Origin of the sequence: Burkholderia sp. AU6039 (assembly GCF_002223365.1) — a bacterium.
Lineage (GTDB): Bacteria > Pseudomonadota > Gammaproteobacteria > Burkholderiales > Burkholderiaceae > Burkholderia.
This window is the reverse complement of sequence record NZ_NKFK01000004.1, coordinates 225288-337085: the sequence shown is the minus strand read 5'-3', so window position 1 is coordinate 337085 and position 111798 is coordinate 225288. Positions and strand designations below refer to the sequence as shown.

The following is a 111798-nucleotide window of genomic DNA, read 5'->3' as shown; positions in this document are numbered from 1 at the left end:
ACGAGATCGCGCGGCAGCGCGGCGTGTCGGTGATGCGCGTCGCGCTCGCGTGGGTGCTCGCGCAGCCGGGGGTGTTCGCGATCCCGAAGGCATCGCGACTCGAACACGTGCGCGACAACCGGGCCGCGCTCGATTTCGTGCTCAGCGATGACGAGCGCGCGCAGCTTGACGCTTACTTCCGTCCGCCACGCAGCAAGCGCGCGCTCGAGATGCTCTGACGATATCCGGCGGATCAACGCAGCAGGTCAGTGGTGGCCTCCTGACGATCCGCCGTTGCCGTGACCGCCGCCATTGCCGTTCCCGGCGCCATGGCCGTTGCCGACACCGTTGGCCCCGCCATTGCCGGCGCCGCCACTGCCGTTTCCGTTGCCGTTGCCACGGCCATTGCCGTGGCCGCCGTTGCTGCCGGTACCGCCGCCATTGCCCGAGCCGCTGTTGCCGCCGGCGCCACTGCCATTGCCGCGACCGTTGCCGACACCGTTGGCCCCGCCATTGCCGGCGCCGCCACTGCCGTTTCCATTGCCGTTGCCACCACCGTTACCGTGGCCACCGCCGTCGCCATGGCCACCACCGTTGCCGTGGCCGCCGCCGTCGCCATGGCCACCACCATTGCCGTGACCACCGCCATCGCCGTCGCCATGGCCACCACCGTTGCCGTGGCCGCCGCCACCGCCGTCGCCATGGCCACCACCGTTGCCGTGGCCGCCGCCGTCGCCATGGCCACCACCGTTGCCGTGGCCGCCGCCGTCGCCATGGCCACCACCATTGCCGTGACCACCGCCATCGCCGTCGCCATGGCCACCACCGTTGCCGTGACCACCGCCATCGCCGTCGCCATGGCCACCACCGTTGCCGTGACCACCGCCATCGCCGTCGCCATGGCCACCACCGTTGCCGTGACCGCCGCCATCGCCATGGCCGCCACCGTAGCCGTGACCGCCGCCGCCGTGACCGCCACCATCACCGTCCCCGTGGCCGCCGTCGCCGTGACCGCCGCCATCACCGTCACCACCACCACCGCCACCACCACCGCCATGGCCACCATGTCCGCCATGACCTCCGCCGCCTGAAGTCCCACCACCGGAAGTGCCGCCTCCCGAGGTACCGCCACCCGAAGTGCCGCCACCGGAAGTACCGCCACCGGAAGTGCCGCCACCGGAAGTGCCGCCGCCTGAAGTCCCACCACCGGAAGTGCCGCCTCCCGAGGTACCGCCACCGGAGGTGCCGCCACCGGAGGTGCCGCCGCCCGAAGTACCGCCACCGGAGGTGCCGCCGCCCGAAGTACCGCCACCGGAAGTGCCGCCACCGGAAGTCCCACCACCGGAAGTCCCACCACCGGAAGTCCCACCACCGGAAGTGCCGCCACCGGAAGTGCCGCCACCGGAAGTGCCACCACCGGAAGTGCCACCACCGGAAGTGCCGCCACCCGAAGTGCCGCCACCCGAAGTGCCACCACCGGAAGTGCCACCACCGGAAGTGCCACCATCCGAACCCCCGCTGCCAGACGCATTGCCTCCGCGGCCCGAGCCACCTGAACCACTCGTGCTGCCGGATGTTCCGCTTGTCGTTCCGCCGACACCAGCAGGCCCGACGGTACCGTTCCCGTTGTTGCCGCTACCGCTGCCGTTCCCGTTTCCGCTACCGGGGCTGCCGCCGCTGCCATTGCCGCCCGAGCCTGCGCCATTTCCGCCCACGCGCCCGCCGGCGAAGACGTGCACCGCGCACGCCGCCGGATTGGCTGCGCAAGGCGAAGCATCGTCGACCAGCGTCATGATGGCGTCCGCGCTGGCAACTGCATCGGCCGCGGCGTCCGGTGCCGCATCCTGTGCGACGGCATACGAGCAGCAGCACGCGAACGCGGCTGCGGCGAACAAGGTTGCGCGATAGCGCCGTCCCGGCGTACGGAACGGTTGTTTCTTCTTGAGCATCATGGCCTCCCCATGCGCGCGATGCCTCGTCGCCGCGCGGCTATCTAGGTGTGGTGCAGGGGGCCGGTAAAGATTCGTAGTCCTGTCGGCAGTCGATCGCGTTCAGGCGGGCGCTGGACGCCAGCCGCGAGCGCGGAACGGTATGCGGGCCCGCCGTGCGAATCCCTATTTGCGAGATCCGTGCCACCGGCCGCTTGCGCCCGTCGCGCAAGGCGCACGCGAGTGCGCGACGGCGCCTGCAACGCCTTGGGGGGAGTTTTGTTTCCGGAATGAAACGTCTGAGCTATGTTCAGCGCGCGGGCGCATCGGCCGCACGCTGCCAGCGGTGGAACAGGATCGACGCGATCCAGCAGACGAGGAACAGGGCGACGATGCCGTAGCCGATCGAGCCGAAGCGTTCGCCGAGCGCATCGAGCGCGTCGCGCACGGGGCCCGTCAGCGACAGCTTGTCGGCCAGCAGGCCGGCTGCCTCGATCCCGCCGATCGCCAGTGCGACGGCCGCCGACACGAACGTGATGCTCGCGTTGTAGAGCAGCTTGCGCTGCGGATCGTCCATCGCCCAGCCGTACGCGTGAATCATCAGCACGTTGTCGGTCGAGTCGATCAGCGTCATGCCGGCGGTGAACAGCGCGGGAAACAGCATGACCGTATAGACCGGCAGCCCCTGGCTCGCCTGCGCGGCGGCGATCGCGAGCAGGCCGATTTCGGTTGCAGTATCGAAACCGAGCCCGAACAGCACGCCGACCGGATACATGTGCCAGCTCTTCGACACGAACCGGAACAGCGGTCGCAGCAGCCGGGACACGAGCCCGGCGGGGCGGTGCACATGCGCGGCATCGTGAGCATGCCCGTGCGTGCCGCGATAGCGCCGCCACACGTCGCGCAGGATCACCAGGTTCACGCACGCGAGCACGAGCAGGAAGGTGGCCGACACCGCCGTGCCGATCGTGCCGCCGATCTCGCGGAATGCGTCGAACCGGTCGCGCAGCGCGAACGCGGTCAGCGCGATGCCGAGCGTCGCGGCGATCACGATCGTCGAATGACCGAGCGAGAAGAACAGCCCGACGCTCACCGGACGCTGGCCTTCCTGCATCAGCTTGCGCGTTGCAACGTCGATCGCGGCGATGTGATCGGCGTCGACCGCATGACGCAGCCCGAGTCCGTATGCGATCGCCGCGGTGCCCAGCAGCAGCGGATGATCGCGCAACACGGCGAGCGCCCACAGCCAGACGGCGGCGTTCGCGGCGATCAGGCCGGCATAGAGGATCAGCAGGCGGCGCAGGGCAGGGGTGGGCGGCATCGGGATGGTTCCATCTGATGAATCGCGATGCATTGTGGCACGCGAAAAAAAACCGGGACGTGCCGATCAAAAAAGGCCGCGTGCACGGTGCGCGCAAACGAAAAAAAGCCCGTCCGGAACCGGACGGGCCTTGCCTGCAGGCAGCAGCGCGCCAGCGCGCCGCGCTTACTTCACTTTCGCGTTGATCACGCCTTCCGATACGTTGGCCGGCGTTTCCGCGTACTGCTTGAACTCCATCGTGTAGGTCGCGCGGCCCTGCGTGGCCGAACGCAGCGACGTCGAATAGCCGAACATTTCCGCGAGCGGCACTTCGGCGCGCACGAGCTTGCCGCCGCCACCCGCGATGTCTTCCATCCCCTGCACGATGCCGCGACGGCTCGACAGGTCGCCCATCACGTTGCCCATGAAGTCCTCGGGCGTTTCCACCTCGACGGCCATCATCGGCTCGAGCAGCACGGGCTTCGCGCGGCGCATCGCTTCCTTGAACGCCATCGAGCCGGCCATCCGGAACGCGTTTTCGTTCGAGTCGACGTCGTGGTACGAGCCGAACGTCAGGTGCACCTTCACGTCGACGACCGGGTAGCCCGCGAGCACGCCGCTCTTCAGCGTCTCGGTGATGCCCTTGTCGACGGCCGGGATGAATTCGCGCGGAATCACGCCGCCCTTGATCTCGTCGAGGAACTCATAGCCCTTGCCGGGGTTCGGCTCGAGCGTGATCACCGCGTGGCCGTACTGGCCGCGACCACCCGACTGCTTGACGAACTTGCCCTCGACGTCGGACGCCGTCGTGCGCACCGTCTCGCGATATGCGACCTGCGGCTTGCCGACCGTCGCCTCGACGCCGAATTCGCGCTTCATCCGGTCGACCAGGATTTCGAGGTGAAGCTCGCCCATCCCCGAAATGATCGTCTGGCCGGATTCTTCGTCGGTCTGCACGCGGAACGACGGATCTTCCTGAGCCAGACGGTTCAGCGCCAGCCCCATCTTTTCCTGGTCAGCCTTCGTCTTCGGCTCGACGGCCTGCGAGATCACCGGTTCCGGGAATTCCATCTTCTCGAGGATGATCGGCTTCGCCGGATCGCACAGCGTGTCGCCGGTGGTCGCTTCCTTCAGCCCGACGGCCGCCGCGATGTCGCCCGCGCGCACTTCCTTGATTTCCTTGCGCTCGTTCGCGTGCATCTGCAGGATCCGGCCGAGCCGTTCCTTCTTGTCCTTGGTCGCGTTGAGCACCGTGTCGCCCGATTCGACGACGCCCGAATACACGCGGAAGAAGATCAGCTGGCCGACGAACGGGTCGGTCATGATCTTGAACGCGAGCGACGAGAACGGCTCGTCATCGCTCGGATGGCGTTCCGCCGGCTTTTCCGGATCGGCGAAGTCGTGGCCGAGGATGGCCGGCACGTCGACCGGCGACGGCAGGTAGTCGATCACCGCGTCGAGCATTGCCTGCACGCCCTTGTTCTTGAACGCGCTGCCGCACAGCATCGGCACGATCTCGTTCGCGATCGTGCGCTTGCGCAGCGCGGCCTTGATCTCGTCCTCGGTCAGCGATTCATGGTCGTGCAGGTACTTCTCGAGCAGTTCCTCGCTCGCTTCCGCCGCGGCCTCGACCATCTTCTCGCGCCATTCGTGCGCGAGCTCGACGAGGTTTGCCGGGATGTCCTCGTACGAGAACTTCACGCCCTGGCTTTCGTCGTCCCACACGATCGCCTTCATCTTCACGAGATCGACGACGCCCTGGAAATGATCTTCCGCGCCGATCGGAATCTGGATCGGCACGGCGACGCCTTTCAGGCGCTCGCCGATCTGCTTCTGCACGCGGAAGAAATCGGCGCCGATGCGGTCCATCTTGTTGACGAACGCGATGCGCGGCACCTTGTACTTGTTGGCCTGGCGCCAGACGGTCTCGGACTGCGGCTGCACGCCGCCGACCGAGTCGTAGACCATGCACGCGCCGTCGAGCACGCGCATCGAGCGCTCGACTTCAATGGTGAAGTCGACGTGCCCGGGCGTGTCGATGATGTTGATCCGGTGCTCGGGATAGTTGCCGGCCATGCCCTTCCAGAAGGCCGTGGTCGCGGCCGACGTGATCGTGATGCCGCGTTCCTGCTCCTGCTCCATCCAGTCCATCGTGGCCGCGCCGTCGTGCACTTCACCGATCTTGTGGCTCACGCCGGTGTAAAACAGGATGCGCTCGGTCGTCGTGGTTTTGCCGGCATCGATGTGAGCGCTGATCCCGATATTGCGATAGCGCTCGATGGGGGTTTTGCGGGGCACGTGAACCTCCTTAGGTTCGGATGTAAGCGGGCCGACAGCGGCGGCCCGGGCTGGACAAGCGAGACTTAAAGCATAGCGCTTGCGCGTGGCTTTTGCAGATGCGGCCGACGGCGGCGGAATCAAGCCGGGTGCCACCGCCGGCGGGCGAAAAAAAACCGGCGCGCAACGGGCGGCCGGCTTCGGTCGGTGCGCGGCACGGCGCCGCGACAATCGCCGTTACTGGGCCTTCGGCAGGCCTTCGAGCTTCATGCCGGGCTTGATGCCCTTCGCCGCGAACCAGCCCTTGCTCATTTCGAGCGCATAGACGCCGTTGTTGCGCGGGCAGTGGTTGTCGGTCGTCTCGGCCTTCATCTCGTCGATGTCGGTGATCGTGCCGTCCGCGCGGATGAACGCGATCGACAGCGGGATCAGCGTGTTCTTCATCCAGAAGCAATGCACCGCGTTCTCGTTGAACACGAACAGCATGCCTTCGTTCGGCGCGAGCTGCGAACGGTACATCAGCCCCTGTTCGCGGTCGGGGTCGTTCGCGGCGACGGCTGCGTCGATCACGTACATGCCGGCGCGCAGCTTCACGCGCGGGAATTCGCTCGGCTGCTTGGCGCCGGGCGGCACTTGCGCGCCGGCGGCCTGCATGCCGAACGCCATGACGGCGAGCGCGGCGGGAAACACGGCGGCGCGCGCAAGGCGGCCGAGCGACGAGCGCAGGGAGAATTGCACAGCAAGGCTCCTATCTGGAAAACGAGACCCGCATGGTACGCGATGCGTGTCGTCGGGCACAAAAAGAAAAAGGCAGATCGCCTTGCGGTGATCTGCCTTTCAACGCCGTAAGAACGGCAAGACTGCGTGTTCTTGACTGCGTTATTTATTACAGCAAGCTTACTTAGTTCGAAGCAGCTGCCGGTGCTGCTGCGTCGCTCGCTGCAGCCTTCTTCGATGCCTTGTGGTGCTTCTTGGCTGCGTGGTGCTTCTTGGCAGCGTGCTTAGCCGGTGCCGAAGCAGCTTCAGCAGCAGCCGGAGCAGCTTCCGGAGCCGATGCTTGTGCGAAAGCAGCCGTTGCGAAGAGACCAGCGACCAGAGCAGCGATCAGTTTGTTCATGTTGTGTTCCTCAGCTTTAGTTAATTAACCAAATGACCCGGCAATAGGAGTCATGTCGTCTAACGGTGCCATCCACCTTTCGGTTGACAGACGCTTCGAGAAATTTCTCATTGCGCTGCGGGCGCCGAATCGTATTCGATAAAAACGTCGCTTTCGTGACGCAAACACGGGTTCGGCTGCCAATGCCGGATAGCTAAGGTTGGCATCTGCGTGGTTTAACGCGCGATCTTCGCAGCCGGTTGACGAAAAAGATGACGAAAAATTCGCGCGTCCCGAATTCGTCATCCGGCGGGCGCGAAACCCTCCCACGGTGCGCGTGGCGGCAGGGCGATTGTTTCTCCCGGTGCAATGCCGAGCGCGAATATATCTAGTGCGCCGATGCCGACACGCACCAGGCGCAACGTCGGGAAGCCGACGGCCGCCGTCATCCGGCGCACCTGCCGGTTCTTGCCCTCGGTGATCGCAAGCTCGATCCATGTCGTCGGGATCGCGGCGCGGTAGCGGATCGGCGGATTGCGCGGCCACAGCGTGTCGGGCGGCTCGATGAACTCGGCGCGGCATGGACGCGTCACGTAGTCGCCGAGGTCGACGCCGCGCGCGAGCGCCTTCAGGTCGGCGGGGCCGGGTGCGCCCTCGACCTGCGCCCAGTAGCGCTTGACGAGCTTGTGGCGCGGCTCGGCGATGCGCGCCTGCAGCGCACCGTCGTCGGTGAGCAGCAGCAGCCCCTCGCTGTCCGCGTCCAGCCGGCCGGCCGCGTAGACGCCGGGCGTTTTGACCCAGTCGCCGAGCGACGGGCGCGTCTCGTGCGCGGAAAACTGGCAAATCGTGCCGAACGGCTTGTTGAGGGCGATCAGGTTCATGGCGGGGCGTCCGCCCGGCGCGCCGCGGGAAGCGGGGGCGGGCGGTCTATGGCAAATGGCGGAATCTTAATGCATAATACGGAACGGCAAGTCCTCTGTCTTATATAAGACATAAGTGGGGTCTTGATACGCAGTGCCGCGCTTCATGCCGAAGTGCCCGGTTGGGGCGCTAGAATAGCGGCTCGCTGTTGCCGTCACGGGGTGGCCATGCCGCGCCCCCGCCGCGCGCGCAGCTTCGACCAGCATCACCTGCTCAGCCACGTCACTGGAGTCGATCATGCCGTATCAGCACATCAAGGTTCCGGAAGGCGGTGACAAGATCACCGTCAACAAGGACTTCTCGCTCAACGTTTCCGATCAGCCGATCATTCCCTATATCGAAGGCGACGGTACGGGCTTCGATATCACGCCGGTCATGATCAAGGTCGTCGACGCGGCGGTCGCGCATGCCTACAAGGGCAAGCGCAAGATCCACTGGATGGAGATTTTCGCGGGCGAGAAGGCGACGAAGGTGTACGGCCCGGACGTGTGGCTCCCGGACGAAACGCTGCAGGTGCTGAAGGAATACGTGGTGTCGATCAAGGGGCCGCTCACGACCCCGGTCGGCGGCGGGATCCGTTCGCTGAACGTCGCGCTGCGCCAGGAACTCGACCTGTACGTGTGCCTGCGCCCGGTGCAGTACTTCAAGGGCGTGCCTTCGCCGGTGCGCGAGCCGCAAAAGATCGACATGGTGATCTTCCGCGAGAACTCGGAAGACATCTACGCAGGCATCGAATGGGCCGCGGGCTCCGAGCAGGCGAAGAAGGTGATCAAGTTCCTGCAGGACGAGATGGGCGTGAAGAAGATCCGCTTCCCGGAAACCTCGGGGATCGGCGTCAAGCCCGTGTCGACCGAAGGCACCGAGCGTCTCGTGCGCAAGGCGATCCAGTATGCGATCGACAACGATCGCAAGTCGGTCACGCTGGTGCACAAGGGCAACATCATGAAGTTCACGGAAGGCCTGTTCCGTGACGCCGGCTACGCGCTCGCGCAGAAGGAATTCGGCGGCGAGCTGATCGACGGCGGCCCGTGGATGCGCGTGAAGAACCCGAAGACGGGCAACGAGATCGTGATCAAGGATTCGATCGCCGATGCGTTCCTGCAGCAGATCCTGCTGCGCCCGGCCGAATACGACGTGATCGCCACGCTGAACCTGAACGGTGACTACATCTCCGACGCGCTGGCCGCGCAGGTCGGCGGCATCGGGATCGCGCCGGGCGCGAACCTGTCGGACTCGGTCGCGATGTTCGAAGCGACGCACGGCACCGCGCCGAAGTACGCAGGCAAGGATTACGTGAACCCCGGTTCCGAGATCCTGTCCGCGGAAATGATGCTGCGCCACCTCGGCTGGACGGAAGCAGCCGACACGATCATCGCCGCGATGGAGAAGTCGATCCTGCAGAAGCGCGTCACGTACGACTTCGCGCGCCTGATGGAAGGTGCGACGCAGGTGTCGTGCTCGGGCTTCGGTGAAGTGCTGATCGAGAACATGTAAGACCCCTTCCGGGGTGGGCCGGCAGGTTGCCGGCCGCCCCGGCGCCTACTGCCGGCGCCGGAGCGTTTCGTGGATGGCAGGTTTGTTGGCAGGGCGGTCCGGCATGCGGGCCGCGGCGCCGCGATGCGGCCCGGAGCCCCTGCAAGGTAGAACATGACGGCCCTCGCAACACCACCGCCCGGCTGAGCCGGCGCGCCCCTTTCGCGATCGACCCGGTCGCTCCCCGCCGGTTACCCGCCGGCGTTCTCAGCCCCACAATCACGTAGCAATGCTTTGACCACCATGTCCACTTCGCCCAAGATCATCTACACCCTCACCGACGAAGCGCCCGCGCTCGCGACCTATTCGCTGCTGCCGATCGTCAAGGCCTTCACGCGCTCGTCCGGCGTTGCCGTCGAAACGCGCGACATCTCGCTTGCCGGCCGCATCATCGCCGCATTCGCGGACATCCTGCCGCCCGAGCAGAAGGGTTCCGACGATCTGGCCGAACTGGGCCAGCTCACGCTGAAGCCGGAAGCGAACATCATCAAGCTGCCGAACATCAGCGCATCGGTGCCGCAGCTCAAGGCCGCGATCGCCGAACTGCAGGCGCAGGGCTACAAGCTGCCGGCCTACCCGGAAGATCCGTCGACGGACGAAGAGAAGGCGGTCAAGGCCCGCTACGACAAGATCAAGGGCAGCGCGGTGAACCCGGTGCTGCGCGAAGGCAACTCCGACCGCCGCGCGCCGCTGTCGGTCAAGAACTACGCACGCAAGCATCCGCACAAGATGGGCGCGTGGAAGGCCACGTCGAAGGCCCACGTCGCGCACATGAGCGAAGGCGACTTCTACGGCAGCGAGAAGTCGGCGCTGATCGCCGATGCCGGCAGCGTGAAGATCGAACTCACGACGACCGACGGCGCGAAGAAGGTGCTGAAGGAAAAGACGGCCGTGAAGGCCGGTGAAGTGATCGACGCGTCGGTGATGAGCCGCAACGCGCTGCGCAGCTTCATCGAAGCGCAGATCGCCGACGCCAAGGCGCAGGACGTGCTGTTCTCGGTGCACCTGAAGGCGACCATGATGAAGGTCTCGGACCCGATCCTGTTCGGTCACTTCGTGTCGGTGTTCTACCGCGACGCGCTCGCGAAGCACGCGGACGTGCTGGCGCAGGTCGGCTTCAACCCGAACAACGGCATCGGCGACCTGTACGCGCGCCTGAAGGACCTGCCGGCCGACACGCGCGAAGCGATCGAAGCCGACGTCAAGGCCGAATACGCAGTGCGTCCGCGCCTGGCGATGGTCAACTCGGACAAGGGCATCACGAACCTGCACGTGCCGAGCGACGTGATCGTCGACGCATCGATGCCGGCGATGATCCGCGATTCGGGCGGCATGTGGGGCCCGGACGGCCAGCTGTACGACGCGAAGGCCGTGATTCCGGACCGCTGCTACGCCGGTGTCTACCAGGCCGTGATCGAGGACTGCAAGCAGCATGGCGCGTTCGATCCGGTCACGATGGGCAGCGTGCCGAACGTCGGCCTGATGGCGCAGGCGGCTGAAGAATACGGTTCGCACGACAAGACGTTCCAGATCCCGGCGGACGGCGTCGTGCGCGTCACCGACGAAGCGGGCAACGTGCTGCTCGAGCATGCCGTGGAAGCGGGCGACATCTGGCGCATGTGCCAGACGAAGGACGCACCGGTGCAGGACTGGGTCAAGCTCGCGGTCAACCGCGCACGCGCGACCGGCGCACCGGCCGTGTTCTGGCTCGATCCGGCTCGCGCACACGACGCGCAGATCATCGCGAAGGTCGAGCGTTACCTGAAGGATCACGACACGAACGGCCTCGACATCCGCGTGATGACGCCGGTCGAAGCCACGCGTTTCTCGCTCGAGCGCATCCGTGCGGGCAAGGACACGATCTCCGTCACCGGCAACGTGCTGCGCGACTACCTGACCGACCTGTTCCCGATCATGGAACTCGGCACCAGCGCGAAGATGCTGTCGATCGTGCCGCTGATGGCCGGCGGCGGGATGTTCGAAACGGGTGCGGGCGGCTCCGCGCCGAAGCATGTGCAGCAGTTCGTCGAGGAAGGCTTCCTGCGCTGGGATTCGCTCGGCGAGTTCCTCGCGCTGGCCGCGTCGCTCGAACACCTCGGCAACGCGTACCAGAACCCGAAGGCGGTCGTGCTCGCGAAGACGCTCGACCAGGCGACCGGCAAGTTCCTGGACGAGAACAAGTCGCCGGCGCGCAAGGTCGGCGGCCTCGACAACCGCGGCAGCCATTTCTATCTGTGCCTGTACTGGGCGCAGGCGCTGGCCGAGCAGACCGAGGACGCGGCGCTGAAGGCGCAGTTCGAAGGCGTGGCGAAGGCGCTGTCCGACAGCGAAGCGCGCATCCTGGAAGAACTGGCGGCCGCGCAGGGCAAGGCGCAGGCCATCGGCGGCTACTACCGTCCGAACGTCGACCTGACGAGCCAGGCCATGCGCCCGAGCGCGACGCTGAACGGCATCGTCGACGCGGTCGCCTGACGCAGGCCGCGCGATCGCGCGGGCCGATGCGTGTGCCGGCGCGGCGGGCATTGCTGCCTGCCACCGGCTACAAAAGAAAAACGCCCCGGACGCCCGGGGCGTTTTTCGTTGCAGGTTTGTCATTCAGACGTGAACGATTTCCCATTCGGCGATTTCGTGCGGCACTTCGAGCGTTGCCGTGTCCAGTTCGGACAGTTGCTCGCAGTCGCCACGGGAGATGTGGTCGGCTGCCACTTCAGGGCACGAGAATGCGCCGAGCAGGGCGTTGCCGAACGTCGCTTCCCAGCCGCCGTTACCCGGCAGGATGTAGAACGACCCGAGCGCTGAACCAAAGCGAAATCCCTTCATTTCCGTTCTCCCTTTCTGATCACAAGCGATTCTGGTGTGCCGCCTGCCGGCTTGGCCGGCTGTGGCCCGACTGGCTGCTTGCGCCGGATTCCGTATCGAACGTCGTGGCGAAGCGTCAGTGCATGGAACAAAGTCTACGTCCGCGGCCCGCTCGGATGGTGCATGTAGAATGGCTTCACTAAACAAAAATTCTCTTTTAAAAACAAATAATTATTTCCGTCGTTTTGTATTGCGGAACGTTTTTTGGCATCGCGAAACGGGGATTTTGTGCCCTGCACCACGAATTTTTATAACGCAGGGACTTGTTCCGCATCGTGAAATATTGGCGGGTTTGCGGATCGGCGAAGTGACCGGCGCCGTGGTGGGGCCGAACGGCAGGCGCGAGGCGACTGCCTGGGAACTGCCCGGGTCAGGGTTGAGTGGCGCTTCGGCCGTGAGCGAAGAGCCGTGGATCGCCGATCGATGATGTGGGCCGATGCGTGCCGAATCGGGTGCGGCGTTGTCGAGCCCTGCGGCGTATCGCCGCCCGGCCGGCCGTGGCGCGTCTCGATTTTGGCCTGCGGTTATGATGACGCGGGCATCAGGATTTGCGTCGCGCATCGGCGCTTCGGCCGGCCGGCGCGGGCGTCGCGACGGGCGCGCGACCCAGCATGGATAAACGAGGAACGATTGATGATACGGAGAACCTTCCTGTCGCGCGCCATCGGTGTCGCGGCCGCGTCGCTGTTCGCGCGCGCCGCGTGGGCGCAGCATGCCGGTCACGCCGGCATGGCCGGCATGGACTCGATGGACGACATGCCCGGCATGTCAGGGATGGCGGGTCACGGGCAGCACGGCAAGTCCGCACCGGCCGCGCTCGCGGCCGCCGACGCGTTGCCGGCCGGTGCACCGCTCGCGGCGCTGCGCACGCTCGCGAACGAAAGCCGCGAGCCCGGCATGTTCCGGGCCACGCTGGTGGCGCAGCCCGTGGCGCGCCCGATGCTGCACGGTGCACGGCCCACCACGTTCTGGCAGTTCGGTGCGGGCACGCAGGGCCCCGTCGTCGGTCCGCTGATCGACGTGCGCGAGGGCGACACGGTCGAGATCAAGTTCGTGAACAAGCTGCCGCAGCCGTCGACCATCCACTGGCACGGCCTGCCGGTGCCGCCTGACCAGGACGGCAATCCTTCCGATCCCGTCGCGCCCGGCGCGGCGCGCGTGTACCGCTTCACGTTGCCGAAGGGGAGTGCCGGCACCTACTGGTACCACCCGCATCCGCACATGATGACGGCCGAGCAGGTCTTCCGCGGGCTGGCCGGCCCGTTCGTCGTGCGCGCCGCGGACGATCCGCTGGCGGGCTGGCCCGAGCGCAACCTGTTCGTGTCGGACCTGAAGCTTGCGCGCGACGGCACGATTGCACCGAACGACATGATGGACTGGATGAACGGCCGCGAGGGCCAGTTCGTGCTGGTCAACGGCGCCCGCCGGCCGCGGATCGACGTCGCGGGCGACGAGCGCTGGCGCGTGTGGAACGCGTGCAGCGCGCGCTATTTGCGCGTCGCGTTCGACGACGGCCGCGCGTTCGAGCATGCGGGCACCGACGGCGGCCTGTTTGACGCGCCGCGCCGCGTCACGTCGCTGTTGATCGCGCCGGGAGAACGGGCGGAGCTGCTGGTCCGCGCCGGCGACCGGGCGTCGCGCGCCGTGCTGCAGGCGGCCGAATACGACCGCCGCAAGATGTCGATGTCGCACGATGACGGACACGGCAGCCTGCCGCCCGATCCGGCGCTGGCGCTGGCCGACGTCGCATTCGCGCCGGCCGCCGCACGTGCGCTGCCGGCGACCCTGCGCGCGGTGCCGTCGCTGGGCGAGCCGGTCGCGCACAAGACGGTCGAGTTCGGCGAAGAGATGGACATGGACGCGATGATGAAGGGCGCGGCGCACGGCCGTCCGGCGGGCATGCGCTTCACGATCAACGGCGACACTTACGCGCCGCATCGCGCGACGCTGACGAGCCGCCGTGGCGACGTCGAGCGCTGGACGATCCGCAACGGCACCGACATGGATCACCCGTTCCACCTGCATGGCACGCAGTTCCAGGTGATCGAGCGCGAATCGGGCGGTTCGCGCACGAGCGAACCGTTCCGTGCATGGCGCGATACGGTGAACGTGCGCAGCGGCGAAACCGTGACGATTCTCGTCACGCAAGACATGCCTGGAGAGCGCATGTTTCATTGCCACATTCTCGAACACGAGGATCTCGGCATGATGGGCACGCTGAAGGTCGTGTAACGAGGCGGTGATTATGTTTCACGCGCGGGATGAGTATTCGATCTGCGCGCGTGACGAGACAATGTGTGTTCAATTATCGGGATTGAACGAAAAGGCCGGCCAATCGATTATCGATTGGCCGGCCTCAAATAAAGAAACCCGGCGCAAACCATGCGCCGGGTTTCTTCGTCTGATATCCGGTGCCTTATGCGGCCTGGATGTTCGACGCTTGCTTGCCCTTCGGTCCTTGAACGACGTCAAAGCTCACCTTCTGGCCTTCCTTCAGCGTCTTGAAGCCATTCATGGTGATAGCCGAGAAGTGCGCAAACAGATCCTCACCGCCCTCATCGGGAGTGATGAAACCGAAGCCCTTCGCGTCGTTGAACCACTTAACGATACCAGTTGCCATTTCCTACTTCCCCTGTCACACAGTCGCTGCTACTTACCACGAGCACGCTCGAAAAGCTAAACGACCTGAAAAACGCAGCCGTTCCCCCCTCACAAGCTCACCTCGGCCTCTTTCATTTTGCCAACCGGCAAATTGAAAAAAGTGCCAGCTTGATTGTTGGCGCTCTTTATTGGAGTGTCAAGTGGAATTTTTAGACGTTTAGAGGGACGTTGTAAAGAACCCATTTTCAGGGTTTTTCCGGCTTTGCTTGGCAGCACGCGGCCAAGCGCGAGGTCTTGAAAAGCCGCATAATCGGCTCATATACCAGGCTCGAGTGACACGCGTTCGAGTCGTCCCGGCTTGTGGGATACTGGATGCGGACACGACGTTCCGGTGCGGTTCCCCTGACGGTTCGTGTTCCGCGCCACGCGTGAAAGCCGGCACCGCAGCCGGCTTTCGTATGGCACGAAGAAGATCGCGTGTTCCGGGATTCCGGGGAGGGCGCCGGCCGGTCGGTCGGGTAATGGCAGGATTGCGGGCCTGTCCGAGTTGTTTAGAATGGGTGTATGGCGATTATCCCGGACAAGCAGGACAGCACCGTCCTGGAACGCAAGCAGCAGAAGCTCAAGCCGCCTTCGATGTACAAGGTGGTGCTGCTGAACGACGACTTCACGCCGATGGAATTCGTCGTGATGGTGGTCCAGGAGTATTTCAAGAAGGATCGCGAGACGGCCACGCAGATCATGCTGAAGGTCCATCGCGAAGGGCGAGGGGTTTGTGGGGTCTATACGCGGGACATCGCGTCGACCAAGGTTGAGCAAGTCGTTACCCATGCGCGGCAGGCCGGGCATCCGCTGCAGTGCGTGATGGAGGAAGCATGATTGCCCAGGAATTGGAAGTCAGCCTGCACATGGCGTTCATGGAAGCACGCCAGGCGCGCCATGAGTTCATTACGGTCGAGCATTTGCTGCTGGCTCTGCTGGATAATCCGACGGCAGCCGAGGTGTTGCGCGCGTGCGCGGCAAACATCGAGGACTTGCGTCAGAACCTGCGCAATTTCATCCACGACAACACACCTACCGTCCCGGGTACCGACGATGTCGATACCCAGCCGACGCTCGGTTTCCAGCGCGTGATCCAGCGCGCGATCATGCACGTCCAGTCGACGTCGAACGGCAAGAAGGAAGTGACCGGCGCGAACGTGCTGGTCGCGATCTTCGGCGAGAAGGATTCGCATGCCGTGTACTACCTGCAGCAGCAGGGCGTCACGCGCCTCGACGTCGTGAACTTCATTTCGCACGGCATCGCGAAGACGAACAGCGGCGAAGCCGCGAAGTCGACCGACGCGAACGCGGAAGGCGAAGACGCGAATGCGCAGAAGGAAACCCCGCTCGCGCAATTCACGCAGAACCTGAACCAGATGGCGAAGGACGGCCGCATCGATCCGCTGATCGGTCGCGAGCCCGAGGTCGAGCGCGTGGTCCAGGTGCTGTGCCGCCGCCGCAAGAACAATCCGCTGCTCGTCGGCGAGGCCGGCGTCGGCAAGACCGCGATCGCGGAAGGGCTCGCCTATCGCATCACGCGCGGCGAAGTGCCGGACATCCTCGCGAACGCGCAGGTCTACTCGCTCGACATGGGCGCGTTGCTCGCGGGCACCAAGTACCGCGGCGACTTCGAGCAACGTCTGAAGACGGTGCTGAAGGAGCTGAAGGAGCGTCCGCACGCGATCCTGTTCATCGACGAGATCCACACGCTGATCGGCGCGGGTGCCGCGTCGGGCGGCACGCTCGATGCGTCGAACCTGTTGAAGCCGGCGCTGTCGTCGGGCGTGCTCAAGTGCATCGGCGCGACCACGTTCACCGAGTATCGCGGCATCTTCGAGAAGGACGCGGCCCTGTCGCGGCGCTTCCAGAAGGTCGACGTGACGGAGCCGACCGTCGAGCAGACGGTCGCGATCCTGCGCGGGCTGAAGTCGCGCTTCGAGGAGCATCACGGCGTCAAGTATTCGTCGGGTGCGCTGTCGGCCGCGGCCGAACTGTCGGCGCGCTTCATCACCGACCGTCACCTGCCGGACAAGGCGATCGACGTGATCGACGAAGCGGGCGCGGCCCAGCGCATCCTGCCGAAGTCGAAGCAGAAGAAGACGATCGGCAAGAGCGAGATCGAGGAAATCATCTCGAAGATCGCGCGCGTGCCGCCGCAGAGCGTATCGCAGGACGATCGCAGCAAGCTGCAGACGCTCGACCGCGACCTGAAGAGCGTCGTGTTCGGCCAGGATCCGGCGATCGATGCGCTCGCAGCCTCGATCAAGATGGCGCGCGCGGGCCTCGGCAAGATGGACAAGCCGATCGGCGCGTTCCTGTTCTCCGGCCCGACGGGCGTCGGCAAGACCGAGGTGGCGCGCCAGCTCGCGTTCACGCTCGGCATCGAGCTGATCCGCTTCGACATGTCGGAATACATGGAGCGTCACGCGGTGAGCCGCCTGATCGGCGCGCCGCCGGGCTACGTCGGGTTCGACCAGGGCGGCCTGCTGACCGAAGCCGTCACGAAGAAGCCGCACTGCGTGCTGCTGCTCGACGAAATCGAGAAGGCGCATCCGGACATCTTCAACGTGTTGCTGCAGGTGATGGATCACGGCACGCTGACGGACAACAACGGCCGCAAGGCGGATTTCCGCAACGTCATCATCATCATGACGACGAACGCGGGCGCCGAGTCGATGCAGAAGGCGACCATCGGCTTCACGACGCGCCGTGAAACGGGCGACGAGATGACCGACATCAAGCGCCTGTTCACGCCGGAGTTCCGCAACCGCCTGGATTCGATCATCAGCTTCCGCTCGCTCGATGAGGAAATCATCATGCGCGTGGTCGACAAGTTCCTGATCCAGCTCGAGGAACAGCTGCACGAGAAGAAGGTCGACGCGCTCTTCACCGACGCGTTGCGCAAGCATCTCGCGAAGCACGGCTTCGATCCGCTGATGGGCGCGCGGCCGATGCAGCGGCTGATCCAGGACACGATCCGCCGTGCGCTGGCCGACGAATTGCTGTTCGGCAAGCTGTTGAACGGCGGTCACGTGACGGTCGACGTCGACGAAGGCGACAAGGTGCAGTTGTCGTTCGACAAGCTCGGGAACCCGCCGCACAAGCCTAACGAAGAGGCGGTCGAAGTCGAGTAAGCGATAATCGGGTAGTTCATGCGAACGGCGCGGGAGGTTTTCCGCGCCGTTTCGTTTTATCTGGCGCCGGCGGCGCGATGGTGGTGCAGGGGAGTGGCAACGCAGTGACACAACAACAACGGACGTTCGACGACATCGTCGCGCGCGAACAGGGTTTGCGCCACGCGCTGACGTCTGGGCAGATGGCGATGATCGCGATCGGCGGCGCGATCGGCACGGGGCTGTTCCTCGGCAGCGGGTTCGCGATCGGGCTCGCCGGCCCGAGCGTGCTGGTCTCGTATGCGATCGGCGCGCTGATCGCGCTGCTGCTGATGGGCGCGCTCGCGGAAATGACGGTCGCCCATCCGACGGCCGGCTCGTTCGGCGCGTATGCCGAGCACTATGTCGGCCCGCTGGCGGGTTTCCTGGTGCGCTACGCGTACTGGTTCGCGGTCGTGTTCGCGATCGGCACCGAGATCAGCGCGATCGCCGTGTTCATGAAGTACTGGTTCCCGGCGGTGCCCGGCTGGTACTGGGTGATCGGCTTCTCCGCGCTGCTGATCGCCGTGAACCTCGCGAGCGTCACGCTGTACGGCACGGTCGAATACGCGTTCTCGCTGCTGAAGATCGCGGCGATCGTCGTGTTCATCGTGCTCGGCGCCTATCTCGTGTGGTCGGCGCCGGCCGCATCGGGCGTTGGTTTCGCGAACTACACCGCGCACGGCGGCTTCATGCCGAAGGGGCCGTGGGGCACCTGGGTCGCGGTGATCGTCGCGATCTTCAGCTACATGAGCATCGAAGCCGTCGCGATCGCGGCCGGCGAGGCGCGCGATCCGCAGCACGCGGTCACGCGTGCGTTCCGCTCGACCGTGTTCCGGCTCGTGCTGTTCTACCTGCTGACGCTGTCGCTGATGCTCGCGATCGTGCCGTGGACGCAGGCCGGCACCGACGAAAGCCCGTTCGTGAAGGTGATGGCCGCGACTCATGTGCCGTACGCGGCAGGCGTGATCAACTTCGTGCTGTTGATCGCGGCGCTGTCGGCGATGAACAGCCAGCTGTACGTGACGACGCGGATGATGTTCAGCCTGTCGCGTGCGCGGCTCGCGCCCGCGGTGTTCGGCCGGCTCGGCACGAACGGCGTGCCGCGCGCGGCGCTGTGGATCTCGACGAGCGGCGTCGCGGTTGCGGCCGTGCTGGTCGCGCTGGCGCCCGACACCGCGTTCACCGTGATGATGGCGATCGCGATGTTCGGTGCGCTGTTCACGTGGCTGATGATCTTCGTCACGCACCTGCGCTTCCGTGCGCGCTATCGCGGCCCCGCGCTCGCGTTCCGGATGTGGGGGCATCCGTTCGGCAGCCTGCTCGGCGCGGGCCTCGTCGCGGCGATCCTGTTCACGACTGCGTTCACGCGCGAATTCCGGATGACGATGGTGGTCGGCGTCGTGTTCGTCGTGCTGCTCACGCTCGCGTACGCGCTGCATTACCGGCACCAGCACGCGCGTTGAGGGTCATGGCGCGGCTGCCCGCACCGATTCCCCGTTCGCTAAGGTTGCGTTAAGCCTGCGGCGACTACATTCGATCCTGTCTGCAAGGCAGGCCGGCACGCGCCGGCCTGCCGCTTTCCTGCAAAAGGGGTTCGAATGAACAAACTTCCCGAAATCACGCTCGCGTTCTGGATCATGAAGATCTGCGCGACGACGCTCGGCGAAACCGGCGGCGACCTGCTGTCGATGACGCTGAACGTCGGCTACGCGGTGAGCTCCATCCTGCTGTTCGGCTTCTTTCTCGTGACACTGGGCGCGCAGCTCAGGACGACACGCTATCGCCCGGCGATCTACTGGGCCGTGATCGTCGCGACGAGTACGGCCGGCACGACGATGTCCGACTTCATGGATCGTACCCTCGGCCTCGGCTATGCGGCCGGCTCGTCGATTCTCGTCGCGATCCTGCTGGCGATCTTCGCCGTGTGGCGCCTCAGCGGCGAATCGCTGTCGGTCGACATGATCCGCACGCGCAAGGTCGAACTGCTGTACTGGATCGCGATCCTGTTCTCGAACACGCTCGGCACGGCCCTCGGTGACTTCCTCGCGGACAGTTCGGGGCTCGGCTTCGGTGGCGGCGCGCTGCTGATCGGCGGGCTGCTCGCGGTGATCGTGCTGGCGCACTATTTCACGCGGATCTCCGGCGTGCTGCTGTTCTGGGCCGCGTTCGTGCTCACGCGCCCGTTCGGCGCGACGGTCGGCGACCTGTTGACGAAGCCGGTGGCGAAGGGCGGCCTCGCGCTCGGCACGATCGGCTCGTCGGCCGTGCTGCTCGGCGTGCTGGTCGCGATGGTGATCTATGCGATCGTGGCGCAATCGCGGCAGCGCGACCTGGCGCCCGCGCGGATCGCACAATCCGTCGAGGAATGACGGCGAAGGAATGGAAAAAGGGGCCGCGAGGCCCCTTTTTTTGTTGCGTCGTTCAGTGGCGGCCGGTGCTGCCGAAGCCGCCCTCGCCACGATCGCTTTGCGCGAAGTCGTCGACGATGTTGAACTGCGCCTGCACGACCGGCACGATCACGAGCTGGGCGAGCCGCTCGAACGGATTCAGCACGAACTCGGTCTGGCCGCGGTTCCACGTCGAGACCATCAGCTGGCCCTGGTAGTCGGAATCGATCAGGCCGACGAGGTTGCCGAGCACGATGCCGTGCTTGTGGCCGAGGCCCGAGCGCGGCAGGATCAGCGCCGCGTAGCCGGGATCGGCGAGATGGATCGCGAGGCCGGTCGGCACGAGCGTCGTCTCGCCGGGCTGCAGCGTGACCGGTGCATCGAGGCACGCACGCAGGTCGAGGCCCGCGCTGCCGGTGGTTGCGTAGGCGGGCAGGTAGTCGCGCATGCGCGCGTCGAGAATCTTCAGGTCGAGTTTCATGCGGTCGTCGGATGAGTCGGGAAGGACGCGGCGGCAACGGCCGCCGCGCGGGAGATCAGATCAGGCGGTTGTCGGGCAGGCGCTTCGCGATTTCCGCGACGAGCGTGTGCGCGAGTTCGTCCTTCGGTGCGCGCGGCAGGCGCGTGAGGCCGGCGGCCTCGAACAGCACGACTTCGTTGTCGTCGCGACCGAACGTCAGCGGGCCGAGGTTGCCGACCAGCAGCGGCACGTTCTTGCGCTTGCGCTTCTCGTCGCCGTGCACGTCGAGGTCGCCGCTTTCGGCCGCGAAGCCGACGCAGAACGGCGGATCGGGCAGCGCCGCGACCGATGCGAGGATGTCGGGGTTCTCGACGAACGCGAGCTCGGGCATCTTGCGGTCGGCCGTCTTCTTCATCTTGTGCTCGGCCGGCTGGGCGACGCGCCAGTCGGCGACGGCAGCCACCGCGATGAAGATGTCGGCATCGGCGACCGCATGCATGACCGCGTCGTACATCTGCTGCGCAGTCTGCACGTCCTGGCGGTAGACGCCCCACGGCGTGTCGAGCGCCACCGGCCCCGCGACGAGATGCACGTCGGCGCCGGCCTGCTGCGCGGCGCGCGCGAGCGCGAAGCCCATCTTGCCGCTCGAGCGGTTCGTGAGGCCGCGCACCGGGTCGAGCGGTTCGAACGTCGGGCCGGCCGTGATCAGCACGCGCCGGTGCGCGAGCACCTTCGGCGCGAAGTGCGCGACGATCGCTTCGTAGATCGCCTCGGGCTCGAGCATGCGGCCGTCGCCGACTTCGCCGCACGCCTGCGCGCCCGAATCCGGGCCGAGTACCGACACGCCGTCCGCGCGCAGTTGCGCTGCGTTGCGCTGCGTGGCCGGGTTCTGCCACATCTGGCGGTTCATCGCGGGAACGACGAGCAGCGGGCAATCGCGCGCGACGCACAGCGTCGACAGCAAATCGTCCGCGAACCCGTGCGCGAGCTTCGCGAGGAAATCCGTCGACGCGGGCGCGATCACGATCGCATCGGCTTCGCGCGACAGGTCGATGTGCGCCATGTTGTTGTCGACGCGCGCGTCCCACTGGCTCGTGTAGACGGGGCGGCCCGACAGCGCCTGCATCGTGACGGGCGTGATGAACTGGGTGGCGGCTTCGGTCATCGCGACCTGCACGGTCGCGCCGGCCTTCACGAGCAGCCGCGTGAGTTCGGCGATCTTGTAGCAGGCGATGCCGCCCGTCAGGCCGAGAACGAGGTGTTTTCCTGCGAGTTCTGCGTGTGCCAACTCAGGCCTCCAAGGGTCAAACGGAACGGCCGGCGCGAAGCCGGCCGTCGACGCCGAGTATGCGCGCTTAGCGCGAGCCGCGCACGCGACGCAGTTCGTCGTAGATCAGCAGCACCGCGCCGACCGTGATCGCGGAATCGGCGAGGTTGAACGCCGGGAAGTGCCAGGCGCCGAGATGGAAATCGAGGAAGTCGATCACGTGGCCGTAGACGAGCCGGTCGATCACGTTGCCGAGTGCGCCGCCGAGGATCATCGCGAGCGACAGGCTGAACAGCCGCTGCTGGCCGTGACGCTTCAGCAGGAAGCAGATCACCAGCGTCGCGGCGATGCCGAGCGCGGTGAACGCCCAGCGCTGCCAGCCGCCTGCGGTCGACAGGAAGCCGAACGCGGCGCCGCGGTTGTACACCAGCACGAGGTTGAAGAACGACGTCAGCTCGTGCTGCGCGCCGTACGCGAACGTCTTCAGGATCGCGATCTTCGACAACTGGTCGAACAGGATCACGATCAGCGAAATGCCGAGCCAGGGCGCAAGCGCGCCGCTGGCCGGCTTCGACAGGGTTTTCGCCATGGTTAAGCAGCGCTCCGGATTTCGCCGTTTTCGAACAGGTTGGAGAAGCAGCGGCCGCACAGCGTCGGATGATCGGCATGCGCGCCGACATCTTCGCGGTAGTGCCAGCAGCGCTCGCACTTCTGGTACTTCGACGCAGCCACGTCGACGCTTTCCTGCGCTTCGTCGTCGACCTTGACGACCGTCGCGGCCGACGTGATCAGCACGAACTTCAGATCGTCGCCGAGGCTCGTGAGCGCGTCGTAGCGTGCGCCGCTCGCGTGCACCGCGACTTCGGCCTGCAGCGACGAACCGATGCGGTTCGCGGTGCGTGCTTCCTCGAGCGCTTTCGTCACGTTGCCGCGCACCTCGCGCAGCAGCGCCCACTTCTCGATCAGCGCGGCCGAGCCGTCGACTTCCGGATACGCGTAGTAGGTTTCCGTGAAGATCGTGTCGCTGGCCGGCTGGAACACCTTCCACGCTTCTTCCGCCGTGAACGACAGGAACGGCGCGAGCACGCGCAGCAGGCCGTGCGTCAGGTGGTACAGCGCCGTCTGCGCGGAGCGGCGTGCGCGCGAATCGGCCGCGCTCGTGTACAGGCGGTCCTTCAGCACGTCGAGGTAGAAGCCGCCGAGATCTTCCGAGCAGTACGTCTGCAGCTTCGCGACGACCGGGTGGAATTCGTACTTCTCGTAGTGGCCGAGCAGCTCAGTCTGAAGCTGCTGCGAGAACGCGACCGCATAGCGGTCGATCTCGAGCCATTCGTCGACCGGCACCGCGTGCTGCGCGAAGTCGAAGTCCGACAGGTTCGCGAGCAGGAAACGCAGCGTGTTGCGGATGCGGCGATAGCCTTCGGTCACGCGCTTGAGGATTTCCTCGGAGATTGCGAGCTCGCCCGAGTAGTCGGTCGACGCGATCCACAGGCGGATGATTTCCGCGCCGAGACGGTTCGCGACTTCGTGCGGATCGATGCCGTTGCCGAGCGACTTGCTCATCTTGCGGCCTTCGCCGTCGACCGTGAAGCCGTGCGTGAGCAGGCCCTTGTACGGCGCGCGGCCGTCGATCATCGACGCCGTGAGCAGCGACGAGTGGAACCAGCCGCGGTGCTGGTCCGAGCCTTCGAGGTAGAGGTCGGCCGGGAACTGCAGCTGATCCTTGTGCGAGCCGCGCAGCACGTGCCAGTGCGTCGTGCCCGAATCGAACCACACGTCGAGCGTGTCGCGGTTCTTTTCGTACAGGTTCGCGTCGTCGCCGATCAGCTCGCGCGGGTCGAGCGTCTGCCACGCCTCGATGCCCGACTGCTCGACGCGCTTCGCGACTTCCTCGAGCAGCTCGAGCGTGCGCGGATGCAGTTCGCCGGTTTCCTTGTGCACGAAGAACGCCATCGGCACGCCCCACTGGCGCTGGCGCGACAGCGTCCAGTCAGGACGGTTCGCGATCATGCTGAACAGGCGCTGCTTGCCCCACGACGGGTAGAACGCGGTCGCGTCGATGCCTTCCAGCGCGGTTTCGCGCAGCGTCTTGCCGCCGTCGCGCGGCGTCACGTCCATGCCGGCGAACCACTGCGACGTCGCGCGGTAGATGATCGCCGTCTTGTGGCGCCAGCAGTGCATGTAGCTGTGCTTGTAGTGCTCGCTGCGCAGCAGCGAGCCGGCCGCGTTCAGCGCGTCGACGACCTTCGGGTTCGCGTCCCAGATCGACAGGCCGCCGAACAGCGGCAGCGATTCGATGTAGCGGCCGTCGCCCATCACCGGGTTGATGATGTCCGAGTCGGTCATCCCGTGCGCCTTGCACGACTGGAAGTCCTCGATGCCGTACGCGGGCGACGAGTGCACGACGCCGGTACCCGTGTCGGTCGTCACGTAGTCGCCGAGGTACACGGGTGCGGTGCGCTTGTAGCCGGGGTGAGCCGACGCGAGCGGGTGGTGGAAGCGCAGGCCCGCGAGCTTCACGCCCGGCGCGGTTGCCACGACGCGGCCGGTCAGCTTGAAGTCGGTCATGCATGCTTCGACGCGCTCTTCCGCGATGATCAGCAGCCCGCGCTCGGTGTCGACCAGCGCGTAGACGATTTCCGGATGGAGGTTCAGCGCCTGGTTCGCCGGGATCGTCCACGGCGTGGTGGTCCAGATCACGATGCCGCCTTCGGCGCGCGGCAGCGCCGGCAGGCCGAACGCCTGCGCGGTCTTTTCCGGTTCCGCGAACGCGAACATCACGTCGATCGTCGGATCGGTGCGGTCCTTGTACTCGACTTCCGCTTCCGCGAGCGCCGAGCCGCAGTCGAAGCACCAGTTCACCGGCTTCAGCCCGCGATACACGTAGCCCTTCTCGATGATCTTGCCGAGCGCGCGGAGCTCTTCCGCCTCGTTGACGAAGTTCATCGTCTTGTACGGGTTGGCCCAGTCGCCGAGCACGCCCAGACGCTTGAAGCCGACCTTCTGCTTCTCGATCTGCTCGGTCGCGTACGTGCGCGCCTTGCTCATCACTTCGGCCGCCGGCAGCGACTTGCCGAACTGCTTCTCGATCTGGATCTCGATCGGCATCCCGTGGCAATCCCAGCCCGGCACGTACGGCGCGTCGAAGCCGGCCATGTTGCGCGACTTGACGACGATGTCCTTCAGGATCTTGTTGACGGCGTGGCCGAGGTGGATGTCGCCGTTCGCATACGGCGGGCCGTCGTGCAGGATGAACTTCGGCCGGCCGGCGCTGGCCGCGCGGATCTTCTCGTAGATGCCGCGCTCTTCCCATTCCTTGACCCACTGCGGCTCGCGCTTGGGCAGGTCGCCGCGCATCGGGAACGGCGTGTCGAGCAGGTTGACCGGATACTTGGCCTGCGGTTTCGAATCGGCTTTCTTGTTGCTCATGATGGAATCGCTATCTCAATCTCGGGGGACGCGCGAGCGTCGTGAATCGGGTATGCGCGCGACTGGGCGGCGCGAGGGTGCGGCGCGGGGCGCCGCCGTCCGGATCAGCTAATTCGGTCGGTGGCCGACGTCGCGAAGCCCGTGGCGCGGCTGCCCGGCGCACGGTCGCGCTCGATGAAGTACGCACGCGCATTCGCGACGTCCAGCGCGATCGCGCGCGACAGCGCCTCGAGATCGTCGAATTTCGCCTCGTCGCGCAGCTTCTTCAGGAATTCGACGCGGATGAGCTTGCCATAGGCATCGCCGTGCCAGTCGAGCAGGTGGACTTCGAGCAGCACGCGGCCCGAATCGTCGACGGTCGGGCGCAGGCCGAGGCTCGCGACGCCCGGCAGCGGGGCGGGGCCGAGGCCGTGCACCTGCACGACGAAGATGCCCGAGAGCGCCGGCCGCTTGTGTGCGATCGGCAGGTTCAGCGTCGGGAAGCCGAGGTCGCGGCCGAGCTTCAGCCCGTGCGCGACGTGGCCGCTGATCGCATAGCCATGGCCGAGCGCCTGCGCGGCCGCATCGAGATCGCCGGCCGTGAGCGCGGCGCGCACGCCCGAGCTCGAGATGCGCGTGCCGTCGCTGCCGGCCACCGTACCCATCTGCTCGACCTCGAAGCCGTACTGCGCGCCGGCTGCCTGCAGCGTGTCGAAGGTGCCCGCGCGTTTCGCGCCGTAGCAGAAATCGTCGCCGACCATCATCCAGCGCGTGTGCAGCCCGTTCACCAGCGTGCGTTCGACGAACGCCTGCGGCGACTGGCTCGCGAACGTGTGGTTGAAGTGCTCGACGACCACGCGGTCGACGCCGTGATCGCGCAGCGCCTCGAGCTTGTCGCGCAGCATCGCGATGCGCGGCGGCGCGCCGGCCGGGTTGAAGAATTCGCGCGGGTGCGGTTCGAACGTCATCACGCACACGGGCAGGCCGCGTGCGTCCGCTGCCGCGCGCACGCGCGCGAGCAGGGCCTGGTGGCCGCGATGGACACCGTCGAAGTTGCCGATCGTCAGCGCGCACGGGGCGCGGCTCTCGGCGTTGGGCAGGCCGCGGAAGACTTTCACGATAGCGGATGCAGCGTCGGGGGAATGGGCGGTGGGATGCCGCAAAGCAGAAGATTATAAACGTTCGGGCGGGCCGGCGGCCGAGAAGGGGGGAAACGCGGGGGCGAATGGTAAAATTCGCGGATGAAAAAACTCGTGATCCTGATTTCCGGTCGCGGCAGCAACATGGAGGCCATCGTCCGCGCGTGCGCGCAGGAACGCTGGCCGGCCGAGGTTGCGGCCGTGATCGCCAACCGGCCCGACGCGGCCGGCCTGGCATTTGCCGCGTCGCACGGGGTGACGACGGCGGTGGTCGACCACCGGTCGTTCGACGGCCGCGACAGCTTCGACGCGGCGCTCGCCGCCGAGATCGACCGATTCGCGCCCGATCTCGTGATCCTCGCCGGCTTCATGCGCATTCTCACGCCCGCATTCGTCAGACGATACGAAGGCCGGCTGCTGAACATCCATCCGTCGCTGCTGCCGAGCTTCAAGGGCATCCACACGCACCAGCAGGCGCTCGACGCGGGGGTCGCGCTACATGGCGCGAGCGTGCATTTCGTCATTCCCGAACTCGACAGCGGCGCGATCGTCGCGCAGGGCGCGGTGCCCGTGCGCGCGGGCGACGACGCGGCCGCGCTCGCGCAGCGTGTGCTGACGGTCGAGCATGTGCTGTATCCGCGCGCGGTGCGCTGGTTCATCGAGGGGCGTCTGCGCCTCGAGAACGGCCGTGCAGTGGTGGCGCCGGAAGAGGCGCGCTGGATTTTCGCGGATCAACCGCATACCGAAACGAGTGAGGGCGTATGAAACTGCACGGATTCCTGATCGGCCAGACCGAGACTTTGTTGGCCGAGGTGCTGAAGTTCGCCGGCCCTGCCGATGCGACGACGAGCCGGTTCTTCCGCGCGCATCCGAAGCTCGGGCATGCCGAGCGCGGCGTGATCGCCGAGGCCGTGTTCGCGGTGCTGCGCCGCAAGATGGAGTTTTCGCATCTCGCCGAGAGCGGCACGGGCACGCCTGCGCGACGCCTCACGCTGCTCGGCCTGATGCAGACGGCTGGCCGCAATGCGCTGAAGCCGTTCCTGTCCGACACCGAGTCCGCATGGCTCGAGCACGTGTCGAAGATCGATCCGGCGAGCCTGCCGGTGCGCATCCGCACGAACCTGCCCGACTGGATCCACCAGGCATTGTCGGCCCGTTTCGACGCCGACGAGCTCGCGCAGCTCGCAGCCGCGCTGAACTACCCGGCGCCGCTCGACCTGCGCGCCAACGTGCAGAAGGCCAGCCGTGACCAGGTCATCGACGGGCTGCGCGCGGAAGGCATCGATGCGGGCGCGACGCCGTTTTCACCGTTCGGCGTGCGCGTGGTCGGCAAGCCGGCGCTGACGCGCCTGAGGCTGTTCGAGGAAGGCGCGATCGAGGTGCAGGACGAAGGCAGCCAGCTGCTGTGCTCGCTGGTCGCGCCGCGCCGCGGCGAGATGGTCGTCGATTTCTGCGCGGGCGCGGGCGGCAAGACGCTCGCGCTGGGCGCGATGATGCGCTCGACCGGGCGCCTCTACGCGTTCGACGTGTCGGAGAAGCGCCTGGCGAAGCTGAAGCCGCGCCTCGCGCGCAGCGGGCTGTCGAACGTGAACCCGGTGCTGATCGACAGCGAACACGACGCGAAGATCAAGCGGCTCGCCGGCAAGATCGACCGCGTGCTCGTCGATGCGCCGTGCAGCGGCCTCGGCACGCTGCGCCGCAACCCGGACCTGAAGTGGCGCCAGACGCGCACCGCGATCGACGAGCTGACGCCGAAGCAGGCGTCGATCCTCGCGAGCGCCGCGCGCCTGGTGAAGAAGGGCGGCCGGCTCGTCTACGCGACCTGCAGCGTGCTCGACGCCGAGAACGAACGCATCGTCGAACAGTTCCTGGCCGACCATCCCGAGTTCGTGCTGGTGCCGGCGCAGAAGGTGCTGGACGATCAGCGCATCGAGCTCGAGACGGGCGACTACCTGTCGCTGTGGCCGCATCGCCACGCGACCGACGGCTTCTTCGCCGCGGTGCTCGAACGGCGCGCTGCGCAGTAACGGCGGGCTGGACGGACGATGGAGAATCTGCAGAGCCGCCTGCTGTCGCACCGGCTGGCATTGGTCATCCGCGATTTCCACCAGCCGGTGATGATCTGGCAGGCGGCGATCCTCATCGGCGCGCTGTGCTTCGCATGGGTGGCCGCGCGCTTCGTGCACGGCCGGATCGACGCGCGCCGCCGGGCGGCCGGACGTGCGCCCGGCGCGGGCGCGCAAAGCCTGAAGCGCGCGTTGTTCCCGCTGTTCGGCGGCCTGTTCGTGGGCGGCGCGCAGCTCGCGTTCGACCCGTTCATGTCGACGTCGCTGCTGTCGCTCGCGCTCGTGCCGCTGTTCGGCATCGGGCTGATCTACGTGCTGTTCTTCTTTGCGCGGCGCGTGTTCGCGCGCGATGGCCACACGCATGCATGGCTGTCGATCGTCGAGAAGATCGTGTCGGCCGTCGTATGGGCCGCGATGGTGCTGACCGTGCTCGGCATCCAGCGTGACGTGCTCGGCTGGCTCGACAGCGTGCAGTTCCGTGTCGCCAATGCGCATCTCACGCTGCTGTCGGTGATCTCCGGCGCGCTGTGGGTGTGCGTGACGCTGATGGTCGCGATGTGGCTCGGCTCGGTGCTCGAGGATCGCCTCACACGTGCGAGCACGCTCGACGCGAACCTGAAGGTCGTGCTGTCGCGGGTCGGCCGCGCGCTGCTCGTGTTCGCGGCGATCCTGATCGGGCTGTCGCTGGTCGGCATCGACGTGACGGTGCTCGGCGTGTTCGGCGGCGCGGTGGGTGTCGGCCTCGGTTTCGGGCTGCAGAAGATCGCCAGCAACTACGTGTCGGGCTTCATCATCCTGCTCGACCGCTCGCTGCGGCTCGGCGACGCGATCAGCGTCGGCGGCCTGCAGGGCGTCGTCACGCAGATCCGCACGCGCTACACGGTCGTGCGCGGCCTCGACGGCAACGAGACGCTGATCCCGAACGAAAAGCTGATCACCGACGTCGTGCAGAACCAGTCGTCGTACCTGACGCGCGGCTACGCGAAGGTCGCGGTGCAGGTCGCGTACACGAGCGACGTCGAGCACGCGCTCACGCTGCTCGCCGATGCGGCCAAGGGCGTGCCGCGCGTGCTGGCTGAGCCTGCTCCGACCCCGTATCTGGTGAGTTTCGGAGCGGACGGGATCGACCTGGAGCTCGGTTTCTGGATCGAGGATTCGGCGAAAGGCACGTCCGGCGTGCGTTCGAGCGTGAACCGGAACATCTGGCGCCTGTTCAGCGAGCACGGGATTTCGATTCCGTTCCCGCAGCGCGAAGTGCGCGTCGTCGGGTTGCCCGACACCTTTCCCGCCACGGGTGTGACGGCCGGCAACGGCGCCGTGGACGGGCACGCACCGGCGGCATGACGCGCGCCGTCGTCAATCGTATCGACCCCGCGGCCGGAACCGGATCGCGGGCCTTTCCAAGTCCGCCCATGGACTGGGTTTGTTGCGTCAGGGCAAGAAAATGTTCATTTTTTACAAAGACTTGGAACGGTTGAAGTAAAATTCTGGTCTACACGCGGTATGCTTTCATTTTTCTGACGCTCGGCGCGTGCCGGCGTCGCTCTCATCACAGGTAACTGCCTTGTTGAATTCCCTGCTCGATTTTCTTTCCCACGGGCTCCTGCATTTTTCGTGGTGGCAGGTCGCGCTGTTCGCGCTCGCCGTCACGCACGTCACGATCATCGGCGTGACGGTCTACCTGCACCGCTGCCAGGCGCACCGCGCGCTTGAGCTGCATCCGATCGCGAGCCACTTCTTCCGCCTCTGGCTGTGGATGACGACCGGCATGCTGACCGGCCAGTGGGCCGCGATTCACCGCAAGCACCACGCGAAGTGCGAGACCGAGGAAGATCCGCACAGCCCGCAGACGCGCGGCATCTGGAAGGTGTTCCTCGAAGGCGCCGAGCTGTATCGCGCGGAAGCGAAGAACGAAGAGACGATGCGCAAGTTCGGCCACGGCACGCCGAGCGACTGGGTCGAGCGCAACGTCTATTCGAAGTACCCGATTCTCGGCATCAGCCTGATGATGGTGATCGACGTCGCGCTGTTCGGCGTGATCGGCCTGACCGTGTGGGCCGTGCAGATGGTCTGGATTCCGTTCTGGGCGGCCGGCGTCGTCAACGGCTTCGGTCACTTCTGGGGCTATCGCAACTTCAACTCGGCCGACGCGAGCACGAACCTGTTCCCGTGGGGCATCGTGATCGGCGGCGAAGAACTGCACAACAACCACCACACGTTCGCGACGTCGGCGAAGCTGTCGAACAAGTGGTACGAGTTCGACATCGGCTGGATGTACATCCGCATCATGTCGGCGTTCGGTCTGGCGAAGGTGAAGAAGGTCGCGCCGACGCCGCGCCTGAACAAGCCGAAGACGGTGCTCGACCAGGAAACGCTGCAGGCCGTGCTGTCGAACCGCTACGAAGTGATGGCGCGCTACGGCAAGGCCGTGAAGCGTGCGTACCGCCAGGAGCTCGCGCACCTGAAGGAAATCGGCGGCGAGAAGTACCAGATGATGCGCGGCGCGCGCAAGTGGTTCCACAAGGACGCCGACGGCCTCGACGAGCCGCAGAAGAAGCTGCTGCCGGAAATCTTCGCGAACAGCCAGAAGCTGCAAACCTACTTCCAGCTGCGCCAGGATCTCGCCGCGATCTGGGATCGTTCGACCGCATCGCGCGAACAGCTTCTCGCGCAATTGCAGGATTGGTGCCATCGCGCAGAACAAAGCGGCATCAAGGCGCTGCAGGAATTTGCGACGCGCCTGCGCCGCTACGCCTGATTCGAAATCGATTAGAATCTAAGGACGTCAAAAACCCCGCGTTGGCGGGGTTTTTTATTTGGTCCGCCGGTTTTTGAACGGTGTTCGGCAGGGCCGGATTGGTATGAGGCTTGGGGCAGCGTGGAAGTGTTGCTCCGGGGCGAACGCAGGGGATGGGATCGGAGTGGGCGCTAAAGCGCTAACTCTGATCGACAGGAGATATGGAGATGCAATCGACGATCAAACCCGTCGAGTACGACCGGCCCGTTGCAGCAGGGACCGTGTGCGGCGTGGGGCAGGCATGGGCCAAGGTGCCCGATGCACCGTCCGCCGAAGAGCGGGCCGCGCTGAAAGCGCGCATCAAGGTATTGCTCGTGCGTGAAAAGGCCGTGCTGGTCGCGCACTACTACGTCGACGCCGAGTTGCAGGAACTCGCCGACGAAACCGGCGGCTGTGTCGCCGATTCGCTCGAAATGGCCCGCTTCGGCCGTGACCACGACGCGCAGACGCTGGTCGTCGCCGGCGTGCGCTTCATGGGCGAAACCGCGAAGATCCTGAGCCCGAACAAACGCATCCTGATGCCCGATCTCGACGCGACCTGTTCGCTCGACCTCGGCTGCCCCGTCGACGAATTCTCGGCGTTCTGCGATGCGCATCCCGACCGTACCGTCGTCGTCTACGCGAATACCAGCGCCGCCGTGAAGGCGCGCGCGGACTGGATGGTCACGTCGTCGATCGGCCTCGAGATCGTGGCCGACCTGCACGCGCGCGGCGAGAAGATCATCTGGGCGCCGGATCGCCATCTCGGCAGCTACATCCAGAAGAAAACCGGCGCGGACATGCTGCTGTGGCAAGGCTCGTGCCTCGTTCACGACGAATTCAAGGGTATCGAGCTCGATCTGCTGCGCGCCGAGTATCCGGACGCGAAGGTGCTCGTCCACCCCGAATCGCCGGAAAACGTCGTCGCGCAGGCCGATGTGGTCGGCTCGACCACGCAGCTGATCGATGCGGCGGTCAAGCTCGACGCGACGCACTTCATCGTCGCAACCGATCTCGGCATCCTGCACAAGATGCAGCTTGCGGCACCCGGCAAGACCTTCATCGCCGCGCCGACGGCCGGCAACAGCGCCACCTGCAAGAGCTGCGCGCACTGCCCGTGGATGGCGATGAACGGCCTCGCGAACCTGGCCGACGTGCTCGAACGCGGTCACAACGAGATCTTCGTCGATCCCGCGATCGGCGAGCGCGCACGCCTGCCAATCGACCGGATGCTCGATTTCGCGGCCGCGCACAAGAAGCGCGTGCAGGCGAGCGGCGATCTGCAGCGTGACCAGCAACTGTTCGCGAACGTGGGGGCTGCGTAATGAATAGCCCCCACGCTCACATTCGTTCACTGCCCCCCGAGGGGGCGGCCACCTTCCTTGGGGACGGCCCGGCGGAAGGCGGCGTGAGTTCCGCAGTATCCCCGCTCTTCAACATCGTCCGCGAGCAGTACGGCGCGGCATTCGACGATGCGATCGCGCGCAACGTGGCCGATGCGATCGCGGAAGACGTCGGCACCGGCGACCAGACCGGGCGGCTCGTACCGGCCGGCGGGCGTCGCCGTGCACGCATCATCGTGCGCGAGGAAGCCGTGCTGTGCGGCGTGCCGTGGTTCGAGGCCGTGATTGCCCGGATCGATCCGGCGATCGTGGTGCAGTGGCGTTATCGCGAAGGCGATCGTATGTCGCCCGATTCGACCGTCTGCGAGCTCGAAGGGCCGGCGCGCGCGCTGCTGACGGCCGAGCGCAACGGGCTGAACTTCCTGCAACTGCTGTCGGGCGTCGCGACCGCGACGCGTCGTTACGTCGATCGCGTCGAAGGCACGCGCGCGAAGATCCTCGATACGCGCAAGACGCTGCCGGGCCTGCGGCTCGCGCAGAAGTACGCGGTGCGCGTCGGCGGCGGCGAGAACCAGCGGCTCGCGCTGTACGACGGCATCCTGATCAAGGAAAACCACATCGCGGCGGCAGGCGGTGTCGGCGAGGCGCTCGACGCGGCATTTGCGCTGGAGTCGGGCGTGCCTGTGCAGGTCGAAGTGGAGACGCTTGCACAACTCGATACGGCACTCGCACATCGCGCGCAGTCGGTGTTGCTCGACAACTTCACGCTCGACATGATGCGTGAAGCGGTGCGTGTGGCGAACGGCAAGGCCGTGCTCGAAGTGTCCGGCGGCGTCAATTTCGATACGGTGCGTGCGTTTGCGGAAACGGGGGTCGACCGTATCTCGATCGGCGCGCTGACGAAGGACGTGCGCGCGACGGACTATTCGATGCGGATCGTCGACTGACCGAACGCGTTCGATCAGACAAAAAAGCCGTTGGCGCGCAAACGCCAACGGCTTTTTTCCTGTGCGGCCGCAGCCGGAAAGGGCGTGCCGCTCAGCGACGCGCGCGCGGCGTGAGCACGCTCGGCAGTGCCTTCGGCAGCGAGTTCGGCCAGTCGCGGCTGTAGTGCAGCCCGCGGCTTTCGCGGCGCGAGTGCGCGCTCTTCACGATCAGCGTCGCCACGTCGACGAGGTTGCGCAGTTCGAGCAGGTCGCGCGTCACGCGGAAGTTCGCGTAGTACTCCTGGATCTCGTCGCGCAGCAGCGACAGCCGGTGCTTCGCGCGTTCGAGGCGCTTGTCGGTGCGCACGATGCCGACATAGTTCCACATCAGGCGGCGCAGCTCGTCCCAGTTGTGCGCAACGACGACTTCCTCGTCCGCATCCGATACGCGGCTTTCGTCCCACGCGGGCAGCGTGGCCGGCGTTTCGGCATCGAAGCCGGCTGCCTCGATCGCTTCGGCCGCGGCACGACCGATCACGAGGCATTCGAGCAGCGAGTTGCTCGCGAGCCGGTTCGCGCCGTGAAGCCCCGTGTACGACGTTTCGCCGACCGCATACAGGCCCGCGAGATCGGTGCGCCCGGCGAGATCGGTGACGACGCCGCCGCACGTGTAGTGCGCGGCCGGCACGACGGGAATCGGCTCTTTCGCGATGTCGATGCCGAATTCGAGGCAGCGCGCGTGGATCGTCGGGAAGTGTTCGCGCAGGAACGCTTCCGGCTGGTGGCTGATGTCGAGATACACGCAGTCGATCCCGCGCTTCTTGATCTCGAAGTCGATCGCGCGCGCGACGATGTCGCGCGGCGCGAGTTCGGCGCGCGGATCGTGCGCGGGCATGAAGCGCGTGCCGTCGGGCAGCTTCAGCAGGCCGCCTTCGCCGCGCACGGCTTCCGAAATCAGGAACGACTTCGCATACGGATGGAACAGGCAGGTCGGGTGGAACTGGATGAATTCCATGTTCGACACGCGGCAACCTGCGCGCCACGCCATCGCGATGCCGTCGCCGGTCGCGGTGTCGGGGTTCGTCGTGTACAGGTAGACCTTGCCGGCGCCGCCCGTTGCGAGCACCGTATGCGGCGCCTCGATCGTGATCGTGCGGTCGTTGTTGACGTCGAGCGCGTACAGGCCGTGACAGCGGCGGCCGGGCAGGCCGAGCCGGTCCGACGTGATCAGGTCGATCGCGTGGTGGTTTTCGAAGAACGTGATGTTCGGATGCTGGCGTGCACGCGCCGACAGCGTGGCGAGCACCGCATGGCCGGTCGCGTCGGCCGCGTGGATGATCCGGCGGTGGCTGTGGCCGCCTTCACGGGTGAGGTGAAAGCCGAGCTCGGCCGCGTCGTCCTTCGTGAACGGCACGCCCTGCGAGATCAGCCATTCGATCGCTTCGCGGCCGTGCTCGACGATATAGCGCGTCGCGCCTTCGTCGCACAAGCCGCCACCGGCGACCAGCGTGTCGTCGACGTGGTTCTCGATGCTGTCCGCCGAATCGAGGACTGCCGCGATGCCGCCTTGCGCGTTATCGCTCGCGCCCTCCATCATCGACCGTTTCGCGATCAGCGCGACACGTCGCGTGCTGGCCAGGTTGAGTGCGACCGACAGCCCTGCCAGGCCGCTGCCGACGATCGCCACGTCGAATTTCATGCTGCATCTCCATCGTTACGCTTTTGATCTTGTGCGTTCCGGCGGCCGTGGCCGCGGAAAGGGGAGAGCATACCGCGTCGCGCCGGAGCGTGCGCGCAAAACAAAAAGCCCCGCATGTGCGGGGCTTTTCGGTCGCCGTCAGGCTAGCAGAAACCGGAGATTACTTGATCTTGGTTTCTTTGTATTCCACATGCTTGCGGACGACGGGATCGAACTTCTTGATCGCCATCTTTTCCGGCATGTTGCGCTTGTTCTTCGTGGTCGTGTAGAAGTGACCCGTACCAGCGGTCGACTCGAGCTTGATCTTGTCGCGTGCGCCTTTTGCCATGATTGTGCTCCTTGGGCTTAGGCTTCGCCGCGTGCGCGCAGGTCAGCGAGCACGGAATCGATGCCGTTCTTGTCGATCAGGCGCAGGCCGGCGTTCGAGACGCGCAGGCGCACCCAGCGGTTTTCGCTCTCAACCCAGAACCGGCGGTTTTGCAGGTTCGGCAGGAAGCGACGCTTGGTCTTGTTGTTGGCGTGGGAAACGTTGTTGCCGCTCATCGGCGCTTTCCCAGTTACTTGGCATACGCGTGCCATGAGAGCACTCCTAATACGCTAAATTCGGGGTTCGATCGCCGATGAAGGTTCCATCGTACCGCCACGTGATCCATGGCTGCACTCAGAACGCCGAAGCCCTTACAGACAAGGCCCTTCGATGGCTAGAACTGGTTGGAAAAAAGACAGACGGCGATTCTAGCAGAAAAAGTTCAGAAAAATCAAACCTAATTTCGCATCACCGTTGCGGCGCCGTTGGGCGGGCCGCAACCGCACAGTCTACATCCAACCGGCCCGTGCGAACGAAAAAGTATCACTGGTGCCGATCACGACGTGATCGAGCAGCCTGACATCGACGAGCGCGAGCGCGTCGTGCAGCGCGCGGGTCAGGCGGCGATCTTCCGCGCTCGGCTGCACCGCGCCCGACGGATGGTTGTGGGCAACGATCAGTGCCGCGGCGTTGTATGCGATCGCGCGTCGCACGATCTCGCGCGGGTAGACGGCCATGCGCGTCAGCGAGCCGCGCGTGATTTCCTCCATGTCGATCAGGCCGTGGCGCGCGTCGAGGTAGACCGCGGCGAACACTTCGTACGGACGCGCGCCGATCTTCAGCCGCAGATAGTCCTCGACCGCGCCGGGCGAATCGATCGGCTTCTTCTCGTGCGCTTTCTCCTTCAGCATGCGACGCGCGATCTCGATGACGGCAACCAGCCGCGCGGCGCGCGCGGGGCCGATGCCGGGGTGCGCCTCGAAATCGTCGGTGGTCGCCTCGAGCAACCCGTGCAACGACTTGAACTGCTTGACCAGTGCGCGGGCGGTGGTGAACACGTCGTGCCCGGGCTTGCCTGTGCCGAGCAGCAGGGCGACCAGTTCGTCGTCGGTCAGCGCCGCCGGCCCGCGCTCCAGCAATCGCTCGCGTGGCCGCTCGGGCCGCCAGCCGCGCAGGCGGTGCTTGCGCCGGTGGATCGGGATGACGCGGCCGGGCGGATCGGCCGGCAGATCGGCCGGCAGATCGGTGCTGTCGCGGCATTCGACTGGCGGCAAGGCTGGGCAGGGTGACAGCATGCTTGAAACTCCATTGGCGGCGGGCAGTGTGCGCGACGTCGTCGCACTTTCCGCCTTGCGCGCTCAGGTGACTTACAATATTGGTTTTGCGCCGGGCCTTTCGGCCGTATCGGGCGCCGACTGAACGAGTAATTCATGAGCCTCATCGATCTATCCGAAGTGAAGCCCGGTTCCCACGTCACGTTGCATTACCGGCTGGCACTCGCCGACGGCGCCGATATCGTCAACACCTTCACCGACAAGCCGGCCACGCTGCTGCTCGGCGCGGGGCAACTGGCGCCGTCGCTGGAACAGATTCTGATCGGCCTCAGGGTCGGCGACCATTCGACTTTTCAGCTAGCCCCCGAACAGGGGTTCGGTCCCCGGAATCCCGACATGCTCCAGCGCGTGACGCTGTCGACGCTGCGCGAGAACGGGATGGTCGGCGACGATTTCACGCCGGGCGAGCTGATCGAGTTCAACGCGCCGGACGGCGGCCGATACGCTGGGGTGCTGAAGGAAGTCAGCGAAACCTCGGCACTGTTCGACTTCAATCATCCGCTCGCGGGCCAAGCGCTCACGTTCGAAGTGAAAATCATCGGAATCCTGTAATCATGAGCACCACCGATACACTGTCCGGGCAGACCGTCGCCGCCGATGCCGAAATCCTGCTGGCCCAGCCGCGCGGTTTCTGCGCGGGCGTCGATCGCGCGATCGAGATCGTCGAGCGCGCCATCGCGATGCACGGTGCGCCGATCTACGTCCGTCACGAGATCGTCCACAACAAGTACGTGGTCGAGGATCTGAAGAAGAAAGGCGCGATCTTCGTCGAGGAACTCGAGGAAGTGCCGGCCGGCAATACCGTGATCTTCAGCGCGCACGGCGTGTCGAAGGCCGTGCGCGACGAGGCCGACGTGCGCGGGTTGCGCATTTACGACGCAACCTGCCCGCTCGTCACGAAGGTGCACGTCGAAGTGGCGAAGATGCGCCAGGACGGCGTCGACATCGTCATGATCGGGCACAAGGGCCATCCTGAAGTCGAAGGCACGATGGGGCAGGTCGAGCGCGGCATGCATCTCGTCGAGAGCGTCGAGGACGTGCAGAAGCTCGAGCTCGCCGATCCCGAACGCATCGCGCTCGTCACGCAGACGACGCTGTCCGTCGACGACGCAGCCGAGATCATCGGCGCGTTGAAGGCCAAGTATCCGAAGATCCGCGAACCGAAGAAGCAGGACATCTGCTACGCGACGCAGAACCGCCAGGACGCCGTGAAGTTCATGGCGCCGCAGTGCGATGTCGTGATCGTCGTCGGCAGCCCGAACAGCTCGAATTCGAGCCGCCTGCGTGAAGTGGCCGAGAAGCGCGGCGTGGACGCGTACATGGTCGATGCACCCGACCAGATCGATCCGGCATGGGTCGCAGGCAAGCGTCGCATCGGCGTGACGGCCGGCGCGTCGGCCCCCGAAGTGCTCGCCCAGGCCGTGATCGCGCGGCTGCGCGAACTCGGGGTGCGCAATGTGCGCGCGCTCGACGGCATCGAGGAAAACGTGTCGTTTCCGCTGCCGCGCGGGTTGAACCTGCCGCCCGCCGCCTGATTGCCGCATCGCACCCGCGGAACACCGAAGCGCGCCTGACGGCGCGCTTTTTTTTGCCTGTCGAAATCGCAATCGCAACCATTATTCGGACCAATGGTGCAACCGGGTTGCTCTGCGCGCTTCCAAGCGTCTCTCAAAATTGGTTGCAATGCAGGAAAACCCCATCGAATCAGGATTATTGGCGTCCTATAAATGGAGTTACAATGCGCCCGTTTTCAGGCCTGAATGGCTTTGAAATCGGATTTTGGCAAGGCGCGGGAGACCACTCGATGCATGTGAAGTTGGCTTACGCCATGTCCGTCGCCGCACCGGTTGCAATGCTTGCCGGCTGCAGCAAAAAGAGCGACGACGAGGCGGGGAGGGAGGCTGCGGCGTTCGCGGCACCGCCGGCCAGCGGCGTGCGCGTCGCCGGAACCGGTCGTGCGGCACCGTTCGTGTGCCGCACCGCGCAATTGGGCAAGGACAAGGAAAACGGGGCACGTTTGGCGATCGAGGAAATCAACGCGCTTGGCCTGGCGAACGGTCAGGCAGCGCGCACGCAGGTTGCAGCACAGCAGGCCGCCGGTCGTGGCGTGACAGCGACCGTGCGCGCCGATCGACGCAGGCCGGCCCGGGTGCCCGGCGATGCGGGCAGCGTGCCGATGTCGCCGGTCCCCTTTCATTTCGATTCGACGAAACAGCGCGTTGCCGCGAGCAATGATGTCGCGGCGCGCGGTCTGGTTCGTACGATGGATTCCGACGCAGTCCTGACGAATGTCGGGCGCGGCGTTCGCGGTGCCTCGCGAGGCACCGCGGCACGGAATCCAATCCGCCCGGGTGCGGGGCTTGCCTCGCACCGGACGGGACAAGGCACGGATGCCGGGCAACCGGACGATGGCCGTCTCGGCATGCTGCCCTACGACTTCAAGGAGGCCACGAACACCGTCCTCGATGTCGTGACGATTTAGCGACGGGACTCATGACGGCACCGGAACAGTGCGGTGCCGTTTTTGTATCCGCTCCGGCGGCAGGTCCGGCCGTACAGGCCGGGCGGCGCGCGCCGGGACGATCCACCCTTACCGGTATCGACTAGTACCCGCAGTGTCGCCGAGAAGGCGCGATTCCTCGCTTACCCGCGGGGCGCAACGTCCTCCGGCAGCACGGGCCAAGGAGCTTTAAATGGATATTTTCGTCCAGCAGGTTCTCAACGGGCTGGTGCTCGGCAGTGTCTACGCCATCATCGCGTTGGGTTACACGATGGTGTACGGCATTCTCGGCATCATCAACTTCGCGCATGGCGACGTGCTGATGATTGGCGCGATGGTCGCCCTGTCGGCCATCACCGTGCTGCAGAACCATTTCCCCGGACTCGGCAACGTCGCGACGCTGACGATCGGCCTGGGCATCGCCGCAGTCGTCTGTGCATTCGTCGGCTTCACGATCGAACGGGTCGCCTACCGGCCGCTGCGTCGCGCTCCGCGCCTCGCCCCGCTGATCACCGCGATCGGCGTGTCGATCCTGCTGCAGACCGCCGCGATGATCATCTGGTCGCGCAACCCGCTGCCGTTCCCGCAATTGCTGCCGACCGATCCGATCAACGTGATCAAGGCCACCGACACGACGCCCGGCGCCGTGATCTCGGTGACTGAAATCGTGATCATCGCGGTGGCGTTCATCGTGATGGGCGGCCTGCTGCTGCTCGTGCACAAGACCAAGCTCGGCCGCGCGATGCGCGCGATCGCCGAAAGCCCGAACACCGCGAGCCTGATGGGCGTGAACCCGAACTTCGTGATCTCGGCGACGTTCATGATCGGCTCCGCGCTCGCCGCGCTGGCCGGCGTGATGATCGCATCCGAATACGGCAACGTGCACTTCTACATGGGCTTCATCCCCGGCATGAAGGCATTCACGGCCGCGGTGCTGGGCGGGATCGGCAACCTCGGCGGCGCGATGGTCGGCGGCGTGCTGCTCGGCCTGATCGAGCAGCTCGGGGCCGGCTACATCGGCAACCTCACGGGCGGCGTATTCGGCAGTAACTACCAGGACGTGTTCGCCTTCATCGTGCTGATCATCGTGCTGGTGTTCCGTCCGTCCGGCCTGCTGGGCGAACGTGTCGCGGATCGCGCGTAACGGAAGGGAGCAAACAACATGACATCCATTCAACCGATCGAATCCTCGACGTCGCTCGTCGAAGAGCGCAACACCACCAAGACCATCATCATCGGCCTCCTGACCGCGGTCTTCGTGATCGCGGCGCCGATCATCATCGGCTCGGCCGGCGGCAACTACTGGGTCCGCGTGCTCGACTTCGCGATGCTGTACGTGATGCTCGCGCTGGGCCTGAACGTGGTGGTCGGCTTCGCCGGCCTGCTCGACCTGGGTTACATCGCGTTCTACGCGGTGGGTGCGTACACGGCGGCATTGTTGAGCTCGCCGCACCTGACCTCGCAATTCGAGTGGATCGCGGCGCTCGCGCCGAACGGGCTGCATATCCCGTTCCTGATCATCGTGCCGATCGCGATGGCGCTGGCGGCGACCTTCGGGATCCTGCTCGGCGCGCCGACGCTGCGCCTGCGCGGCGACTACCTGGCGATCGTGACGCTCGGCTTCGGTGAAATCGTCCGGATCTTCATGAACAACCTCGACCGTCCGGTGAACATCACCAACGGCCCGAAGGGGATCACGGGCATCGATCCGGTGCACATCGGCGACTTCAGCCTCGCGCAGACGCACTCGCTGTTCGGGATCCAGCTGCCGTCGGTCTACATGTACTACTACCTGTTCGTGCTGTGCTCGCTGCTGGTGATCTGGGTGTGTACGCGCCTGCAGCACTCGCGTATCGGCCGCGCATGGGCGGCGATCCGCGAAGACGAGATCGCGGCGAAGGCGATGGGCATCAACACCCGCAACGTGAAGCTGCTCGCATTCGCGATGGGTGCGTCGTTCGGCGGCCTGTCGGGTGCGATGTTCGGTTCGTTCCAGGGCTTCGTGTCGCCGGAATCGTTCACGTTCTGGGAATCGATCGTCGTGCTGGCCTGCGTGGTGCTCGGCGGCATGGGCCACATCCCGGGCGTGATCCTGGGCGCGGTGCTGCTCGCGATCTTCCCGGAATTCCTGCGCTCGACGATGAGCCCGCTGCAGCACGCGCTGTTCGGTCATGACATCGTCGATACGGAAGTGATCCGTCAGGCGCTGTACGGCCTCGCGATGGTCGTCATCATGCTGTATCGCTCGGAAGGCCTGTGGCCCGCGCCGAAGCATGAGGACAAGATCGCGAAACTGGCGAAGCGCGCCAGCAAGAAGCCGGTGCGCGCTTAATCGACGGACAAGGGGATACACACATGAGCGACAAACAAATCCGACTGTCCGTGCAGGGCGTGAACAAACGCTTCGGCGGCCTGCAGGCGCTGTCCGATGTCGGTCTGCAGATCAGGGAAGGCGAGATCTACGGCCTGATCGGCCCGAACGGCGCCGGCAAGACGACGTTCTTCAACGTGATCACGGGCCTCTACACGCCGGACTCCGGCGAGTTCAAGCTCGACGGCACGGAATACAAGCCGACCGCGGTGCATCAGGTCGCGAAGACGGGCATCGCGCGCACGTTCCAGAACATCCGCCTGTTCGGCGGGATGACGGCCCTCGAGAACGTGATGGTGGGCCGCCACGTGCGCACCAAGCACGGGCTGCTCGGCGCGGTGTTCCAGACGCCGGCCGAACGCCAGGAAGAGCGCGAGATCAAGGAGCGCGCGATCGAGCTGCTCGAATACGTCGGCGTGCTGCAGTACGCGGACTACACGTCGCGCAACCTGTCGTACGGCCACCAGCGCCGCCTCGAGATCGCGCGCGCGCTGGCCACCGACCCGAAGCTGCTCGCGCTCGACGAGCCGGCGGCCGGGATGAACGCGACCGAGAAGGTCGAACTCACGCGCCTGCTCGACAAGATCCGCTCGGACGGCCGCACGATTCTCCTGATCGAGCACGACGTGAAGCTCGTGATGGGGCTGTGCAACCGGATGACGGTGCTCGATTACGGCAAGGTGATCGCCGAGGGTCTGCCGCAGGACGTGCAGAAGAATCCGAAGGTGATTGAGGCATATCTCGGCGCAGGGGTGCACTGATGGCAGCGGCAATGTTGAAAATCAAGGGCTTGCAGGTCAACTACGGCGGCATCCAGGCCGTCAAGGGCGTTGACATGGAAGTCCGTCAGGGCGAGCTCGTGACGCTGATCGGCGCGAACGGCGCGGGCAAGACCACGACGATGAAGGCGATCACCGGTCTGAAGGCGTATTCGGCCGGCGACATCGAGTACGAGGGCAAGTCGATCAAGGGCATCCCGACGCACGAGCTGCTCAAGCGCGGCCTCGCGATGGTGCCGGAAGGCCGCGGGATCTTCGCGCGGATGTCGATCGTCGAGAACATGCAGATGGGCGCGTACCTGCGCAACGACGGCGAGCAGATCAAGAAGGACGTCGACCGCATGTTCGGCTTCTTCCCGCGCCTGAAGGAGCGTGCGACGCAGCTCGCGGGCACGCTGTCGGGCGGCGAGCAGCAGATGCTGGCGATGTCGCGCGCGATCCTCTCGAAGCCGAAGCTGCTGCTGCTCGACGAGCCGTCGATGGGCCTGTCGCCGATCATGGTCGAGAAGATCTTCGAAGTGGTGCGTGAAATCTCGAAGGAGGGCATCACGGTGCTGCTCGTCGAGCAGAACGCCCGCCTCGCGCTGCAGGCGGCCGACCGTGGCTACGTGATGGATTCGGGCACGGTCACGATGGAAGGCGATGCGAAGCAGATGCTCGACGATCCGAAGGTGCGTGCCGCGTACCTGGGTGAATGAGTGAATGAGCGGGCCCGGTGGCGCGCGGCGGCAGATGCCGGCTGCGTCGCACACGGGCTTTCGAAAGGCTGTCACGGGATGCCGTGACAGCCTTTTTTTTCGTGTGATGCGATTCCGGCCGAACTTGTGCGTGCGGGCGCGACTCCATTCGACTGTCGCGCCGCGTACGCGGCGCGGGAACGATGGGGCGGCCGCTCGTTGCCGGTCGCCCGCAAACCGACACACGGGCCATGTAGCATCGGCGGCCCATCGGCACACGGAGAGCACGCATGAGTCTGGACTACGGTTTCGTGAAGGCGAAGGTGACATCGGTGGCGAAGCTGAAGGGCTCGCCGCATGGCAGCGAGATCCAGTACCACATCCACCTGACGCTGGCGTTGCCCGGCGGCGACTGGGACGTCGCGATCAACGTGGGCACCAACGACGCGGACGACCTGCTGAACTACAAGCTCGTCTACGATTTCCACCACCCGATCACGCAGACGCTCGCGGCCGCGGCCGAGGGCTACACGGACCTGACGGGGCAGGCGGCATTGCCCGCGCTCGACTACCTGCGCAGCGACATCCTGAACGAAACGGGCGCGTGGCGCCCGAGCGCCGTGATGGACGGTACCGAGAATCAGGAGCCGATCCCGTCGCTGCTGCGGCTCGTGAACGCCGCGCAGTCGCAGGGGCTCGACGTCGTCGTGTTCGGCCGCTCGTATGCGGAAGGCAACGGCATCCACGACACGCACATGAACCAGGGTTCGACCGGCTCGAACTACCTGCACCGCGCGGGCGACGACCACAACGACCACAACGACATCTGGCAGGACGGCGCGCTGATCGTGCGCGTGAGCGATACGCAGTGGGCCGCGTATTTCGCCGCGTTCGAGCAGCAGGCCGTGCCGACCGACGCGCTCGGCAATCCGCTGCCGGGCGCGGGGCCGATCACGCGCTGAAGTGGCGGGCTGCCGGCCTTTGCTTCACGCGGCCGGCAGCGTCTTGCCGAACGAGATGCGTTCCTCGACGCGATAGCCGAGCGCCGCGTAGAAGCGGCACGCATCGTCGTTGCCGGGGAGCACCTGCAGGTTGATCTTCAGGCAGCCGCGCGCGGCGAGCGCGCGTTCCGCATGCGCGATCAGCGCGCGGCCGATGCCGAGCCGGCGTGCGTCGTTCGATACGCCGAACGAGTAGAGCCAGCCGCGATGCCCGTCGAAACCCGCCATCAGCGTGCCGACCACGCGCGCGCGGCTGGTCGCGACGAAGAACAGTTCCGGCTGCGTCGCGAGCTTCAGCTCGATCGATCGCAGCGGATCGCGGTGCGGCGGCGCATCCGCGTCTTCGTACTGCGGGAACGCGTCGCGCCATACCGCGAGCACGGCATCGGTGTCGGCGCGTTCGAACGGGCGGATTGCGACAGCATCGGCGGCGGCATCCATCGCGGCGGTCTCCTTAGAGCGTGTCGAGCACCGACCGCAGCATCGCCATCATCTGGTCGATTTCCTCGGTCGTCACGTTCAGTGCGGGCATGAAGCGCAGCAGGTTCGGCCGCGCGGCGTTCAGCAGCAGGCCGTCGGGCTGCATGTCGCGGGCCTTCTCGACGATCTGCGGGCCGATGTCCTTGCCGAGCAGCAGCGCGCGCAGCAGGCCTTCGCCGCGTTCGCCTTCGAAGCCGCGCTCTTCCGACAGCTCGAGCAGCTTGCGCTTCAGGTATTCGCTGCGCGCACGCACACCTTCGAGGAAGCCCGGTGCGACGAGCTGCGAGATCACCGAATAGCCGACCGCCGTCATCAGCGGGTTGCCGTTGTACGTGCCGCCCTGGTCGCCGGCCTCGAACACCGCGAACTCGGCCTTCGACAGCAGCGCGCCGAGCGGGGCGCCGCCGCCGATGCCTTTCGCGAGCGTCATGACGTCCGGCTCGATGCCGGACAACTCGTACGCGAACAGCGTGCCCGCGCGGCCGCAGCCGCTTTGCACTTCGTCGACGATCAGCAGCAGGTCGTGCTGCTTCGTCAGCGCGCGCAGCGCCTGCATGAATTCACGCGTGGCCGGAATCACGCCGCCTTCGCCCTGGATCGGTTCGAGCATCACCGCGACGGTCTTGTCGGTGATCAGCTTCTCGACCGAGTTGATGTCGTTCAGCTCGGCCTTCGGGAAGCCCGGCACCTGCGGTGCGTAGATCGTGTCCCAGCCCGGCTTGCCGCTGGCCGACATCGTCGCGAGCGTGCGGCCGTGGAAGCTGTGGTCGAACGTGATGATCTCGTACGCGCCGTTCTTGAACTTGCGGCCCCACTTGCGCGCGAGCTTGATCGCGCCTTCGTTCGCTTCCGCGCCGCTGTTCGTGAAGAACACCTTGTCGAACACGCTGTGCTGCGTGAGCAGGCCCGCGAGCTTCGCCATCGGTTCGTTGTAGAACGCGGGCGACGGGTTCAGCAGCTTTTCCGCCTGCGTCTTCAGCGCGTCGACGATGCCTTCGTTGCAATGGCCGAGGCTGTTGACGGCCCAGCCCTGGATGAAGTCCAGATAGCGCTTGCCCGTGTGATCGTAGAGCCACGAACCCTTGCCGTGCGTAAACACGATGTCGGGGCGGTTCGTGATGTACATCAGCGAGTCGATCGGATAATCGTTCAGGGGCATGGCAGCAGACTCCAGCGGACGTTGAAAGGGAAACAGGCAATAAAAAAGCCACGGAAGGCCGTGGCTGGTGGGTCGAACAGCTTGTGCGTAACCGGTGAAGCGGTGTGGGTTACGCGCGAGTCCGTGACGAGCCGGCGGCATCCGGGCGGAGCGGCGAGCGGCGACGTCGAAGGGCGGACAGGAAGCAGTTCATGTGCGCAAGCATAAGGCATCCCGCGCGTCACTGTAAACCGCCGCGATGCCACGGATGTGACATCGCAGCGTGCAGTGCCGTACGCGGGTGCGCGGGCCTTAGACCGGATGCGCGAGATCGGCGGCGCTCGTGAACGAGTCCGCGTAGAACTCGTCGGCCGGCAGCGCGTGGTGCTGCGTGAAGTCGCGCTGCGCGGATTCGACCATCACCGGCGCGCCGCACGCGTACACCTGGTGGCCCGACAGGTCGGGCAGATCCTCGATCACCGCGCGGTGGACGAAGCCGGTGCGGCCCGTCCACTGATCGCCGGCGTCCGGCTCGGAGAGCACCGGCACGTACTTGAAGTTCGGGATCTCGCGTGCCCACTGCTCGGCCAGTTCGCCGAGGTAGATGTCCTTCTTGCGGCGCGCGCCCCAGTAGAGCGTCATCGGGCGCGTGATGCCCGTATGCTTCACGTGCTCGATGATCGCCTTGATCGGCGCGAAGCCGGTGCCCGATGCGAGCAGCACGATCGGCTTGTCGGAGTCTTCACGCAGGAAGAACGTGCCGAGCGGGCCTTCGAAGCGCAGGATGTCGCGCTCCTTCATCGCGCCGAACACGTGGTCGGTGAACTTGCCGCCGGGCATGTGGCGGATGTGCAGCTCGACCGGGCCTTCCTCGTGCGGCGCGTTCGCCATCGAGTAGCTGCGGCGCGAGCCGTCCTTCAGGATGAACTCGACGTACTGGCCCGCGAGGTACTGCAGGCGTTCGTTGGCGGGCAACTGGAGCTTCACGACCATCACGTCGTCGGCCTTGCGCTCGAGCGCGGCGATCCGGCACGGCAGCTTCTTGACCTGCACGCCGTCGACGCCGGCGATTTCACGCACGTCGATTTCGAGATCGCACTGCGCCTTCGAGCAGCACAGCAGCGCGAGGCCGCGCGTGCGTTCGTCGTTGGACAGCGCCGACGCGGCGTGCGGGCCCTGTTCGATCTGGCCCGACACGATCTGGCCCTTGCACGAGCCGCACGCGCCGTTCTTGCAGCCGTACGGCAGATGGACGTTCTGGCGCAGCGCGGCCGCCAGCACGGTTTCATCCGACTCGACCTGGAATTGCCGGCCGCTTTGCTTGAGAGTGACGTTGAATGCCATAGAACCAAACTAGAACAAAATGGGGGGACCGTGCATGTCGGGCACGGCAGCTACAATGCAAACCCGTTGCGCGTCGCGCAACGGTGGCTACTGATTTCGCAACCAACATGATCGCGACTCGAATCCTGCGCCGGCCGCGCGCACTGATCGTCGGCTGCGGCGACGTCGGCATGCGCTGCGTCGCGCAATGGCGCGACACGCGCCGCAACCTGCGGATCTTCGCGCTGACGAGCCATCCGGCCCGCCGCGACGAACTGCGTGCCGCGGGTGCAACGCCGATCGTCGGCGACCTCGATCGCCGGGCGACGCTTGGCCGCCTTGCGGGTCTGGCCCGCACGATCCTGCATCTCGCACCGCCGCAGTCCGATGGCCGTGACGACCGGCGCACGCGTGCGCTGATCGCCGCAACGACCGTGCCTGCGCGACGGCCACCGGTGCCGCCGGCCTCGGCGGTCGGCCGGCTCCGAACCCTGCGCACCGCGACCCGACAGGCCGGCGCGCCCGTTCGGGCAGCGCGTATTGTACCCGACGGCCTTCGTGCGCCGAGGCTCGTCTATGCCAGTACGACGGGCGTTTACGGCGATTGCGGCGGCGCGCGCATCGACGAAACGCAGCCGCTGCGTCCCGCGAATCCGCGCGCGTTCCGGCGCGTGTCTGCCGAGCGGCAACTGCGGGCGGCGACGGTGCGCGGCGTGCTGTCCGCGCGCATCGTGCGGATTCCCGGAATCTACGCGGCGAACCGCCTGCCGGTCGCACGGCTCGAGCGCGGCACGCCGGCGCTCGAGCCGGCCGACGACGTCTACACGAACCACATCCACGCGGACGATCTCGCGGCGATCCTGCGCCGCGCGGCCGAACGCGGCAAGCCGACGCGCGCCGTGCACGCGTCGGACGACAGCGAACTGCGGATGGGGGAGTATTTCGACCGGGTCGCGCAGGTGCTCGGCCTGCCGAGGCCGCCACGTGTCAGCCGCGCGGACGCCGAGCGTCAGCTCGAACCGACACTGCTGTCGTTCATGCGCGAGTCGCGGCGCCTGTCCAACGCACGGCTCAAGGCCGAATTGTGCGTGACGTTGCGCTATCCGACCGTAGACGATTTCCTTCAAACGCTCGCGCCGGGCGACGCATCAGGTGAGCGCCGGTAACGCCTCGATCAGCAGGAAGCACAGCAACGCGCCGATCAGCGCGCCAATCAGGTTCGGATGATATTTGTGCTTCATGTGCATCGCGGCCAGCAGCCCGCCGATCACGATGACACCGATGACCGCGAACGCGATCATCACGGACGACAGTTCGAAAGTATGGTTGTTCATGATGCCTCCCCCTACGTCGCTGTTCTCTTACAGCTTGTGATTTCAGTATAGCGGGGGAACATGCGGCCGAGATGCGGTCGAGCGTCGAACGGTCGTGCGGATTTTCCCTTACAGGGTTTTGACCGGATTGCGCAGCGCTGAAAGGTCGGCGTCATCGAGCCAGCGCCACGCGCCGGGCGCGAGGTCGCCCGGCAGCGTGAAGCCGCCGATGCTTTCGCGATGTAGCGCTTCGACGCGATTGCTCGCCGCCGCGACCATCCGCTTGACCTGGTGGTACTTGCCTTCGAGCACGGTCAGCGCGAGTGCGTGCGGGTCGCGCGCGTCGGCGGCGACCGCGGCGATCGGCTTCGGCTCGCCGTGCAACTGCACGCCGGTGCGCAGCGTGTTCAGCTGCGTGTCGTCGAGCGGGTGGCGCACGGTTGCCACATAGGTCTTCGGCACCTTGCGCTTCGGCGACGTGTACGCGTGCACGAACTGGCCGTCGTCGGACAGCAGCAGCAGGCCCGTCGTGTCCTGGTCGAGACGCCCGACGCACTGCACGCCGCGCGCGACGAGCGGTGCAGGCAGCAGGCTGAACACGCTCGCGTGGTGTTGCGGATCGCGCGAACACTCGTAGCCGGCCGGCTTGTTGAGCGCGAGATAGGCGCGTGCGTGGAACGGCCACGCCGTATCGTCGACCGAGAACACGAGGCCGTCGGTATCGAACGCGGCGTCGGGGTCGGTCGCGCGGGCGCCCGCCACGGTGACGCGGCCCGCTTCGATCAGGCCGCGGCACTGGCGGCGCGAGCCGAAGCCCTGGGTGTAGAGAATGCTTTCGAGATCCATAGCGCGCGCATTCTATCAAGCGATGGCGCGCGACCGGCATGAACGCACATGCGCTGGTAAGCTGCCGGTACGCCGCGCGGGGCGCGGCGCCCGTTCATTCTTCACGGAAAGTCCATGCCTTTTGCTTCGTTCCCGTTCGGCCGCCACGCCGCGGCCGTCATCGTCGCCGCGACCGTCTCGTCGGCCGCGTTCGCGCACGCGCACCTCGCGAAGAGCGATCCGGCGGCGGGCGCGGCGGTGGCTGCCGCACCGGCCGCCGTCACGATCGACTTCACCGAGCCGCTGGAACCCGCGTTCAGCTCGATCGTCGTCGTCGATGGCGATGGCAAGACGGTGTCGGATGGCCGTGCGCGCATCGACGCGTCGAACCGCAAGCGGATGTCGGTGCCGCTCACGGCGGTCGGCGCCGGCGCCTATACGGTGAAATGGGTGGCCGTCGCGACCGACGGGCACCGCACGCAGGGCGCGTACGGCTTCAGCGTGAAGTGACGCAACGGCGACGGCAGGCCCGTGCCAGGGCTGCCGCCGCCCCTATCCGACAGGGAGTCCCGCATGAATCCGACGACGCTCGACGCACTCGCCGATTTCCCCCGTCAGCTCGAAGCCCATTTCGCGGCCGTCCCCGACGGCTACGCGCGCTGGACGCCCGACGACTGGGCCGGGATGCCGAGCGAGCATTTTTCGCCGCTCGGGCAGCTCTGCCACGTGCGCGACATCGAGATCGACGGCTATCACGTGCGGCTGCGGCGGATGCTCGACGAGGACCGGCCGCTGCTCGTGTCGATCGACGGCGACGCGCTCGCGATCGAGCGCCGCTACAACGATGCGTATGCGTCCGACGTGCTCGCGGCGATCCGCGAAGCGCGGCGCGAGACGCTGGACCTCGTGTCGCGCCTCACGCCCGAACAGTTCGCGCGCACCGGGGAATTCGACGGCTACGGGGCGCTGACCGTGCGCGGGCTCGTCCACTACCTGTGCAGCCACGACCAGCAGCACCTGGCCGGCATGCAGTGGCTGCTCGGCAAGATCGACGCGACGCTGTACGCGCGCTGAGCCGGCGCCGGCCTCGGCATCGGCGCCCATCAATCGAGGGCGGATCCGGCGCGGTTGTCGGTGCGGCAGGCTGCACTGCCGCGCTTCGATTGGATCGTTTTTCTGGATAATCCATCCAGCGTTGCCCGGCTGACCGGCGCGTCGCGCGTGCCTACACTCCAAGCTTCGTTCAACGAGAAAGGGAGTCAACCGTGGCAACTCATACGCTCGCAGACAAGGTCGTCCTGATCGCAGGCGGCGCAAAGAATCTCGGCGGCCTGATCGCGCGGGATCTGGCGAGCCACGGTGCGAAGGCCGTGGCGATTCACTACAACAGCGCCGCGTCGCAGGCGCAGGCCGAGGAGACGGCCGCCGCGGTGCGTGCGGCCGGCGCGGAAGCGGCTACGTTCCAGGGCGACCTGACGACGGCCGCCGCGGTCGAGAAGCTGTTCGACGACGCGAAGCAGCGCTTCGGCAAGATCGACATCGCGATCAACACGGTCGGCAAGGTGCTGAAGAAGCCGTTCACCGAGATCAGCGAGGCCGAGTACGACGAGATGTTCGCGGTCAACAGCAAGTCGGCGTTCTTCTTCATCAAGGAAGCAGGGCGGCACCTCGAGGATCACGGCAAGCTCGTCACGCTCGTGACGTCGCTGCTCGGCGCGTTCACGCCGTTCTATGCGGCGTACGAAGGGTCGAAGGCGCCGGTCGAGCATTTCACGCGCGCGGCGTCGAAGGAGTACGGCGCGCGCGGGATCTCGGTGACGGCCGTCGGGCCGGGCCCGATGGACACGCCGTTCTTCTACCCGGCCGAGGGCGCCGATGCGGTCGCGTATCACAAGACGGCGGCCGCGCTGTCGCCGTTCAGCAAGACGGGCCTGACCGACATCGAGGACGTCGTGCCGTTCATCCGCCATCTCGTCACCGACGGCTGGTGGATCACGGGCCAGACGATCCTGATCAACGGCGGCTACACGACCAAGTAACCGGCCCGGCAACGGGCCGCGCGGCGCACCGCAATGGCGCGTTTGCGTGGACAATGGACGGGCGCGCGGCCTCGCGGCTGCGTGCCCGTTTTCTCTGTGCCGCCGGACCCGGCCGCGATGCGTGACGGCTGGCGGCGGCGTTCGTCCGAACCTACGTTCCCTGCCGATGGACAAGCTGGATCAGGTCAGAATCTTCCTGCAGGTTGCCGAGATGGGCAGCTTCATCAAGGCCGCGCATGCGCTCGACGTGCCGCGCGCGACCGTGTCGGCGGCCGTCCAGCAACTGGAAGCGGGGCTCGGCACGCGCCTCTTGCACCGCACGACACGCCAGGTGCAACTGACCGCCGACGGCGCGCTGCTGCTCGAACGCGGCCGGCGCCTGCTCGCGGAGGCCGACGAACTCGACCGCCTGTTCCGCCGCCGCGACCGCGACGTGATCGGCCGGCTGAACGTCGACGTGCCGAGCCGGATCGCGCGCCGCATGGTGGCGCCCGCGCTGCCGTCGCTGTTTCACCGTTATCCGAAGCTGCAACTGTCGCTCGGCTCGACCGATCGTTCGATCGACCTGGTGCAGGAGGGCGTCGACTGCGCGATCCGCGTCGGGCGGCTTGCCGACAGCAGCCTCGTCGTGCGGCCGCTCGGACAGTTCACGCTGATCAACTGCGCGAGCCCCGACTACCTGCGCGAATGCGGCGTGCCCGAGCATCCGGATGCGCTCGCGCACGGACACTGGGCGATCGGCTATGCGTCGCCGACGACCGGGCGCGAACTCGACTGGGAATACTGCGCGGACGGCCAGCGGCACACGCTCATGCTGCCGAGCCGGGTGATCGTCAACAATGCCGAAACCTATATCGCCAGCTGCATCGCCGGGATGGGGCTGATCCAGATTCCGCGCTTCGACGTCCAGCATCTGCTCGACAGCGGCGCACTCGTCGACGTGATGCCCGGCCACCGCGCCGCACCGATGGACGTGTCGGCCGTGTACCCGCACCGGCGCCATCGTTCGCGCCGGCTCAATGCCTTCATCGAATGGTTCGGGGAACTGATGGCGAGCGCGCTGACGCATGGCGGGGAGGGGGCGGAGGGCGACTGACCGGCACGGCCGGATCGCGTCACGTGCCGTCGTGCCTGTTTCAGCCGGGCAGCGCCGCGAACTGCCGGCTGCGCCCGGTTTCCCGCACCGCGTCGATCAACGCGGCGCCGGCGCCGTCCGGTTTCGCCGCGAACGCGTAGAAACGCGCGGCCGGCAGCGCCGGCAGGCCGTCCTGCGGGCCGCATTCGCGCAGGCCGTCGCGCAGCTGGCTGCGCGCCAGCGCGGTGACCGCGAAGCCCGCGAGCGCGGCCGACACGCAGCCGGCCATGCTGCTGCTCTCGAACAGCACGCGAAACGGCCGCAACGCAGCGGCGAGCGCCGCGACGGCGGCTTCGCGATAGACGCATGGCTGCGGAAACAGCGCGAGCGGCACGTCGCCGCCGGCGTCGAGCGTGCGATCCGACGCGAACGCCCACACGAGCGGTTCTTCCCACAGCAGTTCGCCCGGCGTGTCGACCTGCCGGCACTGCTTGCCGAACACGACGTCGAGCCGGCCGAGCGTCTGCTCGCGCAGCAGCGACGCGGTGATCCCGACCTTCAGCTCGATCGACGTGCGCGGGTGGCGGTCGCGGAACGTGCGCAGCACGTGCGGCAGCCACGCACCCGCAAAATCCTCCGATGCGCCGACCCGCAGCGGGCCGTGCGCCGGCGCGCCGCGCAGCCTTGCGCGCACTTCGCGCTCCATGTCGACGATGTTGCGTGCGTACGCGTACAGCGTGTCGCCGGCCGGCGTGAGCGCGATGCGACGGGTGGTGCGCGCGAGCAGCACCGTGCCGGCCGCCTGTTCGAGCCGCTTGATGTGGCCGCTGACGGCGGACGGCGTCAGCGCGAGCCGTTCCGCGGCCGGCGCGAACCCGCGGCTGTCGACGACTTCGAGGAAGGTGCGCAGCAGCGTGATGTCGAGCGTGGTCGACGCGGGATCGGTCAGCGGTTCCATGGATCAATTCAACGCGATACTCGAAGAATTAACGATGATACTCCGTGAATCGTGATGAAAGGCCGGCCTACCATCGTGCACTCGGATCCACCCAACGGAGTGCACGATGACGACCTATGCGCATGCGACGACCGCGTCGCTCGACGTTGCCTATCTCGAATGGAACCCGCGCGGCGAGCGCGTGGCCGTGCTGCTGCACGGCTGGCCGGACAGCCCGGTCGGCTGGGACGCGGTGGCGGCAAGGCTCGCCACGCACGGCTACCGCGTGCTCGCGCCCGCGCTGCGCGGATTTGCGCCGACCCGCTTTCGCGACGCATCCGTGGCGCGCAGCGGCCAGCTCGCGGCGCTCGGGCGCGACTTGCTCGACTTCGTCGATGCGCTCGGCATCGAGCGGCCCGTGCTGGTCGGGCACGACTGGGGCGCGCGGGCGGCCGCGAACGCGTGCGGGCTGCGCGATGGCGCCGCATCGCATCTCGTGATGCTGTCGGTCGGGTACGGCACCAACGACCCGGGGCAGCCGCTGTCGCTGCAGCAGGCGCGCAACTACTGGTATCACTGGTTCATGGCGACGCCGCGCGGCGAGCAGGCGTTGCGCGACGATCGCCGCGCGTTTGCCCGCCTGATGTGGGACACGTGGTCGCCGCCGGGCTGGTATCGCGACAGCGATTTCGACGCGGCCGCCGCCGCGTTCGACGGGCCCGACTGGATCGACGTCGTGCTGCATTCGTACCGGCATCGATGGGGATTCGCACCGGGCACGCCGGCCTATGCCGACGACGATGCGCGGCTGAATCCCGCGCCGGTGCTGGCACTGCCGACGCTCGTGCTGCACGGCGGCGCGGATACCTGCAATCATCCGGACAGCTCGGCCGGGCGCGAGCGGTTCTTTGCGGGGCGCTACGCGCGGCAGGTGCTGGACGGTGTCGGCCACTTTCCGCAGCGCGAGGCGCCGGCGGCAATCGCCGACGCGATCCTCGGGTTCTGCGAGCCGGGCTGAGGCGCGCCGGCGTGACCGGCGCACGGTGGATCAGCCGCCGACGCGGGCCGCGAGCAGGTCGGCGAGGCCGATGTTCCTGAACATCTCGCGGCGAATCCGGTCGCCGACGCGGAACACCTCTTCCGCGCCGTCCTGAGACGGATCGACGAACACGCGGTACGGGCGCTTGCCGGTCGGGGCGGCGACGATGTCGGCAATCGCCGTCGCGACGGTGCCCGCATCGGCGTCCGCCGGTTCGAGCGCGGCGAGGCCTTGAAGCGCCTGTTCGGCGACGCCGGCATAGGGGCCGTCGACGTAGGCGGCCTGAATGGCCGCATCGGCCGGCTTGCCTGCGTGGGCGAAGTGATTCGTGCCCTGGGTGAACGCGCCCGGCACGACGATCGACGTCTCGATCCCCCAGCGGGCCAGTTCGGCCGCATAGGACACCGCGAGCGAATCCATCGCGGCTTTCGCGGCGAAGTAGGGCGCGAGGAACGGCGGCGTACCGCCGCGCGCGGACGACGACGACACCCAGACGAGCAGGCCGCGCCCCTGGCGCCGCAGGTGCGGCAGCGCCGCGCGGTTGACGCGCTGGGTCGACACGACGTTGATGTCGTAGAGCTCGCCGATCTGCTCGGGCGTGAACGCTTCGGCCGGGCCGAACACCATGTGGCCGGCGTTGTGGACGATGACGTCGAGGCGGCCGTTGTCCGCGATCACGCGATCGATGGCGGCAGCGACGGACGCGTCGTCGCCGACGTCGAGCTCGACGGTGCGCAGGTCGACGCCGTGTTCCCGCGCGTAGGCGGCGATGGCGGCGACGCGCGGCGCGTTGCGGCTGGTGCTTTCGCGCATCGACGCGTAGACGGTATGGCCGGCGCGGGCGAGCGCCTGGGCCGTCAGCAGGCCGAAGCCGCTGGACGCGCCCGTGACGAGAATGACTTCCTTCATGATCGATCTCCGGTAAGCGGTGGGCGTGGCGGGCGGCCGGTCAGCACATGCCGCCGTTGGCACGCAGCACCTGGCCGTTGACCCACGCGCCGTCGGGGCCGGCGAGGAACGCGACGACGCTGGCAATGTCGGCGGGCTGGCCGAGCCGCTCCAGCGGGTTCATCTTCGCCATCCGGTCGACGAGTTCGGCGCTCTTGCCCTGCAGGAACAGCTCGGTCGCCACCGGCCCGGGCGCGACGGCGTTCACGCTGATGCCGCGGCCGCGCATCTCCTGCGCGAGCACCTGCGTCATGCCCTCGACGGCGGCCTTGGTCGCGATGTACACGCCGTAGGTCGGCAGGCGCATGCCGATCACGCTCGAGGTCAGGTTGACGATGCGCCCGCCGTCGCGCACGCGCTTCGCCGCCTCGCGGCTGACGTTGAACGCGCCCTTCAGGTTGATCGCGACGGTCTGGTCGAACGCAGCGTCGTCGAACTCGGCGAGGGGCGCGAGCTTCATCACGCCCGCGCTGTTGACCACGACGTCGATCCGGCCGAATGCCTGCTCGGCCGTGTCGAACAGCGCGACCACCGCGGCCGGATCGGCGACGTCCGCCTGCACCGCGACGGCCGTGCCGCCGCCGGCGGCGATCGCGTCGACCACGTCCTGCGCGGGGCCGGCGCCGCCCGCATAGTTCACGACGACCCTGAAACCGTCGCGGGCGAGGCGGCGGGCGATCTCCGCACCGATGCCGCGCGACGAGCCCGTGACGAGGGCGACCTGTTCCGATGTGCTCATGTCCTGCTCCTTGATTCGTGAGTGCCGTGCGTTCCGGCGACAGGACTAATGTAGGCTCCCTCGATCAATAAAAATAATGAATAATGATCAGATCAAGAATGACTGAAAGTACGTCTCATGGCATTCGACAGCAGGCTTTTGAGCGGGATCGGCGTGCTCTCGGCGGTGATCGAGGCCGGCACCTTCGCGCGCGCCGGCGAGGCGATGGGGTTGACGCAGCCGGCGGTGAGCCGTGCCGTCGCCCGGCTGGAGGAGCGCGTCGGCATCCGGATCTTCAACCGCACGGCCCGTGCGATCACGCTGACCGACGAAGGGCGGCGTTTCTATGAAGCGGTCGCGCCGCTGCTGGCCGGCATCGAGGACGCGGCGATCGACGCCGGCCAGTCGAAGGCGCGTGTCAGTGGGCGGCTGCGCGTCAACGTCGACGCGACTTTCGGCCACTACGTGCTGGCGCCGAAGATGGCCGAGTTTCTCGACCGCTTTCCCGACCTGTCCGTCGAGATCAGCGTGCGCGACCGGATGGGTGACCTCGTCGCCGACGGGTTCGACGTGGCGGTGCGGTTCGGCATTCCGGAACCATCGTCATACCGCGCGCGGCTGCTGCTGGAAACGCGCGTGCTCACCTGCGCGTCGGCGGCCTATGTCGCGCGCCACGGCGAACCGCGGCACCCGCGGGATCTCGCGAGCGGGCATCGCTGCGTGCTGATCCGCGATCCGGTGACGGGGCGGCCATTCGAATGGGAATTCCATCGCGGCAAGGAGGTGGTGCCGTTCGATGCCGCCGGCCGGCTGATGGTCAACGACACGGGCATGCTGCTCGGCGCGTGCCTGGGCGGCGCGGGGATTGCCCAGCTGCTGGAACTCTATGCGCGCGACATCCTTGCCGACGGGCGGCTGGTGCTGCTGCTGCCGGAATGGGCGGACGAGACGTTTCCGCTCTACGCGTATCACCACGCGTCCAACCTCGTTTCCGCGAAGGTGCGCTTGTTTCTCGACTTCGTGCGGGCGTTGATGGTTTGAGCCTGAGCTCGGCTCGACGTGCCGACGGCGGCCCTCCCGTCCATTCATTCGGTGCGATGCGGAATGCTGTCCGGGAACGGGTAGGGCGCGTGCGGGCCCGGCCAGTCAGGCACCGGCGGCGCGGTCAGTACATCGCAGCCGGCCAGCATGAGCGACAGCACCGCGGCGAGCGCGCGGCGGCAGAGCGGAGATGAAATCGGGCGCATGAACATGGCGTGCCTCCGTGCCGCGCATCCTCATGCCGCTTGGACTGTTGCGCGGGGCGCGCGTTGCGGCGCCGGCGGCAAAAACAAAAAACCCGCGAAGCGGCGAGCTTGCGCGGGTTTCGGGAGGCGCAGCGCTTCACGCTGCGAGAATGCTGGTGCCCAGGGCCGGAATCGAACCGGCACGCCTTGCGGCGGGGGATTTTGAGTCCCCTGCGTCTACCAATTTCACCACCTGGGCTTGATCCTGGCCGCGCATGCGATGGTGCGCGGCGAAACGCGGATTATGTCCGAAATCCAGCCGCTGGGCAAGCTGCCCGGTTGCGGGCCGCCCAAGTCACTGACTGAGGTAGACGAACCGGCCCTGCTTGACGATCCCCATCACGCTCGCGCGCTGGTCGAGTCCCACATGATCCTTGTCGCTCGTGTTGACGACACCGTTCGGCACGACGAGCTCGTGCGCATGTTCCAGCTCGCGCCGCAGCGCCGCGCGGAACGCGGGCGTGCCGGGCTGCGCGGCCTTCAGCGCGCGGCCGACCGCGTCGGCGAGGCGCGGGTAGACGCCCGCCGCGTCGCCCGCGAACTGCGTGACCGTGCCGGCACCGTACTTCGCTTCGTACGCGTCGACGAACGCGAGCGCGGCCTTGCGGGCCGGATGATCGGCAGGCAGCGTGCGCGCGACGACCACCGGCTGGGTCGGGAACAGCGTCCCGTCGACATCCTTGCCGCCCAGCTTGATGAATTCCGGTGTCGCGATCCCGTGGGTCTGGTAGACCGGGCCCTGGTAGCCGCGCTCGATCAGCGTGCGCTGCGGCAGCACGGCCGGCGTGCCCGAGCCCGCGATCAGGATCGCGTCGGGTTTCGCCGCGATCAGCTTCAATGCCTGGCCCGTGACGCTCGCGTCGGTGCGGTTGAAGCGCTCGGTCGCGATGACGCGGATCTTGCGCAGGTCCGCGAAGCGCGTGAACTCGTTCAGCCAGCTGTCACCGTAGCTGTCGGCGAAGCCGATGAAGCCGACCGTCTTCACGCCGTGGTTCGCCATATGGCGCGTCATCACGTCGGCCATCGCGCGGTCGCTCTGCGCCATCTTGAACGCCCAGGTCCGCGCGCCTTCCTGCGGCTCGACGATCGCGCCGGAGCCGACCAGCGTGATCATCGGCGTCTGTCCGGCGGCCACCGCATCGAGGGCCGCGAGCGCGGCCGGCGTGATGTTCGGCCCGACCACCACGTCGACGTGATCCTCGTCGACCAGCTTGCGGATGTTGCGCACCGCGGTGCCCGGGTCGGATGCATCGTCGAGCACGGTCACCTGCACGGGTTGCCCGGCGATCGTCTTCGGCCACATCAGGATCGCGTTCTTGCTCGTGATGCCGATCGCGGCGGCCGGGCCGGTCGAGGACAGGTCGACGCCGACCTTCAGGTCGGCATGCGCGGCGGCGCTGGCCAGTACGAGAGCGGCGCCGGCAGCGCGGCGCAACAGGGCGGGAAGCGTCATGCGGAATTCTCCGTCGGACAGCAAAAAAGGGCGCGATGTGCGCCCCCGTGGTTATACACGCCGCTCAGAGTTCGTACGATTCGGATTCGCCCTTGAGCGCCTGCTCGATCAGCTTGCGGTTCAGCGTCGGCGACAGCAGTTCGACCAGCGTATACACATAGCTGCGCAGGTAGGCGCCCTGCTTGAGCGCGACGCGCGTCACGTTGCTGCCGAACAGGTGGCCGACCGGGATCAGCCGCAGGCTGCGGTCACGCTCGGGATTGAACGCGATGTCGGCCATGATGCCGACGCCGAGGCCGAGCTCGACGTAGGTCTTGATCACGTCGGCGTCGATCGCCTCGAGCACGATGTCCGGCGACAGCCCGCGCAGCGCGAACGCATGGTTGATCTTCTTGCGGCCCGCGAACGCATCGTCGTACGTGATCAGCGGGTACTGCGCGAGATCGTCGAGCGTGACCGGCTTGCGTTCGAGCAGCGGGTGGTCGGCCGGCACGACGGCCGCGTGGTGCCACTGGAAGCAGGGCAGCGACACGAGTTCCTTGTAGTCGGAGATCGCCTCGGTGGCGATCGCGAGATCGGCCTGGTCGTGGATCACCATCTCGGCCACCTGCGTCGGACTGCCCTGCAGGATCGACAGGTGCACCTTCGGGAAGCGCTTCTTGAACTCGGCGATCGCGGCCGGCAGCGAGTAGCGGGCCTGCGTGTGGGTCGCGGCGATGGTCAGGTTGCCCTGATCCTGGGCCGCATAATCTTTTCCGACCCTTTTAAGGCTTTCAACCTCCTGGAGAATCCGCTCGACCGACGCGAGGATGATCCGGCCCGGCTCGGTGAGCGAGCGCACGCGCTTGCCGTGCCGCGTGAAGATCTCCACGCCCAGTTCGTCCTCGAGCTCGATGATCGCCTTCGATACCCCCGGTTGCGACGTGTAGAGCGCCTTGGCGGCCTCGGTGAGATTGAAATTCTGCCGGACGGCCTCGCGCACGAAGCGAAATTGGTGCAGGTTCATTTATAACCCTTCCGCATATCAACAGAATTTTTTAGTCGTTTGAAATATAAGGCGAGTTTATTACGATTCACCGGAGTTTTTCAAATATGGATATCTGTTTTCGTCATTAGCAATCCAGCCGGGCAGCGGAAGGCCGGCGATAGCGGCGGAACGGAGATTCGGGCGCGACGTGGCTAGGACGTCGCGCGGTCACCACGAAAACCCTGGGGTCCCCGAATGTATCAGTACGACCAATACGACCAGACGATCGTCGACGAGCGTGTCGCGCAGTACCGCGATCAGGTGCGCCGCCGGCTGTCGGGCGAGTTGAGCGAAGAAGAGTTCCGTCCGCTGCGCCTGCAGAACGGCCTGTACATGCAGCGCCACGCGTACATGCACCGCATCGCGATTCCGTACGGCAACCTGCGCAGCGATCAGCTCCGGATGCTGGCGCGCATCGCCCGCGAACACGACCGCGGCTACGGTCACTTCTCGACCCGCTCGAACATCCAGTTCAACTGGATCAAGCTGGAAGAAACGCCCGAGATCCTCGCGAAGCTCGCGTCGGTGCAGATGCATGGCATCCAGACGTCGGGCAACTGCATCCGCAACATCACGGCCGACCAGTTCGCCGGTGTCGCGCAGGACGAAGAGATCGATCCGCGTCCGTGGTCGGAAATCCTGCGCCAGTGGTCGACGTTCCATCCCGAATTCGCATGGCTGCCGCGCAAGTTCAAGATCGCGGTGTCGGGCTCGAAGGACGACCGTGCAGCCGTGCAGATCCACGACCTCGGCGTGTACCTGAAGAAGAACGCGCAGGGCGAAGTGGTCGCGAGCATCCTCGCGGGCGGCGGCCTCGGCCGTACGCCGATCATCGGCGCGGTGATCAAGGAAGACCTGCCGTGGCAGCACCTGCTCACCTATTGCGAAGCTGTGCTGCGCGTGTACAACCGTTACGGCCGCCGCGACAACCTGTACAAGGCGCGCATCAAGATCCTCGTGAAGGCGCTGTCGCCCGCGAAGTTCGCGCAGCAGGTCGAGGAAGAGTGGCAGCACCTGAAGGACGGCCCGTCGACGCTCACGCAGGCGGAAGTCGACCGCGTGTCGCAGTACTTCCAGCCGCCCATCTACGAGAAGCTGGCCGACACCGACGCGTCGTTCGAACAGCACCTGCTCGAGAACAAGGCGTTCGCGCGCTGGGTCGAGCGTAACGTTGCCCCGCACAAGGTGGCCGGCTATGCCGCCGTCACGCTGTCGCTGAAGGATCACCGTGTCGCGCCGGGTGACGCGACCGACCAGCAGATGGATCTGGTGGCCGACTGGGCCGACGCTTACTCGTTCGGCGAGCTGCGCGTGTCGCACGAGCAGAACCTGATTCTCGCGAACGTGAAGAAGCGCGACCTGTTCGCCCTGTGGGAAAAGGCGAAGGCAGCCGGTTTCGCGACGCCGAACATCGGCCTGCTGACCGACATCATCGCGTGCCCGGGCGGCGACTTCTGCTCGCTCGCGAACGCGAAGTCGATCCCGATCGCGCTGGCGATCCAGCAGCGTTTCGACGATCTCGACTATGTGTACGACCTCGGCGACCTGTCGCTGAACATTTCCGGTTGCATGAACTCGTGCGGTCACCATCACGTCGGCAACATCGGCATCCTCGGCGTCGACAAGGACGGCGCCGAGTGGTACCAGGTGTCGCTCGGCGGCGAGCAGGGCACGGGCCGGAACGGCGCGCGCCTCGGCCGCGTGATCGGGCCGTCGTTCTCGGCGGAGGAAGTGCCCGGCGTGATCGCGAAGCTGATCGACACGTTCGTCGAATCGCGCATCGACGGCGAGCGCTTCGTCGACACGTACGATCGCATCGGCATCACGCCGTTCAAGGAGCGCGTGTATGCGGCGCGCCAGGCAGTGAACGCGTAACCAACCGGGTAGAAGGAATTAGCAGATGGCTTCGATTATCAAGAACCGCGCAGTGATCGACGATGCATGGCAGGTCGTGCGCGCGGCGGAAGACGGTGCACTGCCCGCGGTCGACGCGTTGCCGGCCGGCAAGGTGCTGGTGCCGTTCGCATTGTGGCAGGCCGAGCGCGCGGCGCTCGTTGCCGCGAAGACGAAGGACGAGCTCGGCGTGTGGCTCGCACCGGACAGCGAGCCGGCCGATCTCGTGGCCGATTTCGGCGCGATTTCGCTGATCGCGGTCGACTTCCCGCGCTTCGCGGACGGCCGCGGCTACAGCATCGCGCGCCTGCTGCGCGAGCGCCACGGCTGGACGGGCGAGCTGCGCGCGATCGGCGACGTGCTGCGCGACCAGCTGCTGTACATGTCGCGTTGCGGCTTCGATGCGTACGCGGTGCGCGCCGACAAGGACATCCACGACGCGCTGAATGCGTTCACGGAATTCACGCAGCGTTACCAGGGCGCGTTCGACCAGCCCGAACCGCTGTTCCGCCGCCGCGGCGCGTCGGCAGACGTAGCGACGCCCGACGCGAAGGTGGGCGCATGAGCACCGCGACCGCCACCGCGCTGACGCCGGAACTCGCCGCGAAGGTCGAGCGCCTCGACGCGCTGCTCGCGCAGATCGGGGCCCGTCACGAGAAGGTGAAGTTCGCGAGCAGCCTCGCGGCGGAAGACATGCTGCTGACGCATGCGATCCTGTCGAAGGGCGTGCGGATCGGCATCTTCTCGCTGAACACGGGCCGCCTGCACGCGGAAACGCTCGGCATGATCGACCGCGTGCGCGAGCGCTACGGCTACGAGATCGAGCAGTTCCATCCGCAGCAGGACGCGGTCGACCAGTACGTCGCCGAGCACGGCCTGAACGCGTTCTACGAGAGTGTCGAGCTGCGCAAGTCGTGCTGCCACATCCGCAAGGTCGAGCCGCTGAATCGTGCGCTCGCGGACGTCGGCGCATGGGTCACGGGCCAGCGCCGCGAGCAGTCGGTCACGCGTGCCGAACTGCATGAGGAAGAGCAGGACGAAGCGCGCGGGATCGCGAAGTACAACCCGCTCGCCGACTGGACGGAAAGCGACGTGTGGGCGTACCTTAAGGCGTTTGACGTGCCGGTCAACCCGCTGCATGCGCGCGGCTACCCGAGCATCGGCTGCGAGCCGTGTACGCGGGCGATCCGTCCCGGCGAAGACAGCCGCGCGGGCCGCTGGTGGTGGGAGTCGCGCGATACGAAGGAATGCGGCTTGCACATCACGACGATCACGCCGATTCCCGCGGACGCCGTTGCCGGCGCCACGCACTGAAAGCCTGACAAGAAACTGAATATTGCGCCGCCTGCGACAGCGGGCGGCACGAACCCAGAAGAGAAGGACTGAAATCATGAGCACGACGCTCGAGCAATCCGCCTTTGCCCCGCCCGCCGGTGCCGACAACCGCATGGGCCACCTCGACTGGCTCGAAGCCGAGTCGATCCACATCCTGCGCGAACTGGTCGCCGAATGCAGCAAGCCGGCGCTGTTGTTCTCGGGCGGCAAGGATTCGGTCGTCGTGCTGCATCTGGCACTGAAGGCATTCGGCCTCGGCGCGAACCGCAAGACGACGCTGCCGTTCCCGCTCGTGCACATCGATACGGGCCACAACTACGAAGAAGTGATCGACTTCCGCGATCGCCGCGCGCAAGAACTCGGCGCCGAGCTGGTCGTCGGCCACGTCGAGGATTCGATCAAGCGCGGCACGGTCGTGCTGCGCCGCGAAACCGATTCGCGCAATGCCGCGCAGGCCGTCACGCTGCTCGAGACGATCGAGCAGCATGGCTACACGGCGCTGATCGGCGGCGCGCGCCGCGACGAAGAGAAGGCGCGTGCGAAGGAACGCATCTTCTCGTTCCGCGACGAATTCGGCCAGTGGGATCCGAAGGCGCAGCGCCCGGAACTGTGGAGCCTGTACAACGCCCGCCTGCACAAGGGCGAGCACCTGCGCGTGTTCCCGATCTCGAACTGGACCGAGCTCGACGTGTGGCAGTACATCGCGCGCGAGAACCTCGAACTGCCGTCGATCTATTACGCGCACCAGCGCGAGATCGTGCGCCGCAACGGGCTGCTCGTGCCCGTCACGCCGCTCACGCCGATGCGTGACGGCGAGACGAGCGAGCTCGCGCAGGTGCGCTTCCGCACGGTCGGCGACATCTCCTGCACGTGCCCGGTCGAGAGCGACGCGGACGACGTCGAGAAGATCATCGCCGAGACGGCGGTGACCGAGATCACCGAGCGCGGCGCGACCCGGATGGACGACCAGGCCTCCGAAGCCGCGATGGAACAGCGCAAGAAGCAAGGTTATTTCTGAAGCACACGAGGACATTCACATCATGAGCATCATCGAGAACACCGAAGACCTCGGCGTGCTGCGCTTCATTACCGCAGGCAGCGTAGACGACGGCAAGAGCACGCTGATCGGCCGCCTGCTGTACGACAGCAAGGCCGTGCTGTCCGACCAGCTGTCCGCGCTGTCGCGTGCGAAGAACAAGCGCACGGTCGGCGACGAGCTCGACCTCGCGCTGCTGACCGACGGCCTCGAAGCCGAGCGCGAACAGGGCATCACGATCGACGTCGCGTACCGCTACTTCGCGACCGCGAAGCGCAAGTTCATCATCGCCGATACGCCGGGCCACGAGCAGTACACGCGCAACATGGTGACGGGCGCATCGACCGCGCACGCGGCGATCGTGTTGATCGACGCGACGCGCATCACGGTCGAGAACGGTGTCGTGCAACTCCTGCCGCAGACCAAGCGCCACAGCGCGATCGTCAAGCTGCTCGGGCTGCAGCACGTGATCGTCGCGATCAACAAGATGGACCTCGTCGACTACAGCGAAGCACGCTTCAACGAGATCCGCGACGCATACGTCGCGCTCGCGAAGCAGCTCGGCCTGAACGACGTGCGCTTCGTGCCGGTGTCGGCGCTGAAGGGCGACAACATCGTCGGCGCGAGCGAGCGCATGCCGTGGTACGCGGGCGAACCGCTGCTCGACGTGCTCGAATCGCTGCCGGTCGAGACGCAGGCGCATGACGCGCTGCGCTTCCCGGTGCAATGGGTCGCGCGCCAGGACGGCAGCTCGGCCGACGACTTCCGCGGCTACATGGGCCGGATCGAGTCGGGCGAAGTGAAGGTCGGCGACGAGATCGTCGTGCTGCCGTCGAACCGCACGGCGACGATCGCCGAGATCGTCGCGCCGGTGCCGGGCGGCACCGCGTCCGTGCCGCACGCGTTCGCGGGCCAGACCGTGACGATCCGCCTCGCGGAAGACGTCGACGTGTCGCGCGGCGACATGTTCGTCACGTCCGGCGAGCCGGTCGAGCCGGCGAAGAAGCTCGAAGCCGATCTGTGCTGGTTCGACGAGACGCCGCTGTCGCCGCAGCGCAAGTACCTGCTGAAGCAGACCACCAGCACGGTGTTCGCGAAGATCGGCGGCGTCAAGCAGGTGCTCGACGTGCACACGCTGTCGCACGCGACCGACCGTCACGATCTGAAGATGAACGACATCGGCCGCGTCGCGCTGACGCTGCAGAAGCCGATCGTGTGCGACACGTACGACGCGCATCCGGGTACCGGTGCGTTCGTGCTGATCGACGAGGCGACGCATCACACGGTCGCCGCAGGGATGATCCGGGCGTTCTCGGCATGACCGGGCAACCGCGCCGCTTCGCGGCGGCGCGGGCCGGAGCCGACGCCCGCTGGAAGGCGAAGCGACAAACATGGGCAAGGTGTATCTGATCGGAGCAGGGCCGGGCGCGGCCGACCTCATCACGGTGCGCGGCGCGCGGCTGCTCGAGCAGGCGGACGTCGTGCTGCACGACGCGCTCGTCGAGCCCGCGATGCTCGACTACGCGCCGAATGCGCGCCGGATTGCCGTCGGCAAGCGCTGCGGGCAGCGTTCGACCGCGCAGCACTTCATCAACAAGCAGATCGTCGATGCGGCACGCGAGCATGCGTGCGTCGTCCGGCTGAAGGGCGGCGACCCGATGCTGTTCGGTCGCGCCGAAGAGGAGATGCGCGCGCTGGAAGCGGCCGGCATCGACTACGAGGTCGTGCCGGGCATCACCGCGGCGCTGGCCGGGGCGGCGACGCTGAAGCGTTCGCTGACGTTGCGCGGCGTGTCGCGCAGCGTTGCGTTCGCGACGCACAGCCGCGCGCCGGGCAGCGACGAGATTCGCGAAGCCGCGCGCGCCGATTCGATGGTCTATTACATGGGCCGCGACAGCGCGCCCGGCATCGCGCAGGAGCTGATCGACGCGGGCCGTGCGCCGGCGACGGCCGTGGCGATCGTCGAGGCGTGCAGCACCGCGCGCGAACGTACGCTGACGCTGACGCTCGCGCAGATGGCGGCGGGCGACGCGCAGGCGTGGCTCGATCCCGCGGAACCGAGCCTGCTGATGATCGGCGATGCGTTCGCCGAGCGCGCCGGGCAGGCGAAAGTGGGCGATGTGCTGCGAAATGCGGCCTGAGCGGAATCCGGCTGGAGTTCCAAACGAAAAAAGCGCTGGCGGAAGCCGGCGCTTTTTCTTTGTGGGCCGTGACGGCGTGATTTACGCGTCGTCGCCGATCTGGTCGATGCAGTAGCGCGCGATCGCGTCGAGCACGCCGTCGTCTTCGCCGACGGCCGTCGCGCAACGGATCTCGACACCCGGATGCACGGCGCGGCATGCGTCGACGAGCTGCGGCAGGTCGCGGCGGACATGGCCGCCCTGGCCGAAGAACACGGGCACCACGGTGATGTGCGAGCAGCCGGCCGCGACCTGCTCGGCGACCGCGTCACCGAGCGACGGCGTCATCAGCTCGAGGAACGCGAGCGACACGTGTGCGGCGGGGGAGGGGGCGCCGCGCAGCCGCGCGGCGAGCCGTTCGAACGGCTCGGCCCAGCGCGGGTCACGCGCGCCGTGGCCGAACAGGACGATGCCATGCGAGCTCATGTCGAAACCTCCGTCGTGACGCGGCGCTCAGTGCCGGTCGACCCACTTGAGCGCGAACAGGCCGAGCGCGAGATAGATCAGGCCCGGCGTCGCCGCGGTGAGCGGCGCGGGCCACGTGTTCAGCGTGCCGATGTGCGAGAACAGCGTATTGAGAAGCTGGAAGCTCATGCCGAGCATGATGCCGCCGAACACCTTCACGCCGACCACGCCCGCACGCGTGTGCAGGTACGCGAACGGCAGCGACAGCACGAGCATCACGAACACCGCGAACGGATACAGCAGCTTGCGCCACAGCGCGATGTCGTAGCGCTGCGTGTCCTGCTGGTTCTCGCGCAAATGCTGGATGTAGCGGAACAGGTTGATGATCGACATGCGGTCCGGCGACACGAGCAGCACCGACAGGATCTGCGGCGTCAGGTCCGAGCGCAGCCGGTATTCGGGCAGCGATACCTGCTGTGACCGGTACACGGGGTTCAGCGCATCGGCCGGCTGGCCGCTGATCGGCTTGATCGGCGTCAGCTCGGTTTCGTTGACGCCCTTCAGCAGCCAGTGGCCGGGCGGCTCGTAGCGGCCCGTCTGCGCGATCCGCACGTTGCGCAGCTGGAATTTCGAATCGAATTCGTAGATGCGCACGTTGCTGATCGTCGAGTCGGGCGACAGGCTGCCGACGTTGACGAAGCGCGTGACCTGCTCGCCGTTTTCACGGGCCGCGAGCGTGTCCTTCACCCACACGCCCGACTGGAAGTTCGACGACACCGATGCGCCGAGCGCCTGCAGCCGCACGCGTTCGGACAGCTGGTCGGCGTACGGGCCGACGAATTCGCCGATCAGGTAGGTGACGATCACGAGCGGCACGCCGATCTTCAGCAGCGAGCGCAGCGCCTGGTTGGTCGCGAGGCCCGACACGCGGAAGATCGTGAATTCCGAGTTCGCGGCCATCTGCGCGAACACGTAGATCGCGCTGATCAGCGCGGCGACCGGGATGATTTCGTAGAAGCGCGACGGGGTCTGCAGCGCGACGCGCAGCACCGCGTAGCCGAACTTGTAGTTGCCGTGCCCGACCGAGTTCAGTTCGCTGATCAGGTCGAAGAAGAAGAACAGGCCCGAGAACGCGAACAGGATGAAGACGAACGTGACGTAGATCTGTCGCGCGAAGTACTTTTCATAGAGCCGCATCGATCATGCTCCCGAGCGGCCGAACAGCGCGCGTGTAAACAGCGGACGATTGCGCACGCGCAACCAGAAGATGAACGCGACGATCGCCGCGACGACCAGATGCAGGCCGACGAGACCGACGCCGAACGACATCTTGCCCTGCTCGATCTGCGACTGCACGACGTTCAGCAGGTTCGAGTACGTGAGGTAGATCAGCACGGCCATCACGAGGTTGATCGTGCGGCTGCGGCGCGGGTTCTGGTACGACAGCGGAATGCCGAGCACCATCAGGTTGATCGCGATCAGCGGCAGCCCCGCGCGCCACGCGAATTCCGCGAGGTTGTCGTTCGTCGGGTTGCGCAGCAGGTCCGGCGTCGGCGTGCTGTTGGTGGTCTGCACGTTGGTGACCGGGGTGCTCGTGATCTTCACGCCATAGCGCTCGAACTCCATGATCTTGAAGTTCGGCTGGCCGGGCGTGCCGTCGTAGCGGCGGCCGTCCTCCAGGACGACGAAGCGGCTGCCGTCGCGCGTTTCCGTGTGCCCGGTCTGCGACACGACCACGTTGACCTTGCCGTTCTCGGTCGAGGTCACGAACACGTTCTGCACCTTGCTCTGGTCGGGCGTCATCTTCTCGATGAAGAACACGCGGTGGTTCGAGGCCGATTCGCGGAACTGGCCCGGCGCGAGCAGCGAGATCTCGTCGCGCTGCTGGAAGCGCGCCTTGATCATCTTGCTTTGCTGGTTCGACCACGGCCAGCCGACGAACGCGAAGAAGGCGATCAGCAGGATGATCGGCGTGGCGAACACGCCGATCGGCTTGATGAGGCGCGTGAGGCTCACGCCGGACGCGAGCCACACGACCATTTCGGAGTCCCGGTACCACCGGGTCAGCACGAACAGGATCGACACGAACAGCGTGACGACGAGCATCACGGCGAGGTAGCCGATCACGGTGAGGCCGATCAGCACGAGGACGTCCCGCGGATCGATTTCACCGGACGCGGCGTAGCCGACGATGCGGATCATCATCGTCGTGAGCATGATCGTGAGCAGCACCATGAACACGGCGCCAGCCGTATACGCAAGCTCGCGCTGGAGGGAGCGTTCGAAGATCATTCTTGATGAGAAGAGGGCGGGAGGCTGCGCACGCGTGGTGGAGCGCTCGCGCCGCCACGGGAAAAATAGCGGATAATTGCGGCTTTCATCCTTAGCCCAGATTTTATCCGAGGACAAGCGCGATGGACTTTAGCATAAAAGGCTGTGATTGGAGCAAAGGCGAGGCGAAGGGGTTCCTGACCGGGAAGTCCGACTGCATCGTGCTCGGCATCTTCGAGGCGCAGACCCTGTCGGGCGCGGCGCTCGATATCGACACGGCCACCAAGGGGCTGGTTTCGCGCGTGATCAAGGCCGGCGACATGGACGGCAAGCGCGGCAAGACGCTGTTCCTGCACGAAGTGTCGGGCATCGGCGCGTCGCGCGTGCTGCTGGTCGGCCTCGGCAAGCAGGATGCTTTCAATCAGAAAGCCTATAACGATGCCGTGACGGCCGCATGGCGCGCGCTGCTGGCGACCAAGGTCGTCCAGGTCACGTTCACGCTCGCGCAACTGCCGGTCGACGAGCGCAGCTCCGACTGGGGCGTGCGCGCGGCAATCCTCGCGCTGCGCAACGAGACCTACCGCTTCACGCAGATGAAGAGCAAGCCGGAGCCGGCGTCGCACACGCTCAAGCGCGTCGTGTTCAGCGTCGATCCGTCCGACGAAAAGGCCGCGAAGGTCGCGGTCAAGCAGGCCGTCGCGCTCGCGAACGGGATGGACCTCACCCGCGACCTCGGCAACCTGCCGGGCAACGTCTGCACGCCGACCTACCTCGGCAACACCGCGAAGAAGATCGCGAAGGATTGGGGCCTGAAGGCGGAAGTGCTCGGGCTCAAGCAGATCCAGGCGCTGAAGATGGGCTCGTTCCTGTCGGTCGCGCGCGCGTCGGTCGAGCCGCCGCAGTTCATCGTGCTGCACTACCAGGGCGCCGCCGCGAAGGCCGCGCCGGTCGTGCTGGTCGGCAAGGGCATCACGTTCGACACGGGCGGCATCTCGCTGAAGCCGGGCGAGGGCATGGACGAGATGAAGTACGACATGTGCGGCGCGGGTTCCGTGCTGGGCACGATGCGTGCGGTCGCCGAGATGGGCCTGAAGATCAACGTCGTCGCGATCGTGCCGACCTGCGAGAACATGCCGGGCGGCAACGCGACGAAGCCGGGCGACATCGTCACCAGCATGAAGGGCCTGACGATCGAGGTGCTGAACACCGACGCCGAAGGCCGTCTGATCCTGTGCGACGCGCTCACGTATGCCGAGCGCTTCAAGCCGGCTGCGGTGATCGACGTTGCCACGCTGACGGGCGCGTGCGTGATCGCGCTGGGCGGCCACAACAGCGGCCTGTTCTCGACGGACGACGCGCTCGCGGGCGAACTGCTCGACGCGTCGCGCGAGGCGAACGACCCGGCATGGCGCATGCCGCTCGACGACGAGTACCAGGATCAGCTGAAGTCGAACTTCGCGGATCTCGCGAACATCGGCGGGCGCCCGGCCGGCGCCGTGACGGCCGCGTGCTTCCTGTCGCGCTTCACCGAGAGCTATCCGTGGGCCCACCTCGACATCGCGGGCACCGCATGGAAGGGTGGCGCGGCGAAGGGCGCGACGGGCCGTCCGGTGCCGCTTCTCGCGCAGTTCCTGATCGACCGCGCCGGCCAGTGATGGCGGTGTTGACGACGCTGCGGGTACGCGGGCAATGACGCGGATCGATTTCCACTCGAACGTCGGCGATTCGCTCGCGTACGCGTGCCGGCTGCTGCGCAAGGCCTACCTGGCCGGACAGCCGGTCGTCGTGCTCGCCGAGCCCGCGCGCCTGCGCGCGCTCGACGAGCGGCTCTGGACGTTCTCGCCGCTCGATTTCATCCCGCATTGCGGTGTCGACAGCGAGCACGCAGCCGGCACGCCGATCGTGCTGGCCGCGGATCTCGACCGCGCGCCGCATCATCACGTGCTGCTGAACCTCGGCGCAGCCGTGCCTGCGCAGTTCGCCCGCTTCGAGCGCCTGCTCGAAGTGGTCGGCAATGCGCCGGACGAGCTGGCCGCGGGCCGCGACCGCTACCGGTTCTACCGCGACCGCGGCTATGCGCTGAACAACTACAAGCAGGGCAGCTAGCCGCAACCGTCAACGGAGTGTTCCCGTGACCGAAGCCGATTCATCCTCGATCCCGACGCTGACCGACGTGCTGGTGCCGGGCAAGCCGGTGCCGGCGCGCTCGCCCGCGCCCGACGCGCCGCAGCCGCCCGCCAGCGCGGCGATTCCGGTGCTCACCGACGTGGTCGCGCCGCACGCCGCAGGCGCGGCGCCGGCCGATTCCATCCAAAGTGAACGTGACCCCGATTCCGTCGTGGTCGAATGCGTGCCGACGCCGCACGTGCCGGCGGTCGAACTGCCGGGCGACGTGGCGACGGCTGCCGCGACAGCGATGGGCGAGACCGATGCGCCGGCCGAACCCGGCGCCGCGGAGCACGTGGTCGCCGAAGATTCGGCGGCCATGCGCGCGACGCTGCAATCGTCGCTGGCCGACGCCGATGTGCCGCTACCCGCGTTCGCAGCGGTGGCGCATGAGGCGGTGGGGCACGCGCGTGAAGCGCACCTGCCGGAGGCCGTTGTACCAGTTGCTGCGCGGCAGCCTGAAGCGCAGGCTGCAGCCGGGCTGACGGCGGAAGATGCGCAGCACATCGCCGAGCGCCTGCGCAATCGCCTGACGAACTATCTGACCGGGGAAGGGCGCGACGCGATCGAAGCCCGCTGTCGCGATGCACTGCATGAGCATTCGGCCTGGCTGGTCGGCCAGATCACGCGCGAAGTGGCGCTGGCGCTGGAAACCGAGGTGATGGGCTGGGTCCGCGACGCGGTCGACGAAGAGATCGCACGGCGCCGCGCCGGTCATTCCGGCTAAGCAACGGGCGTTTCGCTGAAAAGCGGGGTGCGATTCCAGTAAAGGCCGGTGAAGCTACCGGCGGGGTACTGCGCGGGCGAGGAATCCGGCAGGTCGGCTATTCGGCCCGGGCGTCCGGGTCAGCGCACCGACAGCACCCATTGCGCGAGCGTGTGGGCTTCGCTGTTCGTCAGTTGCGTATTGGCGGGCATCGGCACGCCGCCCCATACGCCGACGCTGCCTTTCACGATCGACTGGGCAAGGTAATCGACGGCGTCGCCGCGCGGCGCATACTTGCCGGCGATGTCGTGGAACGACGGGCCCATCAGCGGCTTGCCGATCGCGTGGCAGGCCATGCAGTTCTTGCGCTGGGCCAGCGCGAGCCCGTCGGCCTGGTCGGCGCGCGCCGCTGCCCCGCTGCCGATCAGCAAGGTGGCGAGCAGGACGCGCAATATCGAATGTTTCATGCGGTTCTCCGCCGGCGGGGACGGCCGGCTACATGGTCCGCGCATTATAGAAGCAAAGGGAAAGCGCGTTTTGCGCGTTCCCCCGGCGGCCATGTTTATCGGGGTCGCATGTCTTGACGTGCCCGGATCAACCGGTGACGGCACCTTTGTTCGCCGGGCGGGCGAGCGCCGCGAATTTCGCGAGCACGCCGCGCGTGTAGCGCGGCGCCGGCTGTTGCCATGCGGCGCGGCGGCGCGCGAGTTCCCCGTCGTCGACGTTCAGTTGCAGCAGCAGCCGATGCGCGTCGATCGTGATCGAGTCACCCTCTTGCACGAGCGCGATCGTGCCGCCGACGAACGCCTCGGGCGCGACGTGGCCGACCACCATCCCCCAGGTCCCGCCCGAAAAGCGGCCGTCCGTGATGAAGCCGACCGATTCGCCGAGCCCCTTGCCGATGATCGCGGACGTCGGCGCGAGCATTTCCGGCATGCCGGGGCCGCCCTTCGGGCCGAGGTAGCGCAGCACGAGGATGTCGCCGGCGCGAATCCGGTCGCCGAGAATCGCATCCATCGCGCTCTGCTCGTCGTCGAACACGCGTGCCGGGCCCGTGATCACCGGGTTCTTCAGGCCGGTGATCTTCGCGACCGCGCCATCTTCCGCGAGATTGCCCTTCAGGATGGCGAGGTGGCCTTCCTTGTACAGCGCGCGGTCGATCGGGAAGATCACGTCCTGGTCCGCGCGCGGCACGCCCGGCACGTCCTTCAGCTCGTCGGCGAGCGTGCGGCCGGTGATCGTCATGCAGTCGCCGTGCAGCAGCCCCGCGTCGAGCAGGATCTTCAACACCTGCGGAATCCCGCCGGCCCGGTGCAGGTCGGTCGCGACGTACTTCCCCGACGGCTTCAGGTCGCAAATCACGGGCACGCGCTTGCGGATGCGCTCGAAGTCTTCGATCGTCCAGTCGACCTCGGCCGCGTGCGCGATCGCGAGATAGTGAAGCACCGCATTGGTCGAGCCGCCCGTCGCCATGATCACCGACACCGCGTTCTCGATCGACTCCTTCGTGATGATGTCGCGCGGCTTCAGGTCGCGCTTCACGGCTTCGACGAGCACACGCGCCGATTCGGCGGCCGAATCGACCTTCTCCTGGTCGGGGTTCGCCATCGTCGACGAGTACAGCAGCGACATCCCGAGCGCCTCGAACGACGAGCTCATCGTGTTCGCGGTGTACATTCCGCCGCATGACCCCGACGTCGGGCAGGCGTTCTGCTCGACGCCTTCGAAATCCTCCTGCGACATCCGGCCCGCGGTGAATTCGCCGACCGCCTCGAACGACGACACGATCGTCAGGTCCCGGCCTTTCCAGTTGCCGGGGCGGATCGTGCCGCCATACACGTAGATGCCCGGCACGTTCAGGCGCGCGAGCGCGATCATCCCGCCCGGCATGTTCTTGTCGCAGCCACCGACCACCACCACGCCGTCCATCCATTGCCCCTGCACGCAGGTCTCGATGCAGTCGGCGATCACCTCGCGCGACACGAGCGAGTACTTCATGCCTTCGGTGCCCATCGACATGCCGTCCGAAATCGTCGGCGTGCCGAAGATCTGCGGGTTCGCATCGGCCGCCTTCACGGCCGCGACGGCCGCGTCCGACAGGCGCTGCAGGCCGGAATTGCACGGCGTGATCGTCGAATGGCCGTTCGCGATGCCGATCATCGGCTTGTCGAAATCGTCCTTCTGGTAGCCGAGGGCGTAATACATCGAGCGGTTCGGCGAGCGGGCCACGCCTTGCGTGATGTGCTTCGAGCGACGGTTGTAAGCCATGGGGGACTCCATCGTTGTCTGGGCAACGCCGTCGAGCGGCGAGCCGGTTCGGATCAATCAAGCATGGAGTGTCCGGATTGTGATGTCCAATATATTATTTGTCGCTTATTAAGTCGTTTTTCGAATGAGAGAGCCATGGCCGATCCGACTCCCGACCTGCGCCAGTGGCGCTATTTCGTGACCGTCGCCGACGAGCGCCATTTCGGCCGCGCGGCCGAACGCCTGTCGATGACGCAGCCGCCGCTGTCGCAGGCGATCCGTGCGCTCGAGGATGCGCTCGGCGTCGCGCTGTTCGCGCGCACCAAGCGCTCGGTGGCGCTGACGGCGGTCGGGGCGGCGCTGCTGCCGGACGTGCGCCGGCTGCTTGCAGCGGCCGATGCGCTGCCGCCGCTGGCGCGACGGCTCGCGCGCGGCGAGGCCGGTTCGCTGTCGCTCGCATTCGTGTCGACCGCCGATTACGGGCTGCTGCCTGCGCTGCTGCGGGCGTTCGGTGCGCGCTATCCGCAGGTGCGGCTGCAACTCACGGAGGCGACGAGCGACGTGCAGATCGACGAGCTCGTCGCGGGGCGCATCGACGCGGGGCTCGTCATTCCGCCCGTGCCGCCGCGCCACGCGGCCGGGCTGTCGTACCTGCCCGTCATGCGCGAGCCGCTGGTGGTGGCGATGCCGGCCGCGGCGAGCAATGCGCCGGAAGACGAGCCCGTCCGTCTCGCCGAGGTTGCCGCGTTGCCGCTCGTGATCTTTCCGCGTCGTCTGGCGCCCGGCTTTTATGACATCATTACGGGCTGCTACGGCGCGGCGGGGGCAACGCCGCACATCGGCCAGGAGGCGATCCAGATGCAGACGATCGTCAGCCTCGTGTCGGCCGGCATGGGCGTCGCACTGGTGCCGCAATCGCTGCGTAACCTGCGGCGCACCGGCGTGGTCTACCGGCCGCTTGCCGATCACGCGCCGGTCGTCGAGACAGGCCTCGTGTGGCGCACCGGTGACGTGAGCCCCGTGCTGGCCGGCTTCATCGACGTCGTGCGCGCGCAGGGCCTCGCCACGTGACGTGAACGATGACGCGCCGGTGCCGTCCAACGCGCGGTGCTGCGCGTTTGCGACGGCCGTACCGCATTCGAAAACTTCTTCGCTAACCCATGATCATTCACCCGAATTTCGACCCCGTTGCGATCCATCTCGGGCCGCTGGCCGTGCGCTGGTACGGGCTCATGTATCTCGTCGGCTTCATCGCGGCGATCGTCGTCGGCCGGATCCGGCTGAAGCTGCCGCACGTCGCGGCGCAAGGCTGGACCGCGAAGGACATCGACGACATGATGTTCTACGGCGTGCTCGGCACCGTGCTCGGCGGCCGGCTCGGCTATGTGCTGTTCTACAAGGCCGATTTCTACTTCTCGCATCCGCTCGACGTATTCAAGGTGTGGGAAGGCGGCATGTCGTTCCACGGCGGCTTCCTCGGCGTGACGCTCGCGATGATGCTGTTCGCGTGGCAGCGCAAGCGCCACTGGCTGCAGGTCACCGACTTCGTCGCGCCGATGGTGCCGACGGGGCTCGCGGCCGGCCGGCTCGGCAACTTCATCAACGGTGAGCTGTGGGGCCGCGTGACCGACCCTTCGGCACCGTGGGCGATGCTGTTCCCGGGCGCGATGCGCGACGATGCGGCATGGTTGCCGAAGCATCCGGAGCTCGTCGAGAAGTGGCATCTCGCCGACGTGTTCATGCAATACCAGATGCTGCCGCGCCATCCTTCGCAGCTCTATGAAATCGCGCTCGAAGGCATCGCGCTGTTCTTCGCGCTGTTCTTCTTCGCGCGCAAATCGCGGCCGATGGGCGCCGTGTCCGCGCTGTTCCTGATCGGCTACGGCCTCGCACGCTTCACGGTCGAGTTCGCGCGCGAGCCCGACGACTTCCTCGGCCTGCTCGCGCTCGGCCTGTCGATGGGGCAGTGGCTGTCGCTGCCGATGATCCTCGCGGGCGTCGCGCTGATGGTCTGGGCGTATCGCCGCCGCGCGGCGCATGCCGCTGCGTGATGCGATGTCGATGCACGTGCGATCGGCGCGTGCATCGGCACCCTGCAGGTCAACGCAAAACGCCGGCCCGAGGGCCGGCGTTTTTCATTTCGGATGCCGTGCGCTGCGCGTTACTTCATCTGCACGGAGCCGTTGACGGTGACCGACACGGTGGCCTTGCCGCCTTCGACCGCGATCGGCGCGCTCATCTTCGCGCTGTCCATCGGCGCCGCGGCCATCGCCATCATGCGCGGGTACGGCTGTACATTGCGGCCGCCGCCGACGTTCACGTCGCGGATCGTGTAGCTGCCGTAACCGAATGCCTTCGCGGCTTCGTCGGCGCGGGCGCGGAACGACTTGATCGCTTCGGTCGTCAGCTTTTGCTCGGCCGCGCGCTGTGCTTCGGGCGACAGCGAGAACTCGACGTTCGCGACCTGCATCAGGTTCGACAACTGGCCCGCAAGCTTCGACGCGGCAGCGAAATCGCGCGATTCGAGCGCCACTTCCGTACGACCGCGCCATGCGGAGATCTTGCCGTCACGATCGGTGCTCGGGTACACGGAGAATGCGCCCGTGTGTGCGGTGACGCCCGATACGCCCTTCGCCTGCGACAGCGCTGCATCGGCGCGCTGGTTCAACTGCGCGGTGAGGCTGCCCGGATCCTTGGCCTGCTGCTCGTAGAACAGCGTGATGTGGATGATGTCCTGCGGCACGTCCGCGCTGGCCTGCGACGACAGCGACAGCACGCCTGCCGGCTCCGGAAAGTGCGGGTTCGCGGTTTGCGCGTGCGCGGCGGTCGACGCGAGCGTCAGCGCGGCGGGAACGGCGGCGGCAAGGGCGAGCGACAGCGCGAGTGCGGATTTCTTGGTCATTGTTGGACTCCTTGTGCGAGGGCGTGCACGCGGATTGCGCGTGCACGACGCGGGCGTACCGCGCGACGAAAAAACGACAGCCGGCCTGATCGGCCGACAGCGGTTGCTTAGGCCGCGCGAAAGTGCCGCGAGTTCCGTTGCGGCAGTGCGGACTGACCAGATTTGACCTTTGGCGCGCGCCTACTTCATCAGCTTTTCGGTGATGAAGCGCCATTCGGCGCGCGTGACCGGCGTGATCGACAGCCGGTTGCCGCGCGCGAGCACGCGCATGTCGGCGAGTTCGTCGTGTTCGCGCAGCGCCGCAAGCGGCACGAGCGGCGATTTTTTCACGTAGCGCACGTCGACGAGCAGCCAGCGCGGTGCTTCCCGAGTCGACTTCGGGTCGTAATAGGGGCTTTTCGGATCGAACTGCGTGGGGTCGGGGTAGGGCGTCGACGACACTTCGGCGAGGCCCGCGATGCCCGGCTCGGGGCAGCTCGAGTGATAGAACAGCACGCCGTCGCCGATCTTCATCGTGTCGCGCATGAAATTGCGCGCCTGATAGTTGCGCACGCCGGTCCACGGCAGCGAGCGCTGCGGTGCGTTGGCGAGATCGTCGATGCTTGCTTCGTCCGGTTCGGACTTCATCAGCCAGTATTGCATGGATCGTGATCGACGCAGAAAGAGGCTGCTACAAAAGAAAACGGCACCGGGCTTCGCCCGATGCCGTTGGATAGGCCCCCGCCTTGGCCGCTAGGCCGGCATCCTGAACCTGAGGTTCAGAATTGGTCGCAGTTAGCAGCACTTCGGGTACATCAGACAGAGTGACGCGCGCGCCCGTGCTACAAATTTCCGCAACCGTGCACATGGCATTGGTTCAAGGAATATATGACCTTGGCGAACCAGGCAGGGAAGCTGACTGAACTGTGATTCGATGCGCCAATTTGACCACCGTTGATCGCCGAGATCAAGGGGAATCGACGCATCGATTAAAACGTTACTGTGTCTCGTGCTGTGCGAGCACCGCGCCGAGCTGTTCGTTCATCTGGTGCATTGTACGACGGATTTCCTCCGCCGGAAATGCTTCACCGTGCCGCACGCTCGTTTGCAGCCGCAGCAATTCGGACGCGAGCGACAGCGCCGCCATCACGGCGATGCGATCGGTGCCGCGTACCGAGCTGTTCGAGCGGATTTTCGACATTTCGGCGTCGACGCGTGCGACCGCTTCGAGCAGCGCCGCTTCGGTCTCGGCCGAGCAGGCGAGCCGATAGGCCTGACCGAGAATCGAGACTTCGATCTGCTTGGTGCTCATGCATGTTCTCCATGGCTGGCCGCGTCATCGCCATCCGTACGCGCCTGCGCATCCAGCAGGTCGAGCTGGTTGTCGGCTTGCTCCGCATTTTTCGAGCGCGGCAGCTTTTCGAGAATCGCGTTCAGTTTCACCTGGGCGTCGTCGATCTTTGCCGACAGCGTGTCACGCTCGGCCGCAAGTGCATTGCGTTCATCGCGCAGTTGCGCGAGTTCCGTGCGGACAGCGTCCGCATCCGCGCGCAATTGCGCGACCTGCTCCTCGAGCGCGAGCCGTTCCGAGTGATAGCGCTTGTTCAGCGAAATCAGACGGCCAATATTTTGAGATAGGGTTTCGAGTTCGTTGAGCATTTGCTGCGTCCTCTAAAGACCCAGCATTTTAGCGCGGAATAACGCGCAATCCGACATCTGTAACGTTTCCAGTCGTAACACCCCTGCTTCTTGCCGCGAATCAGCGCGTCCCGTGCGTGTCCGGAGGCTTCCTTGACGCTCGCGCGACCCGCTCCTAAACTGGCGCCGCCTCGGTGCTCGCGCGTGGAACGCGCGGTTAAACGGGAAGCAGGGCGCGGGCGCCGGAAGCCCGCCAACCTGCGCTGCCCCCGCAACGGTAAGCGGCCGCGTCTCGTGACGCAGGCCGGCTCGGGCGCGTTTCACGTGCAGCTCCTGCATGCGGACGCGGGCCACTGCGCGTCATCGCGCGGGAAGGCGAGCCGGACCGCCGCCAGCCCGGATACCGGCCGAGACGGGGAGCCCGCACGGGCTTCGTGACGCGCGGCCTGCGGGGAGGCGGGGCGCGCAATGCTTCACGGAATCTTCTTCGATGCTGACCCCAATCGTCCGCGCGACGCTCACGTCACGACCGGCCCGCTGCCGCAAGCGGGTGTGCCGCACGTCGTGCGCGGCATGAGCGCCGCGCGCGCCACCGCGATCTGGGCCGCGCTGGCTGCGGCGGTTGCGTTGCTGTTCGTCGCGTCGCTGTCGATCGGCAGCGTGCCGATGTCGCCATGGCAGGCGCTCGCGTCGCTCGTGCCGCATGGCGGCGACGCGCTGTTCGCCGATATCGTCCGCACGCTGCGCCTGCCGCGCGCGCTCGCGGGCTTCGCATGCGGCGCGCTGCTCGCGCTGGCCGGCGCACTGCTGCAGGTACTGTTGCGCAATCCGCTCGCGGAGCCGTACGTGCTCGGCGTGTCGGGCGGCGCGGCCGGCTTCGCGCTCGTCGCGATGATCGCGGGCGGCGCGTGGTGGCTCGTCGATGCGTCGGCGTTCGCCGGCTCGCTCGTGTCGGTCGCGCTGGTGCTCGGTCTCGCGCGCCGCGAGCTGGGGCGCGGCGATTCGCGCGACGCGTCGCCGCGTTTGCTGCTCACCGGCGTCGTGATCGCGGCCGGGTGGGGCGCGCTCGTCACGCTGCTGCTGTCGCTCGCGCCCGATGCACGGCTGCGCGGGATCATCTTCTGGCTGACCGGCGATCTGAACGGCGTGACCGCGCCGTGGTTCGCGTGGGGGGCGCTGTTGCTGGCCGCCTGCGTCGCGCTGCCGGCCGCGCCGCAACTGAACGTGCTGCTGCGCGGCGACGCGACCGCGCTCGCGCTCGGCGTGCCCGTTGCGCGCGTGCGCGTGCGGATCTATCTCGTCGCGTCGCTGGCCGCCGCGGCCGCGGTGACGACGGCCGGCACGATCGGTTTCGTCGGCCTCGTCGTGCCGCATGCGCTGCGGCTCGCCTTCGGCAACGACCAGCGAATGCTGCTGCCGGCCGCGATGCTCGCGGGCGGCGGCGGCGTGATGGCGGCCGACCTGCTCGCACGCACCGTGATCGCGCCCGCGCAACTGCCGGTCGGCGTGATGACCGCGCTGATCGGCGTGCCGGTGTTCCTGTGGATGTTGTTGAGGAGGCCGATGCGATGACGGAGGCCGCACTGCACGCCACGGCCGGCGACATGAACTACGCGGCCGTCGGCCTGACGCTGAAGGCCGGCGCGCGTACGCTGCTCGACGGCTTCACCCAGGTGTTTCGGCCCGGCGAGATCTGGTGCGTCGCCGGGCCGAACGGCGCGGGCAAGACGACGCTGCTCGCGACCCTCGCGGGGCTGCAGCCGCCGGCCGGCGGACACGTCGAGATCGATGGCCGGCCGCTTGCCGCATGGCCACCCGAGCAGCTCGCGCAGCGTCGCGCGCTGATGCCGCAGCAACTGCACGACGCATTCAGCGCGACCGTGTTCGACACGGTGCTGCTCAACCGCTTTCCGTATCTCGGCGGCTGGGGCTGGGAACGCGACGGCGACCGCGCGGCCGCGCGCGATGCGCTGGCGACATTCGACCTGACCGCGCTCGCGTCGCGTGACGTGCTGTCGCTGTCGGGCGGCGAGCGGCAGCGCGTCGCGCTGGCCGCGACGTTGTGCCAGGACGCACCGTTGATGCTGCTCGACGAGCCGCTCGCGCATCTCGACCTGCATCATCAGATCGATTGCCTGACCGCGCTGGCCGCATGGCTCGACGCGGGCCCGCGCACGGTGCTGTTCTCGTGCCATGATCTGAATCTCGCGCGGCGTTTCGCGACGCATGCGCTGTTGCTCGACGGCCGCGGCCATGCGTGGGCCGGCCCCGTGCACGACGTGCTGACGCCCGAGCGCGCGAGCGATGCGTTCGGCTATCCACTGGTGCTGATCCGCGAGAACGGCCGCGATGCGCTGCTGCCGGCGTGGCCCGAGCGACAATGACCTTTTCTTTTCCGATGCGCGGCGCACACCGCGCCAACGACACGGCTTTTCGATGACGACCCCGACCCCCTTCCCGCCCGCGATCGCGCCGCTCGACGAGGTGCTGCGCAAGCGCCTGCAGCACGTGATCGACCACAAGACCAAGCCGCCCGGCAGCCTCGGCCAGCTCGAGGCGATCGCGCTGCAGATCGGCCTGATCCAGCACACCGAGCGGCCGGTCGTGCAGCGTCCCGTGATGATCGTGTTTGCCGGCGATCACGGGATTGCCGCCGAGGGCGTGAGTCCTTATCCGCAAGCGGTGACCGCGCAGATGGTCGCGAACTTCCTCGCCGGCGGCGCGGCGATCAACGCGTTCTCGGGCGTCGCGCAAAGCACGCTCGAGATCGTCGATGCGGGTGTTGCGTCGCCGCTGCCGCTGTCCGACCGGCTGGTGTCGCTGCCGGTCGCGCGCGGGACGCGCAACTTCGCGACGGAGCCGGCGATGACGCGCGACGAGGCGATGACGGCGCTCGCGGCCGGCGCGGCGCGCGTGCGCCTGCATGCGTCGCTCGGCACGAACGTGATCGGCTTCGGCGAGATGGGGATCGCGAACACGTCGTCGGCCGCGTGCCTGATGAGCCGCCTGCTCGGCGTGCCGATCGACGCGTGCGTCGGGCGCGGCACGGGCCTCGACGACCAGGGCCTCGCGCACAAGCGCGCGGTGCTCGGCCGTGCGCTCGTCAAGCACTCGCACGCGATCGCGCCGCTCGATGTGCTCGCGACGTTCGGCGGCTTCGAGATCGCGATGATGACGGGTGCGTATCTCGCGGCCGCGAGCGAGCGGATGACGATCCTCGTCGACGGCTTCATCGCGACGGCCGCGCTGCTGGTTGCCGAGCGCATCGCGCCCGGCGTGCGCGACTACTGCGTGTTCTCGCATACGTCGCACGAGGCCGGGCACCGGCGCATGCTCGAGCATTTCGGCGCGAAGCCGCTGCTCGCGCTGGACCTGCGGCTCGGCGAAGGCACGGGCGCGGCGCTCGCGCTGCCGCTCGTGCGGGCGGCAGCCGCATTCCTCACGGAGATGGCGAGCTTCGAATCCGCCGGCGTCGACAATCGTGACGCCTGATCGCGCGCGCGGCGTGCGGGCCGAACTGCGCTACTTCTTCGTCGCGCTCGGCTATTTCACGCGGGTGCCCGTGCCGCGCGCGATCGGCTACGCGGCCGGCGATCTCGACCAGGCCGCGCGCTATTTCCCGCTCGTCGGCGCATGCGTGGGCGCGTGGGGTGCGCTCGTGTATCTCGCCGCGCTGCGCGTGCTGCCGCCGTCGATCGCGGTCGGGTTGTCGATGGCGGCGACGCTGCTCGCCACGGGCGCCTTCCACGAGGACGGCCTGGCCGACAGCTGCGATGCGTTCGGCGGCGGCTATACGCGCGACGACGTGCTGCGCATCATGCACGACTCGCGGATCGGCACGTTCGGCGCGGTCGCGCTCGTGATCTCGCTCGGCGTGAAATGGCAGGCGCTTGCGTCCATGCTGCCGTTGCGTGCCGCGTGGACGATGATCGCCGCGCACGCGGCGAGCCGCGCGGCGGCGGTGAGCCTGCTGATGACGCTCGACTACGTGCGGCCCGAAGGCAAGGCGAAGCCGGTCGCGCAACGGATGGGCGCACGCGCGGCATGCGTCGCGGCGCTGTTCGGATTGCCCTGGCTATTCTGGCCCGACTGGCGCATGGGTGTCGCGGCCTGCGTTGCGCTCGTGCTCGTGCGCGCGTGGGCCGCCCGCTACTTCGTGAAGCGGATCGGCGGCTATACCGGCGACTGTCTCGGCTTCACGCAGCAACTGTGCGAACTGGCGATCTATCTCGTGGTGCTCGGATGGACGTCGTCCTGATCCGTCATCCGGCCGTCGGCATCGAGCCGGGCATCTGCTACGGACGCAGCGACGTGCCGCTCGCCACGCCGGCCGAGGCCGGGGCGAAGGCGGTCCGTACGCATCTGTCTGCTATCGGCGCGCCGCTTCCCGAACAGGTCTGGACGAGCCCGCTGATGCGCTGCGCATCGGTGGCCGATCGGCTCGCGCAGGCATGCGACGTGCCGTTGCGGCGCGACGCGGACTGGCAGGAGATGGATTTCGGCGCGTGGGAAATGCGGCGCTGGGACGATATCGATCGCGCGGCGCTCGATGCGTGGGCGGCCGACCTGATGCATGCGTGCGCGCATGGCGGCGAAAGCGTTGCGCGGTTTGCCGCGCGGGTTGCGCGGCGAGCCGACGCAGTGCCGCAGTTCGACCGGCCGCAGTGGGTCGTCACGCATGCGGGCGTGATCCGTGCGTTTGCATCGCATGTATTGCGCGTGCCGCTCGACACATTGCTGTCGCGCCCCGTACCGACAGGGGGTGTCGTCTGGCTGCGCGCGGATGCTGTCGCGCGAACGTGGGACGTGATGCACTGGGACGACTAGGCGCGCTGGCCACTGCGTGTGAACGACGCAGCACGCGGTCAGTTCGTCTCAGGCATCCGGCACGCGATGAGCGTGGAAGTCGCCGGAAATCAGCGCGCCGTCCGCCGCGCACGCGCGGCATCGAGATCCTCGCACAGCGCGGCCGCGCCCTGCGCGATCCGCGGCGACGGCCGTGTCAGCAGATCGCCGTCGATCGCGAACAGGTTGTTGCGTGCCACGGCCGTCAGTGCGGGCCACGTGCGCCAGCGCGCCAGGCTCGGCAGCGGTTCGTCGGAGCGCGTCGTACCCGCACTCGTCGTCACGATCGCCTCCGGATTCGCCGCGAGCACGGCCTCGTCGGTGACGGTCGGCACGAGCGGCTTGAGCGAGCCGAACACGTTGCGGCCGCCGCACAGCTCGATCACGTCGTTGATCAGGTGCGCACCGTTGAGCGTCATCAGCGGCCGATCCCAGACCTGGAAGAACATCGTGACGGGCGCTCGTGCCGAGTAACGCGTGCGCAGTGCCGCGATGTCGCGCGTATAGGCGGCCGCGGCCGCATCGGCAGCCGGTTGCGTGCCGAGCAGCGTGCCGAGCCGGCGCAGCGACGACGCCACGTCGTCGAGATGCTTCGGTTCGCTGAAGAACAGCGGGATGTGCAGCGCGCGCAGCGCGTCGGTCTGCCGCTCGGCATTGCCGTGCCGCCAGACGACGATCAGGTCGGGCTTCAGCGCGGCGATCCGCTCGAGGTCGAGCACCTTGTTGTCGCCGACGCGCGGTATCGCTTGCGCGGCGGGTGGATAGTCGCTGTACGTGACGGTGCCCACGAGCTTCGCGCCGCCGCCGGCCGTGTAGACGAGCTCGGTCGCATGTGGCGCGAGACTGATCACGCGCTGCGCGGGCGCCGGCAGCGTGACGGTATTGCCGGCGTCGTCGCGTGTCGTGACATCGGCGTGGACGCGTGGCGCGTAAGCGAACGCGGCCAATAGCGCGATTGGCGCGAGCCGGTGAAACATGCGTGAATTCATGCGGATTCCCGTTGCAGCGTCGGCACGCAGTGCGCGAGTGCGTCGCCGAGGCGCTGCCATTCCGCTTCGCTCCCCGGCAGGCCGACGCGTACGCTCGACGGTGTCGGGAAGTGCCGCGTCCAGACCCCGCGTGCGGCGAGTGCCGCATGCAGCGCCGCGGCGCGCGGGTCGTCGGTCCAGCTGAAGAGCGGCGTCGCGCGAACCGCGAAGCCGTGCGCGCGCAGCAAGGCGGCCAGCCGTTCGCCGTCGGCCGCGAGCCGTTCGCGGGCGGCGGCCTGCCATGCGCGGTCGGCGAACGCCGCGGCGACCGCGTGGCGGGCAGGGCCGCCGACCGTCCAGGCGCCGAGCATGTCGCGCAGCGCGACGATCCGGTCGGGACAGGCGAGCACGAAGCCTGCGCGGATGCCGGCGAGCCCGAAGAACTTGCCGACCGAACGCAGCACGATAAGCCCGGGGCGATCGACGTGCGGCGCGAGCGACCGCGTCGCGCCCGTATCGGCGAATGCCTCGTCGACAATCAGCGTGCCGCCGCGCGCGGCCAGTTGCGCGTGCCAATCGAGCAGGCGCTCGGCCGACACGAACTCGGCGGTCGGATTATTCGGATTCCCGACGATGACGTGATGCAGCGTCGCAGGCAGCGGATCCGCGTCGATGTCGAGCGCGACGACGCGATGGCCGTGGCGCGCGAAGGCGGGCGCGTATTCGCCGTACGCGAGCGCCGCGACGCCGGCGTCGCCGGTCGGCAGCAACGCGGGCAACGCGCGGATCGCGGCCTGGCTGCCGGCAACCGGCAGCACGTGTGCGGGATCGGGCGCGTGGTAGTACTGCGCGGCGCAGGCCGCGAGGCCGTCGCCGTCGTCGGGCAGCCGGCGCCACGCGTCGGCCGGGACGGGCGGCACCGGATAGCCGACCGGATTGATGCCGGTCGACAGGTCGAGCCATGCGTCGTACGGAATGCCGTGGCGGCGCGCGGCTTCATGCAGGTTGCCGCCGTGTGCGATGCGGGTGTCAGACATGATGGGTGGCCATGGCGAGTGCGCCGCTCGCGACCAGCAGCGCGAGCCACAGGGCGAGCGTGCGCGTGACGAGCGACAGCGCGGCGACGATGTGGACGGCGGTCGCCGTGGCGCCGGTGCCGAGCGCGGGACGATCCTCGATCTCGCCGTGATAGACGGCCGGGCCGCCGAGCTGCACGTTCAGGCTGCCGGCGCCGGCGGCCATCACCGGGCCCGCGTTCGGGCTGTCCCAGTGGCGCGCCTGCGTGCGCCAGCAGCGCCATGCGGCGGCCGTGTCGCCGAGCAGTGCGTAGCTTGCGGCCGTGAGGCGCGCGGGAATCCAGTTCAGCGCGTCGTCGAGGCGCGCGGCGGCCCAGCCGAAGGTCAGGAAGCGCGGCGTGCGGTAGCCCCACATCGCGTCGAGCGTGTTCGCGAGCCGGAACAGCAGCGCGCCGGGGCCGCCTGCGACGACGAACCAGAACAGCGCGCCGAAGATCGCGTCGTTGCCGTTCTCGAGCGCGGATTCGACGGCCGCGCGCGACAGTGCGCCTTCGTCCGCGTCGCTCGTGTCGCGCGACACGATGCGCGCGGTCAGCGCGCGGGCGGCGCCGAGGTCCTGCCGCAGCAACGCGGCAGCGATCGGCGCGACGTGGTCGGCGAGGCTTTTCGCGCCGAGCGCGAACCACAGCAGCGCGATATGCAGCGCGGCCGCGAGCGGCCACGGCAGCACGGTCGTGATCCATGCCGCGATGGCGACCGGCGGCACGACCGCCGCGACCCACGCGGCGACGCCGATCACGCGGCCGCGCCGGCCCGTGTTCAGCGCGCCTTCGATGCGCGCGGCGAGGCGGCCGAACGCGACGAGCGGGTGCCAGCCGGCCGGTTCGCCGATCGCGCGGTCGATGATCGCGGCCGCGACCGCGAACATCGCGACGACGGGCAGCGTCAGCATCAGCATGACGGCGCTCCGGTCTTGAGGTCGAGCGGCAGCCCGGCGACGAGCAGCGTCACGCGTGTCGCGAGCGCGGCGACGCGCTGGTTCAGGCGCCCGAGCTCGTCGACGTAGCGGCGCGTGACCGACCCGAGCGGCACGACGCCGAGCCCGATTTCGTTACTGACGACGATCACCGTCGCGCGCGCGCCGCGCAACGCGTGCTCGAGCCGCTCGACCTGCGCCGCGTACTGCGCATCGTCGAGCGGTTCGCCGTCGGCGGGACACAGCAGGTTCGTGAGCCACAGCGTCAGGCAGTCGACGAGCAGGCACGCGTGCGGATCGTCGAGCCGTGCGAGCGTGCCGGCGAGATCGACGGGCGCGTCGGCGAAACCCCAGTCGGCCGGCCGGCGCGCGCGATGGTGCGCGATGCGCTCCGCGAACTCGGCATCGGCGGCGGTCGCGGTCGCGATGTAGGTGACGGGGAGGCCGCTGTCGGCGGCGAGCCGCTCGGCATGTGCGCTCTTGCCCGAGCGCGCGCCGCCGAGGACGAAGGTGAGGTCGTGCGGAATCATCGCGTGATTGTAACGGCGCGGGCAGGGCGGCGCGGGGGATAATGCGGCCTTTGCTTCGCGACGACCTTTACACGATGAATGCACCCGAGCCGCGGCCGCGCGGCACGCTGATGATCCAGGGCACGACGTCCGACGCGGGCAAGAGCACGCTGGTTGCCGGCCTGTGCCGGCTCGCCCGCCGCACCGGCGCGCGCGTTGCGCCGTTCAAGCCGCAGAACATGGCGCTCAACAGCGCGGTGACGGCCGACGGCGGCGAGATCGGCCGCGCGCAGGCGCTGCAGGCCCTGGCCGCGGGCGTCGCGCCGCATACGGATTTCAACCCCGTGCTGCTGAAGCCGACGAGCGATCGCGGCGCGCAGGTGATCATTCACGGCAAGGCGCGCATGAACCTCAATGCGCGTGCGTATCACGACTACAAGCCGGTCGCGTTCGACGCGGTGCTCGAGTCATACGCGCGCCTGCGCGCCGGCTACGACACGGTGATCGTCGAGGGTGCCGGCAGCCCGGCCGAGATCAACCTGCGCGATGGCGACATCGCGAACATGGGATTTGCCGAACGCGTCGACTGCCCGGTCGTGCTGGTCGCCGACATCGACCGCGGCGGCGTGTTCGCGCATCTGGTCGGCACGCTCGCGTGCCTGTCGGACAGCGAGCGCGCGCGCGTGCGCGGCTTCGTGATCAACCGCTTTCGCGGCGATTTCAAGCTGCTCGAATCGGGGCTGGACTGGCTGCGCGCGCAAACGGGTAAGCCGGTGTTCGGCGTGCTGCCGTACCTGCACGGCCTGCTGCTCGACGCCGAGGACATGCTGCCCGCCCAGGCGCGCAGCGCCGCCGCACGGGGCGACGCCGGCGTGCTGCGCGTCGTCGTGCCGGCGCTGCCGCGCATCAGCAACCACACCGATTTCGATCCGCTGCGCGCACATCCCCAGGTCGAATTCACGTACTGGAAGAGCGGCCCCGTACCGGACGCCGACCTGTTGATCCTGCCCGGTTCGAAGAGCGTGCAGCGCGATCTCGCGTGGCTGCGCGACGCGGGCTGGGACACGCTGATCCGTCGCCACCTGCGCTACGGCGGCAAGGTGATCGGCATCTGCGGCGGGATGCAGATGCTCGGGCGTACGCTCGACGATCCGCTCGGCCTCGAAGGCGCGCCCGGCAGCGTGCCGGGGCTCGGGCTGCTCGATTTCGACACGACGCTGCAGCCCGACAAGACGCTGAAGAACGTGACGGGGCAGCTCGCGCTGCCGGGCGGGGCCGCGGTGCGCGGCTACGAGATCCACATGGGCGATACGCACGGGCCTGCGCTCGCGTCGCCCGCGCTGGCGCTGGCCGCCGACGCCGCGCGGGACGGCGCACGCCCGGACGGCGCGGTGTCCGACGACGGCCAGATCCTCGCGACCTACGTGCACGGGCTGTTCGACTCGCCCGACGCCTGCACGGCGCTGCTCGCATGGGCCGGGCTCGACGGCGCGGAGCGCATCGACTATCCGGCGCTGCGCGAGGCATCGCTCGAACGGCTGGCCGACACGTTCGCGAACCATCTCGACCTCGACGCGCTGTACGCCGAGTTTCGTTGACGCGAGGCCGGCCCGTGCTCGCTTTTTCCGCCGGATCGCGTACAACACAGAAGGGCGGAGGTCCGCCTGGAGGAGTGCGACGATGAAGGCTCGATGGTGGTGGAGCGTGCTGCTCGCGGCGCTGCTGGGCGTGTCGGCGGTGGCGCACGCGTGCGATTCGTCCGCACCGGGCGGCAGCCAGTCCGGTTCCGGCGACGCCACACAAGGCAAGAGCGGTTACTGAAGCAGCCTGCGGGGCATGATCGGTCATGCCCCTTTTTACGCCCCGATTAACTCCATACAGGAATCAGTTAAAGCGAATTGGCGCGTTTATCGGTCGAATTGATTCGAATAGAGTGCGATCCATTCACACCACTCACAAAGGAATTCGCCATGAACCCCAATCGCCTCAACGATTTCGCCGCGACCCTGCTGCGCGTCGCGCTCGGCGTGTTGTACCTCGCGCACGTCGCGCAGAAGGTGTTCGTCTTCACGCTGCCCGGCACTGCGCAGTTCTTTGCGTCGATCGGCCTGCCGGGCTGGCTCGCGTACCTGACGACGTTCGTCGAACTGGCCGGCGGCCTGGCGCTGCTCGCGGGCTTCCGCGTGCGCGTCGCCGCGCTCGTGCTGCTGCCGTTCATGCTCGGCGCGGTTGCCGCGCATCTGCCGAACGGCTGGAGCTTCGCGTCACCGCACGGCGGCTGGGAATATCCGGCGTTCTGGGCCGTCACGCTCGCCGTGCAGGCGCTGCTGGGCGGCGGCGCGTTCGCGCTCGGCGCACGGGAGGCCGCGGATCAGCGTGTGTAAGGGGTAAGTCAGCGCACCCGGGGCGGCGCAACCCGTTCCGGTGACCCCCCGTTTGCCGATATCATCGCTCCCTGTATCCGCAATCGAGCGGCGCCTGCCATGCGGCGGGCGCCGCGCGGCTTTTTCGGGGGAATTCATGACGGTGATCGTGGTGGCGAATCCGAAGGGCGGCGTGGGGAAGAGCACGCTGTCCACCAATCTTGCCGGCTTTTTCGCGGCGCAGGGCGCGTGGGTCGCGCTCGCCGACCTGGACCGGCAGCAGTCCGCGCATGCGTGGCTCGACCTGCGGCCGGCCGGATTGCCGCCGATCGAGGCATGGGAACTCGACCCGGACGCGCCGACGAAGCCGCCGCGCGGCCTCGAATATGCGGTGATCGATACGCCGGCCGGCCTGCACGGCAACCGGCTCAACGTCGCGCTGCAACTGGCCGACAAGGTGATCGTGCCGCTGCAGCCGTCGATGTTCGATATCCTGGCCACGCAGCAGTTTCTGGAGCGCCTCGCCGACGAGAAGGCCGTGCGCAAGGGCAACGTCGAGGTCGGGATCGTCGGGATGCGGGTCGATGCGCGCACGCGCTCGTCCGACCAGCTTCACCGCTTCGTCGAAGGGCTCGGCCTGCCGGTGCTCGGCTACGTGCGCGACACCCAGAACTACGTGCAGATCGCCGCGCACGGCCTGACGCTGTGGGACGTCGCGAAGAGCCGCGTCGAGAAGGATCTCGAGCAATGGCGGCCGATCGTCGAATGGGCCGAACGCCGGGCGCCGAAGGCAGGGAAGACGGAGAAGGCCGCCAAGGCGTCCTGATCGCGCGGCCGTCGGGGCGGCGCACGATGAAATGAGAAAGGGCCGGATGCCGTCGAGTACGGCATCCGGCCCTTCGACCACAAGCGGCACCGCCTCGCCCGCGCGCCGCGGCACGCGGGCAGGCGGTCAGGTCAGGTCCAGTTCTGCGTCGGCACGTGATCGCGGTGGCCCTTGATCTTGTTGCCGTCGTCCATGAACACGAGCTTCGGCTTCCAGCCGGCCTGCAGCTCGGCTTCGTCGACCATCGCGAAGGCCGCGATGATCACGAGGTCGCCGAGTTGCGCGCGACGCGCGGCCGAGCCGTTCAGCGAGATCATCCCGCTGCCGCGCTCACCCTTGATCGCGTAAGTCGAGAAGCGCTCGCCGTTGTTGATGTTCCAGATGTCGATCCGTTCGTTCTCGATGATGCCCGAGGCTTCGAGCAGGTCTTCGTCGATCGCGCACGAGCCTTCGTAGTGCAGCTCGCAGTGCGTGACGGCCGCACGGTGGATCTTCGATTTGAGCATGTGGCGCTGCATGGTGTCTCCGTGATGCGTGAGAGGCGCGGGCGGGGCGGCCCGTCAGATTTCCAGGTTGTCGATGAGGCGCGTCGCGCCGAGCTTCGCGGCGGCGACGACGACGAGCGGTTCGCCGGCTTCGAGCTGGGCCGCGTCCGGCGCGATCAGGTTCGCGCGGCGGCGGATCGAGATGTAGTCGGGCGCCCAGCCGCGGCCGGCCAGATGCGTGCGGGCCAGTTCCTCGAGCTTGCCGAGGTCGCGCTCGCCGCCGAGCACGCTTTCGCGGATGCGCTGCAGCGTCTTCGCGAGCTCGGGCGCCTCGCCGCGCTCGTCGGCCGACAGGTAGCGATTGCGCGACGACAGCGCGAGGCCGTCCTCGTCGCGCACGGTTTCGGCGGCGATGATGTCGACCGGCAGCGCGAGCTGCTGGCACATGCGGCGCACGATCATCAGCTGCTGGTAGTCCTTCTTGCCGAACACGGCGACGCGCGGCTGCACGCAGGCCATCAGCTTCGCCACGACCGTGCACACGCCGGTGAAGAAGCCGGGCCGGAATTCCCCTTCGAGGATTCCGCCGAGATCGTCCGGCGGCAGCACGCGGTATTCCTGCGGTTCCGGGTACATGTCGCGCTCGGTCGGCGCGAACAGCACGTAGACGTTTTCCTTCTGCAGCTTCTCGATATCGTCCTGGAGCGTGCGCGGATACTTGTCGAAATCCTCGTTCGGGCCGAATTGCAGCCGGTTGACGAAGATGCTCGCCACGACCGGGTCGCCGTGCTGGCGCGCGAGGCGCATCAGCGACAGGTGCCCTTCGTGCAGGTTGCCCATCGTCGGCACGAACGCCGTGCGGTTCTGTCCGCGCAGCTGGTCGCGCAGTTCATGGATCGAGCTGATGACTTTCATGATCGGGTAGCGGGTTCCTCGCGCTGGCGCGCGTTGGCGCCGCAGCAGCGGCGTCGGGGTCGAAGCGGAGAACGCCGGCGCGCGGGCGGCGCATCGGGCGTCGGCGGATTGTAGAGGATTTGGCCGCCAAACGCATCGAAAAAAGAACGGTCGTTCACTTTTTAATCGGGCGTGCCGGCAACCCCGCGCGCGGCCGCGCCGGGCCGCGGCGTAGCGGCGAGCGTGCCGGGATGAATCGGGAGAACGGGAAGGGCGGGCGCGGGTGTTACGCGGGCAGGTACGCGAGACGCACGTAGATCGGCGCGAACGGCTCGGCCTGCGTGATTTCGAGGAGCGACTCGCGCGCGAGTTCGAGCATCGCGATGAAATTCACGACGACGACCGGCACGCCGCGCGACGTGTCGAACAGCTCGGCGAACTCCATGAAGCGCGCGTTCTGCAGCCGGCGCAGGATCAGGCTCATGTGCTCGCGCACCGACAGCTCCTCGCGCGAGATCTTGTGGTGCTGGACGAGCTTCGCGCGCTTGAGCACGTCGGCCCATGCGGCGCGCAGGTCGTCCGAATTCACGTCGGGGAAGCGCGGCGTGACGCTCTGCTCGATGTAGACCTCGGCGCGCAGGAAGTCGCGGCCGAGCTGCGGCAACTGGTCGAGCCGCTGCGCGGCGAGCTTCATCTGCTCGTATTCGAGCAGGCGGCGCACGAGTTCGGCGCGCGGATCCTCGGCTTCCTCGCCGGTGTCGGCCTTCTTGACCGGCAGCAGCATCCGCGACTTGATCTCGATCAGCATCGCGGCCATCAGCAGGTACTCGGCCGCCAGCTCGAGGTTCGACGTGCGGATCTGGTCGACGTAGCCCAGGTATTGCGCGGTGACCTGCGCCATCGGGATGTCGAGCACGTTGAAGTTCTGCTTGCGGATCAGGTAGAGCAGCAGGTCGAGCGGGCCTTCGAAGGTCTCGAGGAAGACCTCGAGCGCATCGGGCGGGATGTAGAGATCCTGCGGCAGCTTGAAGAGCGGCTCGCCGTACAGGCGAGCGAATGCCGCGACGCCGTCGACCGTGTCGGGCGTCGAGTCGGCGCCCGCGGGCGCGGCGATCGCGTCGTCCTGCCGGGCGGCGCTGGCCTCGTCGGCGGCGCTCACGTCGTCAGAAGTTCTGGTAGTAGACGTACGGCGTTTGCTTCACGCGCGATTCCTGCTGCTCGGCGCGCTCTTCGAGGTCGATCGGCTGCTTGTCCCACAGCAGGGAACGGCCCTTGCGTTGCTCGTCCTCGAGCGTCGGCTTCTGCTGCTTGAGCTGGTTCAGGAACTGCGTGACATCGGACTGGTACGGCATGGCTGGGTTTTCCGTTTCGGGCGACGCACGATGCGCCGGATTCACGATGGCGGGATTTTACCGCATCGCGGGAACGGCCGGCGTCAATCGCGCGTCGAATCCGCTGGCCGGTACCGGCGGAACATCGTGCGGCGGCCCTTCCGGTGCCTTGGCACTCTTTCACAATCGTTTGGCTGTGACGTCGGCGCCCTGTGGTCAAATACAGGGTTTTCCACGAAACCGTAACACTCCGAGACGGCGAGGTCATATTTGGCGGGGCAGTCGAACCAGCAAGCACACACGGCGCATGACGCGAGCCCGCGCGCGGCACGCGAGCGCGCCGCCGCCGCGGCCCGCGTCGCGCGGGCGGCCCTCGCGGGTTGTCTGGCCGCGTGCTTCGCGCTGCCGGCCCATGCGAAGTACGACGTCGACATCGACGCGCCGCGTTCGATCCGCAAGCTCCTGAAGACGCATCTCGACATCGCGCGCTTCGCGAAGCGCGACGACATCAGCGACGACCAGTTCGACTTCCTCGTGACCGCCACGCCGCAGCAGGTGCGCGACCTGACCGCGACGGCCGGCTATTTCTCGCCCGTCGTGCGCACCGACGTGCGCACGCGCGACGGCAAGCGCGACGTGCGCATCGCGGTCGATCCGGGCAAGCAGACGATCGTGTCGAGCGTCGACCTGACGTTCAAGGGGCCCATCGACACCGAGGATCCGAAGCAGGAGGCCGCGACCCGTTTCGCGTTCTCGCTGAAGCCGGGCGATCCGTTCACGCAGTCCGACTGGGACGGCGCGAAGGGCGCGGCGCTCAGGCAACTGCAGTCGCACCGCTATCTCGGCGGGAAGATCGCGTCGTCGGAGGCGCGCATCGACCCGCGCACGCAGCGCGCGATGCTCGCGGTCACGTTCGACAGCGGCCCGACGTTCACGATCGGCAAGGTCGACGTCGACGGCGTGCGGCGCTATCCGGAAAAGATCGTCACGAACGTCAATCCGCTGTCGGAAGGCGAGATCTACGACGTGCAGCGGATCACCGAACTGCAGCGGCAGTTGCAGAACACGCCGTATTACGCGAGCGTCGCGATCGACGTCGGCGACGATACGGCGAAGCCCGAGCGCACGCCCGTGCACGTGAAGGTCAGCGAGTTTCCGTACAACAACATCCGCGGCGGCGTCGGCTTTGCCACCGATACCGGGCCGCACGTGCAGGGCTCCTATACGTATCTCGACACGTTCGGCGCCGCGTGGCCGCTGACCGTGTCGGGCCGGCTCGACCAGATCCAGCAATACGGGCAGGTCCAGCTGTCGATGCCGCCGGGCGAGAAGGGCTGGACCAACAGCGTGCTCGCGTCGTACACGAACACCAACGTGTCGGACACGCGCATCTACAGCGCGCGGGTCGGCGTGCAGCGCACGCGCACCGGCCAGTTCATCGACTATGCGTATTCGCTGATGTACTACCAGGACCGGCTCGACCAGAACGGCGCCGGGCCGACCACGAGCCGCGCGCTCGTGCCCCAATGGGCGTGGACGCGCCGCAACGTCGACGATCCGCTGTTTCCGCGGTCGGGCAACCTGATCCACGCGGAGGCCGGCTTCGCGGTCAAGGGCGTGCTGACCGACCAGTCCTTCATCCGCGGCTACGCACGCGGCCAGCAGTACCTGCCGATCGGCAAGCGCGACCTGTTCGTGTTCCGCGCGGAGCTCGGCGGCGTGTTCACGAGCGGCAGCTCGACCGGCGTGCCGGCGTCGCTGCTGTTCCGCGCGGGCGGCTCGAACTCGGTGCGCGGCTACGGCTACCAGAGCATCGGTAACAGCGTCGACGGCTCCGTGCTGCCGACCAAGTACCTGATGACGGGCACCGCCGAATACCAGCACTGGTTCAACCGCGACTGGGGCGCGGCGACGTTCTTCGACATCGGCACCGCCACCGATGCGTGGGGCGAGCGCGTGTTCTACCCGGGTGTCGGCATCGGCGCGCGCTGGCGCAGCCCCGTCGGCCCGATCAACGTCGACGTCGCGTACGGGTTGCGCAACCATAGCGTGCGCCCGTACCTGACGCTCGGCATCGCTTTCTGACCGTACCGCTTCACCGACGACGAACCGCATGACGAAGGACCCGAACGACACGCCGCCGCCTCACGATCCGGACTCGCCCGACGGCGCGCCCGACGCGCCGCCGCGCGCGCCGCGCCGCGGGCCCGTCGCGCGGATCGGGCGGTTCGTCGCGTGGACGCTTGTCACGCTCGTGCTGCTCGTCGTGCTGGCGGTCGGCCTCGTGCTGGCCGCGGTGACGACCGAGCACGGCACGCGGCTCGCGTGGCAGGTGGCCGAGCGCGTGCTCGGCGCGCGGCTCGCGGGCACGCTCGACGGCGGCTCGCTTGCGACCGGCGTGCGGTTGCGCGGATTCGCGTGGACGAGCCCCGACGGCACCGGCACCGAAATCCGCATCGACCGGCTCGACGGCCGCTGGGCCCTGACCCGCGCGCCGTGGCGGCTGTCCATCGCGTACCTTCGCGCCGGCACGATCGAAGTGCGGATCGCGCCGGGGCCGTCGACGCCGAGTACGACGCCGCAGGACCTGAGCCTGCCGCTGCAGTTGCGGATCGACGACCTGCGCGTCGATCACCTCGCGATCCACGACGGCGGCTCGACGACGCAACTCGACCATATCGCGCTGAACGGCCGCAGCGACGGCCGTCACCATGAACTCGTGCTCGAGGGCATCGATACGCCGTACGGCGCGCTGACCGCGCGCGCGAAGCTCGACGGCGTGAAGCCGTTCGCGCTGACGGGTGACGCCACCTACGCGGGCAAGCTGTCCGACGAGCCGGTCGACGCGCGTGCGCGCGTGTCGGGGTCGCTCGAGGCGCTCGTCGCCGAAGTCGACGCAAGCGGGATGAAGCTGAACGGGCGCGCGCACGTCGAGGCCGCGCCGTTCGGCGCGGTGCCGCTCACGCGCGCATCGCTCGCGTTCGATCACGTGAATCCGCAGGCGCTCGCACCCGGTGCGCCGGCCGCCGATCTCGCGGTGCGCGCGGAACTCGCGCCGCTGACCGCGCCGGCCGGGGCCGAGCCCGCGAAGGGTTTCGCGGTGACCGGCCCGGTGTCGATCGTCAACGCGAAGCCCGGCACGCTCGGCGACCACCTGCTGCCGGTGATCGACGCGCACGCGAACGTGCATCTCGACGCGCACGCGCAGCGGATCGACGATCTCGCACTGAAGCTGATCCGCGACGGCAGCGTGACAGGCAACGGCACGCTGACGGGCGGCAAGGGCCGCTTCGACCTGAAGGTCGCGAACCTCGACCTGAACGCGTTCGTCGCCGAGCTGCGGCCGATGCGCCTCGCCGGCCCGCTCGGCGTGACGCTCGCGGGCGATGTCACGACCGTCGATTTCAACCTGAACGATCCGAAGCTCGCGCTCGGCGCCCGCGCGAAGGTTGCGCTGACGCCGCAGCAGACCGTGCTGACCGACGCGCGCGTGACGGCGGGCAAGGGCCGGATCGACCTGACGGGTGTGTTCCGCCACGATGCGCATTCGAGCTATGACGCGAAGGCGACGCTGACCGCATTCGACCCGCTGCTGCTCGCCGCGATGAGCGCGCCGAAGGCGGGGGGCGGCAAGGCGCCCGCCAAGGCCGCGAAAGCACCGGCCCCGCGCGGCGAGACGCGCGTGTCGGGCACGCTGACGGCGTCGGGCGCATTCGCGCCGCAGGTATCGACGAAGGCGACCTTCAAGCTCGGCGACAGCCTGTACGACGGCGTGCCGCTGACCGGCGCCGGCGTCGTGCAACTGGCCGGCTCGCGCATCTTGCCGAGCAACGCGAACCTGTCGATCGCGGGCAACCATGTCGACCTGCGCGGCAGCTTCGGCGCGCCCGGCGACCGGCTGCGCTTCGTCGTCGACGCGCCGCAGCTCGACCGGCTCGGCTTCGGCGTGCAAGGGCTCGTGCAGGCGCAGGGCGACTTGACCGGCAGCTTCGCGCACCCGAACGTGACGGCCACCTACAAGGCCGAGCACGTCGTCGTCGGCTCGAACCGGATCGGTGCCGCGCAGGGCCGCGCGGACATCCGCGACGGCGCGCACGGCGCGCTCGTGTTCACGGCCGATGCGTCCGACATCGCGCTCGGCTCGCTGAAGCTGAAATCGCTGCGCGCGAACCTCGACGGCACGCGCGCGAAGCACACGCTCGACGCGTCGGCACTCGGGGCGGCCGGCGGCCGCGTGATCGACGTGACGCTCGCGGCGAATGGCGGCGTGGTCGAGAACCGCGACGGGATGCGCTGGGACGGCACCGTCACGCGTCTTGCGAACCGCGGCACGCCGACCATCGCGCTGCAGTCGCCGCTGACCGTGTCGGCCGGCGCCGGCCGCGTGACGCTCGGCGCGACGCGGCTCACGCTCGAAGGCGCGGCGATCGACCTGAAGTCGTTCGTGTTCGATCACGGCCAGATGCGCTCGGCGGGCTCGGTGACCGGTGCGTCGGTCGCGCGTTTCCTCGAGGTCCGCCAGGAACTGACGGGCCAGCGGCCGCCGGTGCGCACCGACGTCGTGCTCGATGCCGACTGGGATTTCTCGCTCGGCGCGAACGCGACAGGCTACGTGCAGGTGAAGCGCCGCGGCGGCGACGTGACGATCGAAAGCGGGCGCGGCATCGCCTCGCTGGGGCTGACCGACCTGTCCGCGCGCGCGAGCTTCACGCCCGGCAACCGGCTCAACGTGACCGCGCTCGCGAAGGCGGCCCGGATCGGCACGCTCGACGCGAACGTCACCGTGCCGTTCGCGCTGCGCGACGGGATGTTCGGCGTGGTCGACGACGGCCCGCTGTCGGGTCGCATCGACGCCGACATCCCGGCGCTGAAGACGACCGGCAACCTGTTCGGGCCGAGCTACCTGCTCGGCGGGCGCGCGGCGCTGAAGCTGACGGTCGCCGGCACGCCGGTGAAGCCGAACCTGTCGGGGATGCTGACGGGTGACGATTTGTCCGCGACGCTGATCGACCAGGGCGTGCAGCTGAAGGACGGCATCGTGCGCGTGAAGCTGTCGGAAAACCTCGTCGAATTCCAGCAGGTCGAGTTCCACGGCGGCGACGGTACGCTGCGCGCACTCGGCCGCGTGCGCCTCGACGGCGAGGCGCCCGACCTGACCGCGAGCATCGTCGCGGACAAGCTCGAACTGTTCGCGGCGCCGGACCGCAAGCTGTCGCTGTCGGGCAAGGCGACGGTTGCGAACGACGGGCCGCGTGGCGCACTGTCGATCGACGGCAAGTTCGTCGTCGACCGCGCGCTGTTCGACTTGCCCGAGGAATCGGCGCCGCACCTGTCGGACGATGTGGTGATCGAGCAGCCGGGCGGCACGGTGCGCGGCGAGACGCCGACCGGTTCCGCGGTCGCGAAGCCGAAGCCGGTCGAGGACAAGCCGGCGCCGTCGCTCGCGCCGCGCGCGAACATCGATATCGGCCTCGGCAACAACTTCCGCTTCAAGGGTCACGGCGCGGATCTCGGGCTGCGCGGCACGATCACCGTGATGAGCGCGCCGGGCGTGCCGCTGCGCGCGGTCGGCAATGTGCGCGTGACCGAAGGGTCGACGTACACGTCGTTCGGCCGCAAGCTCGCGGTCGAGAACGGCTTCTTCACGTTCAACGGCCCCGTGTCGAACCCGGGCGTCAATATCCTCGCGATGCGGCGCAACCAGGAGGTCGAGGCCGGCGTGCAGGTGACGGGCACGATCCAGTCGCTGACGGTCAAGCTCGTGTCGGAGCCGAACGTCACCGAAAACGAAAAACTGTCGTGGCTGCTGTTCGGGCACGGCACCGACCAGGGCAACAACGTCGGCCAGCAGGGTGCGATGACCGCGGCGCTCGGGCTGCTCGGCAGCGTGACCGGCAAGCGCGTCGCGCAGACCTTCGGTCTCGACGAGGTCTCGGTCGGCCGCAGTGAAGTCGGCCTGACCGATCCGCAGGTCGTGCTCGTGTCGAAGGCGATCAACGAGCGCTTCGTGCTCGGCTTCGAGCAGGGGCTGCAATCGGCGGCCAACGCGTTCAAGGCGACGATCAACCTGACGCGCTTCTGGTCGGTATCCGCGTACGGCGGCACGTTCCAGGGCGTCGACCTGAACTACACGCGGCGTTTTGATCGCTGGTTCAGCAGTGACCGCGGGGGCGGGCGGCGCGCCGAGCAGCCATGAAAAAAGCCCCGCACGTCGTGCGGGGCTTCTTTTTTGCGCAAGCGGCAGCGCGTTCGGCTTACTTTACGCGCATGCCGGGCTTCGCGCCGCTGTGCGGCTCGAGGATGTAGAGGCCCGGCTCGGCCTTCTCATCGGTGGCCGACGCGGCGAGCACCATCCCTTCGGACAGGCCGAACTTCATCTTGCGCGGCGCGAGGTTCGCGACCATCACGGTCAGCTTGCCGACGAGCTGCTCGGGCTGATACGCGGACTTGATGCCCGAGAACACGTTGCGGGTCTTTTCCTCGCCGACGTCGAGCGTGAGCTGCAGCAGCTTGTCCGAGCCTTCGACGGCCTGGCACGCGACGATCTTCGCGATGCGCAGGTCGATCTTCGCGAAATCGTCGATCGAGATCGGTGCGTCGTCCGCGCCGTTCACGACAGCCTGCTTCGCGTTCGCCTTCGCGTTGTTCTTCGCATCCTTCGCGGCGTTCGCGCTCGCGGCAGCCGCGCCGGTGGCTTCGGCCTGCAGCGAATCGCGGTTCGCGGCGAGCAGCGCTTCGATCTGCTTCGGGTCGACGCGCGTCATCAGGTGCTGGTACGCCTTGATCGGCTGCGCCGACGACAGCGGCTTCGCGGCATCGGCCCAGGCGAGCGGCGCGATCCCGAAGAACGACTCGACGGCTTCGGCCACGCGCGGCATCACCGGCTTCAGCGCGAGCGACAGCAGGCGGAACGACTCGAGGCTCACGCTGCAGGTTTCGTGCAGCGCGACGGCGTTGGCCGGATCCTTTGCGAGATCCCACGGCTTCGCGCCGTCGACGTACGCGTTCACCTCGTCAGCGAGCTCCATCGTGTGGCGCAGCGCACGGCCGTACTCGCGTGCTTCGTAGTGCGCGGCGATCTGCGGGATCGCCTCGCGCAGCTTCGCGACCAGCGGATGGTTCATCGCGCTGTCCTGCACGCGGCCATCGAAGCGCTTGATCAGGAAGCCTGCCGCGCGGCTCGCAATGTTCACGTACTTGCCGACGAGGTCGCTGTTCACGCGCGCCTGGAAGTCGTCGAGGTTCAGGTCGATGTCTTCCATCGTCGCATTCAGCTTCGCGGCGAAGTAGTAGCGCAGCCATTCGGGGTTCAGGCCCGTGTCGATGTAGCTCTGCGCGGTGATGAACGTGCCGCGCGACTTCGACATCTTCGCGCCGTCGACCGTCAGGAACCCGTGCGCGAACACGTTGGTCGGCGTGCGGTGGCCCGAGAACTCGAGCATCGCGGGCCAGAACAGCGTGTGGAAGTACAGGATGTCCTTGCCGATGAAGTGGTACTGCTCGGTGGTCGAGCCCGGGCGGACCCACGCATCGAAGTCGATGCCGTTGCGCTCGCACAGGTTCTTGAAGCTCGCGTAGTAGCCGACCGGCGCGTCGAGCCACACGTAGAAATACTTGCCGGGTGCGCCCGGGATCTCGAAGCCGAAATACGGCGCGTCACGCGAGATGTCCCAGTCGGCGAGCTTGGCCTCGCCGGCGTCGCCGAGCCATTCGCGCATCTTGTTGGTCGCTTCGGGCTGCGCGAGGCCGCTCACCCATTCGCGCAGGAACGTTTCGCAGCGCGGATCGGACAGGCGGAAGAAGTAGTGCTTCGACGTCTTGCGCACCGGCGTCGCGCCCGACACGACCGAATACGGGTTCAGCAGTTCGGTCGGCAGGTAGGTCGAGCCGCACACTTCGCAGCTGTCGCCGTACTGGTCCTTCGCGTGGCACTTCGGGCACTCGCCCTTGATGAAGCGGTCCGGCAGGAACATTTCCTTGACGGGATCGTACGCCTGCTCGATCTCGCGCTCGGCGATGAAGCCGGCGTCCTGCAGCGCGACGTAGATCTTCTCGCTCAGCACGCGGTTCTCGTCCGAATCGGTCGAGTAGAAGTTGTCGAACGACACGCCGAAGCTGTCGAAGTCGCGCTTGTGTTCGGTCCACACGCGATCGATCAGCTGCTTCGGGGTCAGGCCTTCCTTCTCCGCGCGCAGCATGACCGGCGTGCCGTGCGTGTCGTCGGCACCGATGTAGTAGACCTCGTGGCCATGCATTCGCAGCGTCCGCACCCAGATGTCGGTCTGGATGTACTCGACCAGGTGGCCGATGTGGATCTGCCCGTTGGCATAGGGCAGTGCGGACGTAACGAGGATCTGGCGGCCACCTTGCGGCGCCGCAGCCTGCACGGAAGTGAGGTCGGATGCGGACATAGGGTCTGTAGAGGAACGGCGGAAAAACGACGGGAAACTGCGATTCTAGCAGGGGCGCGCGCCGGCGACGCGGGCAGGCGCCCTCGACCGGGCGCCGAAACAGGCGGGGCCGCGCAAGCGGGATGCCCGAGGGCGGTGCGCTGCGGCGCAGCACGATTTCTGCGGGCAAAAAAAACCGGGGCGGATACGGCCCCGGAGCAACAACGACAAGAGGAGAATGGTGACGCGCCGGCAACACCAGCCACGTACCGTAAATACTGACCACGGCCTGCGACAGAAGTTCGAAAATTTTTTCGATTTGTTACCGGCTCCGCCGGAAGCCTTGTCCGGCGGGGCTGCGCGGGCGGCGCGCCCGCGCTTTCTCCTCGTCGCGCGCTTACTGCGCCTGCGCTGCGCGCAGGTAGATTTCGACGCGGCGGTTCTGTGCGCGGCCGGCTTCGGTCGCGTTGTCCGCGATCGGGTTCGATGCGCCCATGCCTTGCGCCGACAGGCGGCCGCCGTTCACGCCGCGCTGCGCCAGTGCGTTCACGACGCTTTGTGCGCGGTTCTGCGACAGCGTCTGGTTCAGCTGCGCCGAGCCCGTGCTGTCCGTGTAACCGACGATCGAAGCCGTCACTTGCGGGTTCTGGTTCAGCGTCGTCGCCAGGTCGTTCAGCAGCGGCGTGAAGGCCGGCGTGATCGCGTACTGGTTCGTCGCGAACGTCACCGAGCTCGGCACGTTCAGCTTCAGCGAGCCGTCCGGCTGCTCGGTCACTTGCGTACCCGTTTGCGCTGCCGACGGTGCGAGCTTGTTCTTGATCGCCTGCCAGTTGTAACCCGTCACGCCGCCGACCAGTGCGCCGACGCCAGCGCCGATCGCCGCGCCCTTGCCGCCGCCTGCCAGCGCGCCGATGCCTGCGCCCAGTGCTGCGCCCGTGCCGGTACCGACGGCCGCGTTGTTGCCTTGCTGCGTGGCGCAGCCTGCCAGCAGTGCGCCGGCCAATGCGAAGACGGACAAGCGGGTCGCGATTTTCATGTTCATCTTGGATTCCTCTCTTGGTTGAACGAGTCGACAACGACGACAACAACAGTTATGGCTCCCTGCGCGGGCCGCCCGAAAAAGGAGGGCAGGCCCGTGCTCGCGGCAGCCGCCGAGGTGGCTGCATGCCCTGCCCGTCAGCGTGGCTGTTGGGACAGTGCGACGCGTCAGCCTCTACAATATAGGCGGTAAGTGGCCGATTTGGCCCCATAGCATGCCGCACGCGAAGAGTGCGCCGGGTCGCGCGTTCGCGCAATGGCGTGCAACAGATTCTTTCACTTTTCCCGATTTTCGCGCCGTAATTTGATATTTTTTGACGTTTGCGCGCGAGAAAAACGTTTTCACGGAGTTTCGATGAGCATTGACCGGGCACAAGTCGACGCCGCTTTGGCGGCTGTCGTCGACCCCAATACCGGCCGTCCGTATGCGGCGAACAAGGGCGTGCGCAACGTCGCGATCGACGGCGACGTCGTGGCGCTCGACGTGGTGCTCGGTTATCCCGCGCGCAGCCAGCACGACGACGTGCGTGCCCGCGTCACCGCGGCGCTGCAGGCCGTGGCCGGCGTGCGCGACGCGCGCGTCGCGGTCTCGCAGGAGATCGTCGCGCACACGGTGCAGCGCGGCGTGAAATTGCTGCCGAACGTGAAGAACATCGTCGCGGTCGCGTCGGGCAAGGGCGGTGTCGGCAAGAGCACGACGGCCGTCAACCTCGCGCTCGCGCTCGCCGCGGAAGGCGCGTCGGTCGGCATCCTCGACGCCGACATCTACGGTCCGTCGCTGCCGACGATGCTCGGCATCCACGGCCAGCGTCCCGAGTCGCCCGACAACCAGTCGATGAACCCGCTCGTCGGCCACGGGCTGCAGGCGAACTCGATCGGCTTCCTGATCGAGGAAGACAACCCGATGGTGTGGCGCGGCCCGATGGCGACTTCCGCGCTCGAGCAGCTGCTGCGCCAGACCAACTGGCGCGAGCTCGACTACCTGATCGTCGACATGCCGCCCGGCACGGGCGACATCCAGCTAACGCTCGCGCAGCGCGTGCCCGTCACCGGCGCGGTGATCGTCACGACGCCGCAGGACATCGCGCTGCTCGACGCGAAGAAGGGCCTGAAGATGTTCGAGAAGGTCGGGATTCCGATCCTCGGCATCGTCGAGAACATGAGCATCCACATCTGCTCGAACTGCGGCCACGAGGAGCACGTCTTCGGCGCCGGCGGGGCCGAGCGGATGGCGAAGGAGTACGGCGTGAACGTGCTCGGCAGCCTGCCGCTCGACATCGCGATCCGTGAGCGCGCCGACAGCGGCACGCCGACGGTCGTGGCCGATTCGGAAGGCGCGCTGGCGCGTCGCTATCGCGAAATCGCGCGCGGCGTTGCGCTGGCGATTGCCGAGCGATCGCGCGACATGACGTCGAAGTTCCCGTCGATCGTTGTTCAAAATACGTAAAACCCTTGCGGGGCGGGGCCTCACGCTGTTTACGGCGCCGCGAGGCGCGGTATCATGGCGACTTTTCCCGGGTCCCTTTACCCGCCCGGCGCGGCCGTCGTGTCAAACGGCCGTCAGCCGGCATGAGGATCGAATGAAACAACGACATCACGGCGTGTACGCCGGCCGCGCGCGGTGCGCGCTGCTGGCCGCCGCCGCGCTGGGCCTGCTGGCCGGCTGCACCTCCTTTTCCTCGTCGCACGAAAAACGGGCCGACGCACAACTGCAGCCGACGGTCGGCTCGCAGGCGCGCGGCGCGGTGACGTTCGTCGAGCGTCCGGACGGCGTGCAGGTCACCTACAACCTGGCCGGGCTGCCGCCGAACAGCGATCACGCCTTGCAGGTACACGAACGCGGCGACTGCAACGCGGGCGACGGCTCGAGCGCCGGCCAGGTGTTCGCACCGGCGGCCGACCGGCTGCGCGCGGGTGCCCGCGTCGCCGGCGATCTCGGCAACATCCACGCGGACGCGAACGGCGTCGCGGCCGGCTTCATCGTCGCGCCCGATCTGGCCCTCGATGGCGTGCGTTCGGCGATGAACCGCGCGGCGCTGGTGCACCGCGAACCGAGCGATCCCGCGTTTCCGCAGCATGGCGCGGGGCCCGCGCTCGCCTGTGGCGTGATCCGGTGACGGCCGCCGCGTGCGTGCGCCGATGATCGCGTAAAATGTCGGCCTTTCCCTGGCCGCCGTCCTGAATGGCGGCCTTCGTTTCCCGTCACGCAGCGTTTCCAGGCGCCCCGATATGAGCATCAAGTCCGACAAATGGATTCGGCGCATGGCCGAAGAGCACAAGATGATCGAGCCGTTCGTGCCCGATCAGGTCCGCGCGTCCGAGGACGGCCGCCGGATCGTCAGCTACGGCACGTCGAGCTACGGCTACGACATCCGCTGCGCGGACGAATTCAAGATCTTCACGAACATCAACTCGACGATCGTCGACCCGAAGAACTTCGACGAGGGTTCGTTTGTCGATTTCAAGGGCGACGTGTGCATCATCCCGCCGAACTCGTTCGCGCTGGCCCGCACCGTCGAATATTTCCGCATCCCGCGCACCGTGCTGACGGTCTGCCTCGGCAAGTCGACCTATGCGCGCTGCGGGATCATCGTCAACGTGACGCCGTTCGAACCCGAGTGGGAAGGCTACGTCACGCTGGAATTCTCGAACACCACGCCGCTGCCCGCGAAGATCTACGCGAACGAAGGCGTCGCCCAGGTGCTCTTCTTCGAGAGCGACGAAGTGTGCGACGTGTCGTACGCGGATCGCGGCGGCAAGTATCAGGGGCAGCGTGGTGTCACGCTGCCGAAAACCTGATCTGGTTGCATAACGTCTCACCAGTTTCCGGGTGACCGCTGCGCGTGACGCGCCGCGGTCGTTCTTTTTGGAGAATCGCCCATGAAGTTTCGTTTCCCCGTCGTCATCATCGACGAAGATTTCCGCTCCGAGAACATCTCGGGCTCCGGCATCCGGGCGTTGGCCGAAGCGATCGAGAAGGAGGGCGTCGAAGTCCTCGGTCTCACGAGCTACGGTGATCTGACGTCGTTCGCGCAGCAGTCGAGCCGCGCGTCGTGCTTCATCCTGTCGATCGACGACGACGAACTCATGCTCGGCGAGACCGGTTCGGACGGCGAGCTGCCCGAGCTCGCGACCGCGATCATCGAGCTGCGCGCGTTCGTCACCGAAGTGCGCCGCCGCAACGCGGACATCCCGATCTTCCTGTACGGCGAGACGCGCACGTCGCGCCACCTGCCGAACGACATCCTGCGCGAGCTGCACGGCTTCATCCACATGTTCGAGGACACGCCGGAGTTCGTCGCACGCCACATCATCCGCGAGGCGAAGGTCTATCTCGACTCGCTCGCGCCGCCGTTCTTCAAGGAGCTCGTGAAGTACGCGGACGAAGGCTCGTACTCGTGGCACTGCCCGGGCCACTCGGGCGGCGTCGCGTTCCTGAAGAACCCGCTCGGCCAGATGTTCCACCAGTTCTTCGGCGAGAACATGCTGCGCGCGGACGTCTGCAACGCAGTGGACGAACTCGGCCAGCTGCTCGACCACACGGGCCCCGTCGCGGCGTCCGAGCGCAACGCGGCGCGCATCTTCAGCGCGGACCACCTGTTCTTCGTGACCAACGGCACGTCGACGTCGAACAAGATCGTCTGGCATGCGACGGTCGCCCCGGGCGACATCGTGCTGGTCGACCGCAACTGCCACAAGTCGATCCTGCACGCGATCACGATGACGGGCGCGATCCCCGTGTTCCTCACGCCGACGCGCAACCATTTCGGCATCATCGGGCCGATCCCGCGCGACGAATTCAAGCCGGAGAACATCCGCAAGAAGATCGAGGCGAACCCGTTCGCGCGCGAAGCGATGCGCGAGAACCCGGACATGAAGCCGCGCATCTTGACGATCACGCAGAGCACGTACGACGGCGTCGTCTACAACGTCGAGATGATCAAGGACCTGCTCGGCGACCTGCTCGACACGCTGCACTTCGACGAAGCGTGGCTGCCGCACGCAACCTTCCACGATTTCTACCGCGACATGCACGCGATCGGCGACGGCCGTCCGCGCACCGGCGCGCTCGTGTTCGCGACGCACTCGACGCACAAGCTGCTCGCGGGCATCTCGCAGGCCTCGCAGATCGTCGTGCAGGATTCGGAGAACCGCACGTTCGACAAGCATCGCTTCAACGAGGCGTACCTGATGCACACGTCCACGAGCCCGCAGTACGCGATCATCGCGTCGTGCGACGTCGCGGCCGCGATGATGGAGCCGCCGGGCGGCACCGCGCTCGTCGAGGAATCGATCGCCGAGGCGATCGACTTCCGCCGCGCGATGCGCAAGGTCGACGCCGAATACGGCGACGACTGGTTCTTCAGCGTGTGGGGCCCGGACAACCTGTCCGAGGAAGGCATCGGTTCGCGCGAGGACTGGATGCTGAAGCCGAACGACCACTGGCACGGCTTCGGCCCGCTGGCGGAAGGCTTCAACATGCTCGACCCGATCAAGGCGACGATCATCACGCCGGGGCTCGACGTCGACGGCGAGTTCGGCGAGACCGGCATTCCGGCCGCGATCGTCACGAAGTACCTGGCCGAGCACGGGATCATCGTCGAGAAGACCGGCCTGTACTCGTTCTTCATCATGTTCACGATCGGCATCACGAAGGGCCGCTGGAACTCGATGGTGACCGAGCTGCAGCAGTTCAAGGACGACTACGACAACAACCAGCCGCTCTGGCGCGTGCTGCCGGAATTCGTCGCGCAGCATCCGCGCTACGAGCGTGTCGGCCTGCGCGACCTGTGCACGCAGATCCACGACGTGTACCGCGCGAACGACATCGCCCGCCTGACGACGGAGATGTACCTGTCGGACATGGAGCCGGCGATGAAGCCGTCGGACGCGTTCGCGAAGCTCGCGCACCGCAAGATCGACCGCGTGCCGCTCGACGAGCTCGAAGGCCGCGTGACGAGCATCCTGCTCACGCCGTACCCGCCGGGCATTCCGCTGCTGATCCCGGGCGAGCGCTTCAACAAGACGATCGTGAACTACTTGCGGTTCGCGCGCGACTTCAACGAACGCTTCCCGGGCTTCCACACCGACATCCACGGCCTCGTCGCGGAAGAGGTGAACGGCCGGGTCGAGTACTTCGTCGACTGCGTGCGCGACTGATGGCGACGCACGGACGAATCCAGGCGATGCGCGCGGCACTGGCCGCGCTCGTCGTCTGGGCGGCAGGGTCGGCAGGGCTGGCGGGCGTCGGCGTCGCGCACGCGGAAGTCGCGGCGGCCGACCCGATCGACGTCGCGATGCGGCAGTGCCTCGCGCGGCGCGACCGGTCTTCGCCGGCCGGCCAGATCCAGTGCATGGGCGAGGCGCAGCAGCAGTGGCAGGCCGTGATGGACGGCGCGTACCAGCGCCTGTTGAAGGATGCGCCGGCCGATGCGAAGCGCGGCTGGCAGGACAGCCAGCGCCATTGGCTCACGTGGCGCAAGGACGAAGTGCATCTGCTGAAGGCCGTGTACGACACCACGCGCGGGACCTCGTACGCGATGTCGAGTGCCGACCTGCAGCTGCAGCCCGTGCGCGACCGTGCACTGGCGCTGCGCGGTGCGGCCGATCGCTATGCGCCAGCACCCGCTGCCGTGCCGGTCGCGGCCACGAGCGGCGCGCAGGGCAGCGCGGGTGATGCCCCGAGCGCGGCCCAGGGCGGGGCCAAACCGAACGCCAAGCCGGCGAACGCGCCGCGCGATCCGGCCGTGCGCCGCGTGCGACCGTGCGAACAGGACGCCGCGTGCGAGCATGCGCTGTTCGACCTGAACCGCTATTACCAGAAGCTGCGCCGCAAGATGCCGGCGCATTCGGCCGCGACGCTCGTGCGCGCGCAGCGCGCGTGGGTCGGGTTCCGCGATGCGACGGCACCGCTCGTCGGCGAGGACGGCCGCGTCGACCTGATCGGCGCGCGCATCGCGACGATGAAGCGGCTGTCGGAGACGGCCGGCAACAAGTAAGCGCAATGGCGACGCCGGTGATCCGGCGAGACGGCAAAAAGCAAAACGGGCACCCGAGAAGGTGCCCGTTTTTCATTTGGCGGCCGTGATTCAGGCGGGCCGTTGCGTATCGAGCCCGCCGAACCACGACGGCACGAGCGCGAGCGCATCGTCGAGCGACGCGAGCACGTGCAGGCTCAGCGCGACGATTTCGGGCGTCGGCGCCTTCAGGTCGGGCACGGTGATGACCGATGCGCCCGCGCCGGCGGCCGATTGCGCGCCGAAGTCGCTGTCCTCGAACGCGACGCAGGCGTGGGCCGGCACGCCGAGGCGTTCGGCCGCGAGCCGGTAGACGGCCGGGTCGGGCTTGCCGCGCGCGACTTCGTCGCCGCCCGCGATCGCGCGGAAGAACGGCAGCACGCCGACCGCGTCGAGCCGCGCACGGATGACCTCACGCGCGGACGACGACGCGACCGCGCACGGAATGCCGGCTTGCGCGAGCGCGTCGAGCAGCGCGAACGCGCCCGGCTTCAGCGGAAACTTCGGATGCGGTTCGGGCGCCGCGAGCTGCTCGCGCACGCGGATGCGCACCGCGTCGAACGTATCGGGGTTGCCGATCAGCCGCGCCAGGATGACCTGGCCTTCGGCGAACGAGCGGCCGACGATCTGCAGGTAGTCGGTGGTGGTCAGCGTGACGCCGTGCGCATTCGACACGTCGATCCACGTGTTCATGATAGTCCGCTCGGAATCGACGAGCAGGCCGTCCATGTCGAAGAGCGCGGCGGAAAAGGTCATCGGCGGCATTCGGGAAGCAGGGCAGGCGATGGGCGGCGCGACGGCCGCCCGAATGAAAAACGGACGCCTAGGGCGTCCGTCCGGAACAGCAGGCTTACTGGCCGAGCGCGGCGCGCGCCGCCTTGACCGCCGCACGCACCTGGTCGGGCGCGGTGCCGCCCGGGTGGTTGCGGCTCGCGACCGAGCCCTCGAGCGTCAGGTAGCCGAACACGTCTTCGCCGATCAGGTGCGCGACGTTCGGCAGTTCCTGCTTCATCTCGTCGAGCGTCAGGTCGGCCAGGTCGATGCCGCGGTCGTCGCAGATCTTCACGGCGTGCGCGACGGCTTCGTGCGCGTCGCGGAACGGCAGGCCGCGTTTCACGAGGTAGTCGGCGAGGTCGGTGGCGGTCGAGAAGCCCTGCAGCGCGGCCGCGCGCATCGCGTCCGGCTTCACGGTGATGCCGGCCACCATCTCGGCGAAGATCCGCAGCGTGTCGGCGACGGTGTCGACCGTGTCGAACAGCGGTTCCTTGTCTTCCTGGTTGTCCTTGTTGTACGCGAGCGGCTGGCCCTTCATCAGCGTCAGCAGCGCCATCAGGTGGCCGTTCACGCGGCCCGTCTTGCCGCGCGCGAGCTCGGGCACGTCCGGGTTCTTCTTCTGCGGCATGATCGAGCTGCCGGTGCAGAAGCGGTCGGCGATGTCGATGAAGCCGACGCGCGGGCTCATCCACAGCACGAGTTCCTCGGAGAAGCGCGACACGTGCGTCATCACGAGCGCGGAAGCCGCCGTGAATTCGATCGCGAAGTCGCGATCCGACACCGCGTCGAGCGAGTTCGCGCAGATGCCGTCGAAGCCGAGCGTCTTCGCCACCGCGTGACGATCGATCGGGTAGCTCGTACCGGCGAGTGCGGCCGCGCCGAGCGGCAGGCGGTTCACGCGGGTGCGGCAGTCGCGCATGCGCTCCGCGTCGCGCGAGAACATCTCGACGTACGCGAGCAGGTGATGGCCGAACGTGACGGGCTGGGCGACCTGCAGGTGCGTGAAGCCCGGCATGATCGTGTCGGCGTTCTGTTCCGCGAGGTCGAGCAGCGCGCCGCGCAGGTCGTTCAGCAGGCCGCCGATGCGGTCGATCTCGCCGCGCAGCCACAGGCGGATGTCGGTCGCGACCTGGTCGTTACGCGAGCGGCCCGTATGCAGACGCTTGCCGGCGTCGCCGATCAGCGCGGTCAGGCGCGCCTCGATGTTCAGGTGGACGTCTTCCAGGTCGAGCTGCCATTCGAATTCGCCGCGCTCGATTTCACCCTTGATCTGCGTCATCCCGCGTTCGATCGCGGCCAGGTCGTCGGCGCTGATGATCTTCTGCGCGGCGAGCATGTTCGCATGCGCGAGCGAGCCGGCGATGTCGACGAGCGCGAGGCGCTTGTCGAAAAATACCGACGACGTGTAGCGCTTGACCAGCTCGGACATCGGTTCCGAGAAGCGGGCCGACCAGGCCTCGCCCTTTTTGTGCAGTTGGGACGTCATGGCGATTCTTCGAAGGGAGATTGAGCGGCGTGCGCCGCCGAGGAATCCGGGGATTTTAGCATTCGCGGCCGGGTGTCCGGCACAAGCCCGCCGCGGGCGGGAGCGGCGCGGGCGCTAGCGCGGCGAGCAGGTCAGCGGGCCGATCCGCGGCAGCGTGCCGTCGTCCGGCCGCCGGTACGCGAAGGCAACCGCGCAATCGTGGCCGTTGCCGGAGATTTCCAGGCGGTTGTGCTCGACGAGGCCGTCGACGAACGTGAGGCCGTCGTAGCCGACGATCGTGCGCTGGCCGTTCTCGACGTCGCGGACTTCGAGCCCCGGTGGCAGCGGCGTACCGTCGGGCGCGTGCAGGATGATCGACGCCGCGCTGTAGCGCGACACGGCGAAATGCGCGAGCACGCCCGAGCGCGCCTGCGGCACGACGTCGAGCGTCGTGTCGGCGATGCGCGCATCGGCCGGTAGCGTCGCGCCGTCGATCGCGACGCGATTGTTCTGGTACGCGTTCAGATCGGGCACCAGCAGGTAGCCGGCGCGGTTGGTCTCGCCGATCAGCCGGTTCTGGTGCAGGACGGGGACGCGCCCCGTATCGGTCGAGACGAGCGCAAAGCTGTCGTCGATGCGGCGCGCCGTCATCAGCCGGCCGTCCATCAGCACGAGCGCGCCCGTGACGTCGACCGACGCGTTGCCGCGCCCGCCGAACGACTGCGCAAGCAGCGTGACTTCGCCGGCGCGGCCGAGATACCGCACTTGACCCTGCCCATAGCGCAGCGCGGCGCTGGTGCCCGCCTGCACGTTCCAGCCGAAGCCGCCGCCGTAGTCGGGCGGGCGCGACGCGTTCACCGCGTAGGTCGATTCGCCGTTCTGCCGGCCCGCGCTGGCCGAGACCGACGTGTTGCCGCCGAGGCCGATGCTCACGCTGGCGAAGAAGCCGCGCGTGTCGCGCTGCCTGAAATCCTGGAACGCGCTGACGGTCAGCGACGTCAGCATGCCGAGATTGACGAGGTACGCGATCGAACCGATGCGCGATGCATCGATGCCCGGGTACTTGAGGCCCAGATAGCTGAACGACAGCGTCTGCGCGCGCAGGAACGGAAACGACACCGTGATGCGGTCCGTGGCGCTCGACACCGGGATGCCCTCGCGCGCACCGAGGTCGCCGTAGCCGCCGAATGCGCGCAGCGTCTGCGCATCGATCGAGACACGCGGCGTCACGTACTGGTAGCCGAAGCCCACCTGCGCGCCGGCGCCGCGCTGTGCGCTGACGGCCAGCGACGCGTTCGCGACGCCGCCGTTGCCGATGCGCGCGAGGACGCCCGCGCCGGCGTTGTAGACGCCGCTCGTCGCTTCCGCGTGCGCCTCGACGGTCAGCCGCTCGCTGATGCCGTAGCGCAGC

General features: G+C 67.3%; 109 protein-coding genes, 1 tRNA gene, 1 other RNA gene and 1 riboswitch (2 of these 112 running past the window's edge). Of the genes, 59 read left to right on the top strand and 52 right to left on the bottom strand.

Annotated features, from left to right (window positions below; all coding sequences use genetic code 11):
- Window positions 1-218, top strand: partial view of an aldo/keto reductase gene (locus tag CFB39_RS14215; protein ID WP_089473432.1) — the 3' portion only. It extends 628 nt beyond the left edge of the window; only the last 218 of its 846 coding nucleotides appear in the window; its start codon lies off the left edge, out of view; its stop codon occupies window positions 216-218.
- Window positions 219-278: 60 nt separating this feature from the next.
- Window positions 279-1070, top strand: a complete 792-nt coding sequence (locus CFB39_RS41255) for a hypothetical protein (protein WP_373452730.1) — start codon at window positions 279-281, stop codon at window positions 1068-1070.
- Between the two features lie 1147 nt (window positions 1071-2217).
- Here CFB39_RS41255 and CFB39_RS14200 read toward each other — a convergent pair.
- From CFB39_RS14200 to CFB39_RS14180, 5 genes are all read right to left on the bottom strand, one after another.
- Window positions 2218-3228: a HoxN/HupN/NixA family nickel/cobalt transporter gene (locus tag CFB39_RS14200; protein WP_174941971.1), complete on the bottom strand. Its 1011-nt coding sequence runs from the start codon at window positions 3226-3228 to the stop codon at window positions 2218-2220.
- A 165-nt stretch (window positions 3229-3393) separates the two neighbouring features.
- Window positions 3394-5505, bottom strand: coding sequence for an elongation factor G (gene fusA / locus CFB39_RS14195; RefSeq protein ID WP_089426158.1), 2112 nt, complete (start codon window positions 5503-5505; stop codon window positions 3394-3396).
- Window positions 5506-5721: 216 nt separating this feature from the next.
- Window positions 5722-6222: a DUF192 domain-containing protein gene (locus CFB39_RS14190; RefSeq protein ID WP_089473431.1), complete on the bottom strand. Its 501-nt coding sequence runs from the start codon at window positions 6220-6222 to the stop codon at window positions 5722-5724.
- 163 nt (window positions 6223-6385) lie between these two features.
- Window positions 6386-6601, bottom strand: a complete 216-nt coding sequence (locus CFB39_RS14185; protein WP_011352970.1) for a hypothetical protein — start codon at window positions 6599-6601, stop codon at window positions 6386-6388.
- 281 nt (window positions 6602-6882) lie between these two features.
- Window positions 6883-7461, bottom strand: coding sequence for a pseudouridine synthase (locus CFB39_RS14180; protein ID WP_046544582.1), 579 nt, complete (start codon window positions 7459-7461; stop codon window positions 6883-6885).
- 277 nt (window positions 7462-7738) lie between these two features.
- Between CFB39_RS14180 and icd the strand changes: the two genes are divergently transcribed.
- Window positions 7739-8995: an NADP-dependent isocitrate dehydrogenase gene (gene icd, locus CFB39_RS14170; protein WP_006478026.1), complete on the top strand. Its 1257-nt coding sequence runs from the start codon at window positions 7739-7741 to the stop codon at window positions 8993-8995.
- A 282-nt stretch (window positions 8996-9277) separates the two neighbouring features.
- Entirely contained in the window at window positions 9278-11506 is a 2229-nt protein-coding gene (locus CFB39_RS14165) for an NADP-dependent isocitrate dehydrogenase (protein WP_089473430.1), read from the top strand.
- Window positions 11507-11629: 123 nt separating this feature from the next.
- Here CFB39_RS14165 and CFB39_RS14160 read toward each other — a convergent pair whose 3' ends face one another.
- A complete protein-coding gene (locus CFB39_RS14160; RefSeq protein ID WP_006490888.1) occupies window positions 11630-11854 on the bottom strand; it encodes a hypothetical protein in 225 nt (74 codons plus the stop codon).
- Between the two features lie 169 nt (window positions 11855-12023).
- On the opposite strand from CFB39_RS14160, the gene CFB39_RS40215 reads away from it, so the two are divergent.
- The gene (locus CFB39_RS40215; RefSeq protein ID WP_179257681.1) at window positions 12024-12320 is read left to right on the top strand and encodes a hypothetical protein; all 297 of its coding nucleotides are present in this window, start codon (window positions 12024-12026) and stop codon (window positions 12318-12320) included.
- Between the two features lie 206 nt (window positions 12321-12526).
- Window positions 12527-14125: a multicopper oxidase family protein gene (locus CFB39_RS14155; RefSeq protein ID WP_089473429.1), complete on the top strand. Its 1599-nt coding sequence runs from the start codon at window positions 12527-12529 to the stop codon at window positions 14123-14125.
- Between the two features lie 184 nt (window positions 14126-14309).
- Here the strand turns inward: CFB39_RS14155 and CFB39_RS14150 are convergent, their stop codons facing one another.
- The gene (locus CFB39_RS14150; protein ID WP_006478030.1) at window positions 14310-14513 is read right to left on the bottom strand and encodes a cold-shock protein; all 204 of its coding nucleotides are present in this window, start codon (window positions 14511-14513) and stop codon (window positions 14310-14312) included.
- Between the two features lie 545 nt (window positions 14514-15058).
- Between CFB39_RS14150 and clpS the strand changes: the two genes are divergently transcribed.
- The 4 genes from clpS (at window position 15059) to CFB39_RS14125 (ending at window position 20060) form a co-directional block, all read left to right on the top strand.
- Entirely contained in the window at window positions 15059-15373 is a 315-nt protein-coding gene (gene clpS / locus CFB39_RS14140) for an ATP-dependent Clp protease adapter ClpS (RefSeq protein ID WP_006398529.1), read from the top strand.
- Complete coding sequence (gene clpA, locus CFB39_RS14135) at window positions 15370-17670, top strand: ATP-dependent Clp protease ATP-binding subunit ClpA (RefSeq protein ID WP_089473428.1); 2301 nt, start codon at window positions 15370-15372, stop codon at window positions 17668-17670. Before clpS ends, clpA begins: the two co-directional genes overlap by 4 nt.
- Window positions 17671-17774: 104 nt before the next feature.
- On the top strand, window positions 17775-19154 hold the full coding sequence (locus CFB39_RS14130) for an amino acid permease (RefSeq protein WP_089431881.1): 1380 nt from the start codon (window positions 17775-17777) through the stop codon (window positions 19152-19154).
- Window positions 19155-19289: 135 nt separating this feature from the next.
- Window positions 19290-20060, top strand: coding sequence for a hypothetical protein (locus CFB39_RS14125; protein WP_089473427.1), 771 nt, complete (start codon window positions 19290-19292; stop codon window positions 20058-20060).
- Between the two features lie 52 nt (window positions 20061-20112).
- On the opposite strand, the gene dut is transcribed toward CFB39_RS14125, so the two are convergent.
- The 5 genes from dut to CFB39_RS14100 all read right to left on the bottom strand — a co-directional run bounded on the left by dut (window position 20113) and on the right by CFB39_RS14100 (window position 26331).
- A complete protein-coding gene (gene dut / locus CFB39_RS14120; protein WP_057926079.1) occupies window positions 20113-20559 on the bottom strand; it encodes a dUTP diphosphatase in 447 nt (148 codons plus the stop codon).
- 55 nt (window positions 20560-20614) lie between these two features.
- Window positions 20615-21826 carry a bifunctional phosphopantothenoylcysteine decarboxylase/phosphopantothenate--cysteine ligase CoaBC gene (coaBC, locus tag CFB39_RS14115; protein WP_089426151.1) on the bottom strand — a complete coding sequence of 404 codons (1212 nt, stop codon included), beginning with the start codon at window positions 21824-21826 and terminating at the stop codon, window positions 20615-20617.
- Between the two features lie 67 nt (window positions 21827-21893).
- Window positions 21894-22394 carry a signal peptidase II gene (lspA, locus tag CFB39_RS14110; RefSeq protein WP_069248662.1) on the bottom strand — a complete coding sequence of 167 codons (501 nt, stop codon included), beginning with the start codon at window positions 22392-22394 and terminating at the stop codon, window positions 21894-21896.
- Window positions 22395-22396: 2 nt separating this feature from the next.
- Window positions 22397-25234: an isoleucine--tRNA ligase gene (ileS, locus tag CFB39_RS14105; protein WP_089473426.1), complete on the bottom strand. Its 2838-nt coding sequence runs from the start codon at window positions 25232-25234 to the stop codon at window positions 22397-22399.
- 104 nt (window positions 25235-25338) lie between these two features.
- Entirely contained in the window at window positions 25339-26331 is a 993-nt protein-coding gene (locus CFB39_RS14100; RefSeq protein ID WP_089431602.1) for a bifunctional riboflavin kinase/FAD synthetase, read from the bottom strand.
- A gap of 123 nt (window positions 26332-26454) precedes the next feature.
- Here CFB39_RS14100 and purN point away from each other — a divergent pair, with 123 nt between their 5' ends.
- From purN to nadC, 6 genes are all read left to right on the top strand, one after another.
- The gene (purN, locus tag CFB39_RS14095) at window positions 26455-27117 is read left to right on the top strand and encodes a phosphoribosylglycinamide formyltransferase (protein WP_089473425.1); all 663 of its coding nucleotides are present in this window, start codon (window positions 26455-26457) and stop codon (window positions 27115-27117) included.
- A complete protein-coding gene (locus tag CFB39_RS14090; RefSeq protein WP_011352957.1) occupies window positions 27114-28379 on the top strand; it encodes an RsmB/NOP family class I SAM-dependent RNA methyltransferase in 1266 nt (421 codons plus the stop codon). The genes purN and CFB39_RS14090 overlap by 4 nt, the downstream gene beginning before the upstream one ends.
- A gap of 18 nt (window positions 28380-28397) precedes the next feature.
- Complete coding sequence (locus tag CFB39_RS14085; protein ID WP_089473424.1) at window positions 28398-29762, top strand: mechanosensitive ion channel family protein; 1365 nt, start codon at window positions 28398-28400, stop codon at window positions 29760-29762.
- 220 nt (window positions 29763-29982) lie between these two features.
- On the top strand, window positions 29983-31176 hold the full coding sequence (locus CFB39_RS14080) for an acyl-CoA desaturase (RefSeq protein WP_089426146.1): 1194 nt from the start codon (window positions 29983-29985) through the stop codon (window positions 31174-31176).
- Window positions 31177-31382: 206 nt separating this feature from the next.
- Window positions 31383-32519, top strand: coding sequence for a quinolinate synthase NadA (gene nadA / locus CFB39_RS14075; RefSeq protein ID WP_089473789.1), 1137 nt, complete (start codon window positions 31383-31385; stop codon window positions 32517-32519).
- 83 nt (window positions 32520-32602) lie between these two features.
- A complete protein-coding gene (nadC, locus tag CFB39_RS14070) occupies window positions 32603-33484 on the top strand; it encodes a carboxylating nicotinate-nucleotide diphosphorylase (RefSeq protein ID WP_089473423.1) in 882 nt (293 codons plus the stop codon).
- 91 nt (window positions 33485-33575) lie between these two features.
- On the opposite strand, the gene nadB is transcribed toward nadC, so the two are convergent.
- From nadB to radC, 4 genes are all read right to left on the bottom strand, one after another.
- On the bottom strand, window positions 33576-35162 hold the full coding sequence (nadB, locus tag CFB39_RS14065) for an L-aspartate oxidase (RefSeq protein ID WP_089473422.1): 1587 nt from the start codon (window positions 35160-35162) through the stop codon (window positions 33576-33578).
- A gap of 160 nt (window positions 35163-35322) precedes the next feature.
- Complete coding sequence (rpmG, locus tag CFB39_RS14060) at window positions 35323-35490, bottom strand: 50S ribosomal protein L33 (protein WP_006478046.1); 168 nt, start codon at window positions 35488-35490, stop codon at window positions 35323-35325.
- A 17-nt stretch (window positions 35491-35507) separates the two neighbouring features.
- Window positions 35508-35741, bottom strand: a complete 234-nt coding sequence (rpmB, locus tag CFB39_RS14055; RefSeq protein ID WP_004186391.1) for a 50S ribosomal protein L28 — start codon at window positions 35739-35741, stop codon at window positions 35508-35510.
- Window positions 35742-35978: 237 nt separating this feature from the next.
- Window positions 35979-36764, bottom strand: a complete 786-nt coding sequence (gene radC, locus CFB39_RS14050; RefSeq protein WP_089473421.1) for a DNA repair protein RadC — start codon at window positions 36762-36764, stop codon at window positions 35979-35981.
- Between radC and CFB39_RS40810 the strand changes: the two genes are divergently transcribed.
- From CFB39_RS40810 to CFB39_RS14010, 9 genes are all read left to right on the top strand, one after another.
- On the top strand, window positions 36763-36888 hold the full coding sequence (locus CFB39_RS40810) for a hypothetical protein (RefSeq protein ID WP_256093565.1): 126 nt from the start codon (window positions 36763-36765) through the stop codon (window positions 36886-36888). The genes radC and CFB39_RS40810 overlap by 2 nt on opposite strands.
- 11 nt (window positions 36889-36899) lie before the next feature.
- A complete protein-coding gene (locus tag CFB39_RS14045) occupies window positions 36900-37355 on the top strand; it encodes a peptidylprolyl isomerase (RefSeq protein WP_046544593.1) in 456 nt (151 codons plus the stop codon).
- A gap of 2 nt (window positions 37356-37357) precedes the next feature.
- The gene (gene ispH, locus CFB39_RS14040; protein WP_011352949.1) at window positions 37358-38338 is read left to right on the top strand and encodes a 4-hydroxy-3-methylbut-2-enyl diphosphate reductase; all 981 of its coding nucleotides are present in this window, start codon (window positions 37358-37360) and stop codon (window positions 38336-38338) included.
- 203 nt (window positions 38339-38541) lie between these two features.
- Window positions 38542-39285 (top strand): amino acid-binding protein, encoded by a 744-nt coding sequence (locus CFB39_RS14035; RefSeq protein ID WP_179257680.1) that lies wholly within the window; start codon window positions 38542-38544, stop codon window positions 39283-39285.
- A gap of 211 nt (window positions 39286-39496) precedes the next feature.
- Window positions 39497-40447, top strand: a complete 951-nt coding sequence (locus CFB39_RS14030) for a branched-chain amino acid ABC transporter permease (RefSeq protein ID WP_006488946.1) — start codon at window positions 39497-39499, stop codon at window positions 40445-40447.
- An 18-nt stretch (window positions 40448-40465) separates the two neighbouring features.
- Complete coding sequence (locus CFB39_RS14025) at window positions 40466-41635, top strand: ABC transporter ATP-binding protein (protein WP_089473419.1); 1170 nt, start codon at window positions 40466-40468, stop codon at window positions 41633-41635.
- A 23-nt stretch (window positions 41636-41658) separates the two neighbouring features.
- The gene (locus tag CFB39_RS14020; protein ID WP_069248652.1) at window positions 41659-42435 is read left to right on the top strand and encodes an ABC transporter ATP-binding protein; all 777 of its coding nucleotides are present in this window, start codon (window positions 41659-41661) and stop codon (window positions 42433-42435) included.
- A complete protein-coding gene (locus tag CFB39_RS14015) occupies window positions 42435-43151 on the top strand; it encodes an ABC transporter ATP-binding protein (RefSeq protein WP_089426143.1) in 717 nt (238 codons plus the stop codon). The genes CFB39_RS14020 and CFB39_RS14015 overlap by 1 nt, the downstream gene beginning before the upstream one ends.
- A gap of 269 nt (window positions 43152-43420) precedes the next feature.
- A complete protein-coding gene (locus CFB39_RS14010) occupies window positions 43421-44092 on the top strand; it encodes a DUF2278 family protein (protein WP_069248650.1) in 672 nt (223 codons plus the stop codon).
- Window positions 44093-44116: 24 nt separating this feature from the next.
- On the opposite strand, the gene CFB39_RS14005 is transcribed toward CFB39_RS14010, so the two are convergent.
- From CFB39_RS14005 to CFB39_RS13995, 3 genes are all read right to left on the bottom strand, one after another.
- Window positions 44117-44572: a GNAT family acetyltransferase gene (locus CFB39_RS14005; RefSeq protein WP_089473418.1), complete on the bottom strand. Its 456-nt coding sequence runs from the start codon at window positions 44570-44572 to the stop codon at window positions 44117-44119.
- 13 nt (window positions 44573-44585) lie between these two features.
- Window positions 44586-45770, bottom strand: a complete 1185-nt coding sequence (locus CFB39_RS14000) for an acetylornithine transaminase (RefSeq protein WP_069248649.1) — start codon at window positions 45768-45770, stop codon at window positions 44586-44588.
- Window positions 45771-46061: 291 nt separating this feature from the next.
- A complete protein-coding gene (locus CFB39_RS13995; protein WP_011352940.1) occupies window positions 46062-47093 on the bottom strand; it encodes a CDP-6-deoxy-delta-3,4-glucoseen reductase in 1032 nt (343 codons plus the stop codon).
- A 107-nt stretch (window positions 47094-47200) separates the two neighbouring features.
- Here CFB39_RS13995 and CFB39_RS13990 point away from each other — a divergent pair, with 107 nt between their 5' ends.
- Entirely contained in the window at window positions 47201-48238 is a 1038-nt protein-coding gene (locus CFB39_RS13990; protein WP_089473417.1) for an NAD-dependent epimerase/dehydratase family protein, read from the top strand.
- Here the strand turns inward: CFB39_RS13990 and CFB39_RS13985 are convergent.
- Complete coding sequence (locus CFB39_RS13985; RefSeq protein WP_089426139.1) at window positions 48221-48406, bottom strand: hypothetical protein; 186 nt, start codon at window positions 48404-48406, stop codon at window positions 48221-48223. The genes CFB39_RS13990 and CFB39_RS13985 overlap by 18 nt on opposite strands.
- Before the next feature lie 108 nt (window positions 48407-48514).
- Window positions 48515-49231: a pseudouridine synthase gene (locus CFB39_RS13980; RefSeq protein ID WP_089473416.1), complete on the bottom strand. Its 717-nt coding sequence runs from the start codon at window positions 49229-49231 to the stop codon at window positions 48515-48517.
- 114 nt (window positions 49232-49345) lie between these two features.
- Here CFB39_RS13980 and copC point away from each other — a divergent pair, with 114 nt between their 5' ends.
- The 4 genes from copC (at window position 49346) to CFB39_RS13960 (ending at window position 52345) form a co-directional block, all read left to right on the top strand.
- Complete coding sequence (copC, locus tag CFB39_RS13975) at window positions 49346-49720, top strand: copper homeostasis periplasmic binding protein CopC (RefSeq protein WP_089473415.1); 375 nt, start codon at window positions 49346-49348, stop codon at window positions 49718-49720.
- Between the two features lie 63 nt (window positions 49721-49783).
- Entirely contained in the window at window positions 49784-50284 is a 501-nt protein-coding gene (locus tag CFB39_RS13970) for a DinB family protein (RefSeq protein WP_089473414.1), read from the top strand.
- Between the two features lie 191 nt (window positions 50285-50475).
- Window positions 50476-51249 carry an SDR family oxidoreductase gene (locus CFB39_RS13965; RefSeq protein ID WP_039368119.1) on the top strand — a complete coding sequence of 258 codons (774 nt, stop codon included), beginning with the start codon at window positions 50476-50478 and terminating at the stop codon, window positions 51247-51249.
- Window positions 51250-51415: 166 nt separating this feature from the next.
- Complete coding sequence (locus CFB39_RS13960; RefSeq protein WP_089473413.1) at window positions 51416-52345, top strand: LysR family transcriptional regulator; 930 nt, start codon at window positions 51416-51418, stop codon at window positions 52343-52345.
- A gap of 40 nt (window positions 52346-52385) precedes the next feature.
- Here CFB39_RS13960 and CFB39_RS13955 read toward each other — a convergent pair whose 3' ends face one another.
- Window positions 52386-53282: a LysR family transcriptional regulator gene (locus CFB39_RS13955; RefSeq protein ID WP_089473412.1), complete on the bottom strand. Its 897-nt coding sequence runs from the start codon at window positions 53280-53282 to the stop codon at window positions 52386-52388.
- 106 nt (window positions 53283-53388) lie between these two features.
- Between CFB39_RS13955 and CFB39_RS13950 the strand changes: the two genes are divergently transcribed.
- On the top strand, window positions 53389-54279 hold the full coding sequence (locus tag CFB39_RS13950) for an alpha/beta fold hydrolase (protein ID WP_089473411.1): 891 nt from the start codon (window positions 53389-53391) through the stop codon (window positions 54277-54279).
- A 30-nt stretch (window positions 54280-54309) separates the two neighbouring features.
- Here CFB39_RS13950 and CFB39_RS13945 read toward each other — a convergent pair whose 3' ends face one another.
- Both CFB39_RS13945 and CFB39_RS13940 read right to left on the bottom strand, forming a co-directional pair.
- Window positions 54310-55209, bottom strand: a complete 900-nt coding sequence (locus tag CFB39_RS13945) for an SDR family oxidoreductase (RefSeq protein ID WP_089473410.1) — start codon at window positions 55207-55209, stop codon at window positions 54310-54312.
- 40 nt (window positions 55210-55249) lie between these two features.
- A complete protein-coding gene (locus CFB39_RS13940; protein ID WP_089473409.1) occupies window positions 55250-55987 on the bottom strand; it encodes an SDR family oxidoreductase in 738 nt (245 codons plus the stop codon).
- 117 nt (window positions 55988-56104) lie between these two features.
- Here CFB39_RS13940 and CFB39_RS13935 point away from each other — a divergent pair, with 117 nt between their 5' ends.
- Window positions 56105-57007, top strand: coding sequence for a LysR family transcriptional regulator (locus CFB39_RS13935; RefSeq protein WP_089473408.1), 903 nt, complete (start codon window positions 56105-56107; stop codon window positions 57005-57007).
- A gap of 44 nt (window positions 57008-57051) precedes the next feature.
- On the opposite strand, the gene CFB39_RS40210 is transcribed toward CFB39_RS13935, so the two are convergent.
- The 4 genes from CFB39_RS40210 to CFB39_RS13920 form a co-directional block, all read right to left on the bottom strand.
- Window positions 57052-57219, bottom strand: coding sequence for a hypothetical protein (locus CFB39_RS40210; RefSeq protein ID WP_179257679.1), 168 nt, complete (start codon window positions 57217-57219; stop codon window positions 57052-57054).
- Between the two features lie 147 nt (window positions 57220-57366).
- A tRNA-Leu gene (locus CFB39_RS13930) sits at window positions 57367-57451 on the bottom strand.
- 96 nt (window positions 57452-57547) lie between these two features.
- Window positions 57548-58705, bottom strand: a complete 1158-nt coding sequence (locus CFB39_RS13925; RefSeq protein ID WP_089473407.1) for an ABC transporter substrate-binding protein — start codon at window positions 58703-58705, stop codon at window positions 57548-57550.
- A gap of 64 nt (window positions 58706-58769) precedes the next feature.
- Window positions 58770-59711: a CysB family HTH-type transcriptional regulator gene (locus CFB39_RS13920; RefSeq protein WP_046544612.1), complete on the bottom strand. Its 942-nt coding sequence runs from the start codon at window positions 59709-59711 to the stop codon at window positions 58770-58772.
- A 216-nt stretch (window positions 59712-59927) separates the two neighbouring features.
- Between CFB39_RS13920 and CFB39_RS13915 the strand changes: the two genes are divergently transcribed.
- The 6 genes from CFB39_RS13915 (at window position 59928) to cobA (ending at window position 66137) form a co-directional block, all read left to right on the top strand.
- Window positions 59928-61607, top strand: a complete 1680-nt coding sequence (locus tag CFB39_RS13915; RefSeq protein WP_089473406.1) for a nitrite/sulfite reductase — start codon at window positions 59928-59930, stop codon at window positions 61605-61607.
- Between the two features lie 25 nt (window positions 61608-61632).
- Window positions 61633-62190 (top strand): DUF934 domain-containing protein, encoded by a 558-nt coding sequence (locus CFB39_RS13910; RefSeq protein ID WP_089473405.1) that lies wholly within the window; start codon window positions 61633-61635, stop codon window positions 62188-62190.
- Window positions 62187-62939 carry a phosphoadenylyl-sulfate reductase gene (locus CFB39_RS13905; protein ID WP_089473404.1) on the top strand — a complete coding sequence of 251 codons (753 nt, stop codon included), beginning with the start codon at window positions 62187-62189 and terminating at the stop codon, window positions 62937-62939. The genes CFB39_RS13910 and CFB39_RS13905 overlap by 4 nt, the downstream gene beginning before the upstream one ends.
- A 76-nt stretch (window positions 62940-63015) precedes the next feature.
- On the top strand, window positions 63016-63978 hold the full coding sequence (gene cysD / locus CFB39_RS13900) for a sulfate adenylyltransferase subunit CysD (protein WP_034192618.1): 963 nt from the start codon (window positions 63016-63018) through the stop codon (window positions 63976-63978).
- Between the two features lie 22 nt (window positions 63979-64000).
- Complete coding sequence (locus CFB39_RS13895; protein WP_089473403.1) at window positions 64001-65317, top strand: sulfate adenylyltransferase subunit 1; 1317 nt, start codon at window positions 64001-64003, stop codon at window positions 65315-65317.
- Window positions 65318-65387: 70 nt separating this feature from the next.
- A complete protein-coding gene (gene cobA / locus CFB39_RS13890) occupies window positions 65388-66137 on the top strand; it encodes a uroporphyrinogen-III C-methyltransferase (protein ID WP_089473402.1) in 750 nt (249 codons plus the stop codon).
- An 81-nt stretch (window positions 66138-66218) separates the two neighbouring features.
- Here the strand turns inward: cobA and CFB39_RS13885 are convergent, their stop codons facing one another.
- Genes CFB39_RS13885 through lptF form a run of 3 tightly spaced genes read right to left on the bottom strand, consistent with a single transcriptional unit; the run spans window position 66219 to window position 68873 of the window.
- On the bottom strand, window positions 66219-66602 hold the full coding sequence (locus CFB39_RS13885) for a sirohydrochlorin chelatase (protein ID WP_089473401.1): 384 nt from the start codon (window positions 66600-66602) through the stop codon (window positions 66219-66221).
- A gap of 27 nt (window positions 66603-66629) precedes the next feature.
- The gene (gene lptG / locus CFB39_RS13880) at window positions 66630-67778 is read right to left on the bottom strand and encodes an LPS export ABC transporter permease LptG (RefSeq protein WP_071334850.1); all 1149 of its coding nucleotides are present in this window, start codon (window positions 67776-67778) and stop codon (window positions 66630-66632) included.
- Between the two features lie 3 nt (window positions 67779-67781).
- Entirely contained in the window at window positions 67782-68873 is a 1092-nt protein-coding gene (gene lptF / locus CFB39_RS13875) for an LPS export ABC transporter permease LptF (protein WP_089426121.1), read from the bottom strand.
- Between the two features lie 122 nt (window positions 68874-68995).
- Here lptF and CFB39_RS13870 point away from each other — a divergent pair, with 122 nt between their 5' ends.
- Both CFB39_RS13870 and CFB39_RS13865 read left to right on the top strand, forming a co-directional pair.
- Window positions 68996-70507 carry a leucyl aminopeptidase gene (locus tag CFB39_RS13870; protein WP_089426120.1) on the top strand — a complete coding sequence of 504 codons (1512 nt, stop codon included), beginning with the start codon at window positions 68996-68998 and terminating at the stop codon, window positions 70505-70507.
- Between the two features lie 34 nt (window positions 70508-70541).
- A complete protein-coding gene (locus CFB39_RS13865; RefSeq protein WP_039368072.1) occupies window positions 70542-70958 on the top strand; it encodes a DNA polymerase III subunit chi in 417 nt (138 codons plus the stop codon).
- Between the two features lie 9 nt (window positions 70959-70967).
- On the opposite strand, the gene CFB39_RS40805 is transcribed toward CFB39_RS13865, so the two are convergent.
- Window positions 70968-71114 carry a hypothetical protein gene (locus tag CFB39_RS40805; protein ID WP_256991413.1) on the bottom strand — a complete coding sequence of 49 codons (147 nt, stop codon included), beginning with the start codon at window positions 71112-71114 and terminating at the stop codon, window positions 70968-70970.
- Between CFB39_RS40805 and CFB39_RS13860 the strand changes: the two genes are divergently transcribed.
- Window positions 71047-71745, top strand: a complete 699-nt coding sequence (locus CFB39_RS13860; RefSeq protein ID WP_256991411.1) for a DUF2486 family protein — start codon at window positions 71047-71049, stop codon at window positions 71743-71745. The genes CFB39_RS40805 and CFB39_RS13860 overlap by 68 nt on opposite strands.
- A gap of 119 nt (window positions 71746-71864) precedes the next feature.
- Here the strand turns inward: CFB39_RS13860 and CFB39_RS13855 are convergent, their stop codons facing one another.
- Both CFB39_RS13855 and ilvD read right to left on the bottom strand, forming a co-directional pair.
- A complete protein-coding gene (locus CFB39_RS13855) occupies window positions 71865-72191 on the bottom strand; it encodes a c-type cytochrome (protein ID WP_089426118.1) in 327 nt (108 codons plus the stop codon).
- Window positions 72192-72318: 127 nt separating this feature from the next.
- On the bottom strand, window positions 72319-73992 hold the full coding sequence (gene ilvD, locus CFB39_RS13850; RefSeq protein ID WP_089473399.1) for a dihydroxy-acid dehydratase: 1674 nt from the start codon (window positions 73990-73992) through the stop codon (window positions 72319-72321).
- Window positions 73993-74127: 135 nt separating this feature from the next.
- On the opposite strand from ilvD, the gene CFB39_RS13845 reads away from it, so the two are divergent.
- Together CFB39_RS13845 and lgt are read left to right on the top strand one after the other, a co-directional pair.
- Window positions 74128-75042 carry a LysR substrate-binding domain-containing protein gene (locus CFB39_RS13845; RefSeq protein ID WP_089473398.1) on the top strand — a complete coding sequence of 305 codons (915 nt, stop codon included), beginning with the start codon at window positions 74128-74130 and terminating at the stop codon, window positions 75040-75042.
- A gap of 89 nt (window positions 75043-75131) precedes the next feature.
- On the top strand, window positions 75132-76022 hold the full coding sequence (gene lgt, locus CFB39_RS13840; RefSeq protein ID WP_069248621.1) for a prolipoprotein diacylglyceryl transferase: 891 nt from the start codon (window positions 75132-75134) through the stop codon (window positions 76020-76022).
- A gap of 110 nt (window positions 76023-76132) precedes the next feature.
- On the opposite strand, the gene CFB39_RS13835 is transcribed toward lgt, so the two are convergent.
- The 5 genes from CFB39_RS13835 to CFB39_RS13815 all read right to left on the bottom strand — a co-directional run bounded on the left by CFB39_RS13835 (window position 76133) and on the right by CFB39_RS13815 (window position 78511).
- Window positions 76133-76873: an SIMPL domain-containing protein gene (locus CFB39_RS13835; protein WP_089426114.1), complete on the bottom strand. Its 741-nt coding sequence runs from the start codon at window positions 76871-76873 to the stop codon at window positions 76133-76135.
- Window positions 76874-77053: 180 nt separating this feature from the next.
- Window positions 77054-77515, bottom strand: coding sequence for an EVE domain-containing protein (locus tag CFB39_RS13830; protein WP_021160795.1), 462 nt, complete (start codon window positions 77513-77515; stop codon window positions 77054-77056).
- Between the two features lie 71 nt (window positions 77516-77586).
- Window positions 77587-77768: non-coding RNA, 6S RNA (ssrS, locus tag CFB39_RS13825), on the bottom strand.
- Window positions 77769-77849: 81 nt separating this feature from the next.
- A complete protein-coding gene (locus CFB39_RS13820) occupies window positions 77850-78164 on the bottom strand; it encodes a cell division protein ZapA (protein WP_011352906.1) in 315 nt (104 codons plus the stop codon).
- Window positions 78161-78511, bottom strand: a complete 351-nt coding sequence (locus CFB39_RS13815) for an ATPase (RefSeq protein WP_089473397.1) — start codon at window positions 78509-78511, stop codon at window positions 78161-78163. The genes CFB39_RS13820 and CFB39_RS13815 overlap by 4 nt, the downstream gene beginning before the upstream one ends.
- 154 nt (window positions 78512-78665) lie before the next feature.
- Window positions 78666-78917, top strand: a riboswitch (cobalamin riboswitch).
- Between the two features lie 41 nt (window positions 78918-78958).
- Between CFB39_RS13815 and CFB39_RS13810 the strand changes: the two genes are divergently transcribed.
- Genes CFB39_RS13810 through cobC form a run of 5 tightly spaced genes read left to right on the top strand, consistent with a single transcriptional unit; the run spans window position 78959 to window position 83317 of the window.
- Complete coding sequence (locus CFB39_RS13810) at window positions 78959-80062, top strand: iron ABC transporter permease (RefSeq protein ID WP_089473396.1); 1104 nt, start codon at window positions 78959-78961, stop codon at window positions 80060-80062.
- A complete protein-coding gene (locus CFB39_RS13805) occupies window positions 80059-80874 on the top strand; it encodes an ABC transporter ATP-binding protein (RefSeq protein WP_089473395.1) in 816 nt (271 codons plus the stop codon). Before CFB39_RS13810 ends, CFB39_RS13805 begins: the two co-directional genes overlap by 4 nt.
- A 52-nt stretch (window positions 80875-80926) precedes the next feature.
- On the top strand, window positions 80927-81982 hold the full coding sequence (gene cobT, locus CFB39_RS13800; RefSeq protein WP_089473394.1) for a nicotinate-nucleotide--dimethylbenzimidazole phosphoribosyltransferase: 1056 nt from the start codon (window positions 80927-80929) through the stop codon (window positions 81980-81982).
- Window positions 81972-82748: an adenosylcobinamide-GDP ribazoletransferase gene (locus CFB39_RS13795; protein ID WP_089473393.1), complete on the top strand. Its 777-nt coding sequence runs from the start codon at window positions 81972-81974 to the stop codon at window positions 82746-82748. The genes cobT and CFB39_RS13795 overlap by 11 nt, the downstream gene beginning before the upstream one ends.
- The gene (gene cobC, locus CFB39_RS13790) at window positions 82733-83317 is read left to right on the top strand and encodes an alpha-ribazole phosphatase (RefSeq protein WP_089473392.1); all 585 of its coding nucleotides are present in this window, start codon (window positions 82733-82735) and stop codon (window positions 83315-83317) included. The genes CFB39_RS13795 and cobC overlap by 16 nt, the downstream gene beginning before the upstream one ends.
- An 89-nt stretch (window positions 83318-83406) precedes the next feature.
- Here the strand turns inward: cobC and CFB39_RS13785 are convergent, their stop codons facing one another.
- The 4 genes from CFB39_RS13785 to cobU are packed head-to-tail and all read right to left on the bottom strand — an operon-like array spanning window position 83407 to window position 86825.
- Window positions 83407-84324: a cobalamin-binding protein gene (locus CFB39_RS13785; RefSeq protein WP_089473391.1), complete on the bottom strand. Its 918-nt coding sequence runs from the start codon at window positions 84322-84324 to the stop codon at window positions 83407-83409.
- On the bottom strand, window positions 84321-85340 hold the full coding sequence (gene cobD, locus CFB39_RS13780; protein ID WP_089473390.1) for a threonine-phosphate decarboxylase CobD: 1020 nt from the start codon (window positions 85338-85340) through the stop codon (window positions 84321-84323). Before cobD ends, CFB39_RS13785 begins: the two co-directional genes overlap by 4 nt.
- Window positions 85333-86277 carry an adenosylcobinamide-phosphate synthase CbiB gene (cbiB, locus tag CFB39_RS13775; RefSeq protein WP_089473389.1) on the bottom strand — a complete coding sequence of 315 codons (945 nt, stop codon included), beginning with the start codon at window positions 86275-86277 and terminating at the stop codon, window positions 85333-85335. The genes cobD and cbiB overlap by 8 nt, the downstream gene beginning before the upstream one ends.
- On the bottom strand, window positions 86271-86825 hold the full coding sequence (gene cobU / locus CFB39_RS13770; RefSeq protein ID WP_089473388.1) for a bifunctional adenosylcobinamide kinase/adenosylcobinamide-phosphate guanylyltransferase: 555 nt from the start codon (window positions 86823-86825) through the stop codon (window positions 86271-86273). The genes cbiB and cobU overlap by 7 nt, the downstream gene beginning before the upstream one ends.
- A 74-nt stretch (window positions 86826-86899) precedes the next feature.
- On the opposite strand from cobU, the gene CFB39_RS13765 reads away from it, so the two are divergent.
- From CFB39_RS13765 to CFB39_RS13755, 4 genes are all read left to right on the top strand, one after another.
- Complete coding sequence (locus CFB39_RS13765; protein ID WP_089473387.1) at window positions 86900-88402, top strand: cobyric acid synthase; 1503 nt, start codon at window positions 86900-86902, stop codon at window positions 88400-88402.
- A gap of 82 nt (window positions 88403-88484) precedes the next feature.
- Window positions 88485-88625 (top strand): hypothetical protein, encoded by a 141-nt coding sequence (locus tag CFB39_RS40205; protein WP_175240750.1) that lies wholly within the window; start codon window positions 88485-88487, stop codon window positions 88623-88625.
- Window positions 88626-88774: 149 nt separating this feature from the next.
- Window positions 88775-89188, top strand: coding sequence for a DoxX family protein (locus CFB39_RS13760; protein ID WP_089473386.1), 414 nt, complete (start codon window positions 88775-88777; stop codon window positions 89186-89188).
- 136 nt (window positions 89189-89324) lie between these two features.
- Window positions 89325-89993, top strand: a complete 669-nt coding sequence (locus CFB39_RS13755) for a ParA family protein (RefSeq protein WP_089426101.1) — start codon at window positions 89325-89327, stop codon at window positions 89991-89993.
- 131 nt (window positions 89994-90124) lie between these two features.
- Here the strand turns inward: CFB39_RS13755 and panD are convergent, their stop codons facing one another.
- The 4 genes from panD to CFB39_RS13735 form a co-directional block, all read right to left on the bottom strand.
- Window positions 90125-90511: an aspartate 1-decarboxylase gene (panD, locus tag CFB39_RS13750; protein ID WP_011352892.1), complete on the bottom strand. Its 387-nt coding sequence runs from the start codon at window positions 90509-90511 to the stop codon at window positions 90125-90127.
- A gap of 42 nt (window positions 90512-90553) precedes the next feature.
- Entirely contained in the window at window positions 90554-91393 is an 840-nt protein-coding gene (gene panC, locus CFB39_RS13745) for a pantoate--beta-alanine ligase (protein WP_089431572.1), read from the bottom strand.
- 265 nt (window positions 91394-91658) lie between these two features.
- Complete coding sequence (locus CFB39_RS13740) at window positions 91659-92531, bottom strand: ScpA family protein (protein ID WP_021164248.1); 873 nt, start codon at window positions 92529-92531, stop codon at window positions 91659-91661.
- Window positions 92532-92535: 4 nt separating this feature from the next.
- Window positions 92536-92724 (bottom strand): DUF3460 family protein, encoded by a 189-nt coding sequence (locus CFB39_RS13735; RefSeq protein WP_089426099.1) that lies wholly within the window; start codon window positions 92722-92724, stop codon window positions 92536-92538.
- 249 nt (window positions 92725-92973) lie between these two features.
- Here CFB39_RS13735 and CFB39_RS13730 point away from each other — a divergent pair, with 249 nt between their 5' ends.
- Window positions 92974-94788 (top strand): autotransporter assembly complex family protein, encoded by a 1815-nt coding sequence (locus CFB39_RS13730; protein WP_089431571.1) that lies wholly within the window; start codon window positions 92974-92976, stop codon window positions 94786-94788.
- Between the two features lie 28 nt (window positions 94789-94816).
- Window positions 94817-98899, top strand: a complete 4083-nt coding sequence (locus tag CFB39_RS13725) for a translocation/assembly module TamB domain-containing protein (protein ID WP_089473385.1) — start codon at window positions 94817-94819, stop codon at window positions 98897-98899.
- Window positions 98900-98957: 58 nt separating this feature from the next.
- On the opposite strand, the gene metG is transcribed toward CFB39_RS13725, so the two are convergent.
- Window positions 98958-101114: a methionine--tRNA ligase gene (metG, locus tag CFB39_RS13720; RefSeq protein ID WP_089473384.1), complete on the bottom strand. Its 2157-nt coding sequence runs from the start codon at window positions 101112-101114 to the stop codon at window positions 98958-98960.
- A gap of 376 nt (window positions 101115-101490) precedes the next feature.
- Complete coding sequence (locus tag CFB39_RS13710; protein ID WP_043189806.1) at window positions 101491-102135, bottom strand: OmpA family protein; 645 nt, start codon at window positions 102133-102135, stop codon at window positions 101491-101493.
- A gap of 351 nt (window positions 102136-102486) precedes the next feature.
- On the opposite strand from CFB39_RS13710, the gene apbC reads away from it, so the two are divergent.
- The 5 genes from apbC to CFB39_RS13685 all read left to right on the top strand — a co-directional run bounded on the left by apbC (window position 102487) and on the right by CFB39_RS13685 (window position 108130).
- Window positions 102487-103578, top strand: a complete 1092-nt coding sequence (gene apbC, locus CFB39_RS13705; protein ID WP_089426095.1) for an iron-sulfur cluster carrier protein ApbC — start codon at window positions 102487-102489, stop codon at window positions 103576-103578.
- A gap of 133 nt (window positions 103579-103711) precedes the next feature.
- Window positions 103712-104248, top strand: a complete 537-nt coding sequence (gene sodC, locus CFB39_RS13700; RefSeq protein WP_089426094.1) for a superoxide dismutase [Cu-Zn] — start codon at window positions 103712-103714, stop codon at window positions 104246-104248.
- A 112-nt stretch (window positions 104249-104360) separates the two neighbouring features.
- Complete coding sequence (dcd, locus tag CFB39_RS13695; protein ID WP_006398615.1) at window positions 104361-104930, top strand: dCTP deaminase; 570 nt, start codon at window positions 104361-104363, stop codon at window positions 104928-104930.
- 81 nt (window positions 104931-105011) lie between these two features.
- On the top strand, window positions 105012-107291 hold the full coding sequence (locus tag CFB39_RS13690; protein ID WP_069248599.1) for an arginine/lysine/ornithine decarboxylase: 2280 nt from the start codon (window positions 105012-105014) through the stop codon (window positions 107289-107291).
- 26 nt (window positions 107292-107317) lie between these two features.
- Complete coding sequence (locus tag CFB39_RS13685; protein WP_373452729.1) at window positions 107318-108130, top strand: lysozyme inhibitor LprI family protein; 813 nt, start codon at window positions 107318-107320, stop codon at window positions 108128-108130.
- 90 nt (window positions 108131-108220) lie between these two features.
- Here CFB39_RS13685 and CFB39_RS13680 read toward each other — a convergent pair whose 3' ends face one another.
- The 3 genes from CFB39_RS13680 to CFB39_RS13670 form a co-directional block, all read right to left on the bottom strand.
- A complete protein-coding gene (locus CFB39_RS13680; protein WP_089473382.1) occupies window positions 108221-108904 on the bottom strand; it encodes an HAD family phosphatase in 684 nt (227 codons plus the stop codon).
- Window positions 108905-108998: 94 nt separating this feature from the next.
- A complete protein-coding gene (argH, locus tag CFB39_RS13675; protein WP_089431567.1) occupies window positions 108999-110408 on the bottom strand; it encodes an argininosuccinate lyase in 1410 nt (469 codons plus the stop codon).
- A gap of 114 nt (window positions 110409-110522) precedes the next feature.
- Window positions 110523-111798 carry the 3' portion of a fimbria/pilus outer membrane usher protein gene (locus CFB39_RS13670; protein WP_179257688.1) on the bottom strand. The gene runs 1088 nt beyond the window's last position, so 1276 of the gene's 2364 nt are visible here — the last part of the coding sequence; its start codon lies off the right edge, out of view; its stop codon occupies window positions 110523-110525.

What these genes read in the sequence shown, in the direction of transcription:
- CFB39_RS14200 (WP_174941971.1), bottom strand. Translation starts at nt 3,228, where the DNA reads ATGCCGCCCACCCCTGCCCTGCGCCGCCTGCTGATCCTCTATGCCGGC.
- CFB39_RS14185 (WP_011352970.1), bottom strand. Translation starts at nt 6,601, where the DNA reads ATGAACAAACTGATCGCTGCTCTGGTCGCTGGTCTCTTCGCAACGGCT.
- CFB39_RS14180 (WP_046544582.1), bottom strand. Translation starts at nt 7,461, where the DNA reads ATGAACCTGATCGCCCTCAACAAGCCGTTCGGCACGATTTGCCAGTTT.
- icd (WP_006478026.1), top strand. Translation starts at nt 7,739, where the DNA reads ATGCCGTATCAGCACATCAAGGTTCCGGAAGGCGGTGACAAGATCACC.
- CFB39_RS14165 (WP_089473430.1), top strand. Translation starts at nt 9,278, where the DNA reads ATGTCCACTTCGCCCAAGATCATCTACACCCTCACCGACGAAGCGCCC.
- CFB39_RS14160 (WP_006490888.1), bottom strand. Translation starts at nt 11,854, where the DNA reads ATGAAGGGATTTCGCTTTGGTTCAGCGCTCGGGTCGTTCTACATCCTG.
- CFB39_RS40215 (WP_179257681.1), top strand. Translation starts at nt 12,024, where the DNA reads ATGGCTTCACTAAACAAAAATTCTCTTTTAAAAACAAATAATTATTTC.
- CFB39_RS14155 (WP_089473429.1), top strand. Translation starts at nt 12,527, where the DNA reads ATGATACGGAGAACCTTCCTGTCGCGCGCCATCGGTGTCGCGGCCGCG.
- CFB39_RS14150 (WP_006478030.1), bottom strand. Translation starts at nt 14,513, where the DNA reads ATGGCAACTGGTATCGTTAAGTGGTTCAACGACGCGAAGGGCTTCGGT.
- clpS (WP_006398529.1), top strand. Translation starts at nt 15,059, where the DNA reads ATGGCGATTATCCCGGACAAGCAGGACAGCACCGTCCTGGAACGCAAG.
- clpA (WP_089473428.1), top strand. Translation starts at nt 15,370, where the DNA reads ATGATTGCCCAGGAATTGGAAGTCAGCCTGCACATGGCGTTCATGGAA.
- CFB39_RS14125 (WP_089473427.1), top strand. Translation starts at nt 19,290, where the DNA reads ATGAACAAACTTCCCGAAATCACGCTCGCGTTCTGGATCATGAAGATC.
- dut (WP_057926079.1), bottom strand. Translation starts at nt 20,559, where the DNA reads ATGAAACTCGACCTGAAGATTCTCGACGCGCGCATGCGCGACTACCTG.
- lspA (WP_069248662.1), bottom strand. Translation starts at nt 22,394, where the DNA reads ATGGCGAAAACCCTGTCGAAGCCGGCCAGCGGCGCGCTTGCGCCCTGG.
- ileS (WP_089473426.1), bottom strand. Translation starts at nt 25,234, where the DNA reads ATGAGCAACAAGAAAGCCGATTCGAAACCGCAGGCCAAGTATCCGGTC.
- purN (WP_089473425.1), top strand. Translation starts at nt 26,455, where the DNA reads ATGAAAAAACTCGTGATCCTGATTTCCGGTCGCGGCAGCAACATGGAG.
- CFB39_RS14090 (WP_011352957.1), top strand. Translation starts at nt 27,114, where the DNA reads ATGAAACTGCACGGATTCCTGATCGGCCAGACCGAGACTTTGTTGGCC.
- CFB39_RS14085 (WP_089473424.1), top strand. Translation starts at nt 28,398, where the DNA reads ATGGAGAATCTGCAGAGCCGCCTGCTGTCGCACCGGCTGGCATTGGTC.
- nadA (WP_089473789.1), top strand. Translation starts at nt 31,383, where the DNA reads ATGCAATCGACGATCAAACCCGTCGAGTACGACCGGCCCGTTGCAGCA.
- nadB (WP_089473422.1), bottom strand. Translation starts at nt 35,162, where the DNA reads ATGAAATTCGACGTGGCGATCGTCGGCAGCGGCCTGGCAGGGCTGTCG.
- rpmG (WP_006478046.1), bottom strand. Translation starts at nt 35,490, where the DNA reads ATGGCAAAAGGCGCACGCGACAAGATCAAGCTCGAGTCGACCGCTGGT.
- rpmB (WP_004186391.1), bottom strand. Translation starts at nt 35,741, where the DNA reads ATGGCACGCGTATGCCAAGTAACTGGGAAAGCGCCGATGAGCGGCAAC.
- CFB39_RS40810 (WP_256093565.1), top strand. Translation starts at nt 36,763, where the DNA reads ATGCTTGAAACTCCATTGGCGGCGGGCAGTGTGCGCGACGTCGTCGCA.
- radC (WP_089473421.1), bottom strand. Translation starts at nt 36,764, where the DNA reads ATGCTGTCACCCTGCCCAGCCTTGCCGCCAGTCGAATGCCGCGACAGC.
- CFB39_RS14045 (WP_046544593.1), top strand. Translation starts at nt 36,900, where the DNA reads ATGAGCCTCATCGATCTATCCGAAGTGAAGCCCGGTTCCCACGTCACG.
- ispH (WP_011352949.1), top strand. Translation starts at nt 37,358, where the DNA reads ATGAGCACCACCGATACACTGTCCGGGCAGACCGTCGCCGCCGATGCC.
- CFB39_RS14035 (WP_179257680.1), top strand. Translation starts at nt 38,542, where the DNA reads ATGCGCCCGTTTTCAGGCCTGAATGGCTTTGAAATCGGATTTTGGCAA.
- CFB39_RS14030 (WP_006488946.1), top strand. Translation starts at nt 39,497, where the DNA reads ATGGATATTTTCGTCCAGCAGGTTCTCAACGGGCTGGTGCTCGGCAGT.
- CFB39_RS14025 (WP_089473419.1), top strand. Translation starts at nt 40,466, where the DNA reads ATGACATCCATTCAACCGATCGAATCCTCGACGTCGCTCGTCGAAGAG.
- CFB39_RS14020 (WP_069248652.1), top strand. Translation starts at nt 41,659, where the DNA reads ATGAGCGACAAACAAATCCGACTGTCCGTGCAGGGCGTGAACAAACGC.
- CFB39_RS14015 (WP_089426143.1), top strand. Translation starts at nt 42,435, where the DNA reads ATGGCAGCGGCAATGTTGAAAATCAAGGGCTTGCAGGTCAACTACGGC.
- CFB39_RS14010 (WP_069248650.1), top strand. Translation starts at nt 43,421, where the DNA reads ATGAGTCTGGACTACGGTTTCGTGAAGGCGAAGGTGACATCGGTGGCG.
- CFB39_RS14005 (WP_089473418.1), bottom strand. Translation starts at nt 44,572, where the DNA reads ATGGATGCCGCCGCCGATGCTGTCGCAATCCGCCCGTTCGAACGCGCC.
- CFB39_RS14000 (WP_069248649.1), bottom strand. Translation starts at nt 45,770, where the DNA reads ATGCCCCTGAACGATTATCCGATCGACTCGCTGATGTACATCACGAAC.
- CFB39_RS13995 (WP_011352940.1), bottom strand. Translation starts at nt 47,093, where the DNA reads ATGGCATTCAACGTCACTCTCAAGCAAAGCGGCCGGCAATTCCAGGTC.
- CFB39_RS13990 (WP_089473417.1), top strand. Translation starts at nt 47,201, where the DNA reads ATGATCGCGACTCGAATCCTGCGCCGGCCGCGCGCACTGATCGTCGGC.
- CFB39_RS13985 (WP_089426139.1), bottom strand. Translation starts at nt 48,406, where the DNA reads ATGAACAACCATACTTTCGAACTGTCGTCCGTGATGATCGCGTTCGCG.
- CFB39_RS13980 (WP_089473416.1), bottom strand. Translation starts at nt 49,231, where the DNA reads ATGGATCTCGAAAGCATTCTCTACACCCAGGGCTTCGGCTCGCGCCGC.
- copC (WP_089473415.1), top strand. Translation starts at nt 49,346, where the DNA reads ATGCCTTTTGCTTCGTTCCCGTTCGGCCGCCACGCCGCGGCCGTCATC.
- CFB39_RS13970 (WP_089473414.1), top strand. Translation starts at nt 49,784, where the DNA reads ATGAATCCGACGACGCTCGACGCACTCGCCGATTTCCCCCGTCAGCTC.
- CFB39_RS13960 (WP_089473413.1), top strand. Translation starts at nt 51,416, where the DNA reads ATGGACAAGCTGGATCAGGTCAGAATCTTCCTGCAGGTTGCCGAGATG.
- CFB39_RS13955 (WP_089473412.1), bottom strand. Translation starts at nt 53,282, where the DNA reads ATGGAACCGCTGACCGATCCCGCGTCGACCACGCTCGACATCACGCTG.
- CFB39_RS13950 (WP_089473411.1), top strand. Translation starts at nt 53,389, where the DNA reads ATGACGACCTATGCGCATGCGACGACCGCGTCGCTCGACGTTGCCTAT.
- CFB39_RS13945 (WP_089473410.1), bottom strand. Translation starts at nt 55,209, where the DNA reads ATGAAGGAAGTCATTCTCGTCACGGGCGCGTCCAGCGGCTTCGGCCTG.
- CFB39_RS13940 (WP_089473409.1), bottom strand. Translation starts at nt 55,987, where the DNA reads ATGAGCACATCGGAACAGGTCGCCCTCGTCACGGGCTCGTCGCGCGGC.
- CFB39_RS13935 (WP_089473408.1), top strand. Translation starts at nt 56,105, where the DNA reads ATGGCATTCGACAGCAGGCTTTTGAGCGGGATCGGCGTGCTCTCGGCG.
- CFB39_RS40210 (WP_179257679.1), bottom strand. Translation starts at nt 57,219, where the DNA reads ATGTTCATGCGCCCGATTTCATCTCCGCTCTGCCGCCGCGCGCTCGCC.
- CFB39_RS13925 (WP_089473407.1), bottom strand. Translation starts at nt 58,705, where the DNA reads ATGACGCTTCCCGCCCTGTTGCGCCGCGCTGCCGGCGCCGCTCTCGTA.
- CFB39_RS13920 (WP_046544612.1), bottom strand. Translation starts at nt 59,711, where the DNA reads ATGAACCTGCACCAATTTCGCTTCGTGCGCGAGGCCGTCCGGCAGAAT.
- CFB39_RS13915 (WP_089473406.1), top strand. Translation starts at nt 59,928, where the DNA reads ATGTATCAGTACGACCAATACGACCAGACGATCGTCGACGAGCGTGTC.
- CFB39_RS13910 (WP_089473405.1), top strand. Translation starts at nt 61,633, where the DNA reads ATGGCTTCGATTATCAAGAACCGCGCAGTGATCGACGATGCATGGCAG.
- CFB39_RS13905 (WP_089473404.1), top strand. Translation starts at nt 62,187, where the DNA reads ATGAGCACCGCGACCGCCACCGCGCTGACGCCGGAACTCGCCGCGAAG.
- cysD (WP_034192618.1), top strand. Translation starts at nt 63,016, where the DNA reads ATGAGCACGACGCTCGAGCAATCCGCCTTTGCCCCGCCCGCCGGTGCC.
- CFB39_RS13895 (WP_089473403.1), top strand. Translation starts at nt 64,001, where the DNA reads ATGAGCATCATCGAGAACACCGAAGACCTCGGCGTGCTGCGCTTCATT.
- cobA (WP_089473402.1), top strand. Translation starts at nt 65,388, where the DNA reads ATGGGCAAGGTGTATCTGATCGGAGCAGGGCCGGGCGCGGCCGACCTC.
- CFB39_RS13885 (WP_089473401.1), bottom strand. Translation starts at nt 66,602, where the DNA reads ATGAGCTCGCATGGCATCGTCCTGTTCGGCCACGGCGCGCGTGACCCG.
- lptG (WP_071334850.1), bottom strand. Translation starts at nt 67,778, where the DNA reads ATGCGGCTCTATGAAAAGTACTTCGCGCGACAGATCTACGTCACGTTC.
- lptF (WP_089426121.1), bottom strand. Translation starts at nt 68,873, where the DNA reads ATGATCTTCGAACGCTCCCTCCAGCGCGAGCTTGCGTATACGGCTGGC.
- CFB39_RS13870 (WP_089426120.1), top strand. Translation starts at nt 68,996, where the DNA reads ATGGACTTTAGCATAAAAGGCTGTGATTGGAGCAAAGGCGAGGCGAAG.
- CFB39_RS13865 (WP_039368072.1), top strand. Translation starts at nt 70,542, where the DNA reads ATGACGCGGATCGATTTCCACTCGAACGTCGGCGATTCGCTCGCGTAC.
- CFB39_RS13855 (WP_089426118.1), bottom strand. Translation starts at nt 72,191, where the DNA reads ATGAAACATTCGATATTGCGCGTCCTGCTCGCCACCTTGCTGATCGGC.
- ilvD (WP_089473399.1), bottom strand. Translation starts at nt 73,992, where the DNA reads ATGGCTTACAACCGTCGCTCGAAGCACATCACGCAAGGCGTGGCCCGC.
- CFB39_RS13845 (WP_089473398.1), top strand. Translation starts at nt 74,128, where the DNA reads ATGGCCGATCCGACTCCCGACCTGCGCCAGTGGCGCTATTTCGTGACC.
- lgt (WP_069248621.1), top strand. Translation starts at nt 75,132, where the DNA reads ATGATCATTCACCCGAATTTCGACCCCGTTGCGATCCATCTCGGGCCG.
- CFB39_RS13835 (WP_089426114.1), bottom strand. Translation starts at nt 76,873, where the DNA reads ATGACCAAGAAATCCGCACTCGCGCTGTCGCTCGCCCTTGCCGCCGCC.
- CFB39_RS13830 (WP_021160795.1), bottom strand. Translation starts at nt 77,515, where the DNA reads ATGCAATACTGGCTGATGAAGTCCGAACCGGACGAAGCAAGCATCGAC.
- CFB39_RS13820 (WP_011352906.1), bottom strand. Translation starts at nt 78,164, where the DNA reads ATGAGCACCAAGCAGATCGAAGTCTCGATTCTCGGTCAGGCCTATCGG.
- CFB39_RS13815 (WP_089473397.1), bottom strand. Translation starts at nt 78,511, where the DNA reads ATGCTCAACGAACTCGAAACCCTATCTCAAAATATTGGCCGTCTGATT.
- CFB39_RS13810 (WP_089473396.1), top strand. Translation starts at nt 78,959, where the DNA reads ATGCTTCACGGAATCTTCTTCGATGCTGACCCCAATCGTCCGCGCGAC.
- CFB39_RS13805 (WP_089473395.1), top strand. Translation starts at nt 80,059, where the DNA reads ATGACGGAGGCCGCACTGCACGCCACGGCCGGCGACATGAACTACGCG.
- cobT (WP_089473394.1), top strand. Translation starts at nt 80,927, where the DNA reads ATGACGACCCCGACCCCCTTCCCGCCCGCGATCGCGCCGCTCGACGAG.
- cobC (WP_089473392.1), top strand. Translation starts at nt 82,733, where the DNA reads ATGGACGTCGTCCTGATCCGTCATCCGGCCGTCGGCATCGAGCCGGGC.
- CFB39_RS13785 (WP_089473391.1), bottom strand. Translation starts at nt 84,324, where the DNA reads ATGAATTCACGCATGTTTCACCGGCTCGCGCCAATCGCGCTATTGGCC.
- cobD (WP_089473390.1), bottom strand. Translation starts at nt 85,340, where the DNA reads ATGTCTGACACCCGCATCGCACACGGCGGCAACCTGCATGAAGCCGCG.
- cbiB (WP_089473389.1), bottom strand. Translation starts at nt 86,277, where the DNA reads ATGCTGATGCTGACGCTGCCCGTCGTCGCGATGTTCGCGGTCGCGGCC.
- cobU (WP_089473388.1), bottom strand. Translation starts at nt 86,825, where the DNA reads ATGATTCCGCACGACCTCACCTTCGTCCTCGGCGGCGCGCGCTCGGGC.
- CFB39_RS13765 (WP_089473387.1), top strand. Translation starts at nt 86,900, where the DNA reads ATGAATGCACCCGAGCCGCGGCCGCGCGGCACGCTGATGATCCAGGGC.
- CFB39_RS40205 (WP_175240750.1), top strand. Translation starts at nt 88,485, where the DNA reads ATGAAGGCTCGATGGTGGTGGAGCGTGCTGCTCGCGGCGCTGCTGGGC.
- CFB39_RS13760 (WP_089473386.1), top strand. Translation starts at nt 88,775, where the DNA reads ATGAACCCCAATCGCCTCAACGATTTCGCCGCGACCCTGCTGCGCGTC.
- CFB39_RS13755 (WP_089426101.1), top strand. Translation starts at nt 89,325, where the DNA reads ATGACGGTGATCGTGGTGGCGAATCCGAAGGGCGGCGTGGGGAAGAGC.
- panD (WP_011352892.1), bottom strand. Translation starts at nt 90,511, where the DNA reads ATGCAGCGCCACATGCTCAAATCGAAGATCCACCGTGCGGCCGTCACG.
- panC (WP_089431572.1), bottom strand. Translation starts at nt 91,393, where the DNA reads ATGAAAGTCATCAGCTCGATCCATGAACTGCGCGACCAGCTGCGCGGA.
- CFB39_RS13735 (WP_089426099.1), bottom strand. Translation starts at nt 92,724, where the DNA reads ATGCCGTACCAGTCCGATGTCACGCAGTTCCTGAACCAGCTCAAGCAG.
- CFB39_RS13725 (WP_089473385.1), top strand. Translation starts at nt 94,817, where the DNA reads ATGACGAAGGACCCGAACGACACGCCGCCGCCTCACGATCCGGACTCG.
- metG (WP_089473384.1), bottom strand. Translation starts at nt 101,114, where the DNA reads ATGTCCGCATCCGACCTCACTTCCGTGCAGGCTGCGGCGCCGCAAGGT.
- CFB39_RS13710 (WP_043189806.1), bottom strand. Translation starts at nt 102,135, where the DNA reads ATGAACATGAAAATCGCGACCCGCTTGTCCGTCTTCGCATTGGCCGGC.
- apbC (WP_089426095.1), top strand. Translation starts at nt 102,487, where the DNA reads ATGAGCATTGACCGGGCACAAGTCGACGCCGCTTTGGCGGCTGTCGTC.
- sodC (WP_089426094.1), top strand. Translation starts at nt 103,712, where the DNA reads ATGAAACAACGACATCACGGCGTGTACGCCGGCCGCGCGCGGTGCGCG.
- dcd (WP_006398615.1), top strand. Translation starts at nt 104,361, where the DNA reads ATGAGCATCAAGTCCGACAAATGGATTCGGCGCATGGCCGAAGAGCAC.
- CFB39_RS13690 (WP_069248599.1), top strand. Translation starts at nt 105,012, where the DNA reads ATGAAGTTTCGTTTCCCCGTCGTCATCATCGACGAAGATTTCCGCTCC.
- CFB39_RS13685 (WP_373452729.1), top strand. Translation starts at nt 107,318, where the DNA reads ATGCGCGCGGCACTGGCCGCGCTCGTCGTCTGGGCGGCAGGGTCGGCA.
- CFB39_RS13680 (WP_089473382.1), bottom strand. Translation starts at nt 108,904, where the DNA reads ATGACCTTTTCCGCCGCGCTCTTCGACATGGACGGCCTGCTCGTCGAT.
- argH (WP_089431567.1), bottom strand. Translation starts at nt 110,408, where the DNA reads ATGACGTCCCAACTGCACAAAAAGGGCGAGGCCTGGTCGGCCCGCTTC.